The organism is Sphingopyxis selenitireducens (assembly GCF_051550705.1).
Classification (GTDB): Bacteria; Pseudomonadota; Alphaproteobacteria; order Sphingomonadales; family Sphingomonadaceae; genus Sphingopyxis.
On sequence record NZ_JBPULG010000001.1, the window covers coordinates 909,878 to 1,022,374 of the forward strand.

At 63.0% G+C, this 112,497-nt stretch carries 108 protein-coding genes and 1 tRNA gene (2 of these 109 only partly in view); 48 read left to right on the forward strand and 61 right to left on the reverse strand.

Features of this window, described 5'->3' with window-relative positions; genetic code table 11:
• On the forward strand, positions 1 to 1,005 hold the 3' portion of the coding sequence (locus tag ACSYDV_RS04165) for a sulfotransferase family protein (protein WP_438322475.1). Its footprint begins 447 nt before the window's first position; only the last 1,005 of its 1,452 coding nucleotides appear in the window; its start codon lies beyond the left edge, outside the window; it ends in the stop codon at positions 1,003 to 1,005.
• A 54-nt stretch (positions 1,006 to 1,059) separates the two neighbouring features.
• Here the strand turns inward: ACSYDV_RS04165 and ACSYDV_RS04170 are convergent, their stop codons facing one another.
• On the reverse strand, positions 1,060 to 1,512 hold the full coding sequence (locus ACSYDV_RS04170; protein WP_438322476.1) for a PepSY domain-containing protein: 453 nt from the start codon (positions 1,510 to 1,512) through the stop codon (positions 1,060 to 1,062).
• Between the two features lie 18 nt (positions 1,513 to 1,530).
• Between ACSYDV_RS04170 and ACSYDV_RS04175 the strand changes: the two genes are divergently transcribed.
• The 4 genes from ACSYDV_RS04175 to ACSYDV_RS04190 all read left to right on the forward strand — a co-directional run bounded on the left by ACSYDV_RS04175 (position 1,531) and on the right by ACSYDV_RS04190 (position 4,719).
• On the forward strand, positions 1,531 to 1,986 hold the full coding sequence (locus ACSYDV_RS04175) for a PepSY domain-containing protein (protein ID WP_438322477.1): 456 nt from the start codon (positions 1,531 to 1,533) through the stop codon (positions 1,984 to 1,986).
• A 3-nt stretch (positions 1,987 to 1,989) separates the two neighbouring features.
• Complete coding sequence (locus tag ACSYDV_RS04180) at positions 1,990 to 2,646, forward strand: response regulator transcription factor (RefSeq protein WP_438322478.1); 657 nt, start codon at positions 1,990 to 1,992, stop codon at positions 2,644 to 2,646.
• Complete coding sequence (locus tag ACSYDV_RS04185; protein WP_438322479.1) at positions 2,646 to 4,037, forward strand: sensor histidine kinase; 1,392 nt, start codon at positions 2,646 to 2,648, stop codon at positions 4,035 to 4,037. The genes ACSYDV_RS04180 and ACSYDV_RS04185 overlap by 1 nt, the downstream gene beginning before the upstream one ends.
• A gap of 145 nt (positions 4,038 to 4,182) precedes the next feature.
• On the forward strand, positions 4,183 to 4,719 hold the full coding sequence (locus ACSYDV_RS04190; RefSeq protein ID WP_438322480.1) for a hypothetical protein: 537 nt from the start codon (positions 4,183 to 4,185) through the stop codon (positions 4,717 to 4,719).
• Between the two features lie 159 nt (positions 4,720 to 4,878).
• Here ACSYDV_RS04190 and ACSYDV_RS04195 read toward each other — a convergent pair whose 3' ends face one another.
• Together ACSYDV_RS04195 and ACSYDV_RS04200 are read right to left on the reverse strand one after the other, a co-directional pair.
• Positions 4,879 to 5,844: a glycerophosphodiester phosphodiesterase family protein gene (locus ACSYDV_RS04195; RefSeq protein WP_438322481.1), complete on the reverse strand. Its 966-nt coding sequence runs from the start codon at positions 5,842 to 5,844 to the stop codon at positions 4,879 to 4,881.
• A 77-nt stretch (positions 5,845 to 5,921) separates the two neighbouring features.
• A complete protein-coding gene (locus ACSYDV_RS04200; protein WP_438322482.1) occupies positions 5,922 to 8,504 on the reverse strand; it encodes a TonB-dependent receptor in 2,583 nt (860 codons plus the stop codon).
• A 269-nt stretch (positions 8,505 to 8,773) separates the two neighbouring features.
• Between ACSYDV_RS04200 and ACSYDV_RS04205 the strand changes: the two genes are divergently transcribed.
• On the forward strand, positions 8,774 to 9,409 hold the full coding sequence (locus ACSYDV_RS04205; protein WP_438322483.1) for a TetR/AcrR family transcriptional regulator: 636 nt from the start codon (positions 8,774 to 8,776) through the stop codon (positions 9,407 to 9,409).
• A gap of 233 nt (positions 9,410 to 9,642) precedes the next feature.
• Here the strand turns inward: ACSYDV_RS04205 and fixJ are convergent, their stop codons facing one another.
• Positions 9,643 to 10,263: a response regulator FixJ gene (gene fixJ / locus ACSYDV_RS04210; protein ID WP_438322484.1), complete on the reverse strand. Its 621-nt coding sequence runs from the start codon at positions 10,261 to 10,263 to the stop codon at positions 9,643 to 9,645.
• On the reverse strand, positions 10,253 to 11,800 hold the full coding sequence (locus ACSYDV_RS04215) for a two-component system sensor histidine kinase NtrB (RefSeq protein ID WP_438322485.1): 1,548 nt from the start codon (positions 11,798 to 11,800) through the stop codon (positions 10,253 to 10,255). Before ACSYDV_RS04215 ends, fixJ begins: the two co-directional genes overlap by 11 nt.
• Before the next feature lie 80 nt (positions 11,801 to 11,880).
• Here ACSYDV_RS04215 and ACSYDV_RS04220 point away from each other — a divergent pair, with 80 nt between their 5' ends.
• Together ACSYDV_RS04220 and ACSYDV_RS04225 are read left to right on the forward strand one after the other, a co-directional pair.
• The gene (locus ACSYDV_RS04220; protein WP_438322486.1) at positions 11,881 to 12,570 is read left to right on the forward strand and encodes an alternative oxidase; all 690 of its coding nucleotides are present in this window, start codon (positions 11,881 to 11,883) and stop codon (positions 12,568 to 12,570) included.
• Positions 12,571 to 12,598: 28 nt separating this feature from the next.
• Complete coding sequence (locus ACSYDV_RS04225; RefSeq protein ID WP_438322487.1) at positions 12,599 to 12,943, forward strand: DNA-binding transcriptional response regulator; 345 nt, start codon at positions 12,599 to 12,601, stop codon at positions 12,941 to 12,943.
• 198 nt (positions 12,944 to 13,141) lie between these two features.
• Here ACSYDV_RS04225 and ACSYDV_RS04230 read toward each other — a convergent pair whose 3' ends face one another.
• A complete protein-coding gene (locus tag ACSYDV_RS04230; RefSeq protein ID WP_438322488.1) occupies positions 13,142 to 13,924 on the reverse strand; it encodes an alpha/beta fold hydrolase in 783 nt (260 codons plus the stop codon).
• Between the two features lie 241 nt (positions 13,925 to 14,165).
• Here ACSYDV_RS04230 and ACSYDV_RS04235 point away from each other — a divergent pair, with 241 nt between their 5' ends.
• Complete coding sequence (locus ACSYDV_RS04235; RefSeq protein ID WP_438322489.1) at positions 14,166 to 15,137, forward strand: alpha/beta hydrolase; 972 nt, start codon at positions 14,166 to 14,168, stop codon at positions 15,135 to 15,137.
• A gap of 37 nt (positions 15,138 to 15,174) precedes the next feature.
• On the opposite strand, the gene ACSYDV_RS04240 is transcribed toward ACSYDV_RS04235, so the two are convergent.
• The 5 genes from ACSYDV_RS04240 to ACSYDV_RS04260 all read right to left on the reverse strand — a co-directional run bounded on the left by ACSYDV_RS04240 (position 15,175) and on the right by ACSYDV_RS04260 (position 21,201).
• Positions 15,175 to 17,199 carry an ATP-binding protein gene (locus tag ACSYDV_RS04240; protein ID WP_438322490.1) on the reverse strand — a complete coding sequence of 675 codons (2,025 nt, stop codon included), beginning with the start codon at positions 17,197 to 17,199 and terminating at the stop codon, positions 15,175 to 15,177.
• Positions 17,196 to 17,594: a response regulator gene (locus tag ACSYDV_RS04245; protein ID WP_438322491.1), complete on the reverse strand. Its 399-nt coding sequence runs from the start codon at positions 17,592 to 17,594 to the stop codon at positions 17,196 to 17,198. The genes ACSYDV_RS04240 and ACSYDV_RS04245 overlap by 4 nt, the downstream gene beginning before the upstream one ends.
• An 85-nt stretch (positions 17,595 to 17,679) precedes the next feature.
• A complete protein-coding gene (locus ACSYDV_RS04250) occupies positions 17,680 to 18,330 on the reverse strand; it encodes a response regulator transcription factor (RefSeq protein WP_438322492.1) in 651 nt (216 codons plus the stop codon).
• 151 nt (positions 18,331 to 18,481) lie between these two features.
• Entirely contained in the window at positions 18,482 to 19,231 is a 750-nt protein-coding gene (locus ACSYDV_RS04255) for an SDR family NAD(P)-dependent oxidoreductase (RefSeq protein ID WP_438322493.1), read from the reverse strand.
• A gap of 26 nt (positions 19,232 to 19,257) precedes the next feature.
• A complete protein-coding gene (locus ACSYDV_RS04260) occupies positions 19,258 to 21,201 on the reverse strand; it encodes a ferritin-like domain-containing protein (RefSeq protein WP_438322494.1) in 1,944 nt (647 codons plus the stop codon).
• Positions 21,202 to 21,474: 273 nt separating this feature from the next.
• Here ACSYDV_RS04260 and pdxR point away from each other — a divergent pair, with 273 nt between their 5' ends.
• The 4 genes from pdxR (at position 21,475) to ACSYDV_RS04280 (ending at position 24,399) form a co-directional block, all read left to right on the forward strand.
• Positions 21,475 to 22,929, forward strand: a complete 1,455-nt coding sequence (pdxR, locus tag ACSYDV_RS04265) for a MocR-like pyridoxine biosynthesis transcription factor PdxR (RefSeq protein WP_438322495.1) — start codon at positions 21,475 to 21,477, stop codon at positions 22,927 to 22,929.
• A gap of 11 nt (positions 22,930 to 22,940) precedes the next feature.
• The gene (locus ACSYDV_RS04270) at positions 22,941 to 23,600 is read left to right on the forward strand and encodes an FMN-dependent NADH-azoreductase (protein ID WP_438322496.1); all 660 of its coding nucleotides are present in this window, start codon (positions 22,941 to 22,943) and stop codon (positions 23,598 to 23,600) included.
• Positions 23,601 to 23,688: 88 nt separating this feature from the next.
• Positions 23,689 to 23,973, forward strand: coding sequence for a GNAT family N-acetyltransferase (locus ACSYDV_RS04275; protein ID WP_438322497.1), 285 nt, complete (start codon positions 23,689 to 23,691; stop codon positions 23,971 to 23,973).
• A gap of 6 nt (positions 23,974 to 23,979) precedes the next feature.
• Complete coding sequence (locus tag ACSYDV_RS04280) at positions 23,980 to 24,399, forward strand: DUF1810 family protein (protein ID WP_438322498.1); 420 nt, start codon at positions 23,980 to 23,982, stop codon at positions 24,397 to 24,399.
• Positions 24,400 to 24,424: 25 nt separating this feature from the next.
• Here the strand turns inward: ACSYDV_RS04280 and ACSYDV_RS04285 are convergent, their stop codons facing one another.
• From ACSYDV_RS04285 to rtcR, 8 genes are all read right to left on the reverse strand, one after another.
• Complete coding sequence (locus ACSYDV_RS04285; protein ID WP_438322499.1) at positions 24,425 to 25,651, reverse strand: bifunctional alpha/beta hydrolase/OsmC family protein; 1,227 nt, start codon at positions 25,649 to 25,651, stop codon at positions 24,425 to 24,427.
• 4 nt (positions 25,652 to 25,655) lie between these two features.
• Positions 25,656 to 26,240 (reverse strand): glutathione S-transferase family protein, encoded by a 585-nt coding sequence (locus ACSYDV_RS04290; RefSeq protein WP_438322500.1) that lies wholly within the window; start codon positions 26,238 to 26,240, stop codon positions 25,656 to 25,658.
• A 62-nt stretch (positions 26,241 to 26,302) separates the two neighbouring features.
• Positions 26,303 to 26,764 (reverse strand): carboxymuconolactone decarboxylase family protein, encoded by a 462-nt coding sequence (locus ACSYDV_RS04295; RefSeq protein ID WP_438322501.1) that lies wholly within the window; start codon positions 26,762 to 26,764, stop codon positions 26,303 to 26,305.
• Positions 26,765 to 26,792: 28 nt separating this feature from the next.
• A complete protein-coding gene (locus tag ACSYDV_RS04300; protein ID WP_438322502.1) occupies positions 26,793 to 27,212 on the reverse strand; it encodes a hypothetical protein in 420 nt (139 codons plus the stop codon).
• A gap of 26 nt (positions 27,213 to 27,238) precedes the next feature.
• Positions 27,239 to 28,000, reverse strand: a complete 762-nt coding sequence (locus ACSYDV_RS04305; RefSeq protein ID WP_438322503.1) for an SDR family oxidoreductase — start codon at positions 27,998 to 28,000, stop codon at positions 27,239 to 27,241.
• Between the two features lie 814 nt (positions 28,001 to 28,814).
• Positions 28,815 to 30,530, reverse strand: coding sequence for a flotillin family protein (locus ACSYDV_RS04310; RefSeq protein ID WP_438322504.1), 1,716 nt, complete (start codon positions 30,528 to 30,530; stop codon positions 28,815 to 28,817).
• A 62-nt stretch (positions 30,531 to 30,592) separates the two neighbouring features.
• A complete protein-coding gene (locus tag ACSYDV_RS04315) occupies positions 30,593 to 31,213 on the reverse strand; it encodes an OB-fold-containig protein (protein ID WP_438322505.1) in 621 nt (206 codons plus the stop codon).
• Between the two features lie 21 nt (positions 31,214 to 31,234).
• The gene (gene rtcR, locus ACSYDV_RS04320; protein WP_438322506.1) at positions 31,235 to 32,872 is read right to left on the reverse strand and encodes an RNA repair transcriptional activator RtcR; all 1,638 of its coding nucleotides are present in this window, start codon (positions 32,870 to 32,872) and stop codon (positions 31,235 to 31,237) included.
• A 308-nt stretch (positions 32,873 to 33,180) separates the two neighbouring features.
• Here rtcR and ACSYDV_RS04325 point away from each other — a divergent pair, with 308 nt between their 5' ends.
• The 4 genes from ACSYDV_RS04325 to rtcA are packed head-to-tail and all read left to right on the forward strand — an operon-like array spanning position 33,181 to position 36,651.
• Positions 33,181 to 34,407, forward strand: a complete 1,227-nt coding sequence (locus tag ACSYDV_RS04325) for an RtcB family protein (protein WP_438322507.1) — start codon at positions 33,181 to 33,183, stop codon at positions 34,405 to 34,407.
• A gap of 32 nt (positions 34,408 to 34,439) precedes the next feature.
• Entirely contained in the window at positions 34,440 to 34,853 is a 414-nt protein-coding gene (locus tag ACSYDV_RS04330) for a hypothetical protein (protein WP_438322508.1), read from the forward strand.
• Positions 34,790 to 35,635 carry a nucleotidyltransferase domain-containing protein gene (locus ACSYDV_RS04335; RefSeq protein WP_438322509.1) on the forward strand — a complete coding sequence of 282 codons (846 nt, stop codon included), beginning with the start codon at positions 34,790 to 34,792 and terminating at the stop codon, positions 35,633 to 35,635. Before ACSYDV_RS04330 ends, ACSYDV_RS04335 begins: the two co-directional genes overlap by 64 nt.
• Positions 35,632 to 36,651 (forward strand): RNA 3'-terminal phosphate cyclase, encoded by a 1,020-nt coding sequence (gene rtcA, locus ACSYDV_RS04340; protein ID WP_438322510.1) that lies wholly within the window; start codon positions 35,632 to 35,634, stop codon positions 36,649 to 36,651. Before ACSYDV_RS04335 ends, rtcA begins: the two co-directional genes overlap by 4 nt.
• Before the next feature lie 302 nt (positions 36,652 to 36,953).
• Here rtcA and ACSYDV_RS04345 read toward each other — a convergent pair whose 3' ends face one another.
• From ACSYDV_RS04345 to ACSYDV_RS04360, 4 genes are read right to left on the reverse strand one after another with little or no spacing between them, the layout of a single operon-like run.
• Entirely contained in the window at positions 36,954 to 38,396 is a 1,443-nt protein-coding gene (locus ACSYDV_RS04345; RefSeq protein WP_438322511.1) for an MFS transporter, read from the reverse strand.
• 11 nt (positions 38,397 to 38,407) lie between these two features.
• Positions 38,408 to 38,716 carry a DUF4387 domain-containing protein gene (locus tag ACSYDV_RS04350; RefSeq protein WP_438322512.1) on the reverse strand — a complete coding sequence of 103 codons (309 nt, stop codon included), beginning with the start codon at positions 38,714 to 38,716 and terminating at the stop codon, positions 38,408 to 38,410.
• A complete protein-coding gene (locus tag ACSYDV_RS04355; protein ID WP_438322513.1) occupies positions 38,709 to 40,097 on the reverse strand; it encodes an acyclic terpene utilization AtuA family protein in 1,389 nt (462 codons plus the stop codon). Before ACSYDV_RS04355 ends, ACSYDV_RS04350 begins: the two co-directional genes overlap by 8 nt.
• Positions 40,094 to 42,337: a TonB-dependent receptor gene (locus ACSYDV_RS04360; protein ID WP_438322514.1), complete on the reverse strand. Its 2,244-nt coding sequence runs from the start codon at positions 42,335 to 42,337 to the stop codon at positions 40,094 to 40,096. The genes ACSYDV_RS04355 and ACSYDV_RS04360 overlap by 4 nt, the downstream gene beginning before the upstream one ends.
• A 154-nt stretch (positions 42,338 to 42,491) precedes the next feature.
• On the opposite strand from ACSYDV_RS04360, the gene ACSYDV_RS04365 reads away from it, so the two are divergent.
• The gene (locus ACSYDV_RS04365) at positions 42,492 to 43,166 is read left to right on the forward strand and encodes a Crp/Fnr family transcriptional regulator (protein WP_438322515.1); all 675 of its coding nucleotides are present in this window, start codon (positions 42,492 to 42,494) and stop codon (positions 43,164 to 43,166) included.
• A 333-nt stretch (positions 43,167 to 43,499) separates the two neighbouring features.
• Here ACSYDV_RS04365 and ACSYDV_RS04370 read toward each other — a convergent pair whose 3' ends face one another.
• Together ACSYDV_RS04370 and ACSYDV_RS04375 are read right to left on the reverse strand one after the other, a co-directional pair.
• Positions 43,500 to 44,432: a hypothetical protein gene (locus ACSYDV_RS04370; RefSeq protein WP_438322516.1), complete on the reverse strand. Its 933-nt coding sequence runs from the start codon at positions 44,430 to 44,432 to the stop codon at positions 43,500 to 43,502.
• A 246-nt stretch (positions 44,433 to 44,678) separates the two neighbouring features.
• A complete protein-coding gene (locus tag ACSYDV_RS04375; RefSeq protein ID WP_438322517.1) occupies positions 44,679 to 45,443 on the reverse strand; it encodes an AraC family transcriptional regulator in 765 nt (254 codons plus the stop codon).
• A gap of 92 nt (positions 45,444 to 45,535) precedes the next feature.
• Here ACSYDV_RS04375 and ACSYDV_RS04380 point away from each other — a divergent pair, with 92 nt between their 5' ends.
• Positions 45,536 to 46,783: an MFS transporter gene (locus tag ACSYDV_RS04380; protein ID WP_438322518.1), complete on the forward strand. Its 1,248-nt coding sequence runs from the start codon at positions 45,536 to 45,538 to the stop codon at positions 46,781 to 46,783.
• Positions 46,784 to 46,794: 11 nt separating this feature from the next.
• Here the strand turns inward: ACSYDV_RS04380 and ACSYDV_RS04385 are convergent, their stop codons facing one another.
• The 3 genes from ACSYDV_RS04385 to ACSYDV_RS04395 are packed head-to-tail and all read right to left on the reverse strand — an operon-like array spanning position 46,795 to position 50,716.
• Entirely contained in the window at positions 46,795 to 47,112 is a 318-nt protein-coding gene (locus ACSYDV_RS04385; RefSeq protein ID WP_438322519.1) for a 2Fe-2S iron-sulfur cluster-binding protein, read from the reverse strand.
• Between the two features lie 11 nt (positions 47,113 to 47,123).
• Positions 47,124 to 48,476 (reverse strand): cytochrome P450, encoded by a 1,353-nt coding sequence (locus tag ACSYDV_RS04390; protein ID WP_438322520.1) that lies wholly within the window; start codon positions 48,474 to 48,476, stop codon positions 47,124 to 47,126.
• 59 nt (positions 48,477 to 48,535) lie between these two features.
• Complete coding sequence (locus ACSYDV_RS04395; protein ID WP_438322521.1) at positions 48,536 to 50,716, reverse strand: TonB-dependent receptor; 2,181 nt, start codon at positions 50,714 to 50,716, stop codon at positions 48,536 to 48,538.
• Between the two features lie 377 nt (positions 50,717 to 51,093).
• On the opposite strand from ACSYDV_RS04395, the gene ACSYDV_RS04400 reads away from it, so the two are divergent.
• Positions 51,094 to 51,648 carry a TetR/AcrR family transcriptional regulator gene (locus ACSYDV_RS04400; RefSeq protein WP_438322522.1) on the forward strand — a complete coding sequence of 185 codons (555 nt, stop codon included), beginning with the start codon at positions 51,094 to 51,096 and terminating at the stop codon, positions 51,646 to 51,648.
• On the opposite strand, the gene ACSYDV_RS04405 is transcribed toward ACSYDV_RS04400, so the two are convergent.
• From ACSYDV_RS04405 to ACSYDV_RS04425, 5 genes are read right to left on the reverse strand one after another with little or no spacing between them, the layout of a single operon-like run.
• Complete coding sequence (locus tag ACSYDV_RS04405; protein WP_438322523.1) at positions 51,645 to 52,676, reverse strand: DUF7064 domain-containing protein; 1,032 nt, start codon at positions 52,674 to 52,676, stop codon at positions 51,645 to 51,647. The genes ACSYDV_RS04400 and ACSYDV_RS04405 overlap by 4 nt on opposite strands.
• Positions 52,673 to 54,868 carry a molybdopterin-containing oxidoreductase family protein gene (locus tag ACSYDV_RS04410; RefSeq protein ID WP_438322524.1) on the reverse strand — a complete coding sequence of 732 codons (2,196 nt, stop codon included), beginning with the start codon at positions 54,866 to 54,868 and terminating at the stop codon, positions 52,673 to 52,675. The genes ACSYDV_RS04405 and ACSYDV_RS04410 overlap by 4 nt, the downstream gene beginning before the upstream one ends.
• A gap of 7 nt (positions 54,869 to 54,875) precedes the next feature.
• Complete coding sequence (locus ACSYDV_RS04415; protein ID WP_438322525.1) at positions 54,876 to 56,009, reverse strand: phosphotransferase family protein; 1,134 nt, start codon at positions 56,007 to 56,009, stop codon at positions 54,876 to 54,878.
• A gap of 45 nt (positions 56,010 to 56,054) precedes the next feature.
• Positions 56,055 to 57,365, reverse strand: a complete 1,311-nt coding sequence (locus tag ACSYDV_RS04420; protein WP_438322526.1) for a cytochrome P450 — start codon at positions 57,363 to 57,365, stop codon at positions 56,055 to 56,057.
• Positions 57,362 to 58,792 (reverse strand): hypothetical protein, encoded by a 1,431-nt coding sequence (locus ACSYDV_RS04425; protein WP_438322527.1) that lies wholly within the window; start codon positions 58,790 to 58,792, stop codon positions 57,362 to 57,364. Before ACSYDV_RS04425 ends, ACSYDV_RS04420 begins: the two co-directional genes overlap by 4 nt.
• Positions 58,793 to 59,269: 477 nt before the next feature.
• Between ACSYDV_RS04425 and ACSYDV_RS04430 the strand changes: the two genes are divergently transcribed.
• Genes ACSYDV_RS04430 through ACSYDV_RS04440 form a run of 3 tightly spaced genes read left to right on the forward strand, consistent with a single transcriptional unit; the run spans position 59,270 to position 62,480 of the window.
• On the forward strand, positions 59,270 to 60,688 hold the full coding sequence (locus ACSYDV_RS04430; protein WP_438322528.1) for an aldehyde dehydrogenase family protein: 1,419 nt from the start codon (positions 59,270 to 59,272) through the stop codon (positions 60,686 to 60,688).
• Complete coding sequence (locus ACSYDV_RS04435) at positions 60,685 to 61,524, forward strand: enoyl-CoA hydratase/isomerase family protein (protein ID WP_438322529.1); 840 nt, start codon at positions 60,685 to 60,687, stop codon at positions 61,522 to 61,524. The genes ACSYDV_RS04430 and ACSYDV_RS04435 overlap by 4 nt, the downstream gene beginning before the upstream one ends.
• Positions 61,521 to 62,480: an SDR family NAD(P)-dependent oxidoreductase gene (locus tag ACSYDV_RS04440; RefSeq protein ID WP_438322530.1), complete on the forward strand. Its 960-nt coding sequence runs from the start codon at positions 61,521 to 61,523 to the stop codon at positions 62,478 to 62,480. Before ACSYDV_RS04435 ends, ACSYDV_RS04440 begins: the two co-directional genes overlap by 4 nt.
• A gap of 51 nt (positions 62,481 to 62,531) precedes the next feature.
• On the opposite strand, the gene ACSYDV_RS04445 is transcribed toward ACSYDV_RS04440, so the two are convergent.
• A complete protein-coding gene (locus ACSYDV_RS04445; protein WP_438322531.1) occupies positions 62,532 to 63,290 on the reverse strand; it encodes an SDR family NAD(P)-dependent oxidoreductase in 759 nt (252 codons plus the stop codon).
• Positions 63,291 to 63,424: 134 nt separating this feature from the next.
• Between ACSYDV_RS04445 and ACSYDV_RS04450 the strand changes: the two genes are divergently transcribed.
• Positions 63,425 to 64,963, forward strand: a complete 1,539-nt coding sequence (locus ACSYDV_RS04450; RefSeq protein WP_438322532.1) for an acyl-CoA synthetase — start codon at positions 63,425 to 63,427, stop codon at positions 64,961 to 64,963.
• A gap of 111 nt (positions 64,964 to 65,074) precedes the next feature.
• On the opposite strand, the gene ACSYDV_RS04455 is transcribed toward ACSYDV_RS04450, so the two are convergent.
• From ACSYDV_RS04455 to ACSYDV_RS04480, 6 genes are all read right to left on the reverse strand, one after another.
• Positions 65,075 to 66,154: a sensor histidine kinase gene (locus ACSYDV_RS04455; RefSeq protein ID WP_438322839.1), complete on the reverse strand. Its 1,080-nt coding sequence runs from the start codon at positions 66,152 to 66,154 to the stop codon at positions 65,075 to 65,077.
• Positions 66,151 to 66,597: a response regulator gene (locus ACSYDV_RS04460; RefSeq protein ID WP_438322533.1), complete on the reverse strand. Its 447-nt coding sequence runs from the start codon at positions 66,595 to 66,597 to the stop codon at positions 66,151 to 66,153. Before ACSYDV_RS04460 ends, ACSYDV_RS04455 begins: the two co-directional genes overlap by 4 nt.
• The gene (locus ACSYDV_RS04465) at positions 66,590 to 68,092 is read right to left on the reverse strand and encodes a sensor histidine kinase (protein WP_438322534.1); all 1,503 of its coding nucleotides are present in this window, start codon (positions 68,090 to 68,092) and stop codon (positions 66,590 to 66,592) included. Before ACSYDV_RS04465 ends, ACSYDV_RS04460 begins: the two co-directional genes overlap by 8 nt.
• 87 nt (positions 68,093 to 68,179) lie before the next feature.
• Complete coding sequence (locus ACSYDV_RS04470) at positions 68,180 to 68,395, reverse strand: hypothetical protein (RefSeq protein ID WP_438322535.1); 216 nt, start codon at positions 68,393 to 68,395, stop codon at positions 68,180 to 68,182.
• A 120-nt stretch (positions 68,396 to 68,515) separates the two neighbouring features.
• Positions 68,516 to 68,929 (reverse strand): hypothetical protein, encoded by a 414-nt coding sequence (locus ACSYDV_RS04475; RefSeq protein WP_438322536.1) that lies wholly within the window; start codon positions 68,927 to 68,929, stop codon positions 68,516 to 68,518.
• Positions 68,930 to 69,269: 340 nt separating this feature from the next.
• Positions 69,270 to 69,343: transfer RNA gene (locus ACSYDV_RS04480), tRNA-Gln, on the reverse strand.
• Positions 69,344 to 69,514: 171 nt separating this feature from the next.
• On the opposite strand from ACSYDV_RS04480, the gene ACSYDV_RS04485 reads away from it, so the two are divergent.
• Positions 69,515 to 70,813: an FAD-dependent oxidoreductase gene (locus tag ACSYDV_RS04485; protein WP_438322537.1), complete on the forward strand. Its 1,299-nt coding sequence runs from the start codon at positions 69,515 to 69,517 to the stop codon at positions 70,811 to 70,813.
• Positions 70,814 to 70,820: 7 nt separating this feature from the next.
• The gene (locus ACSYDV_RS04490) at positions 70,821 to 71,231 is read left to right on the forward strand and encodes a DoxX family protein (protein WP_438322538.1); all 411 of its coding nucleotides are present in this window, start codon (positions 70,821 to 70,823) and stop codon (positions 71,229 to 71,231) included.
• On the opposite strand, the gene ACSYDV_RS04495 is transcribed toward ACSYDV_RS04490, so the two are convergent.
• Positions 71,232 to 72,506, reverse strand: coding sequence for a dipeptidase (locus ACSYDV_RS04495; RefSeq protein ID WP_438322539.1), 1,275 nt, complete (start codon positions 72,504 to 72,506; stop codon positions 71,232 to 71,234).
• 87 nt (positions 72,507 to 72,593) lie between these two features.
• On the opposite strand from ACSYDV_RS04495, the gene ACSYDV_RS04500 reads away from it, so the two are divergent.
• The 4 genes from ACSYDV_RS04500 to ACSYDV_RS04515 are packed head-to-tail and all read left to right on the forward strand — an operon-like array spanning position 72,594 to position 75,636.
• Entirely contained in the window at positions 72,594 to 73,772 is a 1,179-nt protein-coding gene (locus tag ACSYDV_RS04500) for an acyl-CoA dehydrogenase family protein (RefSeq protein ID WP_438322540.1), read from the forward strand.
• The gene (locus tag ACSYDV_RS04505) at positions 73,769 to 74,974 is read left to right on the forward strand and encodes a M20 metallopeptidase family protein (RefSeq protein ID WP_438322541.1); all 1,206 of its coding nucleotides are present in this window, start codon (positions 73,769 to 73,771) and stop codon (positions 74,972 to 74,974) included. Before ACSYDV_RS04500 ends, ACSYDV_RS04505 begins: the two co-directional genes overlap by 4 nt.
• Positions 74,971 to 75,216, forward strand: a complete 246-nt coding sequence (locus tag ACSYDV_RS04510; RefSeq protein WP_438322542.1) for a GlsB/YeaQ/YmgE family stress response membrane protein — start codon at positions 74,971 to 74,973, stop codon at positions 75,214 to 75,216. Before ACSYDV_RS04505 ends, ACSYDV_RS04510 begins: the two co-directional genes overlap by 4 nt.
• A 36-nt stretch (positions 75,217 to 75,252) precedes the next feature.
• Positions 75,253 to 75,636, forward strand: a complete 384-nt coding sequence (locus tag ACSYDV_RS04515) for a GxxExxY protein (protein ID WP_438322543.1) — start codon at positions 75,253 to 75,255, stop codon at positions 75,634 to 75,636.
• A 52-nt stretch (positions 75,637 to 75,688) separates the two neighbouring features.
• Here ACSYDV_RS04515 and nadB read toward each other — a convergent pair whose 3' ends face one another.
• Together nadB and ACSYDV_RS04525 are read right to left on the reverse strand one after the other, a co-directional pair.
• Entirely contained in the window at positions 75,689 to 77,275 is a 1,587-nt protein-coding gene (gene nadB, locus ACSYDV_RS04520; protein WP_438322544.1) for an L-aspartate oxidase, read from the reverse strand.
• Positions 77,276 to 77,384: 109 nt separating this feature from the next.
• Positions 77,385 to 78,305 carry an ABC transporter ATP-binding protein gene (locus tag ACSYDV_RS04525; protein WP_438322545.1) on the reverse strand — a complete coding sequence of 307 codons (921 nt, stop codon included), beginning with the start codon at positions 78,303 to 78,305 and terminating at the stop codon, positions 77,385 to 77,387.
• A gap of 118 nt (positions 78,306 to 78,423) precedes the next feature.
• Between ACSYDV_RS04525 and ACSYDV_RS04530 the strand changes: the two genes are divergently transcribed.
• From ACSYDV_RS04530 to ACSYDV_RS04575, 10 genes are all read left to right on the forward strand, one after another.
• Positions 78,424 to 78,621: a zinc-finger domain-containing protein gene (locus ACSYDV_RS04530; protein WP_088472458.1), complete on the forward strand. Its 198-nt coding sequence runs from the start codon at positions 78,424 to 78,426 to the stop codon at positions 78,619 to 78,621.
• 84 nt (positions 78,622 to 78,705) lie between these two features.
• Positions 78,706 to 80,148 carry a metalloprotease TldD gene (tldD, locus tag ACSYDV_RS04535; RefSeq protein ID WP_438322546.1) on the forward strand — a complete coding sequence of 481 codons (1,443 nt, stop codon included), beginning with the start codon at positions 78,706 to 78,708 and terminating at the stop codon, positions 80,146 to 80,148.
• 284 nt (positions 80,149 to 80,432) lie between these two features.
• Complete coding sequence (locus ACSYDV_RS04540) at positions 80,433 to 81,644, forward strand: hypothetical protein (RefSeq protein ID WP_438322547.1); 1,212 nt, start codon at positions 80,433 to 80,435, stop codon at positions 81,642 to 81,644.
• Between the two features lie 90 nt (positions 81,645 to 81,734).
• The gene (locus ACSYDV_RS04545; RefSeq protein WP_438322548.1) at positions 81,735 to 82,136 is read left to right on the forward strand and encodes a hypothetical protein; all 402 of its coding nucleotides are present in this window, start codon (positions 81,735 to 81,737) and stop codon (positions 82,134 to 82,136) included.
• A gap of 2 nt (positions 82,137 to 82,138) precedes the next feature.
• Entirely contained in the window at positions 82,139 to 82,720 is a 582-nt protein-coding gene (locus ACSYDV_RS04550; protein ID WP_438322549.1) for a DUF924 family protein, read from the forward strand.
• 35 nt (positions 82,721 to 82,755) lie between these two features.
• Entirely contained in the window at positions 82,756 to 83,319 is a 564-nt protein-coding gene (locus tag ACSYDV_RS04555; RefSeq protein ID WP_438322550.1) for a pyridoxamine 5'-phosphate oxidase family protein, read from the forward strand.
• Positions 83,319 to 83,564 carry a putative signal transducing protein gene (locus tag ACSYDV_RS04560; protein ID WP_438322551.1) on the forward strand — a complete coding sequence of 82 codons (246 nt, stop codon included), beginning with the start codon at positions 83,319 to 83,321 and terminating at the stop codon, positions 83,562 to 83,564. The genes ACSYDV_RS04555 and ACSYDV_RS04560 overlap by 1 nt, the downstream gene beginning before the upstream one ends.
• A gap of 4 nt (positions 83,565 to 83,568) precedes the next feature.
• Complete coding sequence (locus ACSYDV_RS04565; protein WP_438322840.1) at positions 83,569 to 84,267, forward strand: endonuclease/exonuclease/phosphatase family protein; 699 nt, start codon at positions 83,569 to 83,571, stop codon at positions 84,265 to 84,267.
• Between the two features lie 216 nt (positions 84,268 to 84,483).
• Complete coding sequence (locus tag ACSYDV_RS04570) at positions 84,484 to 84,822, forward strand: P-II family nitrogen regulator (RefSeq protein WP_438322552.1); 339 nt, start codon at positions 84,484 to 84,486, stop codon at positions 84,820 to 84,822.
• Between the two features lie 17 nt (positions 84,823 to 84,839).
• Entirely contained in the window at positions 84,840 to 86,186 is a 1,347-nt protein-coding gene (locus ACSYDV_RS04575; RefSeq protein ID WP_438322553.1) for an ammonium transporter, read from the forward strand.
• Between the two features lie 586 nt (positions 86,187 to 86,772).
• On the opposite strand, the gene ACSYDV_RS04580 is transcribed toward ACSYDV_RS04575, so the two are convergent.
• The 14 genes from ACSYDV_RS04580 to ACSYDV_RS04645 form a co-directional block, all read right to left on the reverse strand.
• A complete protein-coding gene (locus ACSYDV_RS04580) occupies positions 86,773 to 88,359 on the reverse strand; it encodes a GMC family oxidoreductase (RefSeq protein ID WP_438322841.1) in 1,587 nt (528 codons plus the stop codon).
• 221 nt (positions 88,360 to 88,580) lie between these two features.
• A complete protein-coding gene (locus tag ACSYDV_RS04585; protein ID WP_438322554.1) occupies positions 88,581 to 88,883 on the reverse strand; it encodes a hypothetical protein in 303 nt (100 codons plus the stop codon).
• 4 nt (positions 88,884 to 88,887) lie between these two features.
• Positions 88,888 to 89,802: a sterol desaturase family protein gene (locus ACSYDV_RS04590; RefSeq protein ID WP_438322555.1), complete on the reverse strand. Its 915-nt coding sequence runs from the start codon at positions 89,800 to 89,802 to the stop codon at positions 88,888 to 88,890.
• Positions 89,795 to 90,202 carry a hypothetical protein gene (locus ACSYDV_RS04595; RefSeq protein WP_438322556.1) on the reverse strand — a complete coding sequence of 136 codons (408 nt, stop codon included), beginning with the start codon at positions 90,200 to 90,202 and terminating at the stop codon, positions 89,795 to 89,797. Before ACSYDV_RS04595 ends, ACSYDV_RS04590 begins: the two co-directional genes overlap by 8 nt.
• Positions 90,199 to 90,633: a protein tyrosine phosphatase family protein gene (locus ACSYDV_RS04600; protein WP_438322557.1), complete on the reverse strand. Its 435-nt coding sequence runs from the start codon at positions 90,631 to 90,633 to the stop codon at positions 90,199 to 90,201. Before ACSYDV_RS04600 ends, ACSYDV_RS04595 begins: the two co-directional genes overlap by 4 nt.
• Positions 90,634 to 90,677: 44 nt before the next feature.
• Positions 90,678 to 91,514, reverse strand: coding sequence for a sterol desaturase family protein (locus ACSYDV_RS04605; RefSeq protein WP_438322558.1), 837 nt, complete (start codon positions 91,512 to 91,514; stop codon positions 90,678 to 90,680).
• Between the two features lie 97 nt (positions 91,515 to 91,611).
• Positions 91,612 to 92,667: an AraC family transcriptional regulator gene (locus ACSYDV_RS04610; protein WP_438322559.1), complete on the reverse strand. Its 1,056-nt coding sequence runs from the start codon at positions 92,665 to 92,667 to the stop codon at positions 91,612 to 91,614.
• Between the two features lie 95 nt (positions 92,668 to 92,762).
• Positions 92,763 to 94,538, reverse strand: coding sequence for a DNA helicase RecQ (gene recQ, locus ACSYDV_RS04615; RefSeq protein ID WP_438322842.1), 1,776 nt, complete (start codon positions 94,536 to 94,538; stop codon positions 92,763 to 92,765).
• Between the two features lie 162 nt (positions 94,539 to 94,700).
• Positions 94,701 to 96,347, reverse strand: a complete 1,647-nt coding sequence (locus ACSYDV_RS04620; protein WP_438322560.1) for a cation:proton antiporter domain-containing protein — start codon at positions 96,345 to 96,347, stop codon at positions 94,701 to 94,703.
• Between the two features lie 64 nt (positions 96,348 to 96,411).
• Positions 96,412 to 98,226 carry an ABCB family ABC transporter ATP-binding protein/permease gene (locus tag ACSYDV_RS04625; protein WP_438322561.1) on the reverse strand — a complete coding sequence of 605 codons (1,815 nt, stop codon included), beginning with the start codon at positions 98,224 to 98,226 and terminating at the stop codon, positions 96,412 to 96,414.
• 216 nt (positions 98,227 to 98,442) lie between these two features.
• Complete coding sequence (locus tag ACSYDV_RS04630; protein ID WP_438322562.1) at positions 98,443 to 98,595, reverse strand: hypothetical protein; 153 nt, start codon at positions 98,593 to 98,595, stop codon at positions 98,443 to 98,445.
• Between the two features lie 106 nt (positions 98,596 to 98,701).
• The gene (locus ACSYDV_RS04635; protein WP_438322563.1) at positions 98,702 to 99,280 is read right to left on the reverse strand and encodes an LptA/OstA family protein; all 579 of its coding nucleotides are present in this window, start codon (positions 99,278 to 99,280) and stop codon (positions 98,702 to 98,704) included.
• Positions 99,277 to 99,915 (reverse strand): LPS export ABC transporter periplasmic protein LptC, encoded by a 639-nt coding sequence (gene lptC / locus ACSYDV_RS04640; protein ID WP_438322564.1) that lies wholly within the window; start codon positions 99,913 to 99,915, stop codon positions 99,277 to 99,279. The genes ACSYDV_RS04635 and lptC overlap by 4 nt, the downstream gene beginning before the upstream one ends.
• Positions 99,916 to 99,933: 18 nt before the next feature.
• A complete protein-coding gene (locus ACSYDV_RS04645) occupies positions 99,934 to 100,551 on the reverse strand; it encodes a ribonuclease D (protein WP_438322565.1) in 618 nt (205 codons plus the stop codon).
• A 262-nt stretch (positions 100,552 to 100,813) separates the two neighbouring features.
• Between ACSYDV_RS04645 and ACSYDV_RS04650 the strand changes: the two genes are divergently transcribed.
• Entirely contained in the window at positions 100,814 to 101,602 is a 789-nt protein-coding gene (locus ACSYDV_RS04650) for a cold-shock protein (RefSeq protein WP_438322566.1), read from the forward strand.
• Positions 101,603 to 101,693: 91 nt separating this feature from the next.
• On the opposite strand, the gene ACSYDV_RS04655 is transcribed toward ACSYDV_RS04650, so the two are convergent.
• The 4 genes from ACSYDV_RS04655 to ACSYDV_RS04670 form a co-directional block, all read right to left on the reverse strand.
• Entirely contained in the window at positions 101,694 to 102,152 is a 459-nt protein-coding gene (locus ACSYDV_RS04655; RefSeq protein WP_438322567.1) for a Dps family protein, read from the reverse strand.
• A gap of 104 nt (positions 102,153 to 102,256) precedes the next feature.
• A complete protein-coding gene (locus tag ACSYDV_RS04660; protein ID WP_438322568.1) occupies positions 102,257 to 102,835 on the reverse strand; it encodes a hypothetical protein in 579 nt (192 codons plus the stop codon).
• Positions 102,836 to 102,868: 33 nt separating this feature from the next.
• Positions 102,869 to 103,195 carry a hypothetical protein gene (locus ACSYDV_RS04665; protein ID WP_438322569.1) on the reverse strand — a complete coding sequence of 109 codons (327 nt, stop codon included), beginning with the start codon at positions 103,193 to 103,195 and terminating at the stop codon, positions 102,869 to 102,871.
• A gap of 54 nt (positions 103,196 to 103,249) precedes the next feature.
• Positions 103,250 to 103,894, reverse strand: coding sequence for a GGDEF domain-containing protein (locus ACSYDV_RS04670; RefSeq protein ID WP_438322570.1), 645 nt, complete (start codon positions 103,892 to 103,894; stop codon positions 103,250 to 103,252).
• 206 nt (positions 103,895 to 104,100) lie between these two features.
• Here ACSYDV_RS04670 and purE point away from each other — a divergent pair, with 206 nt between their 5' ends.
• The 7 genes from purE to ACSYDV_RS04705 form a co-directional block, all read left to right on the forward strand.
• Positions 104,101 to 104,622 (forward strand): 5-(carboxyamino)imidazole ribonucleotide mutase, encoded by a 522-nt coding sequence (gene purE / locus ACSYDV_RS04675; protein ID WP_438322571.1) that lies wholly within the window; start codon positions 104,101 to 104,103, stop codon positions 104,620 to 104,622.
• A gap of 4 nt (positions 104,623 to 104,626) precedes the next feature.
• Positions 104,627 to 105,700: a 5-(carboxyamino)imidazole ribonucleotide synthase gene (locus ACSYDV_RS04680; protein WP_438322572.1), complete on the forward strand. Its 1,074-nt coding sequence runs from the start codon at positions 104,627 to 104,629 to the stop codon at positions 105,698 to 105,700.
• Positions 105,697 to 106,188 (forward strand): dihydrofolate reductase, encoded by a 492-nt coding sequence (locus ACSYDV_RS04685; RefSeq protein ID WP_438322573.1) that lies wholly within the window; start codon positions 105,697 to 105,699, stop codon positions 106,186 to 106,188. The genes ACSYDV_RS04680 and ACSYDV_RS04685 overlap by 4 nt, the downstream gene beginning before the upstream one ends.
• Entirely contained in the window at positions 106,188 to 107,369 is a 1,182-nt protein-coding gene (locus ACSYDV_RS04690; RefSeq protein WP_438322574.1) for a dipeptidase, read from the forward strand. The genes ACSYDV_RS04685 and ACSYDV_RS04690 overlap by 1 nt, the downstream gene beginning before the upstream one ends.
• Positions 107,366 to 108,295 (forward strand): bifunctional riboflavin kinase/FAD synthetase, encoded by a 930-nt coding sequence (locus tag ACSYDV_RS04695; protein ID WP_438322575.1) that lies wholly within the window; start codon positions 107,366 to 107,368, stop codon positions 108,293 to 108,295. Before ACSYDV_RS04690 ends, ACSYDV_RS04695 begins: the two co-directional genes overlap by 4 nt.
• 38 nt (positions 108,296 to 108,333) lie before the next feature.
• Positions 108,334 to 109,377 carry a glycerophosphodiester phosphodiesterase family protein gene (locus ACSYDV_RS04700; protein WP_438322576.1) on the forward strand — a complete coding sequence of 348 codons (1,044 nt, stop codon included), beginning with the start codon at positions 108,334 to 108,336 and terminating at the stop codon, positions 109,375 to 109,377.
• A 279-nt stretch (positions 109,378 to 109,656) separates the two neighbouring features.
• Positions 109,657 to 112,497, forward strand: the 5' portion of a protein-coding gene (locus ACSYDV_RS04705; RefSeq protein ID WP_438322577.1) for an isoleucine--tRNA ligase. The gene runs 177 nt beyond the window's last position; 2,841 of the gene's 3,018 nt are visible here — the first part of the coding sequence; it begins with the start codon at positions 109,657 to 109,659; the stop codon falls past the right edge of the window.

Sequence of the window (112,497 nt, forward strand, 5' to 3'; positions counted from 1 at the left end):
GCGGCGATGGAAAAGGGCGCCGCCCTTTCTCGCGATCCCTATCAACAGATCCAGCTCCTCTTCGCGCTGGGCCGCGCCTATGGCGCGCGCGGCGCGTTCGACCGCTCCTTCGCGACATTTCGCGAAGCCAATATGCTGCGCGAAACACGCCTTCCCTATAAGCCGGCGGAGCTCGCCGCGCTGGTCGATGCCCACATGATGCTCCCGGCATCCTTCTTTGCCACGGCGCGGCATATTGCCGCTCCGGCGAACGGGGCCATCTTCATCGTGGGGATGCCCCGCTCGGGATCGACGCTCGTCGAACAGATCCTCGCCAGCCATCCGCAAGTCGAGGCGATGGGCGAACTGTTCGCACTGCACGAGGTCGCCGCCTCGATCGGCGCCTTCGATGCGCCCGGCGCCTTTGCCGAGCGGCTGCAGCGATTGACGCAAGCCGAAGCGGACCAGCTTAGCGCCCGCTATCTGGCTAGCGTCGGGCGCCATCGCCAAACCGATCGCCCGCATTTCACCGACAAAATGCCTGCGAACTGGCGCCTGATCGCGCTCATTCACCGCATCCTGCCGGACGCGGCGATCATCGACGTGCGGCGCGACCCGCTGGCCTGCTGTTTTTCGGCCTATACGACCTATTTCAACCGCCACACCGACTTTCCCAACAGGCTGGAAGATCTGGGTGCATATTACCGGCAATATAGGCGAATGATGGAAAGGGTGCGGGCTCTGGCGCCCGGCCGGATATACGGCCTCGATCATGCGCGGCTGGTCGCGGGTGCGGAGCAGGAAATTCGCGCGCTTCTGGCGTTTCTGCGCCTTCCCTTTGCATCATCATGCCTCAGACCCGAAGACAATCCGCGCGCCGTCTACACGCCGAGCGCCCAGCAGGTTCGGCGCCCCATTCGCCATGGAACGGACCGGTCGCAGGCCTATTTGCCCTGGCTGGAACCGCTGCGCGCCGCACTCGACGCCGGCGAGCCGGCGAAAAGCTCCGCCTCGCACGCAGCGTGACGGAGCCATATCGCCGGCGAACCGCCGCCCCCCGAAGGGAGCGGCGATAACAGCTCAGTCATCCCAGCGGTCGTCGCGGTCGATTTCCAGGACGCGCCGGCCCCTGGCGTCCATTTCGATGTCGAGCTCGCGGCCCGACGCATCATATCCTTCGACCTCGAGGCGGCCGTCGTCACGCTCGACCTCGGTCACGCGCACCATACCGGCGCGCTTGAGAGCCTCGACGTTGGGGACCGGCATGGCGCGGCGCTGATCCCGGTAATCGTCGTCGTCATCCCACCGGGTTTCCGACCAATAGGCCTGACCCTGTGCGCCGGCGGGGGCCGGGCGGGCCGCGACGGCGACCGAGGTCGCCAGAACACCCGCACCGGCGAGCAGGATAAGGGGGAGCTTGAACTTCATGAACCTGTCCTTTTGCAACATCACCGCTGCGGTGACGGGTTGCTTTTGCCCGATCGTACCTGACGGCACCGTCACGCGAAGCGTCAGCCTATTGTCAGCTTCCATCCGCTACGATGTCCTTTCATGCGATTTTTCCTTCTTCCCTTTGCCCTTTCGCTCGGTGCCGTTTCGCTCGGTGCGCTATCCGCATGCGGCAGTGGCTCATCAGAGCCCCCGCGCCGCGACGAAGCGCAAGAACCGCCGCGCCCCGAGCAGGCGCGCGCGGCCGACCCGCCAAGGCCGCTCGCCGAACCCGCTTCGGCCAATGACATGATGACAAGGCCACCGGAAAAATTCGCGATTGCGGACCAGCGAGGCGGCGCGGCGCGCGAAATCACAGCCGGCAAGCTGCTTCCGCTGGCGCGCATATTGGACATCGCCCGCCGGCGCGTTCCCGGCGAGATAATCGAGGTGGACCTTGACGATGACGAGGGCGAACCGCCAGAATATGAAGTGGAAATCCTGACGGACGACGGCCGTTCGATCGAAATGAAGATCGATGCGCGAACCGGCAAGATCCTCGAAGTGGAAGCCGACTGAACCATGCGCCTGCTTCTTGTCGAAGATGATGACGTCATCGCCCGCGGCGTCGCGGAAGCGCTGGGCCGCGCCGGCTTTCTGATAGATCGCGCCGCCGACGGCGAGGACGCATGGGTGCGCGGCGGCGATGAAGATTATGATGCGGTCGTGCTGGATCTGGGATTGCCCCGCCTCGACGGTTTGACGGTCCTCAAACGCTGGCGAGGCGAGGGCCGCTCCTTCCCGATCATCATCCTGTCGGCGCGCGGCGGCTGGCTCGAAAAAGTCGAGGGGATCGAGGCTGGTGCGGACGACTATCTCGCCAAACCGTTCGAACCCGCAGAATTGGTCGCGCGCGTCCGGGCTCTGGTGCGCCGCAGCGCGGGCCTGTCCGATGCCGTGCTGCGGTTCGGCAAGCTGACGCTCGATACAAGGCGGATGCAGGCGAACGTCGCGGGCGCCGACATCAACCTGTCGCCGCTGGAATATCGCCTCCTCGATGCGCTCGCGCACAGCCGCGGGCGGCCGCTGGCCGCCGCCGAGCTGTCCGAGGCGCTTCACGGCACCGAGGCGCTTGAGGCGAACGCGATCGAGGCGCTGGTCGCGCGCCTGCGCCGCAAGCTTGGAAGCGGCATCGTCGAGACGCGGCGCGGCTTCGGCTATATTCTCGCCGACGCCTGATGCTGCGCTCTGCCGCCCGGATCCTGAACCGCTCGCTCAGCATGCGGCTGCTCCTTTTCGCGGGCGCCGCGATTGCGCTGGCGTTGATGCTGGCGTGGATCGCCCTCGGCTATCTTTTCGAGCGGCATTCCGAACGGCAATTGCAGGACGAACTCGAACGTCAGGGCATCGCTCTGGTCGCGGCGCTCGAACTGGACGCCGCGGGACGGCCGAGGCTGAGCAAGCCGCTCGTCGATCCCCGTTTCGACCGGCCGGGGAGCGGACTTTACTGGAAAGTCCGTGCGCCGGCGGGCGAACTGCGATCGCGCTCTTTATGGGATGGCGTGATCCCGCCGCCCGTTAAAAAAGCGACGCGCGGATGGACATCTTTCAATGTCGACGGACCTTTTGAGGATCGCATTCTGGTCGTTGCCCGCACGGTGCAGCCAAGTTCCGCCGGCCCCGTCCTGTTGGTCGAGGTCGCCGCCGACCGTTTGCCCGTGGCCCGTGCCCGCTCCGCTTTCGCAAGCGAGGCGGCCGTTTTCCTCGCTATCCTGTGGCTCGCGCTCGCCATGGCGGCTGCCGTGCAGGTCTGGCTGGGACTAAGACCGCTCCGGGCGGTCAGCGACGACCTGTCATCCATGTCAACGACGATCGACGCCCGCCTGGCCGACGCCGATTATCCGATCGAAATCCGGCCGCTCACCGATGCCATCAACGTCTTTGCCGACCAGCGCGCGGCCGATGTGGAGCAGGCCCGGCAACGCGCCCGCGACCTCGCCCACGCGCTCAAGACACCGATCACCGCGCTGCGCATGCAGATCGATGCGCTGGAACCGCGCGACCGGGGCGAATTGTCGCATAGCCTCGCGCTGCTTTCGGGCGCGGTGGAGAGCGAACTCGCGCGCGACGCGGACCGCGCGAGGGGACAGGTCACCGTCGCCGGGCCGATCGTGGACCGCCTTCTCACCGTGGTATCGCGAACGCCGGATGGGTCGCGTCTTGATCTGCGCAACCGCCTGCCCGAAGATCTTGTGATCCCGATGAGCGACGAGGCCGCGCTGGAAGCCTTTGGCGCGCTGATCGAAAATGCCGCCCGCCATGCCGCCAGCGCCGTCGAAATATCCGGGCATGTCGACCCGCAAGGGCATCGCAGGATCCGGATCTGCGACGACGGCGACGGTATTGCGGAAGCATTGCGTCCCGCCGCGCTCGGTCGCGGGGTTCGTCTGGACGAGCGCGGGACGCGTCACGGGCTCGGCCTTTCCATCGCGCAGCAGTTCGTCACGGCGAGCGGCGGCGTCCTGACCTTGCAAACAGCGTCTCTCGGCGGGCTGAGCGTCCAGCTGGACTGGCCGCCAGCGGTGGAAACGAGGCGGCCCGATGGAGCCTCCCGCCAGAAACAGGATTGAGACCGGTGATCGGCGCATCACCTTCTCAGGCAGGCGCAACGGCATGAACGACGCCGCGCCGGCTTGTGACGGCGGGATGCACAAAAATGACATGGCCGCGACCTAGAGGGGGCAGCATATCTTTGGCCTTTCGACACGGACCCTCATGACCAAATCCTCCTTCCTCCTCGCCTGCGCTCTGCTCTCTCCCCTCACGCCCGCCTTGGCCCAGACCGCGCCCGCCGCCGCCGCGCCGCAGCCCGCGCAGGATCTGGGCGAGTTCCCCTATCTCAGCGCGCCCGATGGCTATGCCTTGCGCAACCAGACGGGGCTGGAATTCGAACAGAAATATCTCTTCCCCGGCGGCAAGCTGGAGATTGTGGAGGGCCCCTATTTCCATGCCGACATCTTCGTCGACGGGAGCGTCTGGAACGAGACCCTGCTGCTCAGCCGTTTCGACCGGCAGATTGCGGCCCTTGGCGGAAAGCGCATGTTTGACGGCAGCATGCCCGCTGCGGCGCGCACCATGATTCAGGAGAATGAGCCCCGGTTCGTGAAGGACCTCTACGATCCCTGGCCTTATCGTTTCCGCCAATATCTGATCCAGCGGCCGGGCAAGACGATCTGGGTTGAAATCGGCTATGGCTATAACGCCGAAATGCTCGACCTGACCGTGATCGAGAAGGAGCCGCAAGCGGACTAACGGATACCGCCGCGCGTCGGCGCGGGGCGATGATCTGTTGAACCGGATCATCCGGCCCATCGTCCACGTCGCACCAGATCAGGAACCTCGACAGAGCGCCCCGGCGAACCGCTCGCCGGGGCGCTCTGCCGCCCGCACATCAGCGCGCGGCAAGGCACATCATTTGCCGAAAGGACGAAGCCCCTTGCCGGCGAGATAGAAAGCGAGGGATTCGGGCCGGTCGGTCAGAAATACCGTCGCGCCCGCCCTGATCAGGCGTCCCCAATTGGCATCGGGATCCTGCATGGCCAGCGTGTCGGAATAACCGCCGGCGGTCGCGCCCCAAAAGGGTTCCGCCCAGGCGCGTGCGCCGCTTGCGCGGATCGCCTCGACACCTTCCTCGAAGTAAGGAAGATTGACGAAAACGACGGTATAGGCCGCCGGCTTATATTGGCCGTGGCTCTTCACGACCTGCGACAGGGGCGGGCCAAAGCTTGTCACGCGTTGCAGATAAGTCACCCGTTTCAACAGCGGCACGCGGTCCATCAGGCGATCGTCGCGGCCGGAGGTCATCTTGACGGTCATCTGGTCGAGCACGCCCATCCGCTCCAGAAGCGGCAGCGACTGCGCCCAGACCTGTTCCAGATCCGGCCCCTTGGCGTCCAGATCGACCAGTATCTCGCCGCGCATCGCCTCCATCGCTTCCTCGAAGGTCGGGACCCGCTCGTCCGTCACGACCGCATCGGCCCCGCCTCTTCCCATCCTGAGGCGCAGCTGCCGGATCTGCGCGAGGGTCATGTCGGCGACACGCCCGCTGCCGTTGGTGGTGCGATCGACGGTCGCGTCGTGCATCAGCACCAGCACGCCATCCTTGGTGAGTTGCACGTCGGTTTCGACCATGTCGATGCCCATGAACATGCATCGGCGGAAGGACGCGAGCGAGTTTTCAGGCGCTTCGACATGACAGCCGCGATGCGCGACAATCATGGCAGGGCCGTTCGGATCGCGCAGCCGCTGAACCAGCATCTGCGCGCGCGACGGCTTCTGCTGAACGGCGCCGGGCGGTGTCGGCGCCTGGGGTTCGGCCGCGACCGCAGGGATCGGGGCGAGCGCCGCCAGCAAGGCAGCGGGGATCATTCGGAACATGGGGACTCCATCGGTGATCCGGATATACCGGCGAAAAGAATGGGAGCGGCCCCGTGCGGACCGCTCCCTTCGAACCATCAATAGCTGAACGAGATGCCGGCCCAGAAACCCCGGCCATGCGCGTTGATCTCGCGCACTTCATCGTGGATGGCATAGCGCGTGTCGCGGCTCTCGCCGAGCAGGTTGCGGCCTTCGGCGACGAACTGGAGCTGATCGGTCAGCTTGATGCGAACCTGCGCATCGAGTTGATTGAAAGGCTCATAGACCAGATCCTGCACCGGCGAGGCAGTGCTGATCGATTGATAGGATTTTCCCGGACGCGAATAGCTGACCCGTCCTTCGAACCAGCGATCCTTGTAGAAGACCGAGGTGTTCAGCATATGCTTTGGCTGGTCGATGAGCTGATCGACCGAACGGCGGGTGCCGTCGTTCATGACGATCGCCGCGTCGGTATGGATATAGGTGTAGTTGACCGACAGACCCAGCCCCGACAGCGCGGGCGGCAGGAACGGCAGGCTGTTCATCACCAGATTGAATTCCAGACCCGTCAGCTTGGCGCTTTCCAGATTCTGCGGCTCGGAAATCATATAGGTCAGCGGCCCCTCGACGATCTGGGACGTGCCGCGGAAAATCTCGTCCTTGATCTGCTTGTGGAAGACGCCGGCAGAGATCAGCCCGTTGTTGCCGGGGAAATAATATTCCGCCGACAGGTCGAAATTGTCCGCCCGGCGTGGCTTGAGTTCCGGGTTGGGGCGGGAGATGGTGACCAGACCGGCCGTTTCGGTACGCGTTTCGCCGCCCGCCAGATCGGTCTGGTTGGGGCGCCCCAACGCCTTGCTATAGGCGGCGCGCAGCTTCAGCTCTGGCGTGACGTCATAAGAGACGACCGCCGACGGCAGGAAGTCGCCATAACCATTTTTGTCATGCAAGGGCGTGATGGCGCCGTTCACGACCGCATAGCGATCGACGTTGACGTCGGTATCTTCATACCGGCCCCCGGCGATAAGATGGAAGCGATCGCCGCGCGCCTCGACCATCGCATAGACGGCCGCGACATCTTCCTTGAACCGATAGTCGCCGGACAGGCCGCCATTGCCGCGCGGAGCCTGAACGAACGCGCCCGGCGTGCCGTACAGATAGTCCCAGAACGCTTCGCGATCGACCATCGGGAAAGGCGCCGTGCCCGACGGGGGCGTATAGCTTTCGGGCCGCGCGAACCGGTCCAGCGTCAGGCCGGGCGTTGCGCTGCTCCACGCGGGCGCTTCCCGATCGACGGTGCGATCGGCGCTCTTGTACGAGGCGCCGGCGCCGATATGCCAGATGCCTTCGCCCAGCTGCCGCCGGAAATCGCCCTTCAGCGCCTTCACCCGTTCGCGGACGTTGAAATCGGAACTGCTGGCCGAGGCGAAGCTGTAGCGGCGGGGATCGGAGAAATAGGCGGGGTCGTTGAACGTGAAACGCGGCACGCCCTTTGTGTCATAGCTATAGCCCAGCTCGGGCCGCGAGCCGCTCGCAAAATTCATGCCCGGCCCGATCTCGTCCCAGCGCGACTGGGAATAGGACGCGCTGACGTCGATCTTCGTCCGGTCGCCTTCCCATTCCACTCGTGCCTGCGCGGTATCCACGGGCTTGGAGATGACGAACTGGCTGGTGTTGACGGTGACGCTGGCGGTGTCGACCGTACCCGTGTCCGGTCCCGTTATCACCGGCGTCGCGGTCGGCGTCAGGTTGACCATATAGCGGGTTTCATCGTCATCCTGCGTGTATCGGCCATAGTAAAGCGATGCGCGCAGGCCGTTACCGGGCCGATATTCCAGCGTCCCGGCGCCGCCCCAACGCTTCGAGGTCAGCGCATAGTTCAGGAACAGCCCGCCATTGGGCACGCTGGTCACCGCCTGTGTCAACGGATCGGTCGCGGGGGCGCCGGGCGCGGTGAAATATCTGTTGCTGGAGATGATCAGGCGTTCCTGATCGCGGGTGCGCTCCATATAGCTGCCGGTCAGCATGATTCCGAACGCATCGTCCGCACCAAAGCGGGTGGTCAACGTCGCATCGGTGCGGAACGATGGCTTGGCTTTGCCCGGTACGGCGTTGCTGTCATAATAGCCGACCAGCGCCTGCGCGGAGAAATAGGTGTCGGCGCTGTCGAAGGCGCTGCGCGTCTGAAGATCGACGAGGCCGCCGATCGCATTGCCGTCATAAGCGGGCGTCAGCGCCTTCACCACCTGCATCCGCGCAACGGCGCTCGCCGGCACCTGCTCGATCAGCACGCGGCGGCTGTTCTGGTCGCTGGACGCGAGCTGCAGGCCGTTGAAGGTGACCATCGAATAATCGGGGTTGAGGCCCCGGACGGCGACATAGCGGCCCTCATCCTCGTCGAACACCGCCGATACGCCCGGCACCCGGCGCAATGCGTCGGCGATATTATAGTCGGGATTCTGCCCCGCATCGTCCGCCGTCACGAATTCCGATATTGTCTCGGCATTGCGCTTCGCGGCGACCGCCCGCTGATTCTGCAGCCGATAGCCGCTGACGACAATTTCGCTGCCTTCTTCCTGTACGCTGTCGCTGCTGGCGGGAATATCCTGGCCATGGGCAAGCGAGCCCCAGCACAAGGCCGGGAGCGAAGAAACTGCTGCAAGGATATGACGTGTTTTCATGGACGACCCCTTCGATGTTCTGCGGTCAAGCGCCGACGATCGGAGAAGCGTCACACTTCTCCGTCATGCTTGATGAATGCGTGGATGATTGGTGGAGGCGCCCGGCCTCTCCGCCTCTTTATCGAGGGCTTTGCCGGGGCGCGTAAATCTTTATCCGCCTGTGGTTGAGGTTGCTGCTCCCGCTGTGGTATAATTACGAGACGTGCACGTATCGATATTATGTGACAATTTTGCGCAAATGATCACAAGATATGCCTAGGGGGATGAACATGATCGAAGGGCAGCAGGCGACGAAAGAACGGGGCCGTCCGCGCAGCGCGGAGGTCGATTCCAAAATTAGACAGGCCACCTGGGCACTGATCGCGCAAGTCGGATGCACCGCGCTGACCTTCGAGGCGATTGCCCAACAGGTGGGCTGCAGCCGGTCGACTCTCTACCGCCGCTTTTCGTCGAAGGGCGCGCTGATCCTCGACCTTTTCGACGAGACCGCCCTCTCCTTCGAGCCGGTGCTGGATCCCGCCATGTCGGCGCGCGAGAAGCTGATGACCCACGTCCGCAATTGCATTCACATGTATAAGGGTGATCGCGGCGTCGCCTTCATCCAGATCATGGCGGCATCGCGGTCGGACACGACTGTGTTCGAGGCGGTCCGGGCGCATGGCCGGCTGGTGGCGCCGCATTATTTCGAACCGCTTCGCCAACTCGCGCCGGGGGCCAGCGACGAAGCGATCGCCTTCGCGTTCCACACGCTGATCGGCAGCATCATGCACCATGTCGCCGCACGGGCATCCCCGCCGACCGCGGACGAAGCCGAGCGTCTGGTCGACGCCATCATCTTTCTGGCGCGCCAGTCATGTCCGGAAAAAGAGCCGGCTCCGGCCACGGCGCAGGCCGCTCACGCCTGATATCTGTGCGGGGCATGCGAATACTCGCTGCCGCGGGAAGCGGGCTCAGCGAGGGCATGAGGAATGAGGCCGGGACAGACGCAGCGCTTTCAACACACAGCAACGATTTCAGGAAAATCTCCGGATGCCCCGCGTTTACCATGAACTTCCGTCCCAACTGGCGGCAGATCGCCACGCAAATATATGATTTCAGGTGCATTTTTATCTAAATCAGCCGAGGAATTAGCCGCTGGTTACCGCGGCGTATCGAACTGAACGATCGTCGCCATCCGGACGAGGTCCGATAGCGTCTTCGCTTGCATCTTCATCATCGCGTTCGCGCGGTAGACCTCGACCGTCCGCGCGCTGATCGAAAGATCGAAGGCAATGGCCTTGTTCGCCTTGCCGGCAACAAGGCCCTCGACGACTTCGCGCTCGCGCGCCGAAAGCGCGCCCATCCGGTCGAGGATCGCCTGCCGCTCGGCTCGCGCACTTTCGCTCCCGGCCTGTTGCGTCAGCGCCCGCCGGATGGCGCTCAGCATGACCTCATCGTCGAACGGCTTCTCGATAAAGTCGGCAACACCCGCCTTCATGGCCTGTATGGCAAGCGGAACGTCAGCGTGGCCGGTAATCACAATCACCGGAACAGCCGCGCCCCGCGCCTTCAGCGCCTCAACCAGCTCGATCCCGCTGGTGCCAGGCATCCGCACGTCGGTCACGACGCAGGCGCCTTCGAGGGGCGGCGATGCTTTCAGAAATGAATCGGCGGACGCAAAACCCCGGACGCGAATTTCGGCACAATCGAGAAGGAATTCGAGCGAACCGCGCGCGCCGTCATCGTCGTCGATCACATAGACGATCGGATCACTCGCCATCATATAACTCCTCTTGGCCCATCCTCGATACGGTGAAGCTGAACTGCGCGCCGCCGCCGCCGGGGGCCGGATCGACCCGGATCTTCCCGCCATGCGCTTCGACGATGGTGCGTGAGATTGACAAGCCCACGCCCATACCGGTGCGTTTCGTGGTAATGAAGGGTTGAAACAATTGCGCCGCGACAGCGGGGGCAATGCCCGGGCCATTGTCGGTGACGATGACCCGGGCCATGTCGCCATGGGCCTCGATCGCGATTATCAGCTCGCGGTCCCCGGCCGCTGTTTCGGCAAGGGCGTCGACCGCGTTGCGGACCAGGTTCAGTACCACCTGCTGTATCTGCACCTTGTCCACGAACACCAGATCAACAGCTGGGTCGAAGGCGAAGCGAATGCGGATATCATGTTCGCGGGCCCCCACCAGCGCAAGCGCGCTCGCCTCCTCGACCAGTTTGGGCAGGCTTTCGATCGCGCGCTCGGTCTCGCCGCGCGCCACGAAATCGCGTAGCCGCCGAATGATGTCGCCCGCGCGCAGCGCTTCCGCCGCCGCTCTTTCCACCGCTTCGGCCAGACGGTCGTGCGGAACCTCCTCACGCGCAAGAAGGATCCTGCTCCCCTTCAGATAGTTGGCGATCGCCGACAGCGGCTGATTGATCTCATGCGCCAGCGCCGATGCCATCTCGCCCAGACTGGTAAGGCGAGAAACATGGACCAGTTCGTTCTGAAGTTCCTGCAATCGCGCCTCGGCCTGCTGGCGTTCGGTGAGGTCGCGAATGAAGCCGGTGAAGAAGCGCTCGCCGCCAGCCTGCATCTCCCCGACCGACAATTCGATCGGGAAGGTCGATCCGTCTCGGCGTTCGCCAACGACGACCCGCCCGCTGCCGATGATCCGCTTCTCGCCCGTTTGGTAATAGCGATCGAGATACGCGTCATGCGCGGCGCGATAGGGCTCGGGCATCAGCGTCCGGACATTCCTGCCCACCGCCTCCTCGGCCCGCCAGCCAAACATCCGTTCGGCCGCCGGACTGAAATCGCGGATCGTCCCCGCCTCGTCGATCACGACCACGGCGTCGGGAACGGTTTCGAGGATCGAACGCAAGTGGGCCTCGCGCCCCGCCAGCGCCGCGGCGCCCTCCTCGGTTTCGACACGGGCATGCTGGAACCACTCTCCACCCAGCGAGATTGCGAGCGAAATCACAAAGAAGGATCCGGCGGCGATCAGGCTGGCGCCTTCGACAGGTCCGATGCGGCTGTCGCACCACAGGCCTGCCAACGCGCCAGCCAGCGCCGCGAGCGTGCCCGCACGCAGTCCCGAAAGTGCGCCCGCGACGACGACCCCCGGCACAAAAAAAATGAAAGTCGCGCGCTGGCCAAGATCGGCTGCGAAAAGGAGGCGGACCGCCATCCCCGCCGCGACGAAAAGCAGCGCGATGCCGAAGGCAGCCAGCACCGGCAGGCGTGGGAGGAAGCGGCTCGTCAGGCGCGCGCGGCGGACCTCCGGTAAATCCCTTAGGGGAGATACGGTAGGGACATCATCCAAATTTTCGCGCTCCTCGTTCCGGCCTATTTCGTCCCCATCGACGGCATCCCTACCCCTGCCGCCGGAACGGAGATGTTCCCATGACTGCACCTTTCATCGATCTCAGCGTTCATCACAACCCCAAGGGTCTGTCCGATCGCGTCGCATATGGCTTCACCAAGGTCCTGCGCTGGTGCGCCGACACCTTTTTCGCCGAGCGTTACGGACACCGCGCTGTCGTCTTGGAAACGGTCGCTGCGGTTCCGGGGATGGTGGGGGCGACAATCAACCATCTCGCCTGCCTACGCCGCATGTGCGACGACAAGGGCTGGATCAAGACGCTCATGGACGAAGCCGAGAATGAGCGCATGCACCTGATGACCTTCATCGAGATTTCCAAGCCGACGCTCTTCGAACGGGCCGTAATCATCGGCGTGCAATGGGTGTTCTATATCTGCTTCTTCGCGCTCTACCTGATCAGTTCCAAGACGGCGCACCGCGTCGTGGGCTATTTCGAGGAAGAGGCGGTGATCAGCTATACGCATTATCTTGCCGAGATCGACGAAGGCCGCAGCCCCAATGTGCCTGCCCCGAAAATCGCGAAAGACTATTGGGGCTTGCCCGCCGATGCGACGCTGCGCGATGTCGTCCTGGTGGTCCGCGCCGACGAGGCGCACCACCGAGACGTCAATCACGGCTTCGCGAACGAGCTCGCCGGCTTGCCTGTCGGTCCGGTGGCCGAGTGCCCGCCGCATGTGACGCTCGAACCCAACTGGAAGAAGGCCGCCTGACCGCAGAGCCGAGGAAGGGAGGAAGGACATGGATCGCCCTGTGATACTCTTCGCGAGCGATCCGGCCCTTCTTTCCGCACTCCGGTTTTCGCTGACACTCGAGGGGTTTGACGTTCGCGGTAACACCGAACGCCCCACGAGCCCCATGTGCCTGATCATCGACCAGGGTTTTCGCAGCGACGGACTGGCATGGCTTGCCAGCCTCCGCGCGGACGGAAACGCGTCGCCGGCCATTCTGCTCGTGACGCATCCTGACCGCAGCGTTCGCGCGTCCGCTGCGGCGCTCGGCGCGACGCTCATCGAGAAGCCGCTGACGGGCGACGATTTGTCGGACGCCCTCACCGATATCCTGACCCGTCACACCGCCTCATAAAGCGGACCTCAATGTCGGGCGCTCCACTGCGCCGGGGGTCAACGCATCTTCAACATCGACGCCCAAGTATCGTACTATATTTTCAATCTTGGTGTGACCGAGCAGAATTTGGACGGCACGTAGATCGCCGGTTGCCTTGTAAATGATCGACGCCTTTGACGCCCTTTAGGATGTTGTCTTGCAAAGGATTGCTCATCGTCAGGGCGAAGTTGCCGCATCTTCAATCAGGGCGGCAACTTCGGCGGGATGCGACACCATCAGGGCGTGCGAGCCATTTTCGACAGCAACGGTTTTTCGCGAGTGCGCACGCTCGGCCATGAAACGCATTGCCGCAGCGGGGATATTACGATCGCCCGAGCCATAAATGACATAGCTCGGCAGGCTCTTCCACGCCGCATAACGCGACAGTTCGCTCAGCGCTTCCAGGGTAACGGGACGCTGCGTCGCAGCCATCAGCGCCGTCTGCAGCTTTGGCAGATCGGCGGCGAACTGGTCGTGGAATTTTCCGGGCTGAATGTAGAGATCGGTGCCGCCGCCCGGCAGCTTCACCGGCAACAGAGCCGCACCAAGCGTGCTGCCCGGAAACTTCGCCGAAAGCGTCAATGCGGACTCGCCCGTTTCCGGAACGAAGCCTGCGACATAGACGAGTGCCTTGACGTTGGGGTTATCCTTGGCGGCCTCGGTAATGACGACGCCGCCATAGCTGTGCCCTACCAGCACGACCTTGCCGGGGACCGAGCGCACCACCGCCGCGACGCTTTCGGCATCGCCCGCGACGCTGCGCAGCGGGTTCGCGGCGGCAATGACCGGATAGCCGTCCTTCTCGAGCGTCGCGATCACAGCGTTCCAGCCTGAGGAATCTGCGAAGGCGCCGTGGACGAGGATCACCGTGGGCTTGGCTTCATCTTCTGCTGCCTGCGCCGGAATGGCGCCCGACATCATCAACGCGGCGAGGGCGGCGGTACGAACCGAACGATACATCGTCATTCTCCTTGCTGGAACATCCTGCCCTTAAGGAGATGCCGGATCGCGACCCGGCGGCCTATTGGGCCAAAGTATGCAGCCGTGCGCGCAAGGGGCTCATCCACCCTCTGCCAAAGCATAGGGCCGGCTCGATTATTCGCCAACGCGCCGCGTGCCTCGGGACAATAGCGGAGACGCCTCCCGCACTGGCACTCAGCGGTTCGGGTGAAAGCCCATTCGCTCTCGAAAGGAACAAGCCATGGTCAAAGCCACGCCGCCCATTTCACCGCTCGAACCTGCAACGCAGGCATTCCTCGATAGCCTGCCCGACGGACCGCCGATCTATACTCTGTCCCCCGCCGACGCGCGCGACGTCCTCTCGGCAGTCCAGACATCGGTCGCGCCCGAGCTGCCCGCGGTCGACAGCGAAGACCGCATGGTTTCGGTCGGCCCGGCAGGCGCAACCAGCATCCGTATCGTCCGGCCGGCGGGTTCATCGGCTCCCCTTCCCGCGATCATCTATATCCATGGCGGCGGCTGGGTCTTGGGCGATAAGCAGACGCACGACCGGTTGGTCCGTCAACTTGCCGCCGGCGCCGATGCAGTTCTGATCTTCGTCGACTATGACCGCGCTCCCGAGAGCCAGTTTCCGAACGCTATCGAACAGGCCTATGCGGTCGCGCGCCATGTCGCCGATCATCCGGCCGAGTTCGGCGCCGATCCGGCGCGCCTCGTGATCGCGGGCGACAGCGTCGGCGGCAATATGGCTGCGGCGGTCACGTTAATGGCAAAGGCGCGCGGCGGCCCCGCCTTTGACGCGCAATTGCTCTTCTACCCGGTCACCGACGCGTCGATGTCGACCGCGTCATACCGCGAATTTGCCGACGGCCCCTGGCTGACCGCCAAGGCGATGGCTTGGTATTGGGACCAATATCTCCCCGACACCAGCCGCCGCGGCGATAGCCTCGCCTCACCCCTCAACGCGTCGATCGAAGAATTGCAGGGCCTGCCACCGGCCTTGTTGATCGTCGATGAAAATGATGTGCTTCGCGACGAGGGCGAAGCCTATGGCCGCAAGCTGGCAGCCGCGGGCCTGAAGGTCATCTCGACGCGGTACAACGGCACGATCCATGATTTCATGATGCTGAATCCGATCGCGACCACGCCCGCCGCGCGCGGCGCCGTGATGCAAGCGGTCGATTTCCTGCGCCGGACGTTCGCGGCAAAATAGGAAGCGCGACGGAAGGCGGCTCACGGGCCGTCTTCCGTTACCGGTCGACGCCTTGCGCCGGGATGGCGAAGCGGAATTGTGCGCCACCGTCAGGGTGATTTGACGCTGAAATCGATCCGCCATGCTCGGCGATGATTGACTGGCAGATGGCGAGGCCGATCCCCATGCCAGTGTCCTTTGTCGTGAAGAAGCCCTCGAAAACGCGGTCGATATGATCTTCCGCCATCCCCGGTCCGGTGTCGCGGAGCGTCAGGACGATCTTGCCGTCGACGTCGCGGCTCGTCGCCAGACTGATCTCGCGCTCGCCCTGCGTTTGCGCCTCGAGCGCCTGCACACTGTTGACGATCAGATTGACGAGCACCTGCTGCAACTGGACGCGGTCGCCCATCGCCTTGGGCAGATCTTTGGCAAAATCGGTCGCAATCCGGATGGCCCGCCGCTCGACCTCGTCGCGCACGAACATCAACGCCTCCTGCGCGACTTCGTCGAGGTCGAGCGCGACGCGCTCGGGCTCACGCTTCGCGGCCATGCCGCGAATACGCTGGACGATGTCATTCGCGCGCCGTGCGCTTGCGGCGATCCGCGCCGTCAGTTCCTTGACCTTCTCGACATTCGGCTCGTCGCGCGTCAGCCAGCGCAGGCTCGTCTCGGCATTGGTGACGATCGCCGCGAGCGGCTGATTGACCTCATGCGCAATCGATGTCGTCAGTTCGCCGAGCGTCGATATGCGTGCAGCATGCGTGTAATCGGCCTGCAATTGGCGCAGTTCGGTTTCCATCTGAATACGCTCGGTCACATCGACCATGCCAAAGATGGTAACGTCGAGTTCGGCAGGGGGCTTGGGATAGGTCACCGAAAACTGGACGTCGAGGATGCGGCCGTCGAGCGTCTCGACCTTGATCAGGTCGCTCCAGTTCTGCTGACCGTTGAACCGGCCGATCATCACCTTGCGCAGCGCGTCGGGGGTCGCTTTGAACAGATAACCGACATTCTGCATCAGGTCGTGGCGGTTGCGCGCGCCGAACAATTCCACCGCGCTGCGATTGACGTCGGTGACGGGCACAGATTTTGCCCCGAGCTCAAGCAGGTCGGGATGCTCAGCCAGATAGGCGTCGAAATCTTCGACGCCCTTCCCGCGAATGTCGGCGTAGATCTTGCCCATATGGCTGGCATCGACCTGCCACATCGCCATCGGCATATATTGGACCAGCTTGCGATAACGCGCCTCGCTGGCACGCAGATAGAGATAGGATCGATCGTCATCGGCGGTGCCATTCGCAGTGACGAAGACGCGGTTGGCCGGTCCGTCGCCCGACGGAAGCCAGACGGTCATGATCGGATCGCGCAATATGCCGTCAGATGGCAGCTGGCGGCGATAGCTGATGTCCGGCTGGTTCGCCGTCACCGCCTCGATGACCAGTTCGGCAAGCGGAACGCGTGCTTCGATCGGCCAGAAGGCCGCGACCGACTGGCCGATCATCAACTCGGGGCCGCGATTGCCGCCGACCAACCGCGCGGCACGCTCGTTGACATTGACGACGCGCATCGCCTGGACAAATTCCAGCCCAAGCGTCGTCAGCATGGCGGGATCGGCGGTGGTGGATGTTTGCGAATGGATCGATGCGATGAGCGGCAACGCATCGGTCACATCCATTTCCCAGCTTGCCGCCATCAACCGGTCGGGAATATGCCAGTCGCTGCCCTGCACCGCGTCATTTTGCGAGCGGCGGCCATATTCGACGACGTCGCGCGCGGTGCCGTCGGGATTGAAGCGGACATATTGGCGCACATCGGCGGCCACCTGCGTCGCCGCCGGAGTACGACGGCTCACCAGACCCTGCCAATTGCCCTCCTGTAACAGCAGGCGCCAATGCTCACCCTCGTCGACTGTGCGGTCGGACAGATGATCGATCCCGCGACCGACCATCGCCATTGCCGGCCAGCCATAGAGCGCCTCGGACGCGGGGTTCCAATAGGTGATGCGCCCCGCCGTATCGAAGATAATGACGCTTTCGGACGCGAGATCGGCAATGTCGGGCTCGCGGCCCGCGCCGGCGCTCATGTCCCGGGTTCGTCCGGCCAGACGAAACGATCGCCGAGCGCCGATTTCAGATGGCCGAGCAGCACGTCTTCGCTCACCGGCTTTTGCAACCATGCGAGCGCGCCCAAAGCATCCGCGCGGACGCGCAGATGATCGTCGACGACCGACGTCAGCACGACGACCGGAATATCCGAACGATCGCTGCGAAGCTTTTCCAGCAACTCGACCCCGCTCATACCCGGCATCCGGACATCAGTGATCAGGCAGTCGCAATCGCGCACGGTCGCGTCGCCCAGGAAAGCCGACGCATTTTCAAAGATGCGACAGGCGAGACCCGACACCATCAACAGATCACACAGCGCTTCGCGAACGGCTTCGTCATCGTCCACGACCGCGACAAGGGGAATTTTGGGCAAGCGGCTTGGCCCTTCATCAAACAACCTCGAAGGTCAACGCCGCCCTTTTCGTCGAGGTTGCAAACCATTGTAACCATACCAAGGTCTAGGCTGCGCCGGTTTCGCGCAATTGCGCGGGCAATTTCTCCCACGCGCGGATCAGTTCGCCGACCGAAGCCGCCTGCATCTTCTTCATCACATTGCTGCGGTGAAGCTTCACGGTGATTTCGCTGATTCCCAGATCATAGGCGATCTGTTTGTTGAGGCGGCCGCGCGCGACTTCGCGCATCACCTGGCTTTCACGTGGTGTCAGCGTCGCATAACGATCGACGTGAAACTGGACGACGCGCGAGCTGGCGCGCTGCGCCTTGTCCTGCTCGATCCCCGCAACCACGGCATCGAGCAACGTCTGATCGCGCACGGGCTTGGTCAGGAAATCGATCGCACCGGCCTTCATCGCCTGCACCGACATCGGGATGTCGCCGTGCCCGGTCAGAAAGACGATCGGCTTCGTTACCCCTGCTGCCGCAAGCTGCTGCTGCAGGTCGAGCCCGCTCAACCCAGGCATCCGCACGTCGAGGATCAGGCAGCCCGCGCGGTCGGGCAGCGGCGTGTCGAGCAGCTCGCGCGTCGATCCATAGGTTGCGGCCTCGATCCCGACCGATTCCATCAACTCGCCGATCGCCGTCCGCACTTCGATATCATCATCGACGATCAGGACGAACGGCGCGTCTTCGGTAACGACATTGCTGGTCATGACTGGGCCCCTGGGACGTGCGTTGAGCGAAATCCTGTATCGAGAGACGCCGGCCAATCTCTCGCGCGCAGCTCATGCCATGCGCCCGAATAATGCACAACTGCCGCTTTTACGGGGTAAGGCGCGATCCTTGCCCAGTCGTGAAGTCGGCTCAGAGAAGCGCCATACCGCCATCAACGCGCAGGTTGATGCCTGTCACAAAGCTGCTCGCGCTCGACGCAAGAAACAGCGCGGCACGCGCCAATTCGTCGGGTCGGCCGAGGCGCCCGAGCGGGATCGCATCTGCCATCATCGCGACAAAGGCGTCGCGATTTTCGGGTTCGACACCCAGCTTTTCGAGGATCGCCGTTTCGGTGGGCCCGGGGCTCAGCATATTCACGCGAATGCCGCGCGCCCTGAACTCGATCGCCCAGCTTCGCGCGAACGCGTTGATCGCCGCCTTCGTGCCCGCATAGACGGCATGCCCCTCAAGCACCTTGTCGCTCGCGAGCGATCCAACCAATATGATCGAGGCATCGTCGCGGAGCAGTGGCGCGATCTTTTGTACGCCGAAAAACGTACCGCGCGCGTTGATCGCGAATTGCGCGTCATATTCGGCTTCCGACACCTGTTGCGACAGGCTGATCGTGTTCACTCCGGCGTTCGCAACATAGATGTCCGCATGGCCGAACCGGTCGCGGACCAATTCGGCGACATTGGCGTGGTGCGCCGGATCGGCGACATCGCCCCGAATTCCAGCCGCCGTGGGACCAATGGCTTCAACCGCCGCATCGACCACATCCTTGCGGCGCCCGGTGATGACAACCTGCGCGCCTTCGTCGGCAAAGAGCTTTGCGGTCGCAAGGCCGATACCGCTATTGCCGCCGGTAATGACCGCGACTTTTCCATCGAGACTTTTCATATTCTGCCTTTCTTCTGGGGAGAGCATCAGTTGCTGCGAAAGCCGATCTTGCGGTGCGTGTTGTCGCAGAAGGGCTTGTTCGCGCTGCCGCCGCAGCGACAGAGGCGCGCCTTCTGGACCGAAGCGACCGCACGTCCGGTCCCGCTGACGATTTCGAGATTGCCCGCTACCACCAGCGGCCCGTCGAGTTCGGGGTCGATCGCGAGCGGTCCATTGCGCGCCGCGAGCTTGGGCGTATCCTTGCTCGGCGGTTCACCCGTCGCCTCGAAGCCGGTATATTTGTGCGACTTGTCGCAGAAAGGCTTGTTCTTCGATGCGCCGCAGCGGCACAGCACCGCACGAAAACCTGCGCGTTCGCCGTCGAGCAGCAGTTCGGCACGGACGCCATAGGGGCCATTCTCGCGTAGCGCGATCAGGTTTACCGGGGGTGTTGGCTCGGCCTTTCCGTCGCGCCGTTCATAGGTCAGCGCGCCCGACGGGCATTGGCGGATCACGCCGCACAATATCTCGGTATCCGTGGCGTCGGGGATGATCCACGTCCCCTCGACGTCAGACAGGAAACTATCGGAAGCCTGCGTGACGCAGACGCGGCTATGGATGCAGCGCTTGCCGTCGAATTTGACGGTGCCCCCCCGCCCCTCGACGCGTTCGATGCCGTTGGTTTGGGTGGAAGGTGGAACGGCGACCGGCGTTGCTGGGGGTGACGGCGGAGCAGGCTCCGAAGCCTCCGCGACGGGGGCCGCCTTCAACCGCTCTGCCTGTTTCTGGAGTATTCGAAGCGCCCGCCCGATGCGCGCGTCCGATTGATCCATGGCCGCAGCGACCGCCACCAATTCTTCGGCACGTTCGATGTAAAGGCGCCGCGCGCCTGCGCCCGGGGGCAGCGATGCGGCATCGCGCAGCGCGGTGAAGGATACCCCCGCATTGCAATCGGGGTTCGACGGCCCTGCGGGCAGCCGCGCCGCACGCTCGGCCACGGCAGTCAGCGCGTGCATCAGACCGATTGCGCAGCCGATATAGAGCATCTTGTCGGGGTTCGGCCGCGGCAGTGCGAAGGCGCCCGCGAGCAGCCGCAGCGCAAGCCCGTAGACCGCATTGGCAAGATCAACCGTCGCGACCGCATCGGCATTCTCCAACCACACATGCCCGTCCGGCTGCGGCGGTTTGCGGAGCACCGGATTGATCGCGGCGGGATGCGCCGGATGAAAGGATGGATTAGCTGCCGATAGAACCGCCATCTCGTCACGGACGCTCAGAAAACGCTGAAAATGCGAATTTTCGCGATGCTCGGGGGCGCCCTCGCCTTCGACGACGATCTCGATCAACGCAGCTGTCGCGCTCTCCAGATCACTGACCACCTTGGCACCGGCGAAGTTCACCTCGTCAGACGAATATTGCAGCGCCGGGTCGCCGCAGAAAACGGCTTTCTCGCCCAGCATGTCGACAAGCGCGCGCAGATCATTCTCGATCCGGAGATAAAAGTCGCCGATCGTCGCATAGTCGAAGCCCGAAGGTGTAAGTCTTGGCGCCTCCGCCATGCGGCGTACCGGATCGGCGACGACAAAGCCTTCGCCGTCGGGCTCGGCGGACGCGTCGGGGCGTTCAAGAAAGATGAAGTGCTGAATTACTGCTGCGCTGAACGGCGCGAGCTTTACCGCAATGCCCGCAGGCAGATAGCCAGGAGCTATCGGAAAGTTCGTCCGCCCGAAACGCGGCGATCCGCCCAGCGCCGAGGTGATGTTCCACACCGCGACGAGGTGGCTCATTTCGTCGATCGCAACGTCGAGGATCGCACGCCGCCAGCGGGTCACTGCCTCGGCCTCCGCTGCACTCAGTCCCTCATCCTCGCCGTCCTTCAGGCTGAAAGCGGCATAGAGGTAAGTGCACATCAGATTCTGTTCGAGTTCGGCGGCTTCATAGAGCGCATGCAAAATCTTCTCACGGCTCACTGCGGTCTTGAGATCGTCCATTTTCCGGCCCTCCATTGCGGCCGCCGAGCGACCGGATGATGCGGGCAGAATAGGTCGCGAGGCGCGCGGCGTTAGACGCAAGAGGCGACAAGACGAATGTACCAATTCGTCGGCGTTCGAGCGGAAATGGAGGCGAAATAGGCTGCCTCCTAAACGTGCGGCGCTCGCACCCTGACCTTTCGTATAGGTGCCCCCCGTCTCGACAGCACCACCGCTGGGAACATAATCTTCATGTCATCCAGAGAGTTTTTCACAGTACCGTGAGGTGACGAAATGAATGCACCATGGGATCCCGGCCGCGTCGCTTTCGCAATCGATCGATCGCAAGCAACTCCGATCACCGCGCAGATCACCGCGACACTGCGCTCGGCCATTCTCGACATGCGTTTGCGTCCCGGAACGCGGCTCCCGTCCTGGCTCGATCTCGCCGCGCAACTCGGCGTCTCACGCGGGACAGTGAAAGCCGCTTATGAAGCGCTCACCGACGAGTTCCTCGTTTTCTCCGCCGGCGCCGCCGGGACACGCGTCGCCGAGCGGCAGGCGCCGCGCCCGGTCGCCATCCAGCAGATCGACATCCCGCGCCCGCTTCAGGATCTCGAGCGGGGCTTTTCGTTGAAGCCACTCCCTTTCCAGATGGGCGTTCCCGCACAAGACGCCTTCCCCGCCAAAATCTGGGCGCGGCTTCGCACCCGCGCGTGCCGCGACAATGCGATGGCGCCGCTCAGCCCGAACGACCCGCGCGGCGAGCCGGAACTGCGCGCTCAGATCGCCGCGAACCTCGCGATCACACGCGGCATTTGCTGCCATCCCGATCAGATCATCCTGACCAGCGGTTACAAGAATGGCCTTGCGTTGACGTTGCTCGCAATCGGCGCGCATGGCCGTACGGCTTGGGTCGAAGATCCCTGCTATCCCGTCGCGCGCATCGCACTGGAAATTGCCGGTCTGAAACCCGTCCCCGTCCCCGTCGACAGCAAGGGCATTCGCGTCGACCATGGCGTCCGCGCCGCGCCCGATGCCGCTCTCGCGATCGTCACCCCAGGACAGCAGGCGCCGACCGGTGTCACGCTTTCACCCGAACGCCGGGCCGCGCTGCTCGCCTGGGCAACGCACGAAGATGCGTGGGTCATTGAGGATGATTATCTGGGCGAACTGCAACTCGGCGGCCGCGCCGCGACATCAATGGCTGCCGAGGATCCGTCGGGCCGCGTCATTCATATCGGCACCTTCAGCAAGACGATCAGCCCGACCCTCGGCCTCGGCTTCGTCGTTGCGCCGCTTTCGCTCGCTCAGCGGTTCGGCGAAGTGGCGGGCTATCTGAACCCCGCCCCCAACGTCACAACGCAACTCGCGCTCACCGGCTTCCTCGGCGACGGCCATTTTCTTCGCCACCTGCGCCACATGAAGACGCTTTACCGCGAGCGCCGCAACGATCTCCACGCGCGGCTTGGCAAGAGCATCGCGGTGGAGAGTTTTGCTGGTCTCGCGGTCATCGCGCATCTACCAAAAGGCGCCGACGATGTCGCGCTCGCCAAGCTGGCGCCCGAATTCGGTATCGCGCCGGCCCCGCTATCGATCTGGCACGCCCGGCCCGCCGAAGCGCAGCCAGGGCTTGTCCTTTGCGTGACCAATCTGGCCAAGCCTGTCATCGACAAGGCGTGCACCGCACTCACCGCGTTGATCGAAGATCCCGCCGCGCGCGCGCCTGCCCGCGCGCACGCTGCCTGAAGGAGGAAACGATGAAACTGCTCCATGTCGATTCAAGCCCGAAAGGCGCGACCTCTTCATCGCGCACCCTGTCGCGTTTCTTCGTCGATCAGCTGCGCAGCAACCTGCCGTTGCTGACGGTCGACTATCTCGACCTCGCGGCCGAACCCGCGCCAGAGATCAGCGAGTTGTTCACTCGCGCGACGTACATGCCTGCCGAAGATCGCACCGATGCGATGCGCGCCGTGCTCGCGCCCTCGGATGCCCTGTGCCAACGCCTGCTGGCCGCCGATGCGCTGCTCTTTGCGATGCCGATGCACAATTGGACGATGCCTGCCGCGTTTAAAGCGTTTATCGACGCGATCGTGCGCGGCGGCCTTACCTATGAGGCGACCGACGACGGCCGCTTCCTGGGCCAACTCGGCGGACGCAAGACCTTGTTTCTGACGACCCGCGGCGTCGACCTGCGCGCGGGCGCGCCCTTCGCGGGGATGGATATGCTGACCCCATCGCTGCGCACCGCGTTCGGCTTTATCGGAGTGGAAGAACCGCAATTCGTCGATGCCCAGCCGCTGCAATTCGCGCGTGAACTCGAACGCGCCGATGCGCTGCGGTGCGCGCGGCGCGAACTCACCGCAATTGCCGAGAGCTGGGCTGACGAGGTGCGCCCGGCGCTCTCGCGCACCGGATAGTATCATGCCATTCGCATCCCTTGGGTCTGTCGCAGCCCCACCTGCGGTCTAGTCTGTCCTTGTCTCCAATCCAGCAAGGTGAACGACCATGGACGCCGAAGTTTTCAACAATACCGACCAGCGCCGCTTCGAACTCGATTTGCCCGACGGCTCGACCGCCGCGGCCTATTATCGCGTCGATGACGAGGAACGGCTCGTGTTGATCCACACCGAAGTGCCGCCCGAATTCTGGGGCATGGGTATCGCGACTCAACTCGCGACGGGCGCCTTCCATCTGCTCCGCCAAACAGGCCGCAAGGCGGTATTGCGCTGCCAGTTCATGGTCGATTTCTTTCGCCGGCATCCCGAATATGCCGACGTCGTCGCGGGGTGACGCGCGATGACCGACGATTATGATCTCCAGCGCTTCGTCGCCGTACAGGCGGACAGCTATGACGATGCCATCGACATGCTGCGCCGCGGCGCAATGTGTACGCCCTATATGGACTTCATATTCCCGCGTCTCGCACGAGGGAATGATGACGAACTCTATGCCCTCGCTACGCTCGACGAAGCGCGCGCCTATCTCGACTTTCAGCCGATCGGCAATCGCTACCGCGAATGCGTCGAGACGCTGTTCAAACTGGTCCGGAGTAGCGCGCGCGACGTGTTTGGCGACGCCGATGCGCAAAAGCTCCACGCCTCGCTCACCCTCTTTGCCGAGGCGTCGAACGAGGTGCTGCTCCGTTCGGTGCTGATCACCTGGTTCGGAGCGATGGTCGACGAGGATACGATCATTCGGCTCAACCAATATGGTTGAGCCGAACCGGGCCGATCGGACAGGGTTATGACGATTCGTCGCGCGCCGGCTTGCCTTCAGCATCGTTCCAGCTGCTCTCGATCGGGTCGAAGCGCGACCCGGTTTCGAGCGTGCGGTGGACGGGGCAGCGATCGGCAATACCGATCAGTTCGGCGCGCTGTGCGGCGTCGATCGGACCTTCGATTTCGATGCCGCGGGTGAAGATGTCCGGCTTTTCGGCGCCCGCTTCCTTGCGGTGGCGCACGCCGGTACGGATACGCTCGACCGGCCAGCCCTTTCGCGCCGCATAAAGCCGCAACGTCATCGTCGTGCAAGCCGCGAGCGCCGCGGACAGCAGGTTGAACGGCGTCGGTCCCGACCCGAGCCCGCCGAGGCTTTCGGGCTCGTCGGCGATGAAATTCGCCTTACCCGCTCGCATCATCAACTGAAACTTCCCGAGCCCGGTTTCCTCGGCCTCGGCATCGAACGGGCTGAGCGTCGTCGACAGCGGTTCGGGCAGGTAACGGCGCGCCCATGTCGCAATCATGTCGGCGGCAAAATCGGCATCGCGGGCATTCGTCAAAAGATGGTCGGCACCGTCAAGCGAGATATAGCTCTTCGGATGCTTCGCTGCGAGATAGAGACTCGTCACATTGTCGATCCCGACCGTCTGGTCGACCGGCGAGTGGAGCAGCAGCAGCGGGCGCCGGAGCGTCGCGAGCTGTGCGCCCAATTGTTGCGCGCGCAGATTGTCGACGAGCTCGCGCCCGACCGCAAAAGGCCGGCCGCCAATCGACACCATGCCATGCCCCTCCAGCTCGATCCGCGCGAGCGCGTCGGGATCGAACTGGTTCAGCACATGATCGACTTCGAACGGCGCCGCGATCACCGCGACGGCGCGCACTCCAGGCAGCGAGCCAGCCGCAGCGATCACTGCGGCGCCGCCGAGGCTATGTCCGACGAGCAGCATCGGCGCCATATCCTCGGCCCCCATCGCCTCGGCCGCTTTCACGAGATCGCCGACATTATAGCTGAATCCCGTCGCGCCGAAATCGCCTTCGCTGGCGCCAAGCCCGGTGAAGTCGAAGCGCAGCACCCCGATCCCCGCGCCCGCCAGCCGCCGCGCGATCCGCACCGCCGCCTTGTTATCCTTACCGCAGGTGAAGCAGTGCGCGAACAATGCCCACGCCCTTACGGGGCCGACGGGATATTCCAGTCGGCCCGACAGGAGATCGCCTGCGGCGTTACGGAAGTCGAAGGGGCGGGTCGGCATCGGCTCAGACGATGCCTTCGACTTTGAGCGTCGCCTGCACCGCAGGACGCGCCTTCAGCCGTTCGCCGAGCGCCGCAAGCGCAGGCGGGACCTCGACACCGAACCGATCAGCCCACAACATCATCACCAGCGCATAATAGTCGGCAACGCGCGGACGGTCCCCACAAAGATAATCGCCGCGCATCGTGTCGGCGAGATAGCGCATCCGAGCGGTGATGTAGGTGCTCGCGACCGCCTTTTGCTCGTCGGTGCCGTGATGCCAGAAGGGCTTGAAGCTCTTGTGGATCTCGGTCGACAGATAGGCGAGCAGCTCAAGCAGCCGCGTGCGACCCATCAGCCCGTCGAGACCGAAATCCGGATAACGCGCCGCGAGATAGTCGAGCACCGCGATATTCTCGGTTACGATCTCCCCGTCTTCGAGCGTAAGCGCGGGCACATAGCCCTTGGCCGTCACGTCGTTGAAGTCGGCGCCCGTGGCGGTGATCTTTGTCTTGAGGTTGACGCTTTCGCTATCGAAAGGCTCGCCGACTTCATGGAGGACCATATGCGCAGCGAGGCTGCAGGCCCATGGGCCATAATAGAGTTTCATCGGTGCGGTTCCTCGAAATAGGGGACCGCCGACGCCATTGCCGGCGGTCCGGTAGTGTGGGATCAGGCCGCGATCGCGACGTCCTCGACCTTCGGCACGGCGCGGAGGCCGATCTGGACGGTGTTCCAGAAGTTGATGGCCGCGATCAGCGTCGTGAGATAGGCGATTTCCTTGTCGTCGAACTGCGTCTTGAGCAGCTCATAATCGGCATCGGGCGCGCCTGTCGTCGCGACATTGGTCAACACTTCAGTCCAGTTCAGCGCCGCGCGTTCGCGCTCGCTATAGCCCGGAGATTCCCGCCATGCGTCGAGCAGATGAATACGCATATGGCTCTCGCCATGCTTCACGGCGTCGTTGACGTGCATCTGGATGCAAAAGGCGCAGCCGTTGATTTGCGATGCGCGCAGCTTCACCAGTTCGACGAGCGTGTGATCGAGGCCCGAGCCTTCGACCGCGGCTTCGACGGCGAGCATAGCCTTCATCGCATCGGGGGCGGCTTGAAAGATGTTCATACGTGGGGTCATAATTTTTCTCCTTGGTTTGTTCGGGGCGTCAAAGGGTGGACGTGCCGCGCATCTGCCGGGCGTCGGAAATCGCCCAGAAGGTGAGCAATGCGCCGAGGATCGCGGGGAAGGTCACCGCGGGGAAATCGCGGGCGAGCGCGGAGGGGCCACAGATGCCGACCGCCACTTCCCAGAAATGGAAGAGCGCATGCCCGCCAAGCCACAACGTCGCCGTCGACCACAGCAATATGCGATATTGCGAGCGGAAGCTGCCGACGAGGAACGCCGTGCCGACGAACAGGAAAATCAGCCCGATGTCGCGGATGAAATGTTGGTTGAACGGGCCGGTCGTCGTCACACCGGGAACCGCGAAATACCAGTTCGCGGGTGATATGAGCATGTACAGCCCGTTGAGCTCGGCAAGAATGCCCATGACGATGGCGAGACCGAGACAGCTTCTCTTCAGCATGGCGAACCTCCTCCTTTGATGACGGATTATTTCTTGGGCGGCGGCGGGACGTTGGCGAGCCACCAGTCGAATGACGTGGCGCCGAGTTTCGCAGCCGGTCCGGGGATCAGCGAGTCCGCGTCAAGCTTGACGTTGAAGTAGCGCGCCTCGGGATCGGCGACGACGGGATGCGGATCGCCATCGAAGGCGAGCACTTTGGCGACAATCTCGTCCATCGGATATTTCTGCGGCCCGCCGATTTCGATCGTGCGGTTCGCGGGTTCGGCCAGCGCGATGGCCGTGACCGCATCGGCAACATCTTCGGCCGAGATAGGCTGAATGAAAGCGTGCGGCAGGCGGACCGTGCCGTCGACGATCGCCGACTGACCGATGCCCCGCAGGAACTCCATGAACTGCGTCGCATGGACGATGGTATAGGGAATGCCGCTGCCGCGGATCAGTTCTTCCTGCGCATATTTGCCGCGGAAATAGCCGCTGTCCTGGAGCTTCTCGGTGCCGACGACCGACAGCGCGATATGATGCTTCACACCCGCAGCCTGCTCGGCGGCGGCGATATTCTGTCCCGCGGCGGTGAAGAAATCGATCGCGCTCTTGTCGTCGAACGCGGGCGAATTGGCGAGATCGACAACGACGTCGGCGCCGGTCAGCGCTTCGGCCAATCCCTCACCGGTCAGCGCGTTCACGCCCGTTGCAGGAACCGCGGCGATCGCCTGATGCCCCTGATCGCTGAGTTTCTTGACGACTTTCGAGCCGATGAGCCCGGTTCCGCCGATCACGATGATCTTCATGGCCTTGCCTTTCCAGTTGCGGGCGCCATTCGCGTCCGATGTCCGGAAAGCTACCGCAGCGCCCCCGATCGGTGGAGGTCCGAGTGGTGCAAAAGCCAGTGTACCATGACCGATGCAGACAGCCCCGCTTGGTACACTGCCGCCGTCATATCTCGCATCTTACGCCAAATCGCTCACCGGCCGACAAGGAGGCACGAGACGGATCGAGCCCTCCCCCTCCCGCCGGTCCGTCTCGACCCCGACCCGCAACAGCGGACTTATGTGGAGCCGTGTTAACCGGACGCGACAGCGATGATGAACATAGGGATTTTTCCGCTTTCTCCCTATGGCCAACGAATTGGCAGGCGAGCATCCTAACTGTCCGGCTCCACTTTTTTCAAAGCGCCGCCATCCAATAGATTTGAGCGCATCAAGACTTGGAACGTCGATTTCGGAGCGCGGCCCCTTCGACCTTTTGTGGCCGTTTTGAGACGGTCCGCTTTGGGTCATGATCGTGAAAAAACCACCATTCCGGTCGCTCATCGGCCCGCCATGGTTGCGCCCGAACGGAAACGGATGGTCGAGCGCGGACGTATCAGGAGCTGCGAAGAGTCGAGTTGAGGATGAGAAAAAAGCATAGAACGCGCCCCCTCCGCTGGTGACACCTCACCTCTAACGCAATTGACAAGACGTTCTGATAGGATCGCTTCGAATGGCCTCTGCCAAGCCGTGTCCTACCGCATAAAAACAGCATGACTTCGAATGGTTGAGCCATCGAGCGCAGCATACGCTCGATGGCTCAAATTTCGCTGCGAAGCCGTTCGGCGGCGCGACCTCAGTCCTCGTCCATGCCTTCGATCGCGGGCGCGACTGTGCGCGGCTTGCGGCGCGCCGACGGCGGGGTTTCGAGCTCGGTCGAGGTAACCTGCCCGGCGTCGGAGGCCCCTTTTACAAGAGCGTCCAGAGATCCGCCGTCAAACCCGAGTTCTTTCATCAGGCTGTCGATGACCGGAGCCTGCGCGCGATAGGCGAGCGCCGCCGACACGGCATTGCTGGCAAGGTTGCCTCCATCGCCGCCATTGGCGCCGCTGCCATTCGACCCGCCGCCGCCGTTCTGGCTGATGCCATCGACCTGAATGATCTTGATTGAGTCGATCGCCTCCATGGGCTTTGCCGCTTCGCGGACGACTTCGGGCAGAACCTTCAGCAATGCCATTTTGGTCTGCAGCGAAATCTGGTTCGACGACAAGATATTGGCGGCCTCGTTGATGGCGCGTTGACCCGCGGCCTCGACTTCGAACCGCACGCGCGCTGCCTCGGCACGCAGTTTTTCGGCGTCGGCTTCGCCCTCGGCTTCAAAGCGCAGCGCAGCGGCACGGTTCGACGCCGCTTCCTTTTCGGCCTCGGCTTCGACCTTCACCGAAATCGCGGCGCGCTCGGCTTCCTTGGACGCCTCGATCAGCTCGATCCGCTTCAGGCGTTCGGCGACCTCGGTGTCACGCGCGGTGACGACCTGTTCCTCGGCGGCCACCGCCTTGGCGCGGGCTTCGTCGGCCTCACCCCGCGCCTGGCTTTCCTCGCGGCTTTTGTTCTGGATCAGGATCTGCTGATCCTGACGCGCCAGTTCGATCGCCTGCTCCTGCGCGATTTCGGCCTGCTTCACGGCACGGTCGGCCTCGATCTGGGTCGAATCAACTTGCTGCTTCGCCGTAATCCGCGCCTCGTCGGCTTCGCGGCCGCGCACCGCCTGTTCGCGCGCGACTTCGGACGCCTGTTCGGCCCGGCGCATCTCGACCTCACGCTCCTGTTCGAGCCGCGCGAACTCATTGTCCCGGCTTATCTCGAAACTGCGCTTGTCGGCCTCGAGATTCTTGGTCTCGATCTGAACGCGGGTGTCCTGCTCGATGTCGTTGCGCGCCTTTTTGCGCATCTCGATCTGCTCGGTCAGTCGGGTCAGACCCTCGGCATCAAACGCATTATTGGCATTGAAATGCTCGATCGACGTCTGGTCGAGCCCGGTCAGCGAAACCGATTCCAGTTCAAGCCCGTTCATCGACAAGTCGTTCGAACTCGCCTGCTGCACCTTTTGCACGAAGTCGGAGCGCTGTTCGTGGAGCTGGTTCATCGTCATACCGGCAGCGACCGAGCGCAACGCATCGACGAACTTGCCTTCGACCAGATCTTTCAGCGCCTCGGGATTCATCGTGCGCAGGCCCAATGTCTGCGCCGCCATCGCGATCGATCCTCCATCGGGACGGACGCGAACATAGAATTCAGCCTTCACGTCAATCCGCAACCGGTCAAAGGTGATCAACGCATCGACATTCTTGCGCTCGACTGCCAGCCGGACCGTGTTCATATTCACCGGCATCGTTTCGTGCAGCACGGGCAGCACCAATGCGCCGCCGTTCATGACCACCCTCTCACCGCGAAAACCCGTGCGGACAAAGGCAATTTCCTTGGTCGCGCGATGATAAAGTCGCGTGACGATCAGTCCCAATATCAGAAGAGTGGCAAGGCCGATGCCGGCGTAAATGGCTATTTCAATCATGAACTACCCGTTGCTGTCGATTCGCGTTTCCGTCATTGGAACGCCCCGAACGGATATTAGGCTCAGTCGAGGCGGGGTAAATAGAAATCACCCCGTGTAAAGCCTTTGAATATATCGCCTTCGAGCTTTACCAGCAGAACGCTCTCTCCGGCCTGAAAAACCTGATCGGCGCTGTCGGGTTCGACCATGATCTGATGCAACTGGCCGTGCTGATCGGTCACGCGCGCCCGCGCGGGATGCCCCGTGCGCGCCGTCCCGATACTGATCTCGGCATAGCGGCCGACCAGTTCATCGCGCTGGATCGCGGTGGTTTCGAGGGACGGAAAAATCCGCCCGACCAGCCGCGCGGCAGCGCCCGTTGGCGGCAGCGCTGCGGCGGCTGTAAGTGGAACCATAAGCAAATTGCTGCCCGGCCCGCCGGTCAATCCCGTCATCAATTGCTGTAGCCCCAAACCGAGGGCCCCGAAAAATGTAAGAAAGAGTACCAGCCACATCAGGAAAGGAACCCGGCCAATACCCGCCCATGCGAGTAATGCGTCGGAGAAACCCCCATCACCGTCGACGCCCGGATCGCCATCAACATCTCCGGACAGACCCATTGCCTGAACCACACCGATCAACAGCATCAGCAACAGTGCAGCACTGAAGACGAGATTTTCCGGAGCAAGTAATTGTTCGGTCATCGGCATTTCCTGGCGCCTATGTCAATTCTTGGCAAGAGATCGCCGCGCATCCGACATGACCGATTCATCGCGGCATGCCGTGACGGCGCCCCAGTCGAGGTCGAAGCGCGCGAGATATTTCCGCAATCGATCCGCATCATTGGTCGATCGGCGCTCCTCACGCGAGGCCGAGAAGAGCGAACGCCCGGCCGCCGACAGACTGGTATTTTGGCGGCAGACGTCGATGACATAGGTAAGCTGAACCCGGTCGAAGGGATCGATCCGTTTGAGCTGTTCGGCAGACAGCAAAGGATCGAGCGAGCTGCCCCGGGCTTCGTGGCCCGACCACAGCGATCGCAGCCTGCCCGTCTCGAACGCGACCGCTCCGGAATCGATGCGCCCCGTCGGGCTGAGCGTCGCCATGCGGGTGACGCTGGCAGCGAGGTCGCGAAAATTTCCATTCCACAGCGCCGCCGGGCTTTCGGCAAAGCCCAGATATTTTTCGCGCGCTTCCTTGTTAAAGGTGACCCGGGCGCCTTCGCGTTCGGCGAAGCGCTCCAGCTCATAATCGAGATTGGGCGCAATATCCTCACGGCGCGCGGCGAGGCCCGGCAGGCTGAATGTCCACAGATTAAGCCGGGCGAAAAGATCTTCGCGGAAGCGGCCCGCAGCAACCTCGCTGACGAGGTCGCGGTTGGTTCCGGCGATCAGCTGAAACTCGCTCTTCGTTTCACTGTCGGCGCCAACGGGCAGAAAGCGCCCCTCCTCGATCGCGCGCAGGATCATCGCCTGCTCGTCGAGCCCAAGCTCGCCGATCTCGTCGAGGAAGAGCAGCCCCTTGTCCGCCGATTTGAGCAGGCCGGGACGATCCTGTGCCGCGCCGGTAAAAGCGCCTTTGCGGTGGCCGAATAGCGCCGACATCGCGCTGTCCCCCCTCAGTGTCGCACAATTCACCTCGACGAAGGGGCCGACGATCTGGTGGCGCAGCTTTTTGAGCTCATAGATTTTGCGCGCGAGCTGGCTTTTCCCTGCGCCGGTCGGCCCCATCAACAGGATCGGCGCGCGGCTGCGGACCGCGACCTGCTCAATCTCCTCGATCATCCGGTTGAAGGCCGCGTTGCGCGTTTCGATGCCGCTTTTCAGAAAGCTTGTACTCTCGGCGCTCGCCTCGGCGAAACGCGTCGCAATGCTGTCGTAGCGCGAGAGATCGAGATCGATGGCGTTCCACGTCCCGATCGGCTGCGGCGCACCACGCTGAGGCTGTGTCTGTAGAAGGCGCCCCGGCAGATAGCGCGCCTCGGTCAACAGAAAAAGGCAGATTTGTGCTACATGGGTGCCGGTCGTGATGTGGACCAGGTAATCCTGATTATCGGGGTCGAACGGAAAGCCACGCGCGAAATCGAGAAGCTTCCCGTAAACTTCCTCGAAATCCCAGGCGTCGTCGAAATCGAGCAGATGCTGCACCACCTCGGTCTCGGGCGACACATCGCGGATATCGTCGGCGACAAATTCGGCAAGACGACGGTGATAGCCCCCGTGCAGCAGAATGAAGCGATCGACGCGCAGATCTTCCTGCATGCAGATGCTGACCGTCGGCCGCCACTTGTTCCAGCGCGACGGGCCAAATTTTGCGGCGTCGAGGGTCGAACCGAGAAATCCGATGACGGTGACAGGCTTCATGATCGAGTTTATATTTCAGGATAAATTACGATACAAGATAATCGTGATTATAAGCGGAGCAATCTCCCGCCCAGCACGGCGCAGAATTTTTTTCATTTAATAACAGCATTTTATTGGAAACATTCCGCTTTCCTGGAATTTGGCACGCCTTCTGCATTTCTTTCTGCGTCGGGACTCACGTCTCCCGGCACAAGCGGAGCGAAGGGGTGGCCGGAATGGGCTGGCCGCCCCCAGGGAGCTCCGAGAATTGCAGAATTGCCTCGCCACATCGCGTTGCCGGCACCATGAAAAGAAAAAGGAAATCCGCCGTGACCCAGACGACGTACGAAATTCAGCAGGTCGACGGCGGCAAGCCCGTCAAAATGTGGACCCGCGGCGTCCCGGTGGAGGATGGTGCCCGCGCCCAGCTCGCACGTGCGGCCCAAATGCCGTTCGTGTTCAAGCATGTCGCGGCGATGCCCGACGTCCATGTCGGTATCGGCGCGACCGTTGGATCGGTGATCCCGACCAAGGGCGCGGTGATCCCGGCAGCGGTCGGGGTCGATATCGGCTGCGGGATGATGGCGGCGCGCACCTCGCTGATGGCGCACGACCTTCCCGACACGCTCGACGGCATCCGCTCGGCGATCGAACAGGCGGTTCCGCACGGCCGGTCGGTCGGTCGGGGCAAGCGTGACACCGGTTCGTGGGGATCGCCGCCCCCGGCAATCGTCGATGCCTGGGCGACGCTGGCCGAGCGGTTCGGACATATCGTCGCAAAGCATCCGCGCCTCAAAAACACCAACAACCTCACGCATCTGGGGACGCTTGGCACGGGCAATCATTTCATCGAGCTTTGCCTCGATCAGGATGCCCGGGTGTGGGTAATGCTGCATTCGGGATCACGCGGGGTCGGCAATGCGATCGGCACCTATTTCATCGAGCTGGCCAAGAAGGACATGCGCAAATGGTTCATCAACCTGCCCGATGAAGACCTCGCCTACTTCCCGGAAGGGACCGATCATTTCGACGACTATGTCGAGGCGGTCGGCTGGGCGCAGGACTTTGCCGCGCTGAACCGGCGCATGATGATGGCGAATGTGATCGCTGCGCTGCGGCGGCAGATCGCCAAGCCCTTCGAAGCCGAAATGGAGGCGGTGAACTGCCATCACAATTATGTGACGCGCGAGAACCACTTCGGCGAGAATATCCTCGTCACCCGCAAGGGGGCGGTACGCGCGGCCAAGGGGACGCTGGGCATCATCCCGGGATCGATGGGGGCAAAAAGCTTCATCGTGCGCGGGCTGGGCAACCCGGAAAGCTTCGACAGCTGCAGCCATGGCGCGGGCCGTGTGATGAGCCGGACCGCGGCAAAAAAGCTCGTCACGCTCGACGAGCATATCGCCGACACCGCAGGGGTCGAATGCCGCAAGGACGCGGGCGTCATCGATGAAACGCCCAAGGCCTATAAGCCGATCGAGGCGGTGATGGCGGCGCAGGCCGACCTCGTCGAGATCGTCCATACGCTGAAGCAGGTGGTGTGCGTGAAGGGGTGACCCCTTCACGCCGCCATCACCGGAGAGACCCCGTGAAGCAAATTTTATGCTGTGCCGCTTGCGACGCGCGGCTGACGCCTGCGCTGACGGTCGTGTCGAGCAAGGCGCCCGGCGTGATCCCGCCCGGGCATGAGGACGGCAAGCCCCTCACGCCGCGCGGCGCCGCTTTCAAGAGCTGGGAACCGATTGAACGATCCTATGGTGATCAGCCGGCGCTACTCGAATTTGCGCCGCAATATTGGCTGAATCCGGAGGACATTGACGAGAATGTTCGCAACACGCGCGATGCACGTCGTCTCAACGGCTGTTGCGGCCTTGATGGCTGCGATGGCCCCAATCAGATTTGCCTGTGTGGCGCCGAAGTCGGTACCCTGCGTACCGATTGCTGGACGCCACTGGTGTTCATTCCCGATTCGGGAAATACCAACTGGATAGAAGAACAATGACCGCCATTGATGCCGGGGTCCGGCACGAAATCCAAACCCGCCTGTCCGCCGTCGAGGCGGAAGATGGCGTGCGCCTGCTGCTCGCGATCGAATCGGGGTCGCGGGCGTGGGGCTTCCCGTCGCCCGACAGCGATTATGACGTGCGCTTCCTATACGTCCGGCCGCGGCGCGATTATTTGGCGCTGCAGCCCGTGCGCGACGTGATCGAGCGGCCGATCGTCGACGAGATCGACCTCAACGGCTGGGACATCCGTAAAGCGCTGGGGCTGATGCTGCGCAACAATTCCGTGCTGTCCGAATGGATCGGATCGCCGATCCGGTATCGCGATCCTCACCCTGTGATAGCGCGGATGGCCGAGCTCAAGGATCGTCATTTCGATCCCAACGGCTTTGCGCTGCACTATGCGAAGCTCGGCCGCACCGCGATCGCGCGCTGGCTGCAGGACGAGAAGGAGGTTGCAGTAAAGCGCTATTTCTATGCGCTGCGCCCTGCATTGGCGATCCGCGTACTGCGGCGCGATCCGTCGCGCCGGCCCCCGATGCAGTTGCAGCAGTTGATGGCCGAGGCCAACCTCTCGCCGTCAACCAACGAAGAGATCGAGCGGCTGGTGGCAATAAAGGCGAGCACGCGCGAAGCGGGGCCGATCGCGCGCGTGCCCGAAATCGACGCGCTGATCGCCGACGAACTGGCGCGTGCCGGCGAGGTGCCTGCGCGGCCGCCGAGCGAAGCCTTCGCTTCGGAGGCGAACGCGCTGTTTCTGGATTTGGTAGAAGACAAATGATCATCATTGACGGTTCCGAAGGCGAAGGCGGCGGACAGGTGCTGCGCTATGCGTGCGCGCTCTCGCTGCTCACCGGCGAGCCCTTCACCATCGAGAATATTCGCGGCGGGCGCGAGAAGCCGGGGCTCATGCGCCAGCATGTCACAGCCATAGAGGCCGCCTGCGTCATCGGCGGCGCCGAATGCACCGGCCTTGCGGTCGGGTCGTCCCGCATCGGTTTTCGCCCGGGCGCGGTCATGCCCGGCGACTATCATTTCGCGGTTGGCACCGCAGGCAGCACGGGCCTTGTCCTCCAGACGATCCTCGTGCCGCTGATGCTCGCCGACGCACCCTCGCGTCTCGTGATCGAGGGCGGCACGCATGCGATGGCCGCACCGCCGTTCGAATTCCTCGCGCGTTCGCTGCTACCCGTCATCAACCGCATGGGCCCGACCGTATCGGCGCAGTTGATACGTCACGGGTTTTTCCCGCGCGGTGGCGGCCGGATCGAGGTCGATATCGCCCCCGCCCCGCTGCGTCCGGTCGAGTGTATCGATCGCGGCGAAGCGCGCGGTGTGTCGGCGACCGCAATCGTCGCGGGCGTTCCCTTCGACGTGGCAGACCGCGAACTCAAGACAGCGCGCAAGATTCTGACCGAATGGCCCGACAAAGCCTTTGTCGCGCGGCAGCTACCGGCCGATCAGGGGCCCGGCAACGCGTTGCTGATCGAGGCGGAGTTCGAGCATGTGACCGAAGTCATGTCGGGTTTCGGCAAGCTCGGCGTGCCCGCCGAAAGACTGGCACAGACCGCCGCCAAGCGCATGGCGGGCTACCTTGCATCGGGCGCGTTTGCCGGTCCGTACCTGCAGGATCAGCTCTTACTGCCGATGGCCTTCGCGCGTGGCGGGGCGTTCACGACGGTCAAGCTGAGCGAGCATACGCGCACCGCGGCAAGTCTGATCGAACGCTTCACCGGCACGGGTTTTCGTGTGTCCGAATGCGAGGATGGCCGCCACCTGCTGGAAGTGATGCCTTAACGCTCCCCTTCGTAAGCGATGTCGAATAAGGACCGGTTGAAGACGGTCCCCTTATAGTGAACTGGCAGAAAGCCGACGCTGATAAATCTCGGTTTTGCGTGTAAATTCCAGGAGTTGGTCATAAGAAGCGGTTAGTTAAAATCAGAACGGTCGCGATTGAGGCGACGATCTTACGTTCTCGCAAAACAATGCCCCCGATCATTCGAATATCCGCTGGTCGATGCAGCAATTTCCGTCGCGCGGGACCCACAAGAATTGAATCGCGCGCGCAGGTCGTTATCGAATAGGAAAATCTCCTACCGCTAGCCGCCTGATCCCGAACGTTTCTCTCGGAGGATGCGAAGATTGTCTTCATGCTTTGCTTCATCGAGACGAATGGTGAGCAGGCTGAGGATCGCACCGACGTAGATAACCCATATTGCCGGGACATAGGCCAATCCCATCTTTGCCATATTGGCGTCGGACACCTGGTCCGGCGAAATTCGGTCCGATAAGCCGGCGGCAGCCAAAACGAGACTTGCGGCAAACACGCCCACCCCCGCAGTGGTCTTTTTCAGAACGTTGTCGACCGAAACGAGAAGACCTTCGGAGCGCCGACCGGTTTTCAACTCGCTGTCCTCGGCCACGTCGACAATCATAGATGTAATTGCCATGGCACCCATCAGCGTCAGTGCGCCTACTGCAAGAGCCTCGGCGATCAGGATCGGGAAAAGGTCCGGGGATCCGTTCGGAGGAAGCACCCCCATCAACCGCAGCGATACCGGCAGGGTCGACGCCAACGCCAAAGCACCGAAAATCACGATAGCGCCGCGCCTTTTGCCCAGACGCTTCGTGATCTGAGGGCCGATCAATATCCCCAGCAGTGCAGCGACGATTCCGATGATCGGCAGGTAGGAGAGCTGCTTGGGCGTCAAGCCCCAGAAGTAGACCTGGAAGTAAGTCGACAATCCCCCAACCAGCCCGGTAGCAACGGCGACGAACAGGCCGGCCGCATTGACCGTCCAAAGCGATCGGTTCGACAGAGTTTCTATTACCTCGCGCAGGACGACTTTGGGCGTCGCCTTTCGCGCCGGCGGTTGCCGGAGGGTCGGGATACGGCTGTGAGTGCCGATCGCGCAGATCAGGATCGATGTCGCGATGACGACGGCAGCGACGATGCCGTAGGCGCCGTAGGACGAGCGTATGAACAGACCGCCGGACTTTTCGTCGAGGAAGAATGTGTAGGCCGCCCACAGGAGCAAAAGGCCACCCGCGAAGGTGAAGAAGTAACGATAGGCTACGAGCAACGTGCGTTGGTGATAATCGGTCGTCAGTTCCGCCGCCATTGCCGAAGCCGGAACCTCGAAGAAGGTATCAACGAAGCGCAGAACGACGATGCAAGTTATCATGTAACCAAGCGTCGCTTCGGGAGACCAACCCACAGGCGGCATCCACAACATCGCAAATACAATGGCATAGGGAATGGCTGCTGCATACATGAAGGGATGCCGGCGCCCCCAGCGGCTGCGAAAATTGTCCGAGACCTGGCCGATCACGGGATCGAGCAGCCCGTCGATCACGAGGGTGATCGCGAGCGCGCTTCCGATCCACGTCGCCGGCAACCCGATGACCTGACCATAGAAGATGAGCAGGAAGGTCGCGATACTCCGGTTCTTGATTCCGTTCGACGCAGAACCCAGTCCGTATAGCAGCATCGTCGATCGTCTGAGCGGCGGAGCGCCGGCTTCTGAAGAATTCGGGGTCATGTGGGGGCTCCCTAGTCAATTTCGACGGAAAGCAAGGGAACGAAATATTGTCCGGCATGCGAATCCGTGTCTTCAGGCGATCCTTGGACATGCGGGCGCGGGAAGCTGATCTTGAGAACATGGATCGAAGGCAGCTGGAACTGACGGATCATGTTCTCCGACACGCCGAACAGCTCAGCGATTTCGCGCGAAGCCAGCGCCGGCGACCGCGCAATTCTCTCGAAGCTCTCGTCATCCTCACAGAAGATATCGATCGTCACCCAATATGGCCCGGCACTCTTCGAGCGGATGTATTTTGCAATTTGACCCAGCTCAGCCACGGGCACTCTCCCCGATCGTTTCGAACACCGTTCGAGCGAATGCGTCGGGGCGATCGACCGAGACAACATGATTTAATTTGAACTCATATTGTCGCCCAAGCTCGACCTCGGCGGGCGAGAAGGGAAAGGCGAAGCTGGGCAACGGGTCATCCATGTTGAGCGGGAAGTGGAGGATCATCGGATTGCAATATTTTGCGATTTCGGTCGCCAGCTCCTGTGTCGGCGCCCAGACAAGCGTCATCAATCCAACTTCGTGCGGCGGCGAGGCAGCCGGCACGGGGTTCAGCGCATTCTTTCCATAAGGTCTGAAATCGAGCCGATAATCGCCCTCGCCAAGCCCAAAGACCCGCGCGATGCCGGCGCGCAGCCAAGCATCCATATTGGCAAGCCATTCGTCGAACCGCGCCAGGAGCTTCGGGTCGGCAATGGCGCTGAATACCATCGTGCGATATCCGTGGCCGCCCGCCCCTTCCAGCTTGATCGTGTAAGGCATGATCTCTGCTTGCGAACCGGTCACGCGTACCCGCCGACCGTCCAGCGCTTCGTAATGGGCATTGCTCGCATCAAGCACGACACCCGGCTCCTTCAGTCGGAACGGATCGCTGTTCTCGTAAAGCAGATGCGCCGAGACGGTGTAGGGCGTGCAGCTATTCTCGCTGTCGAGAGGTTCGATCTCGAACCCCTCGGGGTCGATCGTGAAGATCACCCCGCCGCGCCGCGTCTCGACCGTGCAGAGGCCGCCGCACTCCGCCGTTTTAGCCGCATGCCACGATGCGCCCGCCGGCAAACCGCGCATCAGCGGCACGGCGGACAGGACAGCCGTATCGGTCGTCCGCCCGGACAGCACGATATCCGCGCCGCCCGCGATGGCGTCAGCAAGCGGCTCATAGCCGAGCAGGCCGACGATATGCTCGCACTCCCCCACCCGCTCGGCTGTCAATGGCATGGCGGGATCCAGCGGGGCCGTGCGCCCGGCCTCGATACAGGATAGCAGCGCCTCAGGCTCGATTTCGGAATAGACGAGAGCGAGCCGCGCGGACAGGCCCTCTTCGTGCGCGATCTCACGGGCGATGTCCGCTATCCAGTCGACGCCAGAATCGGTTCCCGAGGTGCCGCAGGATCCGACGAGGAGCGGAACATCGAGCCGGTCACGAGCCAGCATGAGCTGCCTCAGATCATGCTTGGTTGCCTGCCGGGTCATCTTGGAGGTGGCGTTGCCGAGATAGTAAGGACCGCTATCGGTCGAACCGCCGTCGACCGCGATACAGTCGGGCAACAGGGAAACGCCACGTTCGAAGGCGGCTTCGGGGCAGCCCGCACCGAGCACGCCCGAGGGCACGAGGACTTTGCATGACGCGCGGGAGGCCGTCTCGTCGCTCATTGGAACTTGGCCCGCAGGGTGACGCCAAGCTGACGCGGCGCGCCATATTGGACATATTGATAGACGCCGCCGTTGGTCTGCCAGATCCGGTAGACCTTATTGGTGAGGTTATGGCCCCAGAGCTGCAAAGAGTAACGGTCATCGAAATTATAGGTGAGGCTCGCATCCCACAGGGTACGCGGCTTGCGATATTCACGATACTCGTTGATGTTATTCTCGAACGCGTCGCTCTGATAGTCCATCGTCACTTCTGCGCGCAGCCATCCCCACGCCGCGTCGCGCGAACTTTGCATTCCCAAAGTAGCGTTTACCGCATGCTTGGGGGTACGGCTCATCCGGTTGCCAGCCCCATCGACGAAGGTTGCCGTGCCATCCGCCAGATAGGCGGACGTCTGGATGAAGCGCGTGAAATAGGGATGGAGATAGGTGTAGCGCACATTGGCGTCGATCCAGTCGGTCGGCTGGAAGATGAACTCGGTCTCGACCCCCTTGATCGTGGCGTCGGCGGAATCGATCGCGACGCGCGTTCCGACGGGCGCCTGTGCGGCATCGGGCACATATTTGATCGTCTGGAAATCGCGATAATCCATCCAGAAGGCCGAGACATTTGCGCGGAGAGTGCGGCCGAACCAGTCGGTCTTGAGACCGATTTCGTAATTGGTCAGACGCTCGGGATCGGTCGGAAGGCGGGCAAGCGTGGCATCGCCCGGCTGCTCCTGAAACGCTCCTGACTTGAAGCCCGTCGACACGGTTCCGAATGCGAAAACATTGTTGCTAAGGCGGTAATCCGCGCCGACGCGATAGGTGAAGACACCCTTGTCGAAAATACCGGGGGTGGTTTCGGTATCGTAGCTCGTTACCGGAGCCGCAATCGGCCCTTGCAGACGCCGGGCCCGATAGACCTTGCGCTCCTTGGTGAAGCGGCCGCCTGCGAAAAGCCGCAGTCCAAAGTCGAACTTATATTGCCCCTCGCCGAACACGGCATAGCTGTCGTTGGTCGACCGGCCGAAAAAGCGATTGATCGTCGTGGGCGTTATCGACTGCTGCGACTCACGCTCTCGCGACACTTCGTCGCGGTTATAGAAGACGCCCGCGACCCAGCTGAACGGGCTGTTGCCGAGCGACGACAGCCGGCTTTCGAGCGAGTAGGAGTTAGCCTGCTCCTGCGCGAGTACCTGAAGACCGCTGACGGGAAGTCCATTCGCAGCGTTTGTAGCGGCGTCCGTGCCGTCCAGATCGTTCGCAAAGTCATAATCAAGGGTGCGCCACGCAGCGACCGTCGTCCAGTTTGCGAAACCGAGCACGTCCGTCGACAATTCGGCGCGCAGTCCGCCCGTTTTGGACTTGGTGAAGCCATAACGATCGGGGTTGGCGCGGCGCGGATTGTCGTAATCGGCGTAACCCTTGTCGGGGGTGAACGGATTGACGATCACGTTAAAGCGCGAGCTCTCCGCCAGATCCTGCTTTGCAATGTCGCCGGTCAGCAGCAGAGTCGTATCCGGCGACAGTTCAGCCCGCACATGGAGCCGGCCGCTGAGCTTGTTTTCATCGTCGAGCGCGCGGCCATCGAACGTCTTGCGGAACCCGTCATTCGTAACTGCACCAAGGGTCAGGCGTGCCGCAACACCGTCGGTGATCGGCGCATTCAGCATGAGGTTGCCGTTCATCTGACCATATTCGCCGAAGGTGAGTTGGGCATTGGCTTCGGCGTAATCGACCGGCTTCGCGGTCACGAAGTTGACCGAGCCAGCGACGACATTCTTGCCCCACAAGGTCCCTTGCGGCCCCTTGAGCACCTCGACGCGCTCCATGTCATAGAAATCGATGCCGAGCATGCCAGCGCGGCCCAGATAGACCCCGTCGAGAAACGCAACCGAGGACGGATCTCCGCCCGCACCCTGGTTGCTGCTACCAACCCCGCGGAAGAAGGGACGCGGTGCAGCCTTCGGAAAGGCGTCGAAGTTGATGCCCGGTGTCGCCTGCGCCAACCGGCTGAAATCGGTAATACCCTTGGCTTCGAGTTGATCGCCCGAGAATGCGGTGACGGTAATCGGCGCACTTTGAAGCGACTCCTCGCGGCGGCGGGCAGTCACGATGATTTCGCCGATACCGCCTTCACTGGCGCCCGCCTCCTCCACCGTCTCAGCAGCCGACGGCGCCTCTTGCGCGAGTGCGGGATGCCCCAACGCGAAGATGAATGCGCTCGACGCGAAAAGCAGGTGCCGTGTGTTGGGTGTCATATCGCCTCTCCTGTTCGTGGGCCGACTGCTGTCGATCCCGTGATTCGAGAGCTATGTGCCTCCAAGCGGCGCGATGGGCATGACACCTATGTTACACAGTGCAATCATAGGGACGTGCTACAAGCCCATTTAGGGAGAGAAGGCAAAACCATCCATGCAAAGGTTCATCAACCACGGAAACTGGATCGGCGATTTGCCCGAGACTGTCCGCGACGCAATGCTTGCGCGGATGGAAGAAGTAACGATCGAGCCTGGCGGGATCATTGCGCAGGCCGGTCGTGAGGCGAACCGCATCTTTCAGGTCGTCGAAGGATATGTGCGCCTTGTGGGCCTCCACGAGGATGGTAGCGAAGCGCTGATTACAATTTACATCGCCGGCAATTGTTACGCCGAGACGGCGATGGTGTCGCGGCGACGTTATAATCACACGTCAATCGCGATGGTCCGCAGCCGCATCCGGATATTGCACGAGCGCGACTTCTGGGAGCTCTACTATATGCATGCCGCCATTCCCGAAGCATTATGTCGAAAGTTCGCCGATGCCATCAGTTGGCAGTTTGCCGCGCGGGAGATGCGGGCGACGATGCGGCTACGCCAGCAGATCGCCAACATGTTCGCCGACTTTGCCGAGCGATGCGCCACTAACACGGCCGAAGGACCGATCGAACTAGACTTTCCGTTCACCCAGAGCGACATTGCCAGCATATTCGATGTAACGCGCCAGAGCGTTCAGCGAGAAATTACCTACTTCAAGGATCACGGTCTCGTCGAGAAGCGTGAAGGGAAATGGGTGGTCGTCGATCTTGTCCGGTTACGCCGAACCAGCTGAAACCCGTCAGTGCAACGACAGCGACCGCCTCTCTTGCAAAGGCAGTAAAGATCGCGCCTAAAACCTTCGCCCCTCTCGTTACAATTCATCACCCCATTCCGGAACTCAATACCTTGCCATAAAACGGCCCTTGGTGGCGGATGGCTGCGTGTCCGCTTTCCGGCGCCGATAGCAACAAGCAGGCATGCGGGACCGATCCAGATCGAAATGGCAGCGAACGGTCGCCTGCGGATATTTCCCGACTTCCCCCCGACCAGGCAGATTAGGGAGCGGTCGCAGCGAGTCCTATCAGTGTACCGACCACGCCCTTGCCATTTCGTTCAAGGGTAAAAATCAAGCCAAGTTCCGAGGCCGGTCCAAATAGCTTCCCTCGAAGGTGCCCGCAAAACCTTCCGCACTTGTCACGCTCCCATATATCACGTTGTTCGCGATATCGATCGTGCCTTGATATGTCAGGGTCGCGCTGAGGGGAGTCGTTCCGGTTTCCCATGACGATTGATTAACCGGCACAACGCCGCTGACTTTTCGTGACGAGAAGTCGATCTCGATCGGGGACTGGCCGGAAAAACCGCCCAATCCGTCATATAACAGAGAGGTCGTGTTCAGCGCGCTGCTATAACGACGAATGCCCGATTGTGGCATGTCATTGCTTCGCGTCCCGACGCCGAGCAGAAAGCGGTGGGTACTCTGCCGGGAAGCCATCGCTCCGGCATCTGGAAAGCCCCTCCAGTTTAATTCGAGCTCACTCCAGGTAAGATATCGGGAGGCCGGGCCGGGGCGAATTGTCCACAAAACGGCCCAAGAAGCTGGATCAAGCGTTATCGCGCCTGACCGCATGACAGAGTCTGTCTGTTCCGTCATCGTCGAACGAGGGATGACGATAGTTTTATCCTCAAACCTCAAGGTGATGGCGCCATCGGACGAATTATAACTATAGCCGAGGGCGCGCGGGTCTGTACCAAGAGAAGTTGTAGAGGACTCGAAAGCATAGAGCGGCGTCGCATCAGGTGTGTAACGCTGCTGAATAGTCACGGAAGCCGCGTAAGAATCCAGGCCACGACTTTGCGTGAGGTCGAAAAAGGTCGGATAGGTTGAGGTAGCAGGCGTGGGAGTGGGCGTCGGAACCGGCGTGGGTGCAGGCGTTGGCGTAACGGTCACCGGCGGCGGTGACGAGTTTCCGCCTCCACCGCCGCATCCCGCAACCATCATCGCCAGAATACACGCAACCTGTTTGCCAAATGCTCCTACAATTCTCCGATTTTTCAACCTAGCTCCCCCAACTTACGCCCGCCTTCCGCTCAACTGACAGATTCAACTTTGTTAATAGAGGGAAATTCATACCTAGCTCCTGATCGAGTGGTCGCCGCGCCTCCGCCACTGGCGTCGCGCTCTCCAAAATTGCGCTTCTGTTGGTGCGTAGAGGCCGCGTCGTCGTTGAATGGCCGGTTGGAGACTGTCTGTTAATGGCAAAACGGAAGCGAAAGCCGACAAGATGTGTTTGTCTGCAATCTTCTATGGCTTCAGATATCGGCTTGGGGGAACACCCAGCATTCGTTTGAACATCGTCGAGAAATTGCCGGGGCTGTCATAGCCGAGGTCATAGGCGATTGAGGTAACCGCCTCTCCCGCGGCAAGCTTCGGCAAGGCCACCGACAGGCAAGCTTGCTGACGCCATTCGGCGAAGCTCATTCCCGTCTCGCGGCGGAAGAGCCGCGTGAAGCTGCGCCGGTTCATCGCCATTTCATCAGCCCATTCGTCGATCGTCGCCGCCGCGCTTGGCCGTTCGAGAAAGGCATGACACCGGCGGGCAAGAACCCGGTGGGTTGGGAACGGAACGGCGAGCGGGATCGATGGCGCGCGTTCGATCTCCACCAGCAGAAGGCGCATGACGAGCCCATCGCGACCTGAAGCATCATATTCGGGCGGCACGTCGGCGGCGGCGCCCAGCAAGTGTCGAACGAGCGGAGACACACCGACGACCTGACATTTGTCACCTCGGCCCGCGCATTCCCCGGGCTCGATCAGGACGCTGCGCGTCTGCACCGCGCCGACCATGCGAACCGAATGCGGCGTGCCGGCCGGGATCCAGACCGCGCGCTCGGGCGGCGCAACCCATGACCCGTTGGGTGTGCTCACCGCCATCACGCCGGTAGCGGCATAGAGAAACTGGCTGCGGCGATGGCAATGTTCCGCAAGCTCATACGAGTCCGGATAATTGTGCCCGATCGCGATCAGCGGCCGGGCGACATGGTCATTCTCGTCGGGATAAAAATCCATCATGTCCCATTTGCAGAAAAGTTTGGCTCATACAACAAAGCGGGAAAGGTCTCGGATTGTTAAGCGCGCCGGACATTTCGAAAGCCCGCCCCATGACCGACACGACAGCCACCCTGCCAACCTCTCCAGACGCGGTTCACACCACAGCCCCGCCGCAAGACGGGCCAAAACTGGTCGTGCAGATTGTCGGCGCCGTAGCCTTCGCTCATCTTCTCAACGACCTGATCCAGGCCGTGCTTCCTGCCATCTATCCGATGCTCAAGGATAAATATCATCTGAGCTTCGGGGAGATCGGCTGGATCGCCCTCGTCTACCAGTTCACCGCCTCGCTTCTCCAGCCGTGCGTTGGTCTCTATACCGACAAGCGCCCCCTGCCCTATCTGCTGCCACTCGGGATGTTCGTGACGCTTGCCGGCGTGGGCTGGCTCGCGGCCGCTGGCAGCTATCCGTCGCTGATCCTCGCATCAGCGGTGATAGGCGTGGGGTCGGCGACCTTTCATCCAGAGGCTTCGCGCGTGGCGCGCATGGCCTCGGGAGGACGTTTCGGCACGGCGCAGTCCGCCTTTCAGGTTGGCGGCAACACGGGCTCCGCGCTGGGACCGATCATCGCATCGGCGATTATCCTGCCCTTTGGCCAGACCGCTGTCGGCTGGCTCGCCTTCGCGGCGATCGCGGCCATATGGGTGCTGTTCGGCATTACCCGCTGGCGGCTGAAAGCTGCCGCCGCGCTGCCCGTCGCTACGGGACCTGCGCAAGCGTCTCCACACAGTCGCCGCGAAATCGTCAGCGCCCTGTCCGCAATCGGCGTCCTGATGTTCGCCAAGTTCATCTATATCGGCGCTTTCACCAACTATTTCACCTTCTACCTCATCGAACGCTTTGACCTCAGCGTGCGCGAGTCCCAATTCTACCTCTTCTGCTTCCTCGCGGCGGTAGCTGCGGGAACCTTTGCTGGCGGCCCCGTGGGCGACCGGATCGGGCGCAAGGCCGTCATTTGGGCATCCTTCCTCGGGGTCGCGCCGTTCGCCATGATCCTGCCGCACGCAAACCTGTTCTGGACCGCTGTGTTCGCCATTTCGATCGGCGTCATCATGTCCTCTGCCTTCGCCGCGCTCGTGGTCTATGCGCAGGAACTCGTGCCAGGCCGCGTGGGCCTCGTCTCGGGATTGATGTTCGGCCTGATGTTCGGGATCAGCGGGATCGGCGCTGCCGGCCTCGGCCAGCTTGCTGACATTTACGGCATCGTATGGGTTTACAAATTCTGCGCCTATCTGCCGCTTCTCGGTCTCGCAACAATCTTGCTCCCCGACGCCAAGCAGCGGGTCGCGCCGTTGCAGTAGGTGAAAACGTCTCAGTCTTCCTTGGCGATGAGGAACCGCATTCCTCCGATCCTGTCGTTGAATGGGAGCTGGCACGAAAGGCGGGAAAAGGCGTCACGGTCCGACGATGTATCGAGCAGTTCGGTTTCGTCGTCGCTCGCCGCTTCCAGCAAATCTACGAACGCAGGATCGACATGGATGTGACATGTTGCGCAAGACAGGCACCCGCCGCAGAGCGCCTGCAATTCGTCGATTCCGGCATCCCGCACAATTTCCATGATGGAAAGCCCTTCGGTCGCCTCGATGACATGCTCGGTCCCGTCCCGGGTAACGACAATGATATTGGCCATCGAAATATCGATCAGGCTTTGCGGACGGGCACGGCGTCAGGACAACGGATGATGAGCCCTGTCGTGCGCACTTCGGACGGGTCGACGGCCAACACAATATCGGGGAGATTTTTCGTCATCGACCGCATGATATGCGTGAAGCTCTGGCGCGCCAGTTGCTGGCCCATGCAGCTGTGGCTACCGGCACTGAATGTCAGGTGCGGCGTCCGCTTGCGATGGATATCGAACCTTTCGGCGTCCGGCCAGACACGCGGGTCGCGGTTGGCGACGCCGAAGATTCCGTACATGCTCGAGCCCGCCGGAATGTCGACACCGGCAAGCTGCGTGTCGGTCGCCGCCGTGCGCGGGAGAATGAAGCCGGACGGCATCCAGCGCATCGCTTCTTCTATTGCGGCAGTCCAAAGCGAAGGATCGGCGACAACCTGCTGATATTGCTCAGGATGCAACATGAGCGAATAGGCAATGTTGGCCGACTGCCGCCACGTCGTCTCGATACCGGCAGGCAGCAGGAAGCGGCAATAGACGATGATTTCGCGCGCGGAGAAACTCAGTCCGTCGCGTTCGGCCTTGCTCATGAGAGACATGAGATCGCCCTTGTCGAGATCGCCGCGAGACTTGCGCTCCTCGTAAACCCTGCCGAAATATTCGTCGAGCTCGACCGCAGCGCGCCCGGCCGCCTCAAAGTCGCGCGGCCCACCGAACACGGCCTCACCCAGTCCGACAAAATAGCTGAGGTCGACCATATCGATGCCGATGACCTTTGCCATGCTCATGTAGAGCAGCGGCAGCGCGAGATCGCGCGACAGATCGGCGTCTTCTCCCGCGTCCACCATGCCGCGAATGCGCTGGGTCAGAAATTCAGCGAGGGGCGCGATGGTGTCGTCGGCAAGATCGGTGAGGAAGCGGCGCGAGAATACTTCCTGCTCAAACAGACGGCGCATGGCTTTATGTTCCGCACCGTCCAGCTCGTTTACGAACGTAAAGCCGGGATTTTGGGCGTCGCCATGCGCGCCATAGGCCCCGTCATTTACGAAGGTTGCGGGGTCCAATACCATCGATTTTAACGCAGCATGGCCCACGACGGCGAAGTTCGGCAGATCAAGATCGCGTCCGAAAGCGTTGTAGACGTGGAGAGGGCCATATTTGCCATCGACATATTGGACGACATCCTGTCCGCCATCGCGCAGGCGCCCGAAGTGCGTGAACGGGTCGATCGATACTGCCGGGTCGAGCCCCGCCATGTCGTGATCGGCCGATTTCAGCTGCACTTCAGGGATCCCGCGGATGACCCCGTCCATTCGCCGCATCGCATCGCGGTCCATCACGGTGTTTTCATCAATACGGTCGATGATATCGATGCCCATTCTCAACTCCCAAAAATATCTGGCTCAGCTAAAACCCGAGCGCGGGCCTTCGTTGCGGGTCAGAATTTGCGCGACAGACGCAGGCCCCAAGTGCGGGGCGGGCCATAATTACCCATGAAACCGATACCGAAATTGATCACATTCTGTTTGTAATCCACGTTGAATGCGTTGTTCAAAAACGCGGTCAACTGGGTCTTTTCGGATGCGTCAGTGAGCGATGCCGAGAAATTCACGATCGTGTAAGCCTTCTGGCGCTCAAGAGGATTCTGGTTCTCGTACCGCAGCACGACCTGCGAACTGTGCATCAGATTGGCATCGAGGCGAAGCGCAGAAAGCAATTGCCCGCCAAGTTCGAATTCGTTCGAAATACCGGCATTTATCGTGAATTTCGGCGCGCGCGGAAGCGGGCTGCCGTCGAGATCGATCTGCTGGGCGATTACCGGATCGAAGGTGGTATAGTTTCTAAACACCGCATGTTGCCAGGTTGGCGCCACCGAGATGTTGAGGCTCCGCGTCGGATTCCATCGCAGTTCGGCCTCGACGCCGTAAATCTCGGCGTCGGCATTGTTGACCACGGTCGTCGACGGCGGAACGTTCCGGGTGATTTGCAGGTCCTTATAGTCATAATACCAGCCCGCGACGTTGAGCGTCAGGGTGCGATCCAGGAACTGCGACTTAATGCCCACTTCAAAGGCACTCATGTCCTCGGGCCGGTAGAGCGGCAAGATTTCGCCGCTTCCCGAAGGCAGGTTGACGCCGCCGGACTTATAACCTTTTGACCACTGAATGTAGGATTGCACATCGTCGGTGAGGTCGAACTTCAGCGCGACCTTGGGAATGAACTTGTCGTCCTTGCTCTTGAAGGCGCCCTCAAATTCGGGAACGATCGGGTCGAGCGAGAAGATTTCGCGATATTTGTTATTCTCGTGATTATAGCGCATCCCGAGGTTCAGCGAGACGAGGTCGTTGAAACGGTAATTGAGGTCGACGAACGCAGCGTAATTGTTGATGTTCGCGCGCTGGCCCAGATTGATCGTCGCCCCGACCGGCAGCCCTTGCGCCGGTGCGAGATCATCCTGCAGCGTGACGGGCAGATTGCCGTAATATTTTTCGTGAAAATAGTAGAGGCCGACGATCCAGTCGAGATTGCCGCTCGTCCCGACAAAGTTCAGTTCCTGGCTGATCGATTCCGACGTTCGCGCAAAATCGAACACATCCTGAAAGCGGACAAGCGATCCGTCGGCGTCGACGGCAGCGTGACTATTGTGATCGATATAGCCGGTGAGCGACTTGATCGTCAGGTCGTCCGACGCTTCCCATGTTAGAATATTGGACGCGATCAAAGTTTCGCGGCGCCCACCAAAGGGACCATCGGCCAGAATCTTGTTGGGTTCGGCGATAAAGGTCGAGGCCGGAAATGCGAGCGGTCCAATCGCCTGCTGATAGGCAACGGCAGCCTTGTTCCGCTCATAGCGGATCGATGTTTCGTTCCGGAACGCCGAACCCGCGGGCTCGATCGCCAACGCAAATCGGCCATAGACCGTATCGACGCCGTTCAACTGCTGACCGGTGTTGAGAACGCGGACATATCCGTCCTGCTTCTCGCGTCCGCCGCTGACCCGCACCGAGATGCCCGGCGCGATGGCGCCAGAGATATATCCGTTGACGCCGATGGCATCGCGCGATCCGGTCGACACTTCGATCTTTCCGGTGAGCTCTTCGGTCGGTTGCTGGGAAACGAAATTGATCGCCCCGCCTGCGGCGTTCCGTCCGTAAAGGGTCCCCTGCGGCCCGCGCAGCACTTCGACACGATCAAGATCGACCGCGCGGAACGTCGCCATGTCCGAACGTGGCAGGTAAATGCCGTCCACATAAAGCGCGACCGTGGGTTCGGTCGCACCTGAATCGACATTGGAGCCCGCACCCCGGATCGTGATCAGCGTCGTCCCGAAATGCTCGCCCCAGTTGAGATTGGGAATGACCTTCGACAAGTCGCGAATATCGCTGAGTCCCTTGGTAGCGAGGTCTTCGCCGGAAACGGCCGAGATGGACGCAGGCACGTCTTGCAGGGACTGAGAGCGCTTGAGGGCCGTCACGACGATATCGCCATCTCCTCTAATTTCGTCTGCGGCGGCCTGCGGCGCGGCACTCTCCTGAGCCTGAGCGGAAACAGAAAGGGCCAACGCGGGCAACACCGCCATAGCGCCCGCAGTCTTCAGCATCGATTTGGTAATCGTCATGTCCATCCTCCCACCTCGGTATCGTCGGCGCGCAAACGCCTGGCGATCTCGAACAGCAGCGGTTCTTCCGCCTTGATTGTGGACGCTTTACCGAAGATGGAAATGAGCCAAAAATTCATACGCAACAAAGCGTACGAGCGGCCATCACCGAGTGGCCGAATCCGTCAATCCCAATCATCTTCAGCTCTGCGTCCGACTGATCCGAACTTGTTACAAATTATGTTCCATGTCAACGCAGAATTTGCGCGCTGAATATGGGTTCCGGGAGGTTGCCCAAAACCGCGAAAAGCCATAAGCCGATTGTCATGCGGCCGCCGTCATGAGCGTCCGGGGGAAATGATTTGACCAATTCAAAGAAGCCAGACGGAAAACAGCGCGTGACGAAGCAGAAGGTCGCGGCCGCTGCCATTCAGTGCTTCAAACAATTCGGCGTTCATAGAACGTCGATGGCCGACATCGCCGATGCCTATGGCGTGTCGCGCCAGACACTGTATCGCATGTTCGAAAACCGGTCCGTTCTGCTGGAATATATCGCAACCCAGCGCATCGACGTCCTGATGACGAACCTCGGGAAATTCCTCTCCCAATATAACCGCCTGAGCGATGCCATCGTCGAAGGGATGGTCTATTCCATCAAGCTTGGCCGCGCCGATGAGCTGCTGATGGAAATCATCCTCCAGGAAGGCGACGCGCATTTCACGACGTTCCAATTCGGCGGCACCGAGCAGGTTCAAAAAGCGATGCGCGATGCCTGGCAACCGCTCATCGACGCATCGCGCGAGGCCAACGAGATCGCCGACGGAATGAGCGACGCAGAAATCATCGAGTGGCTCAATAACGTCGGCCACTTTCTAAACGTCCGGCCCGACTATAATGAGGATGATCACCGGCGCATCCTCCAGAAGTTCGTCGTGCCGTCGCTTCGCTTCTAGACCACGAAGCCTGGGCGGCCAAAAGGCGCCTGAACAAGCTTTCCATTTTTAAATTCATTGGGCCCATTTTCGAGCGCCCCGCCCTCGATCCAGAAGGGTCGCGTCGATCCATTGCGCGGATTGATAATCGTCTCCACGCTACCGCCGCCGATCAAGTCGCCGCACTGGACGGTACAGGGCATCGACAGTTCGAAATGCTTCCCCTCAAGCGCCATGACGACGCTGCCATACCCTCGCGCCTTGAACGTCAACTCGCCCAGCGTCGGTTCGTAGACAACCACTTTCACGCCCTTTGGCGAAATGCCGTCACCAAGCGCCATCGAAACTTCGGCATCAATGACCTCGGCCAGATAGGTCACGCCATCGATCACCAGATAGGCGCAAGGCATCGAATCCCCGGACTGGGAACGACCATTTTGAAATCCGAATGCAAAATTGGGACCGAAGGAGCCGCCTAGCCACCATCCGGCATAGAGGTCGGCACGGGGATTGTGGATGAGACGCGTCCCCCAGCTATGATCACGGTATGTGCCGCCCTTCACATCGAACCACCGATCGCCAAGCCGGACCCTGCCCTCGAAATTTCCCGCGCCCTGAATATGGTTGGAGAACCAGGTTTCGGTGGTCTCGGTCCGCGGAGTCAGGGACATAAAGTCATAAGGGTGGTGGACGTCGGTAACCCGAATATCCATTTCGACATGCTCGTCGTGCGCCGTCCAGCGGCTGGTATTTCCATCGAAGGTCGCGGCAACGAAATCATCGGTGCCAAATCCGGTCGGCAGCCGGTCCGACGCACGATATGGCAGATCCTGCGCATTGCGCGCATAACCGGGCCCGTTTCGCGAAACGATGCCGAAGCAGCATTTTGTAAAGCCGCGGTTGGGTTGATGCCCGATACGTATGACGCCGCCCATTTCCTGCTCTGGATCGGCCCAGCTGATAACCACGCTTTCCTGCCACCACTCATCGCCGTTGTGATCATGCGGCCATTCGGAATTTTCAGGCATGAGGACCGGGTTGATAATCACGAAATCACCTCTTTCTGTTGAAGCTCGTCCGGGGAAGCAGCACTTGATTCCAAGTCTGCGACGATCCGCACAGGAATGGCCGACATGCGGGGCATATGGTTCACCGCCTCGCAATCGTCGTCGAGGCTGACGAGACGCGCCGTGTTCGATCCGCCCTTGTCATATGGCGCCTCGCTGCCGGGCAATCCGCCCCAGCAATGTGCCATGGAGACAACACCGCGCCGAAGTGCCGGCTCAGCGCGCACCCTCCCGGCAATTGTCGCGTGCGGAGAGACAATTTCGACGCTATCCCCGGCCGACAGGCCGAGTTCATCCATATCCTCGGGATTCATGAAAGCGGGGTTGTACTGGAAGCGTTCCTGCACCGCAGGAAAGTTGCGCCCGAAGCTGTTCTGACTTTCGCGCATTCGCCTCGAAATCAGGCGGAAGGGAAAGTCCGCCGCGAGAGAAAGCGGGTCGTCCGCAAACATATCGGCCATGTCGGCTTCGACATCTTCCGGCATCAGCGCAAAGCGCTTCGTTCCCACGTCGCCGGGCTGAATGATCGCGTCAGGCAGCTCATCGAATATCTTGCCATCCGGCAGCGCTGCCAACTCATCGACGGTAATCGGCGAATGGCGCATAACCTGGGCGATCAGGTCGCGCGTGGTCGGCGCATTCTCCATGTCCAGCGCCGCCTCTTCAAATATGATCGTCTTCCCGAGCCGCTTGGCCAGCCCCCAATAGATCCGCCATTCATCAACGACGTCTGCGCCCGCCGGAGGCGGCACCATCGGCGGGCAGTAACGCTGGTAGGGGACGGGCATGAACATGCCCTCATAAGCCGGCGTCATCAGTACATCCTCGCGCTCGTAAAGCAGCTTGGGCGGAATGATATAATGGGCAAGTTCCGTCGTTGCCGTCGGGAACGGTTCAACCACCACCAACAGATCCAGGGCTTTCAGTGCCTCAACCGTCTTGATCTGGTCAGGCATGGCGATCGCGGGATTGGCGCCCGTTACGACCAGAGAGCGGATGCGGCCTTTGCCGGGAGTGAGTATTTCCTCGGGCAGCGTGCCGCTCATCATCTCTCCGAACATCGCGCCAATTCCCCGGACGCGGCTCTTCGGTCCGGTCTCGAACTCGCGCATCGGGGGAATGACTTCGGCAACCGGCGGATTGATCCAGAGAGGGTTGATGACACCGGGATTTCTGAGCTTCTCGCCAGCCCGCATAAATCGGCCGCAGATGATGTTGAGGACCTGGATCAGATGCTCGGCAAGGTTCGAGCGCGCCGCCATATTGGGACCGGTGCTCGAAAAGGCAGGCCCGATCCGGCATTCGGAAGCGAAAACACGGGCAGCATCGGCAACCAGCTCTGCCGGAACCCCGGCCCTGGCCGCCGTATAGTCGAGTGTAAAAGGCTCGACGGACCGGCGGAGTTCCTCGATCTGGGTCACATAATCGCGGCAAAATTCTTCGTCGTGATAGCCATGCGCCAGAATTTCACGGATGATGCCAGCCATCAAGGCGGGATCTTCGCCGGGGCGAATCTGCAGGTGAATATCCGCCATCTGCGCGGTCTCGGTGACGCGCGGATCGATCACGATCAGCTTCATCCCGCGCGCCTTCGCATCGCGGAACTGCTTCGTCATATTGAATGGTATGACGCCCTGGACCGACAGCGACACCAGCGGGTTGCCACCGCACAGCATCAATACCTCCGCATCATGGAAGTGATGCATCGGCGCCCGCCACATCCCGATGCGGTTCATGCCGACAAATTTGGCAGACTGGTCAATTGTCATCGTCGTAAAAAAGGAAGGCGAGCCGATCGCGCGTTGAAAAGCCTCCAGCATCGGTGCCGCCGTCACGTTCAGATAGGCCTGAGTCCCCTTAAAGAGCGCCGCCGATTCCGCCCCTTCCTCTTCGATGATGGCTGCCATCCGCCCGGCAATCTCGTCCAGCGCGGTCTCGAACGGGATCCGCTGCCAGCTTCCGTCAGCCATCCGTTTCATCGGATGCAGGATGCGTTCGGGAGCGTTCATCGCATCTGCTGCACTGAGGCCCTTGATGCACGCGTAGCCGCGGCTGAGGACATGATCCTTGTCCCCCCGGACCTGGGTAACCCGATCATCCTCGATCGTCAGCTTGACCCCACACGTGCCAATGCAAATGCGGCATGATGACTTGACCTCGCGAACCTCTGGCATCGTCATCCTATCCCGAAACATTTTCCCCGAGTGCGGCCATGGCCGCGAGCAATTCGGATCTCTGCAATTCCCACATCAGGCGCTGCCCCTCCCAATGTTCACGCGGCATACGGCGCATACCGATCGCCCCCCACGTAGCGAGGCGGAAGGTCGACATCGCAGCCGCGAAATCCCAGTGCGCGATAATGCCGCCAGCCGCCTCATAAGCGGCGATCGCCAGCTCGCGTTCAGGGGGATCGGCTTTGGTCGATCCAAGCGAGGCGATCACGCGCGCGGCGGACAGAAAATAGGCGACATCTTCGGCAGGCAGGCCGTGATGGCACAATTCCCAGTCGAGCATCGCGAGCAGGTTGCGATCGGCGTCGAACATCGCATTGGCGAAAGTCAGGTCGCCGTGACAGACCGTGGGCTCAAGGCCCTGCGGTGCAACCCGGTGCAAGACTTGGGCCACAGCATCGATGGTTTGCCGGATTTCGCTATGGAGCGCCGCGCGCTCCCCTTCCTCGACCTCCGGAAAGCGCACATGAAGTTCCTGCTGCGCCCAATTGATCTCGCGGTCGATGAAATATTCGCCCTCTCCTCCCCGGGTGAAGAGCGAGGGGACGCCAAGGTCCGCGGCGGGAATTTTGTGCAGCAGCGAGGCGAAGCGCATCAGTTCTCCAAGCATCTTCGTTCGCTCGGCGACCGTCGCGTCGGCATAGGGGCCCATCTGCAGATACTGGATCGTCGGGGTCAATGCCGTGATGCGGTTCATCACCAGCGCATCCGCCCCCTCGACAATAAGGCCGTCGAGGTCGAGCCACCGCACCGCAGGCACGGTCAAACCGCGTTGGCCGAGCGCCTGCATGATATCGAACTGATCCTTCAGCGAGACCTGCGAAAAAATCCCGTCATTGCCGAGGTCAAAGCGCAAGACACACTCATCGATATCGACTTGCCCATCGGCCGCCCGGTGGAGGTCGAACATCAGCGTTCCCCCCGACGCGCCCGCCGCGAGGCTGCCATTGGTGAAATGCACCGTGATGTCGCCGGTTTCGCCCTGCTCGCATATGAAAGCGGCGATCCGTTCTTCACTCACCTGAGTGGCGCTGGCTGCGAGCGACCGCAAGGCGCTCAGCGAGCCTACTCCATCGACTGCCATTCGAAACTCTCCCTTTTGCACCCAAGCGGTGCCTGTTGATTTTGATCAGTTCATCGTGAAGCGGATCGGCAGGCGCTTGAGGCCGTTGACGAACACGCTCTGAATGAATTCGGGTTCGCCGTTCAGCTCGACATGCTCGAGGCGAGGCAACATCGTCTCGAACAGCGCCAGCATTTCGAGGCGAGCCATATGCTGGCCAAGGCAGGTATGCGCGCCGAAGCCGAATGCGAGCTGCGGGTTGGGTTTGCGGTCGATCCGGAACTCGAACGGATTGTCAAAAACGGCCTCGTCGTGATTGCCCGACGCATAGGCCAGCATGATCCAGTCGCCCTTGCTGACGGCTTGGCCGCCGATCTCGGTATCGGCGGCAGCAGAGCGCATGAAGGTCTTGACCGGGGTCGCCCAGCGAATGCCTTCCTCGACAAGCTGAGGCAGCAGCGACGGATCGGCCCGAACCCGGTCAAGCAGGCCGGGCTGGGTTGCAAGCGCCCACATGATCGCCGAGATTGACGAGGAGGTCGTATCATGACCTGCGGTCGCGACGATAATGTAATAGCCGACTTCCTCGGCGGTGCCGATTGGCTCGCCATCGATCCGCGCGTTCGCAATCAGGGTCGCCAGATCATCACGCGGATTGGCGCGCCGGTCATCGCTGATGGCGGAAAAATATTTCGTCAATCCGTCGACCGCGCCCTGCACAATCGCCGAATATTGACTGGCGTCGAGCGATGCCATGGCCTTTGCCGTATCGGGATCCTGCGGCCCGAACATTTCCTGGGTCAGGCGCAGCATCAGGCCATAATCCGCAGCCGGCACCCCGAGGATTTCCATCACCACACGAAGCGGATAAGGCACCGAGATATCAACGGCGAAATCGCATTCGGGGCCAAGATTGGCCATCGTCTCGACAACTTCGACAGCAAGTTCGCGGATCGCGGGTGCACGATCACGCAGTTTTCCGGGCATGAATTTCCCCTGCGTCAAACCGCGATACTGACGATGCTCGGCCCCATCCATCGTCACCAGCGATTTCACGAGATGCGGACATCCTGTGATCGCATGATTTCGGCGGACATGCGCGGCATTGACGAAGGTCGTTGCACGATCGCCGCTGGGAAACATTGCGTTATTCTTGCTGACGCCAAGGATATCGGCGTGGCGAGTGACCACCCAGAAAGGATCGAAGCCCTCCGGCTCGGCGCGCGAGACCGGCATGTTCGCGCGCAGCCAGCGATAGATTTCATGAATTTCGGCGGTCGCATATACCGACGGGGTGGCCAGCTTTTGCGCCATGTCCGCCGGCATCGTCGGCCCGCTGGTCATGGGGGCCGAACCATCGAGTGTCGCCGCGCTCATGCCGCGATCCGTTCAAAGGCTTGATCGGCCAACGGCGTGACAATCGCACCGGGCGTGGCCTTCGTCCAATTGCCGCCGGCAAAAGTCTCGACACCATTGACGAAGATATGGGCGTAGCCCCCTGCCCTTGCCTCACGGCGCCAGTCGCCGGTCGGCATGTCATGGACGATGTCGAATTTCAGATAATCGACGTACAGGTCCGCGAGGTCATAGACGATCAGATCAGCCCAATATCCCGGCAAGATCGCGCCCCGGCCGGGGATGCCCAGGGTCCGGGCGATCTTGAAACTGAGCTGATAATGCAGTTCCTCGATCGACATGCTTTTCTGCTCACGTCCCATCCGAACGATCAGTTCGGTCGCGTAGAAGCCGTTCGACATTGACTTGGTGTGTGCCCCGCCGTCGGAGACACCCGCAGCGATTGAGGGATGCGAGAGCATCCGCGCGGGCAATGTCGCGTCCCACGCCGAGAAAGAGGCAGACTTGAGCTGTAATTTGAGACCGGAGCGCACGCCGAGGTCGCACAAAATTTCGACAACGGTACGGCCCTCGCTCTCGGCAATCTCGCCGAGATCTCGCCCGACATAGACGTCGAGATCAGGAACACCGCCAAGATCGATAACGGTGAAGGCTTCAAAACCGGCGGCGCTGTTCGAAGGACCGTCGCGCAGATACTCGTCCGAAAAACTCTTCACAAAGGCAGCGTTCGACAGCAGCCCGAGTATCTCCTCGTCACTCTGGCACGCGACCATCTCGCGCACCGCCGCCATGCTGCCTGCAGAGGTGTCGAGATCGCGGATGCCGCCTTCGACCCAGCCATAGTGGATCAGCGCAGCGCCCGTAATATCAAGTCCCCGCTGCCGCATATTGTCGATCCACTCGATATCGGTCTCGACCAGAGCTGGATGCCCGTCGACCGTCACCAAAATGTTGTGAATCACCCGTACGCCTGATCCTTTGGCGGCCTGGGCGACGGCTTCCGAAGTGCCCCGGTCACCGTTCGGCCCCACATTGGCAAAGAACTGCACGATCCCGCTGCCGCGCTCGATCAGCCCCTGTGCAATAGCGAGGATGGACTCGCGACTGAGCGTATCGGTCGGCATGGACGTACCGTCAAAATCGACGTGGGTATTGCCTTCAGCGCCCATAACCGAGGCCGAAATACCGATCGCGCCAGCGTCCATCGCCTCGTTGATAAGACGGTGCATCTCGGCGATCTCGGCCGCGTTCGGCTGGCGCTCCTTGGCCGCGTCGATCCCCATCACGTAAATCAGCAACGGATTAAGCGGCAGATAGGTCATGATGTTGACGCTCTTCGGCAACGCGCGAAGGCTGTTCATGAATTCCGGGAAGGTTTCCCAGTCCCAAGGCAGCGCGGCGCGCTGCTGCTCGACGGGAATTTGCTCGGTGGTGGAGAGCATCGCCATCGTGCGCTCTCGGTCAGCGGGGCGGACGGGCGCCATGCTGAAGCCGCAATTGGCATTGAGGATCGAGGTAACACCCTGCGGCCCGGAATCGAGACACTGGGGGCTCCAGAAGATCGCAGCGTCATAATGGGCGTGCTGCGTGATATGGCCCGGCGCGACAATCTTGCCGTCCACGTCGAGAACATTCTTTGCGCTGCGGCCGACGAGCGAGCCAACCGCCGCCACGCGCCCGTCAGCAATCGCAATATCACCACGAAACGACGGCGCGCCCGTACCATCGATGATCTCGGCCTTCCGGATCAGGAGATCATACTGCTCCATGCCGAATTCCTTTCCCAAATTTCATTCTTGTCTATTGACCGAATATGTTACAAGATATGTCTCGTGTCAACCAACGTGTGGCGCCGAGTATCCGCCATTTTTCGCCTTGCGAACGGGACGCGGTCAAATCGGCGTTGATCAAAACGGGAGAGTGTGATGGACTTCGATTCGGCTTACCGGATGACCATTGGCGGTGAACTCATCGAGAGCGACCGTCGCATCCAGGTGATCAATCCAGCCAATGGGCAAGTCTTTGCCGAAGCCCCCAATTGTTCGGTCGCCGAACTGGATCGCGCGGTATCCGAAGCCCGCGGCGCTTTTCCGGCATGGCGCAACACGCCGATTTCCGAACGCCAGCGATTGATCGCCGCGGCAGCGGACCTGCTGGAAGCGCATGCGGCCGATCTCGGGCGGCTGTTCACACGCGAGCAGGGGCGCCCCGTCGAAGGCGCAATCGCCGAAGTCGGCATCGGCGTCGCATGGCTGCGCGCCTATGCGGCCATGCAGCCCCCAGTCCACCGGGTCGATAGCGGAGACGGCCAGATCATCGAGACTCACTATGTCCCGTTGGGCGTCGTGGGCGCTATCTCGCCCTGGAATTTTCCGGTGAACCTGTCGATATGGAAGATCGCCCCCGCGCTGCTCGCGGGGAACACGATCGTTCTCAAGCCCTCGCCGTTTACGCCTCTGTGCATGCTCAAAATCGGGGAGCTTTTGAACAGCGTCTTTCCGCCCGGGGTTCTCAACATCATCACCGGCGACGACGATCTGGGTCCGTTAATGACCGCCCATCCCGGCTTTGCGAAAATCAGTTTCACCGGATCAACCGCCACCGGCAAGAAGGTGATGGAAGCCGCGTCGAAGGACCTCAAGCGCGTAACGTTGGAACTGGGCGGCAATGATGCCGCGATCGTTCTGCCCGACGCGGATGTCGACGAGGTAGCGGCGCGCATTTTTTACGGTGCCTTCTTCAACAGCGCGCAAATCTGCATCGCAACCAAGCGCCTCTATATCCATGAAGATATTTACGACCGGATGCGCGACAAGCTGCTCGAGATCGCCAGGGCAACAAAGGTCGGCGATGGCAGCGAGCAGGGCACCGATCTCGGGCCGATCCAGAACCGGCGACAGTTCGAGCGCGTAACCGAGCTGATCGAGGATGCACGGGCAAGCGGCCTTGTCCTCCTTGAAGGTTCGGCCGTGCCGCAGCAGGGTTATTTCGTGCCGGTAACGCTCATCGACAATCCGCCTGAGAATTCACGCGTGGTGCACGAGGAAGCCTTTGGCCCCGTTCTGCCGCTTCTCCGGTTCAGCGACATCGAAGATGTCATCGCACGAGCGAACGACAGCGAATATGGCCTCGCCGGTGCCGTGTGGTCATCCGACATCGAAAAGGCAAAGGACGTAGCACGCCGCCTCGAGACCGGAACGGTCTGGATCAACTCCAACCTCATGCTTCGACCCGACGTCCCTTTTGCAGGACATAAGCAAAGCGGGTTCGGGGTCGAAAACGGCATCGAAGGCCTGCTCGAATATATGGCGCCGCAAGCCGTCTATTTTCCGGCACCCCAATGAGCGTTGCGCTGGAAAAGCATGGCGCGGTCCGCCTGATCCGCGTCAGTTCGCCACCACACGGCATTATGGATGGTCGCGGCGTCAGGGAACTGGCAGCGGCGGTGGAGGACGCACTTGATGACGAGGAGGTTCGCGCCGCCGTCATTACAGGCGCCGACCCTGAAGTTTTCATTCGTCACTATGACCTTGCCGCAATCCGCAAGGCCGCCGACGCCATCCGTTCGGGTGCCATCGGCCCGGAGAGTTTCGTCGACGCCGATTTCGCGCGAATGACCGATCGGATTGCGGCCTCGCCCGTTCCCGTCATCGCGGCCATCAACGGCATCTGCATGGGCGGAGGTTTCGAGATCGCGTTGGCATGTGACATCCGCGTCGCCCGGCGTGACGTAGAGCATATCGGCCTGCCCGAAATTCGCGTCGACATCTTGCCCGGAGGGGGCGGCACAATCCGCCTGGCTCGGTTGATTGGCGAAGGCCCCGCTCTAGATATCGCGCTGCGAGGACGCACGGTCGATGCAAAGCGCGCGCACGAACTCGGTATCGTGGGCGATCTCGCCGACGATGCTGTTACCGCGGCGCTCGAAATCGCACATGGTCTTGCCGGACGCGATGCGCGCGCGCTGGGCGAAATCAAGCGTCTCGTCAGATCAGCCCATGAAGGGCCAGTCCAAGACCGGCTCAAGGATGAACGCCTCACATTTGGCCGACACCTCGAAACAAGCGATGCGGCGCTCGCCAGCATGGACGCGGCGCTCGCTTCCGTAACGATGCTTGAGGTCGTGGCGGGTTGCGAACCGAACGTCGCCACCAAGGACAAGACGGGAGACGACCGATGACAGAGATAATCGCTTTCAAATCCTCCAACCGCTTTCCCGGGACGGCGGAGATACTCGATGGCTTCAATCTTTCCGGAAAAGTCGCGTTGGTGACCGGCGGCTCGGGTGGACTGGGGCTAACGACCGCGACAGCCCTTGCACGCGCCGGAGCCAACGTCATCATCGCCAGCCGCCCCGGCATGAAACTCGATCATGCGGCGGAAGCCCTTCGCGCCTCCGCCACCGGGCAGATTGAGGTTGCGGGGGTCGATCTGGCCGATCTGGCATCGGTCGATGCGCTGGCCGACCGGCTCATCGCTGCGAGGACTCCGATCGACTTCCTCGTCAACAACGCCGGGGTTATCGGCGCACGGCAGCTCTCGTCGATTGGCGTCGAAATGGGCTTCATGACCAACGTCGTCGGCCATGCCGTGCTGGCAAGCCGGATCGCTCCGCTTCTGGCCGACGGTGCCCGCATCGCGTGCGTCAGTTCCTTTGGCCATCATTATTCGCCCGTCGTCTTCAACGATATCAACTTCGATCATCGCCCTTATTCCGCGTGGAGCAGCTATGGGCAGTCAAAGACCGGTACGTGCCTGATGGCCGTCAAGCTGAGCAAGACGTTGCGCGACCGCGGCGTCGACGCCTTCTCGCTCCATCCCGGGCAGGTGGTCACCGACATGGCCCGCTCGATGGTCGAAGAGGATTTTGCGGAGCAGGTGGCAAAAACCGGTGAGATACCGCCCGAGGACTTCATGACCCCCGATCAAGGCGCCGCGACGACAATCTGGGCACTGACCGAGCCGCGTCTCGCTGGTAAAGGCGGCGCTTATCTTCAGGAGTGTGCCATTGCCGCGGTGCGCGACGAGCCCGACTATCGCACCGGCGTGATGCGCTACGCGATCGACCCGGCGCTGGCCGAGAAGCTGTGGGACAAGGCTGCGGAACTCAGCGGCCGCGACCTTCCTCTTGCGTGAGCGAGAAAGGGCTGCGGCATCGCCGCAGCCCTTTCCGGCGCCACCGCTGATCTAAAGCAGCGAATATCCGCCATCGACGACAAGCTCGGTGCCGGTCATGAAGCGAGAGGCATCGGAGGCCAGAAAGAGAACGGCGCCCGCCACATCACCCGTGTTGGCCCATCGCCCCATCGGGAAACCCGTGGCGACAAACGCCTTGGCCGCCTCCATGTCGGGGAATCGCCCCGCCGCGACCGCGGGTTCGAGGCCACTCAGGCCAAGCGCCGTCTCGACGGGACCGGGGTGGACACTGTTCACGCGAATGCCCGAACCACTGCGGGCGAATTCAACCGCCACACCCTTCGTCATCAGGCGCACCGCCCCTTTGCTCGCCGAATAGGCCGCATGCATCGGGCCCGCCAGCTGACCGTAAATCGACGACAGATTAATGATCGAGCCGCTGCCCCCCGTCATCAACGGCGCCGCCTTCTGCATCCCGATCCAGACACTCTCGACATTGATGCGCAGAACACGCCGCAAATCGTCCAGGCTCGTGTCGAGAAATGGCTTGTTGAGAATAATGCCAGCATTGTTGACCAGAATGTCGAGACGCCCTTCCCTCGCCTCGATGTCAGCCAGGACCGTGTCCCAATCATCTTCGCTCGTTACGTCATGTCGAAGCATGGCGCCGCGGGCGCTTCCTTGCGCAGCAGGAGCTATATCGCTCGTAACGACCGCAGCGCCGTGCCGCTCCAGCGTGTCTGCAACGTCGCGGCCGATTCCCGTCGCAGCCCCAGTAACGAGCGCGACCTTTCCGTCCAGATTTAACATTTCTCTCTCCCATCGCGGACCGATCCGACTTCCATGGCCCTTATTGTTGACATGGTACAATATATGTAACACATAACATGAAATTCGAGCAACCGGCAACACGCCGAACAAGCGAATGTCGAGGAGAGGTCGGGATGCATCCCAGTCACCATGCCCGGGCAAATCCGGACAAACCTGCCTATATTATGGCGACCTCGGGCATCAGCGTCGATTACCGGACGCTCGACGAACGGTCGAACCAACTTGCCCATTTCTGGCGCTCGCAGGGCTATGCGGCGGGCAACACGATCGCCATTGTGATGGAGAACAATGAGTGGTTCTTCCCTGTGATCTGGGCCGCCCAGCGCTCGGGTCTCTATTATGCCTGCCTCTCGCACACCCTGTCTGGGCCGGACCTCGCCTATATCCTGCAGGACAGCGGCGCCCGCTGCGTCATCGGGTCGCGCAAAACCCTGCCGCTCATCATGGCCGCCCGCGCAGAAGGCGCCAATATTCCGGCCTTCACGGTTGATCAGGGCGAGGAACAAGCGCCGGACCTTGTCTCAGCGGCCGCCGCATGTCCCACGACGCCTGTTGCCGATGAATGCGCTGGCACCGATATGCTCTATTCGTCGGGGACGACGGGACGCCCCAAAGGCATCCGCCGTCCGTTCACGCCCGATCTGCCGATCGCGGGCGAGACCCCCTTGACCCCGATGGCGCGCACCCGGTTCAAGATGGGCGAGGACAGTGTCTATCTTTCGCCCGCCCCGCTCTATCATGCGGGCCCGCTCCGCTGGGCGATGATGGTTCATCGGCTTGGCGGTACGGTCGTGGTCATGGAGCGCTTCGACGCTGAGCAGGCGCTGGCCCTGATCGAACGCCACCGCATCACCGCATCGCAATGGGTTCCCACCCACTTCGTACGGATGCTCCAGCTTCCGGATGATAGGCGGCTTGCTTATGACGTATCGTCTATGCGCGCCGCATTCCACGCCGCCGCCCCCTGCCCGATACCGGTGAAAGAAGCCATGATGGCGTGGTGGGGTCCCATCATCCACGAGTACTATGGGGGCACCGAAAACAATGGCTTGACCCTGATCGGCCCCGAGGAATGGATGGAGCGCAAGGGATCGGTGGGGAAGGCCGTGATTGGCACCATCCGCATCTGTGACGATGAAGGCGAGCCACTCCCTGCAAATGCCGAAGGTGGAGTTTATTTCGAGGGGGGGCCGACGTTCGCCTACCATAATGACGAAGCGAAGACGCGCTCCTCAACCAATGCCAAAGGCTGGACCACGCTGGGCGACATCGGAAGGCTTGACGCGGACGGGTATCTTTATCTCACCGACCGGAAAAGCTTCATGATCATTTCCGGCGGGGTTAACATCTATCCTCAAGAGATCGAGAATGCGCTCGCCCTTCACCCGAAGGTACGCGATGTCGCAGTGATCGGAGCGCCCGATCCCGACATGGGAGAGCGCGTCGTTGCCGTCATCGAATTGCGCGATTCCGCTGATGCAAGCGACGCACTGAAGGCCGATCTCACCGTATATCTGCGCGAGCGCCTCGGAGGCCTGAAAACCCCGCGCCAGATCGATTTTATCGATGCCTTGCCTCGTGAGCCAACGGGAAAGCTATTCAAACGCTTGCTGCGGGATCGCTATAGGGCAGAAACCATCCTTCGAGCTTGAACCAAGTCTTACTCCACGCAGTCGGGTCAACGATGGCCGGTTAGGGACTGTCCGCTTTCATGCGCCGAATGTGCAATAGGAGGCGTTTCTGCGATTTGGACCGGCTGGAAGCTAGCTGTCCGTCTTCATCTCGCCAGATCGAAGCTCGATCAAGATCGATGCCCGAGTTCCGGGGTGCTGTCTCGACGCATCCAGATGGGCATATCCCAATACGGCTTTATGCGTCCGCGCGAGCGCCTCGATAAGACGGGTTCCAAGACCCGTGCCGCGGGCGACGCCGTCAGTCGGTATCCCTGCACCATCATCTTCTACGGCCAGCTCGATGGTCGAGGTGCTCGTCCGCCGAAGAATTATTCGAACCTCACCAGCTTCACCCGACTGATAGGCGTATTTGCACGCGTTGCTGACCCATTCATTCGCGATCATGCCAAGGGCCACCGCTTTGTCGGTCGCAATCCGCAGCGGCTCGGCCGATACCGACACAAGCCGTTCACCCGGACCGTTCGACCAGGTTTCTGAGAGATCGCGCGCGAGGCCAGACAGATAGTCATCCATCGCGACAAACTCGACATCGTTCGTCGTGTACAGGCGACGATTGACCTGCGCGACCGTTGCGATTCGCTGCTGCGTCTTCTGGAGGGCTTCCCGGGCGCCAGGATCGGATAGGGATTTAGACTGCAGCGCAACGAACGACATCACCATCTGGAGATTGTTCGCAACCCGGTGGTTCACTTCCTTGAGAAGAGCTTCAAGCCGAGCGTTGCTTGCGCGCAGCTCGGCTTCGGCCTCCTCGCGGGCGCGGCGCAACTGCGCGCGCTCGAGCACCTGCTCGAAACTCGATGCCAGAAGATTGAAGAAATCCTCGCCGACCGACTTCACGACATAATCGTCAGCGCCCGACTTCAGCGCCGCCACCGCGATGCGGCTTTCTTCCGAGCCCGTAACATAAACGACCGGTGGACAGGCTGGCAGCGAACGAAGCCCTTCCAGTGTCGCGAGACCATCCTGCCCGGGCATATAGTGGTCGACCGCGATCAAGTCGAACGCCGTGGCCTTGGCCATCTCGACACCTTCGACACCGCTCGCCGCCAGACTGACGTCGTAGCCCTTGCGGCAAAGCGCGCGCGAGGCAAGCCGACGCATCCCCTCGTCGTCGTCGATATAGAGAATGTGGGTCAGCTGCGTTCTCAGGCCGGATCGGGATCGGGGACCTGGATCACCGACAGGAAGAGGCCAAGCTGGCGGATCGCATCGGCGAAGTTTTCGTAATTCACGGGCTTAGTGATGTACACGTTACAGCCAAGATCGTAGCAGCGCTGGATCTCTACCTTGTCATCGGTGGTGGTCAGCACCACTACGGGCGTCCGGCGCAGCGGGCTGTTGTCGGCCTTGAGCTTCGCCAGAATATCCGTCCCGCTCATGTCAGGAAGGTTGAGATCGAGCAACACGAGCGCCGGCCCATTTCGCACCGGGCCATCGGCGGCGTCATACAGGAATTCGAGCGCCGAGGTGCCATCGAGGAAATGATGGATCGTGTTCGAAATGCCCGCGCGGCGGATGTTCTTCTCGATAAGGCGCGCGTGCCCCTCGTCATCCTCGATCATCACGATATTGACGGACTTCTGGTCAGGCATTCTCTTCTCCGCTTTGCCAAACGAGTGGCAGGATCAGCCGGAAGGTGGACCCCACACCTGGTTCGGACTGGATTTCGATATTTCCGCCCAGGCGATAGGCAAGCGCACGGGCATGTGCAAGACCGATGCCCTCGCCCTGCTGATCCTGCACGCCCGATCGGCGGAAGAGGTCGAACACGCGTTCATGATCGCGCGGCTCGATGCCGCGGCCATTGTCGATGACCGACACCCATGCACGCCCGAGATCGGTACCGCCGGTCACGCGAATAATCCCTTCGCGTCCCGGCTGGAGATATTTCAGGGCATTCTCGACAAGGTTCGACAAGATTTGCTCGACCGCGACACGATCGTTCACGACGACCGGAAGCTCGTCGACCGTGACTGCGGTGCCTGTCTCGTCGATCCGATGCTGCAAACTCCCGACAATCGCGCGCACGACACCGCCAAGATCGAGCGATTCAGGCGCGAGCGTCCGCCTGCCCTGACGGGAGAGGTTTAGGATGGCATTGATCAACCGGTCCATCTTCTGCGTCGAAGTGCGAATGAAGCCGATCGATTCCGGCAGATCCTCCTCGATCGCGAGGCGCGTCGCCGCATCGGGCGCCTGCCAGCCCTCGGCGTTTCCTCTTTCGATATATCCGGCGATCGCCTTGCGCGCGGTCTCGAGCTCGGCGGTAAACCCCATGACATTGACGAGTGGCGAGCGCAGATCGTGCGACACGATATAGGCGAAGCGCTGGATCTCCGTATTGGCGCGCTTGAGTTCGCCGGTTCGGGCGTCAACCAGTTCCTCGAGCCCTTCGTTGAGGCGCCGAAGCTCTATTCTCGAGCTGCGCAGCTCTACAAGATTGCGCCGCACAAGAAACAGGGTCGCCCCCGCCACCACGATCAGGAGGATAGCCGTTCCGATCAGGGTCATTGTGAAAAGGCGCTGCGTGCGTTGCTGCCGCTTTTCCCGTTCGCGAAGCAGGGCGAGTTCATCCGCGACCATCGCTTCCACGACATCGCGTGACGCACGTATCTCGAGAACGCCCCGGTCGGTCGCGAAGCCATCGATCAGTGACTGCCGGCCGGCGGCGCTGAGGCCGAGCGTTTCCCGATAATGGGCAGCGTACGCATCAAGGTGCCCGCGCAAGGCTCGAACGCGCGCCTGCTGCTCCGGATTGTCGCTGATCAGCTTTTCCAGCGAAGCCAGTTGCCCACGCGAGCGCGCCTCCGCCTCATCCATGATCTTCGCAAAGGCTGGTTTCTGCGTAAGAATGAAGCCGCGGCGCGCTGTTTCCAAACGTTCGGCCGCGCTCGCGAAGGATCCCAGGCTCGCCTCGACCGCGAGCGTGTGCGCGACCATTTGCGCATCAGCCTCATTCTGACGCTGGACGTAAAAGGCGGCGGCCGCCGCGGCGAGCAGGGCCGCAAAGCCAACCGACAACAAAATGATGATGAGCCGGCTTGCGCGCGTGTCGCTCCCCAAGGCCGATATCCTGGCCGATTCCATGTCAACGCCCCTCGGCCAGATCCAAATCAGCCCAGTGAATGCCCGCGACGGAAACGCGTCGCAAGCCGAGATTCATGTGAGCGAGCCCTAGACGCCACGCCCCCGGGCGCACTCACATAGATCAAGATACGGGAAGTCGCACCAACGAGCGCGCACGGGAACCTTGGCGCCGCTCGACAGATCGACAGCGCCGCGCTGCCTCGCGCTTACCGCGCCGTCTAGCTTCTTCAGTGCGGCGAACGCTTCGATCGGCTTGATATCCGTGACCGGCATGGTGGCAATCGGCTTCAACTGCTCTGGCATAGGTAGAGACGCCTATGGCGGTTCTACCTATGCCAGACATCTCTCTGGCGCTGGCTGTCCACGGACCAATTCCTGCTGGATCTGGCCGTGCGCCACCCCGTCCCGTTCGCGGGCCGCTGATCAGAAGTTGAGCCGAATCCCGCCGTTGACCGTGAAGGCGCGGAAACCAGACCCGTCGTCGATATTGCCAGCGAGGAAGGCCGACACACGCCCACCGCGCGCATGGCCCATGATGCCCGCCGAATAGCGCCGTGCATCGTCCCAGGTCTCCGTAGTGAGCGAGAAGTTCGTTGCCGGGGCGCCGAAGGTAAAGTTCCCAGCATCATCACGGGACCAGTTCTTCATCCAAGCGGCACTGGCAAAGGGTTCGATCAGGATCTGGTCGGCATTGCCGCCGCGGTAGGACAGACGCAGCCCCGCCTGGCCCACGTTGGTCTTGTCGCCCCCAGGCGAATAGAAGCTGGTGGCGTCGATCGGGAGATCATCGATCGATCTGGGATAGCCGATGGCGACGGGACCACGTTGATCGCGCACAAGGCAGAAAAGGGCCACGTCACCGGTTTATTGATGATAAGCCAGTTTGCCGCTCGGCACAAAGCGCTGCCCGCGGCTATCTTCTCTAGAATCGGCGCGTCGAATCCTGGCCGGTTTCGGGCATGCACCACCCATATCCAACGACTGAGATCAGCAATGGTGCTTTTTCAGCGCCCACGGAAAGCCAATCCCTTGGAATTTCCGCTTTGGAGAAGCTCGAAGCCTTTTCGAGGGCATCGGCGATCCCGCTGGCTATCCGAGCATCCAACCGATTGTGCGAACTGCCAGATCCGAACATTGGAGGAAATTGAATATAATTCAATTACTTACCAAAAAATTCTGGATGCCCCGCGAGGATTCGAACCTCGATAGGCGGTATCAGAAACCGCAGTCTTACCATTAGACGACAGGGCAGCAGAGGCGGGCCAAATATGATTGCGCGGGCGTGCTGTCAAGGCCGCTGAGACAAGATGTGCCCACGGCGCATCAGCGGCCTTGCTCTCATCCATTTCGCCGCTAGCATCGGGCGCAATGATAAAAGGGGGACTGCGCGCCGCGCAGGACACCCCGCAAGGAGGTGGGTTGATGCGTCATGTCGCCATCGTCGGGTCTGGCCCTGCGGGATATTATACCGCCGAAACATTGCAAAAAGCGGACGATATCGCCGTCGATGTCATCGATCGCCTGCCCGTGCCCTATGGCCTGATTCGCACCGGGGTCGCCCCCGACCACCAATCGATCAAGGCGGTATCGCGCCGTTATGAAGGTACGGCACTGACCGACAATGTCCGCTTCGTCGGCCATGTTTCGGTCGGCACCGATGTGACGATCGACGAACTGGTCGATCTGTACGATGCGGTGATCCTGGCGACGGGCGCGCCGAACGACCGGCCGCTCGATATCCCCGGCGCCGACCTGCCCGGGGTGATCGGCAGCGCCGCTTTCGTCGGCTGGTACAATGGCCATCCCGATTTCGCGGATCTCGATCCGCCGCTCGATGCCGCCGGAGTCGCGGTGATCGGCAACGGCAATGTCGCGCTCGACGTCGCGCGCATCCTTGCCAAGACGCCTGCCGAATTTGCGGGCAGCGACATCGTCGCCCACGCCCGCGACGCTTTGTCGGGAAGCGCGGTGCGCCACATCCACATCCTCGGCCGGCGCGGTCCGCACCAGATTGCGATGACGCCGAAGGAACTCGGCGAACTCGGCCATCTCGAACGCGCCAGTCCGCGCGTCGACCCCGCCGACCTGCCGCCCGAGGGCGACGACGCGCTGCTCGAACCCGGAATGCGCAAATCCGTGACGCATTTGCGCGGCTTCGCCGCCAATCCGGTCGCGAAGCCGGTGACGATCGACTTCGATTTCTTCGCGATGCCGGTCGCGATCGAGGGCGCCGACGAAGGCCGGGTTCAGCGTATCATCGTCGAAAAGACGACGCTCGACGCCGAACTGCGCTCGATCCCGACCGGCGAGACCTATGCGATCGAGGCGGGACTGGTGATCAGCTGCATCGGATATCAGACCCCGCCGATCCCCGGCGTGCCCTATGAGCATGGCCGCGGGCGCTTCGCTAACACCGACGGACGCATCCTGCCCGGCCTCTATTGCGTCGGCTGGGCGCGGCGCGGTCCGTCGGGGACGATCGGCACCAACAAGCCCGACGGCGCGCGGATCGGTGAGATGGTGATGGAAGATATCGGCCGCGGCGCGGCCAAGGCGGGGCGACCGGGACTCGACGCGCTGCTCGCCAGCCGCAATGTCACCCCGGTGACCTTCCGCGACTGGCGCCGCATCGAGGAAGCCGAAATTGCTGCGGCGATCGACGGAAATCCGCGCGAGAAATTCGTGACGATCGAGGCGATGCTCGAAGCCATCGGGCGGTGATCGCCCGGTGAACCCCTCTCACTGGCGCACCGGCCTCCGCTGGCTGCTCGCGCTTGCCTATGGCTATGCCGGCTATCGCCACCTCGCGACGCCCGAACCCTTTCTCGCTATCACCCCGCCATGGGTTCCCATGCCCGGCGCCGTCGTCATGGCGACGGGAATGGCCGAGATCGCGGGCGCGGCCGGGCTGATCATCCCCGCGACGCGCAAGGCGGCGGGCTGGGGCCTCGCCCTCTATGCGCTTTGCGTCTGGCCCGCCAACTTTCACCATGCGTTCGCCGGAATCGCGATCGGCGGCGAAACGCTCGGCTGGTGGTATCACGCGCCGCGCCTCGCCGCGCAGCCGCTGATCATCTGGTGGGCGTTGTGGGCCAGCGGCGCGGCGGAGTGGCCGTTCTGCCGCCCCCGATCGACCTGATCAAAAGGGCGCTGCCGGGGTCTCTATCGGCGGCTGCCCCTTCTGGCTCGCCGCATAGGCCTCGACCGCCTTCAGCACGCGCAGCATATTGCCGCTTGCGATTTTCTCCAGCTCGGCCTGGGTATAGCCGCGCCGCGCCAGCTCGACGAACAGCGCCGGATAGCCGGACACATCCTCCATCCCGGCCGGTCCCGACGGCATGCCGTCATAGTCGCCGCCCAGTCCGATATGATCGACGCCGATCGTTTTGCGGATATGGTCGATATGGTCGGCGATCTTGCCAATCTGTGCCAGCGGCGCCGGATTGGCCCGCTCCCATGCCTTCAGCTTCGCATCGACCGCTGCCGGGTCGCCCGGATAAAGCGCCTTCAGCCGCGCCTGCTCGCCCGTCCGTGCGGCGCCGCGCGCCATCACATCGGCGTCGATAAAGGCGGGCAGGAAGACCACCATGATAATGCCATTGTTCGCCTTGACCAGCGGCAGCACGCTGTCGGGGACGTTGCGCGCATAATCATGGATCGCGCGCACCCCCGAATGGCTGAACATCACCGGGGCCTTCGACGTTTCGAGCGCGTCCTTCATCGTCGCTTCGCTGACATGGCTGAGGTCGACGGCCATCCCGATCCGGTTCATCTCACGAACCACCTGCCGCCCGAAATCGGTGAGCCCGTTGTGCGCCGGGGCATCGGTCGCCGAATCCGCCCACGGCACATTCTTGCCGTGGGTCAGCGTCATATAACGCACGCCGAGGTCATACATGTCGCGCAGCACGGCGAGCGAGGAACCGATCGAATGACCGCCCTCGATCCCCAGCATGCCCGCGACCTTGCCCGCCTTCATCTGCGCTTCGAGTTCGGCCGAGTTGCGGGCGAACGACATATCGGCGGGATAACGCGCGATCAGCCGCTTTGCGACGTCGATCTGTTCCAGCGTCTGCTGGATCGCCTGCGGCTCATTGCTGTTCGACGGCACATAGACCGACCAGAATTGCGCCCCGACGCGCCCCTTGCGCAGCCGCTTGATATCGGTGTGCATCCCCATATCAGGCGGCGAGGCATCGGGCTTGGCGGTGAAGGTCGTATCGTGGAAATCGAAATCATTGATGACATTGTCGACCTCGCCGCGCAGCGCGCCGGGTACGTCATTATGCCCGTCGAACACCGGTGCGCGCTTGAGCGCCGCCTCGGCAATCGCCTCGGGCGATTTTTGCGCGGCGGCGGGGGCCGAAAAAAGGGCGAGAGCGGCAATGCCGGCGAGCAGGTGCGACGTTTTCATGACCCGACCTTAAATGCTTGAGCAAATGGTGCAAGGCCAGCGCGCGACCGACTTGACGTTCACGTAAACTCCGCGCAGCATCGCCGCATGACAGCTTTTGACGACTGGCGCGCACGCTCTCCCTTTTACGACGAAACCCATGAAGCGCTGGCGCAAAGCGTCCGCCGCTTCGTCGCACGCGAGATCGCGCCGCACATCGACCGGTGGGAGGCCGAGGGCGAATTGCCCCGCGACCTCCACAAAAAAGCGGCGGAAGCGGGAATCCTCGGCCTGCGCTATCCCGAGGAATATGGCGGCCATTCGGAAGGCTTCGACAATTTCCACGGGCTGGTGCTGACCGAGGAACTGGCGGCGGTCGGCGCGGGCGGCCTCGGCGCCTCGCTGATGACCCACGGTATCGGCCTGCCCCCCGTGCTCGCGCTCGGCTCCGACGAACTCAAACGGCGCATCGCCCCGCCCGTCCTCGCGGGCGACAGGATCATCGCGCTGGGGATCACCGAGGCCGGGGGCGGCAGCGACGTCGCCAACCTCAAGACGACGGCGGTCCTCGATGGCGATGCCTATGTCGTCAATGGCGGCAAGATGTTCATCACCAGCGGCATGCGCGCCGACTGGCTGACCTGCGCGGTGCGCACCGGCGGCCCCGGCGCGGCGGGCATCTCGCTGCTGCTGATCTACATGGACGCGCCCGGAGTCGAACGCACAAGGCTCGACAAGATGGGCTGGCGGTGCAGCGATACCGCCGCGATCCACTTCAGCGACGTCCGCGTCCCCGCCGCAAACCTCATCGGACCCGAGAACGGCGGCTTCATCGGCATCATGCGCAATTTCAACAGCGAGCGGCTCGGCATGGCGATGGGCTGCTGCGCCTATGCCCGCGTCGCGATGGCCGAGGCCGCCGAATGGGCGCAAAACCGCGAAACCTTCGGCAAGCCGCTCGTCGGCCACCAGTCGATCCGCATCAAGCTCGCCGACATGGAACGCCAGATCGAGGCGACGCAGGCATGGGTCGATCTCGCCGCATGGCAGGTCAAAACCGGCTGCGCCCGCCCCGCCGACTTTGCGATGCTCAAGGTACAGGCGACCCGCATGCTCGAAGCCGTCGCGCGCGAGGCAGCGCAAGTGCTGGGCGGCGCATCCTATATCACCGGCAGCAAGGTCGAACGCATCTACCGCGAAGTCCGCGTGAATGCCATTGGGGGAGGCAGCGAGGAAATCATGCTCGATCTGGCCGGGCGGCAGTTGTTTGGAGGTGCAAAGCGATGAACGAGATTACCCACAGCTGGCCCGCTGAGGCCGAAACCCTCCTCTCCGACCTCGTCGATCTTCGCCGCGCGATTCACCGCGAGCCTGAACTCGGGCTGCAAAACCCAAAGACGCTGGCGAAAATCAAACATGCCCTCGCAGGACTCCCGCTCGAGTTTCGCGAGGGGCCGTCGACCACCGGGCTCGTCGCGATCCTGCGCGGTCCCGCCAACGGGCGCACCGTCTTGCTGCGCGGCGACATGGATGCATTGCCCCTGCTCGAGGATACCGGGCTCGACTTCACCTCCGAAACCACCGGCGCGATGCACGCGTGCGGACATGACACCCATGTCGCGATGCTTGTCGGCGCGGCGAAATTGCTGTGCGCTGCCCGCGACCGCCTGCCCGGCACGGTGATGTTCATGTTCCAGCCGGGCGAGGAAGGCCATCACGGCGCGCGCTTCATGCTCGATGACGGGCTGATCGATCCGCTGCCCGACGCCGCCTTCGCGCTCCACATCATGCCCAATGCGCCGCACGGGATTTTCGCCGGGCGCGCGGGGCCGCTGCTCGCGTCGTCCGACGTCCTCTCGATCACCGTCAAGGGCGCCGGGGGACATGCGTCCATGCCGCAGGACAGCATCGACCCGATCCCCGTCGCCTGTTCGATCGTCACCGCGATCCAGACGATGGTGACGCGCCGCATCTCGGTCTTCGACCCCGCCGTCGTCACGATTGCGAAGATCGCGGCGGGCACGACGAACAATATCATCCCCGAAACCGCCGAGATGCTCGGCACGATCCGCACCCTGTCGCCCGAACGCCGCGCGATGGTCGCGCGCGAGCTCAAGCGGCTCGCCCCCGCGATCGCGGAGGCGCATGGCTGCACCGCCGAAGTGACGATCGAGGAGGGTTTCCCGGTCACCATCTGCGACACCCGCGCCGCCACCTTCGGCCAGCGCGTCGTCGAGGAGACCTTCGGCGAGGAAGCCTGGCTGACGATGGAGCATCCGGTCATGGGGGCTGAGGATTTCGCTTATGTGCTGGAAAAAGTCCCCGGCGCGATGTTCTGGCTCGGCGCCAGCGAACAGGGCAGCGACTGGCGCACCTGCTGCGGCCTGCACTCGAACCGCATGGTCCTCGACGAAAAGGTCATGGCGCGCGGCGCAGCCTTGCACGCGGCGCTGGCCGAACGATTTTTGAACGAAGGATTCACCGTATGATCAACATCATCGGCGCCATCATCTCGGGCCTGATCATCGGCGCGCTGGCGCGCTTCTTCTACCCAGGCGCAGTCGATATGGGCTGGATCGCAACGATCCTGCTCGGCGTCGGCGGCTCGCTGCTCGCGGGCTTCGCAACCTCGCGCGGCCGCGGCGACTTCCACCGCGCCGGCTGCCTCGCCTCGGTGATCGGCGCGATCGTGCTGATCCTTGCGGGACGACTGCTCGGGATCGGCAGCTAACGAAGAAATATCTCACGCGAAGGCGCGAAGGCGGCGTTGGACATTGAGGAACTTGCCAGCGTCGTCATCGATTGCGGTTTTCACCTGCACAAGAACCTCGGCCCCGGCTTGCTGGAATCGGTCTATGAAGCGATCATGGCCGATCAACTGGCGCGGCGTGGTTTGTCCGTCCGGCGGCAGGCAGCCATTCCCGTCAGATATGACGGCGTCGAACTGGCGGAAGGCTTTCGGGCCGATCTGCTGATCGAAGGCATATTGCTAGTCGAATTGAAATCGGTGGAACGGCTGTCGCCGCTCCACGGCAAGCAGGTCCTCACCTATCTTCGATTGCTCGACATGCCCCTGGGGCTACTCATCAACTTTGGCGGCGAAACCTTCAAGGAAGGGATCAAGCGCGTCGTCAACAATCACCGAAACTAAAAAATCTTCTTTGCGCCTTCGCGCCTTTGCGTGAGATTTTTCCAGAACGGCCTCACGGCACCAGCACCGTATCGACCGCCTCCGGCAGCATATCGGGATAATCGAGCGTATAGTGCAGCCCGCGGCTTTCCTTGCGGTGGAGTGCGCTGCGGACGATCAGTTCGGCGCATTGGAGGAGGTTGCGCAGCTCGATCAGGTCGGTCGTGACGCGGAAATGGCCGTAATAATCCTCGACCTCGTGCGTCAGCATGTTGATCCGGTGCTGCGCGCGCTCCAGCCGTTTGGTGGTGCGCACGATGCCGACATAATTCCACATGAAGCGGCGGATCTCGGTCCAGTTCTGCTTGATCACCACCTCTTCGTCCGAATCGGTGACTCGACTCGCGTCCCATGGGCGGATCGCCGGCGGCGCCTCCAGCTGGTCCCAGCGCGCGACAATATCCTTCGCCGCCGCCTCGCCAAAGACGAAGCATTCGAGCAACGAGTTGGACGCAAGGCGGTTGGCGCCGTGCAGCCCGCTCTCGGTGCATTCGCCCGCCGCATAAAGCCCCGGCAGGTCGGTGCGCCCGTCGCGGTCGATCAATATGCCACCGCACGTATAATGCTGCGCGGGGACGACCGGGATCGGCCCTTTCGTCATATCGATGCCCAGCGTCAGCAGCTTTTCGTGGATGTTCGGGAAATGCGCCGCGACGAATTCGGGGTCCTTGTCGCTGATGTCGAGGTGGACATAGTCGAGCCCCGACCGCTTGATCTGATCGTCGTTCGCGCGCGCGACAACGTCGCGCGGTGCCAGTTCGGCGCGCGGGTCGTAATCGGGCATATAGCGGTGGCCGGTCACCGGATGCTTCAATATCCCGCCCTCGCCGCGCACCGCCTCGGTGATCAGGAAATTCTTGACCTCCAGATTATAGAGGCAGGTCGGGTGGAACTGCATCATTTCCATGTTAGAAACGCGCGCGCCCGCGCGCCACGCCATCGCGATGCCGTCGCCGGTCGCGCCGCGCGGCGCAGTCGAAAATTGATAGACGCGCCCCGCCCCGCCGCTCGCGAGGATCGTCGCGCGGCCGACATGCGCGCGCACCTTGCCGGTCTTTTCGTCGAGCGCGTAAACGCCCCACACGCGCCCCGACCCCGAATAGCGTTCTTCGTGCCGCCCGGTGATCAGGTCGATGCACGTCTGCCCCGGCAACAGCGTGATATTCGGATGCGCCTCGGCGGTCTTCAAGAGCGCCGCCTGCACCGCCCAGCCGGTCGCGTCGTCGACATGGACGATGCGGCGGTGCGAATGCCCGCCCTCGCGCGTCAGGTGCAGCGCCTCGGCTTCCTTGTTGAAGGGCACCCCCATCTCGATCAGCCGCTCGATCGCATGCGGGGCATTTTCGACGACGAACTCGACCGTCTCGCGCCGGTTGAGCCCCGCGCCCGCGACCATCGTGTCGTCGATATGATTTTCGAACGTGTCGCCCGCGTCGAGCACCGCCGCGATCCCGCCCTGCGCCCATGCGGTCGACCCGCCGGTCAGCTCGCCCTTCGCGAGCACCAGCACGCGGCAATGGTCGGCCAGCGCGATGGCTGCGGTGAGACCGGCGGCACCGGAGCCGACGATGATGACGTCGTGGGAGGGGGCCTCGGTCATGCAATCAAACCCCTAATTCCGTTCGTGTCGAGCGAAGTCGAGACACCCATAAGGCGCGCGCTTGCGATGAGCATCTCGACTTCGCTCGATGCGAACGGGGGTGGAGGGCTCATCCCGCCGCCCGCGTCAAATTCAGGAAAACATCTTCCAGATCGGCCTCGCGCGTCGACACGTCGACGATGCCATGCCCCATCGCATTGACCGCGGCGAGCACTTCGCCCGCGTTCATGCGGTCCTTGTTATAATGGATCGCCAACCCGCGCTCGCCTTCGCGCTCGACCTTTTCAAAGGCGGGGTGCGTAGGCAGGTCGGTGATATCGGCATCCAGCGTCACGACGACGATCTTTTCGCGCGCCATATCGACCAGTTCGCGGGTCGGCTTGTTCGCGATCAGTCTGCCATGGTTGATGATCGCGATCCGGTCACACAGCTCCTCGGCCTCTTCCAGATAATGCGTCGTCAGCACCACCGTCACGCCGCGATCGTTGAGTTTCTGGACATAGTCCCAAAGCTGCTGGCGCAGTTCGATATCGACCCCGGCGGTCGGCTCGTCTAGGACGATGATCGGCGGCGAATGGACCATCGCCTTGGCCACCAGCAACCGGCGTTTCATCCCGCCCGACAGGGTGCGGGCATAGGCGTCGCGCTTGTCCGACAGGTGGACGGCGGCGAGCAGTTCGTCCGAAATCCGCTTCGCCTTGGGCACGCCATACAGCCCCGCCTGATTCTCCAGCGTCTCGAAAGGCGTGAAAAACGGGTCGAAGACGATTTCCTGGGGCACGATGCCGATCGAATATTTGGCGTTGCGCGGATCGGCGTCGATGTCGAAGCCCCAGATGCTCGCCGATCCAGCCGTCTTGTTAACGAGCCCCGCCAGGATGTTGATCAGCGTCGACTTGCCCGCGCCATTGGGGCCGAGCAGCCCGAAAATCTGGCCGCGCGGCACGTCGAAACTGACATTGTCGAGCGCCTGTTTGCCGCCGGCATAAAGTTTGGAGACGGCGTCGATGCGGATAGCGGCTTCGGTCATGGCGCCTTCCATAGCTGCGCACTGGCGGGCGCGAAAGGGGCTCATCGGACAAGCCTTTCTTTATCCGGATCGCACACCCGATTGCCGAGGCATCGCGGGCTTGCTATGGGCGCGAGCGATGACACAGCCCGCCCCCGAAACCATCCGCACGCCCAAGACCCGCATTGCCTGCGACGGCACCGGCGACGGCCTCGCCGACGCCGCGCTCGGCCATCCGCGCGTGTGGCTGGAAATCGACACCGACGAAGGCTTTGCCGACTGCGGCTATTGCGATCGCCGCTTCATCCTCATCGGCGGGATCGCCGACAAAGCCTGAATTTGGCAAGGCGCGCCTTGGGCGCGCCAATCTATCTCGGACAGGCCCTTTGCGCGAACGCGCCGTCGTGCCTATATCGGCGGCATGACAAGCCCCACCGATCCCCGCCGCTTCCTCTATCGCGCCGACGCGCTCGATCCCGATCTTGCGCAGACGCTCGCGCGTGAGGCGCTCGCCAAGGCCGACGACGGCGAACTCTATCTGCAATATGCCGCAACCGAGAGCTTCGGTTTCGACGACGGACGGCTGAAGACCGCCGATTATTCGACCGACGCCGGCTTTGGCCTGCGCGCGGTATCGGGCGAGATGACGGGCTTTGCCCATGCCAGCGACATCAGCGCGGGCGCGATCCGCCGCGCGGCCGAGACGCTCGCGCTGCTCGATCCTTCGAATCAGGCGCACGCCGCGCCGCCGCCGCGCACCAACCGCCATCTTTATGACGAGGCGAACCCGCTCGACCTCGTCCCCTTCGCCAAGAAGGTCGCGCTCTGCCAGCAGGTCGATGCCGCCGCCCGCGCGCGCGACCCGCGCGTCGTCCAGGTGTCGGTCAGCCTTGCCGGAAGCTGGTCGGTGATCGAAATCGTCCGCGCCGACGGCTTCCTCGCGACCGACATCCGCCCGCTGGTCCGCCTCAACGTCTCCATCGTGGTCGAGGAAAATGGTCGCCGCGAAACCGGCAGTTTCGGCCTCGGCGGCCGCTATATGTACGATCATCTCTTCGAAGAGGCGCAGTGGAACCGCGCGATCGACGAGGCGCTGGCACAGGCGCTCGTCAATCTCCGCGCGGTCGATGCCCCGGCCGGCGAATTCACCGTATTGCTCGGCCCCGGCTGGCCCGGCGTGCTGCTGCATGAAGCCGTCGGCCACGGGCTCGAAGGCGATTTCAACCGCAAGGGCACCAGCGCTTTCTCGGGCCGCATCGGCGAACGCGTCGCCGCGCCCGGCGTCACCGTGGTCGATGACGGCGCGATGGATAGCCCCGTCGGCGGCGGCCGCCGCGGTTCGCTCAGCATCGACGACGAAGGCACCCCGACCGGCGAAACCATCCTGATCGAGGATGGTATCCTGAAAGGCTATATGCAGGACCGCCTCAACGCCCGCCTGATGGGGGTCGAACCGACCGGCAACGGCCGGCGTGAAAGCTTCGCCCACGCGCCGATGCCGCGGATGACCAACACCTTCATGAAGGGCGGCAACGACGATCCCGCCGAGCTACTGTCGCGCGTCAAGAACGGCATTTTCGCCAAAAGCTTTGGCGGCGGACAGGTCGACATCGTGTCGGGCAAATTCGTCTTCAGCTGCACCGAGGCTTACAAGATCGAGAATGGCAAGCTGGGCGACTCGATCAAGGGCGCGACCCTGATCGGTGACGGCCCCAGCGTGCTCACCAAGGTGATGGGCATCGGCAACGACATGGCCCTCGACGAAGGCATCGGCATCTGCGGCAAGGGCGGCCAGAGCGTCCCCGCCGGCGTCGGGCAGCCGACCCTGCTCGTCGGCGGACTGACGGTGGGCGGCACCGCCTAAACTCCTTCTCCCTTGATGGGAGAAGGATACGCAGCCTTGTCGCGAAGCGACTAGGCGAAGTTGGATGAGGGTGATGGCGCGTCCTTGCGCCGTCACCTCAGACAGGGACAGCACCCCGGACTTGGCCCGGGGCTCGCTCCCTCCCCATCAAGGGGGAGAGTGAAGCCCCATGTGACCCGCCTCACTTGGCGTTCGGCAACTCCGCGCATATACAGCCATCAAACATAAGAAGAATCGGGCCGCATCATCCGCCGGGTTTCGTCCCCGGCAACAGGGAGGATATCATGCGTTCGAGTCTGTATTTCGTGTCGATTGCCGCCGTCGCGGCGGTGCTGGCCGCCGTTCCCGGATCGGCCCAGAAAACCAATGGCCCCAAAGAGCGATATGAAATGGACGTCGCGACCATGTCGGGTTTCGCCGCCATGGCGGGCGGCGGACGCGGCGGCATCGGCGGCGCGATGGGCATGATGTTCGGCGGCGATCCGTCGAGCCGGGTCGCTCATCAACTGCTTCTCCGCCTCGGCTCGAACGACGCCGCCACTGCGCCGCCACCCAAAGGCGATCATTTCTTTCTGCCGCAGGCGAAAATGGGCAAATCGGTCCCGCTGATCTGGGAACAGGGCAAGGAAGAAACCGGAACGACCCCGTTCGAGCGCCCGAAAGGCCGCCTGCTTCTCTATTGGGGCTGCGGCGCAAAGGCTGGCCCCGGCCAGCCGGTGGTGATCGATTTCGCCAAAGTCGCTGCGGGACAGGTGCCCCCGAACCTCTTTTCAAGCGCGGTTCCGGTGATCCGCGAAGTGAGCAAAGCGAACAGCCGCTCCTTTATCGACTGGCCGAACAACAAGGGCGGCAAGCAACCCGGATCGGGATCGTCGCTGATCGGCGCGCACCGCGTCGCGAGCAATATCGGTTCCGACATTAATTTCACGCTGGCGCAGGACTATATGGCCGGACTCAGCGCCTCCAGCGCGGTCCAGGGCGACCAGTCGGTGATGCTCCGCTGGAATTCGGTGCCCAGCGCAACCGGCTATGCCGCCTGGGCGATCGGCGGCATGGATCGCGGCGGCGGCAATGGCGCGGACATGGTGTGGTGGTCGAGCAGTTCGACGCAGCAATTTGGCGGCGGGCTGTGGGACTGGCTGCCCCCCGCAACGGTCGCCAAGCTCGTCACCCAGAAAATCGTGATGCCGCCGTCGCAGACCAGCTGCCAGATCCCGGCCGAGGTCAAAAAGGCATCGGGCGAGATGATGTTCGGCAACCTCAACGCCTTTGGGCCGGAGGTGAATTTCTCCTACCCGCCCAAGCCTGCGGGCAATGCGGTGTGGAATATCGACTGGACCGCGAAAGTCCGTTTCCGTTCGCACACGATGCTGATGATCGGCGCCGATTTCGGCGCGATGAGCGGCGGCGATACGGGTGGGTCCACCCCCGCTCCGGCGAAGAAAAAGAAGTGCAAGGGGCCGCTCGGCATTCCGCTTCCCGACGGCGCCTGCTGATCGGGCGGAGGCCCAGTCAGCCGCGGTTCACGCATGCGGGTGTAAGGCGGGGTCAGAGATAGGGCATTGAGAAACTAGGAGTTGAAGAACATGCGCCCGCTTATCACCGCAACCCTTACCGCCGCCGCGCTGCTCGCGGCGCCGGCCGCCATCGCGCGCGAAAAGCTCGCCCCCGAAGCGCAGCTGGAAAAGCTGCTCGAAGGCCGCGTCGCCGGCGAACCGCAAAAATGCATTTCGCTGTCCGCCACCAACAGCTCGCAGATCATCGACAAGACCGCGATCGTCTATCGCTCGGGCGGCACCCTGTGGGTCAACCGCCCGCGCGGCGGCGCCTCCTCGCTCGACGATGACGATGTGCTGGTGACCAAATTGACCGGCAACCAGCTGTGCAACGTCGATACCGTCGAATTGCACGACCGGATGAGCCATATGTATTCGGGCTTCGTCTCGCTGGGCGATTTCGTTCCCTATCGCCGCGTCAAGGCCGACTGATTTTGTCGGACGAACAAGGCAACACCGGCATCGCTGCGCCGCCCACCGACTGGGCGGCGCAGCTTCTTGCCTTCTGGTTCGGCGCGCACGGTCAGGACGACTGGTATGGCGGCGGTCCCGATTTCGACGACGCGGTGCGCGCGCTCGCGGGCGACTGGCACGCCGCCTTGCGCTCACAACCCGCCGACGTCTTTCTGACCGACCCCGACACCGCGCTTGCGGCAACGATCCTGTTCGATCAGGTGCCGCGCAACATCTTCCGCGGCGATGCCGACGCCTTCGCCACCGACAGCCTTGCCCGCGCCATCGCGCGCAGCATCGTCGAACGGGGCTGGGATCAGGACTGGCCCGACGAGCGGCGCCAGTTCGCCTATCTGCCCTTCGAACATAGCGAAGACATCGCCGACCAGCGCGAATCGCTGCGCCTCTTCGGCCAGCTCGCCGACCCGATGTTCCACGATTACGCCCAAAAGCATTTCGCGATCATCGACCGCTTCGGCCGCTTCCCGCACCGCAACCATGTGCTCGGCCGCACCACGCGCCCCGACGAGGAAGCCGCGGTGGAGGAAGGCAAAAATTGGTGATAGGAACGGCCGAAACCCCAGCGGAGCGTTGCTAGATGGCCGAATTCACCGACACGCTGACCGACAAGCATATAGCCTTCATCGAAAAACAGCCGGTCTATTTCACCGCGACCGCGGCGGCCGACGCGCGCATCAACCTGTCGCCCAAGGGCTATGCCGACAGCTTCAAAATCCTGTCGGACAGTCAGGTCGCCTATCTCGACCTTGGCGGGTCGGGCAATGAAACCCACGCACATCTTGCCGCCGACGGCCGCATCACGATCATGTTCTGCGCCTTCGACCGCAGCGCGCTGATCCTGCGCATCTATGGCCGCGGCCGGCCGGTGTTGCCGCAGGACGATGAGTGGGACGCGCTCACGGCGCATTTCACTTTGATCCCCGGCACCCGCCAGATTTTCGTGATCGACGTCGACAGCGTGCAGACAAGCTGCGGCTGGGGCGTTCCGATGATGGAGCTGCAACACGAACGCGACACGCTGCAAAAATATCACCGCCAGGCCGACCGCACCCTGTGGGTCGAAAAGTTCAAGGGCCGCACGAAAAGCATCGACGGCCTGCCGACGCGCTCGACCGACCGCTTTATCGCGGGCGACGCCTGATGCCGCTCGTCGAACTCATCCGCCTGCCCAATGGCGCCGAGGCCGAGCTGCTGCGCGGACGGATCGAAAGCGCCGGGGTTCACGCCGTCTGCTTCGACGCGGGCATGAACATCGCCGAAAGCGTCGGCATCATGATCCCGGTCCGCATCATGGTCCTCGACGAGGATCTCGACGAAGCGCGGGCCCTGCTCGCGGAATTCGACAATCCGGGGAACGACTGGACGACCGAAGCGCTTGACCGCTGAGACCATGATCAAAGTCGCCAGCTATAATATGCGCAAGGGCATCGGCCTCGATCGCCGCCGCGATCCCGGCCGGGTGCTGTCGGTGCTGCGCGAACTCGATGCCGATATCGTCGCGTTGCAGGAGGCCGACCGCCGCTTCGGCACCCGCGCCAGCGCGATCCCGCCGCACATGTTCGAAGAACATAGCGACTATGTCCCGGTCGATCTGCTGGACGGGCGCCCCTATGCGATCGGCTGGCACGGCAATGCCCTGCTCGTCCGCAAGGGCGCCGTGGTCGAGGAAAGCCATGCGCTCCATCTGCCCACGCTCGAACCGCGCGGCGCCGTCGCCGCGACGGTCCGCATCGGCGACACACGGCTTCGCGTCGTCGGCATGCACCTCGACATTTCGGGGCTGCGCCGCCGCCAGCAGGCGCGCGCGATCCTGAACCATATCGCCGAGGGTGAGGAGCTGCCGACGATTTTGATGGGCGACTGCAACGAATGGCGCAATCGCGGCGGCTGCCTTCATGATTTTGGCGAGCGCCATCACCTCGTCGACACCGGCCACAGCTTTCACAGCCGCCGCCCGGTCGCCAAGCTCGACCGCATCTTCGCCTCGCCCGAGCTTCAGCCGGTCGACGCCGGGGTGCATCAAAGCGCCCTCGCGGCACGGGCATCGGATCATCTTCCGATCTGGGCGCGGTTTCAGACAGCCGAATAAGCGGAGCGGCAACAGGGTGAGCGGCCCCGCGTCGCATCCTCACTACGCCCCGCTGCCTAAATATTAGGCAACCGCCTGCCTCACCTGCCCCCGCGTGCGAAGGGTCGCAGGCCTCTTCGCCCCTATTGCGGCGCAAAACCCAGCCTCCCGCCGCGTCCGCGCAATCTGGCACGGCCGTTGCAGTGCAGCATGATGCAAGTGGCACAAGGGGGCATTATGAAGCTGATCCTGGCGATTATTAAACCGTTCAAGCTCGACGAGGTGCGCGAAGCCCTCACCGGGCTGGGCATCACGGGCATGACCGTGACCGAGGTCAAGGGCTTCGGCCGGCAAAAGGGACAGACCGAAATTTACCGCGGCGCCGAATATGCGACCAACATGGTGCCGAAGGTGAAGATCGAACTTGTTTGCGACGACGGCCTGACGCCGCGTGTCGTCGAAACACTCCAGCAAAGCGCCGGCACCGGGGCGATCGGCGACGGAAAGATTTTCGTCCTCGACGTCGGGCAAGCCGTCCGCATCCGCACCGGCGAGACCGGCGAGGCGGCACTCTGATGACAAAGGGGGACAATATGACGTTCGCAAATAAATTTGCGGCGACCGCCGGGGCCGCCGGCCTTGCGCTGTTCGCCGCGCTGCCCGCCTGGGCTCAGGAAGCCGCAGCGGCGCCCGTGGCAGAGGCCGCACCCGCCGTCGCCAACCCGGGCAATAATGCGTGGATGATGACCGCCACCATGATGGTGCTGCTGATGATCCTGCCCGGCCTCGCGCTCTTTTACGGCGGCCTGACGCGGACCAAGAATATGCTGTCGACGATGACCCAGGTCGGCGCTGCCGCCTGTCTCGCGATGCTGATCTGGGTGGCCTATGGCTATGGCCTCGCTTTCGGGCCCGACGGCAACGCCTTCATCGCCTGGGGCAAATTCTTCCTCGCCGGGGTAACCCCCGATTCGACCGCCGCGACCTTCAGCGACGAAGTGATCAGCGAATATGTGTTCATCAGTTTCCAGATGACCTTTTCCGCCATCACCCTCGCGCTCGTGCTGGGGTCAGTTGTCGAGCGGATGAAATTCGCGGCAACGATGGTGTTCGGCGTCATCTGGCTGACCATCGTCTATTTCCCGATCGCCCATATGGTGTGGGCGGGCGGCGGCCTGTTCTTTGAAATGGGCGCGCTCGATTTCGCGGGCGGCACGGTGGTCCACATCAACGCCGGCGTCTCGGCGCTGGTCGCCTGCCTCATCCTCGGCAAGCGTATCGGCTATCAGAAGGAAATCATGGCGCCGCATTCGCTGACCATGACGATGATCGGCACCGGCCTGCTGTGGGTGGGCTGGTTCGGCTTCAACGCCGGCTCGGCGCTCGAAGCCAATGGTTCGGCAGGCCTCGCGATGATCAACACCTTTGTCGCCACCGCATCGGGGGCGCTGGCCTGGATGCTCGCGGAAAAGCTGAGCGGTCACAAGGCGTCGGCTTTGGGCTTCTGCTCGGGGGTCATCGCCGGCCTCGTCGCCATCACCCCGGCGGCGGGCAACAGCGGACCGCTCGGCGCGATCCTGCTCGGCGCCGCCGCCTCGGTCGTCTGCTTCTATGCGGTGACCAAGATCAAGGCGAAGTTCGGCTATGACGACGCGCTCGACGCCTTTGGCATCCACGGCGTCGGCGGCATCGTCGGCGCGATCGGAACCGCCTTCACGATGCTGACCGCGATCGGCGGTCCGGCTGGCGCCGATTATGACCTCGGCGGTCAGCTCGCCACCCAGCTCCTCGCGGTCGGCATGACGCTCGTGTGGGCCAGCATCGGCACCGTGATCGCCATCTATGCCGCCAAAGCCCTGACCGGGCTGCGGGTCAGCCCCGAAGTCGAACGCGAAGGCCTCGACCTCGGCGAACATGGCGAGCGTGCCTATAATTATTGACGAGACAGGACACCCGCCGCCGCACGTCTCTTCCTTTCAAACGACGGCGACGGGGTCCTACCGGGGTTCCTCCTGCGAACCACTCGGGCCGGAACATATCCTGTTCCGGCCCATTTTTTTGCGCTTTCATGCTGCAAAAATGCTGCGCAAAAACCGAACGCGCCAATCGTGATTTTAGGCCTTTTCATCAGCGCATTAATATGGCATTCAGTCTGTCAAGAGTTTCAGGAGGGGAGAGCCTGAAAGGCTGGGCCGGGACGCAAGTCCCGGCCCTCTTTTTTTGCCCGCCGCACATCGGGCCAACAAAAATGGCGGAAATTCAGGCTTTGCTGCAAGGGCCCAGCGCCGCAAAGACCCGCCCGCGTTTACCGCGCTCCCACACCGAATCGCTGACAATCGCCGTCCCGCCCACCGTCAGACCATCGGCCGGGCGGCCGATTTTGCTGTCGGCGCTGCCCCGGTGAACCGCGCATAATGCGCCGCCGATCCGACCCGCCACCGTGCGGCTCCGGCCCTGCGACCGACGAGCAGACAAGGACTGCCCCAGGCCTGCCTTTCATGGCGCCCGGCTTTCGCCGGGGGGCGATCAGTTCAAAGCCGCTTTCACGAAATCGGCCGCGCGTTCGCCGATCATGATGCTCGGCGCATTGGTGTTGCCCGAAACGAGGCGCGGCATGACGCTCGCGTCGGCGACCCACAGCCCGTCGATGCCGTTCAGCTTCAGCGCCGGGTCGACCACCGCCCCGGCATCGCTGCCCATCCGGCACGTTCCGACCGGGTGATAGACGGTGTCGGCACGCGCGCGGATCAATGCGTCGAGCGCGGCGTCATCGGCAAGGTCGACGGGATGTCGGTCGGTCCCGGCATAGTCCGACAAGGGCGGCGCTTCGCAGATGCGGTGCATCATCCGCACCCCCGCGCGCAACGTCGCCATGTCGCGGTCGTCGGTCAGGAAACCGGGGTCGATCAGCGGCGCGGCGGTGGCATCGGCCGACGCCAGCGTCACGCTCCCCCGGCTTTCGGGGCGCAGGACGCAGGCGTGGCACGAAAAGCCATGCCCCTTCACCTTGGTCCGGCCATGATCTTCCAGCATCGCGGGGACGAAATGATATTGGATGTCGGGCGCGGGCAGGTCGGGCGACGATTTCCAGAATCCTCCCGCCTCGGCGAAACAGGTCGTCATGATCCCGGTGCGTTTGGTGCGATGTTCGAACACCGCCTTCACCATCCGCCAGGTGCCGCCCGCGCTGTTGCCGAACGGCTCGGCCGATTTGGTCTCCCAGCCCGATACATAGTCGATATGATCCTGCAAATCGGCGCCGACGCCCGCGCGATCGGCGACCACGTCCAGCCCCATATCCTTCAGATGCGCGCCCGGCCCGATCCCCGACAGCATCAGGATTTGCGGGCTGTTAAAGGCCCCCGCCGACAGGATCACCCCGCCCCGCGCACGCAGCGTCTCGCGCGCGCCACCGCGGCGGATCACCACCCCGATCGCGCGGCCATTCTCGACCAATATTTTCTCGACCAGCGCATCGGTGCGAATGTCCAGATTGGCGCGCCCGCGCAGCGGCTCGACATAGGCGCGCGCCGCCGACCAGCGCTCGCCGTCCTTTTGCGTCACCTGATACAGGCCGAAACCTTCGTTGCTCGGCCCGTTGAAATCGGCGGTGCGCGGCAGTTGCAGCGCCGCCGCGCTCTCGACGAAGCGGCGGCTCGTCACATTGGGCCAGCGCTGGTCCATCACGCTCAGCGGCCCGTCGCCGCCGTGAAATTCGTCGCCGCCGCGTTCATTGCTCTCGCTGCGCTTGAAGTAAGGCAGCACGTCGGCATAGCTCCACCCCGTCGCGCCCAGCGCCGCCCACTGGTCATAGTCAAAGGCGACCCCGCGGATATAGACCATCGCGTTGATCGCGCTCGACCCGCCCAGCCCGCGCCCGCGCGGCTGATAACCGATGCGGCCGTTCAGCCCCTTTTGCGGCACCGTTTCATAACGATAGTTCGACGCGTCGCGGATGAAGGGCATGAAGCCCGGCGTCTTGACCAGCATATTGTCGTTCGATCCGCCGGCTTCGATCAGGCAGACCGTCCGCGACCCATCCCCGGCCAGCCGTCCCGCCGCCGCGCTCCCCCCGCTGCCGCCGCCGATGACGATAATGTCGAACTGATCCACGCCCATCTCTCCCGCTGCCACCCGATCGGTAGTCATTCGGGACTTACATGTATGTCATTAGCTTGCGAAGCAAGAGGGCATCACCTGCCCCCCGCCCGTTCGTGTCGAGCGAAGTCGAGACACTCGTCGGATCGGTACGCAACCCGGGCTTCTCCCGACTGCCGTTGATGAAAATGAAAGGGGTTCGCCCGGCTCCTCCGATTTGACCGGAGGCTCGCCAGTCAAAGGCAATTGCCCGAAAAACATGCTGCCAACACCAACAGGGACGGTGCCGCGCAAAGGGCCAGCAGAACACCGCCGCCAAGAATGAGTCGCCGGTCGCCCGACCGCCACCCGGCGATCGCGCTTACTGTAAAAAGCCCGAGGCACATCAGCGAAGCCAACCAGAACAACGTCCCGGCCGACCCCGCAAAAATCATCATCCCGCCATGATGAAGTCCGGTCAGGCTGGCAAAAAGGCCAAGAGAGATCGGTGTCGCCCCGGCAGCCAGCGCCAAGGCATCCCAATATTTCCAGCGGGCCAAATCGCTACTCCGCCGCCTCTTCGACCGGCCGTCCCGCCTGCCATTTCTCGCGAATCATGTCGCTCGTCTGCCGGCTTCCGTCATGGCTCCAGCCGGGCTCGCGCCACATATAGGACAGCTTGTGCCGCCAGGGCGCGTGCCAGACGTCTTTCGCGATCCCGACCCACTCATGGACCGCGGCCCACAGGATGTTGAAGCTGCCGAGCTGTTTGACGATGCCGTAACGCACCGGCTCGTCGTCGCGCTCGGCGACGAAGCTGCCGAACATCCGGTCCCAGATGATGAACACCCCGGCATAGTTGGAATCGAGATAGCGCGGATTGACCCCGTGATGGACGCGGTGGTGCGACGGCGTGTTCATCACCGCCTCGAACCATTTGGGCATCCGCCCGATCGCCTCGGTATGAATCCAGAATTGATAGATGAGGTTCAGCGCGGCGCAAAAGAATACCATCGCCGGCGGGAAGCCGATCAGAAACAAAGGCATCCGAAACAGGAAGGTCAGGCTGAAAAAGCCCGTCCACGTCTGCCGCAGCGCGGTCGACAGATTATAATGCTGGCTCGAATGATGGATGACATGGCTCGCCCAGAACCAGCGGACGCGGTGGGCACTGCGGTGAAAGGCATAATAGGCCAGATCGTCGAGGAAGAAGCAAAGGATCCATGCCCACCACCAGGTGCTAAATTCGATCCCGATCTCGAACAGGTGGAACTGATACACCCACACCGACGCCGCGACGACCGCGGCGCCGGTGAGTGCGCCCGCAACCTGACTGCCCGTGCCGAGCATCAACGAGGTCAGCGTGTCGCTTGCCTGATAACGGCTCTTGTCCTTGCGCCGCGAAAACAGCATCTCGGCGATCAGCAACAGGATGAAGGCAGGGACCGCATAGACGACCGGATCGGGCAGGCTATCCATGTTTCAACTCGCGCATCCGGCTCGCCCACATCCCCGCTTCCTTCCCCAATTGCAGCGTCACCGATCCGAAAGTCCGGTCGGGCGTCGTCAGGACCAGAAAATTCTTGTCGAGCCGCGCAACGACGCCGGCGTCGACCGGGCGCGCGGCGAAATGATTGCCGTGCGCGCGCACCAGCAACAAACGCCCTTCGCCATTGCGAACCAGCGCCGCGAAGCCCGCGCGGTCGCGTGCGACCTCGGTCCCGCCGAACCCGGCTTCGGCCTCTTCGGCAAGGCGGATCGCATGATCGGCATCGGCGATGCGCGGATCGGCGCCCAGGCCTATCGCCTTGACCAGCCACGCGACGAACAACACTGCGACCAGCGATCCGCCGGTCTGAATCAGCTCCGCTGCCGTCACTTTTCGCCCGCCAGCGCGTCCATCATCGGCCGCAGCCCCGAAAGATCATAGCCCGCACCCGCCGCCGCTTCGCACAAAGCATCGACATCGTCGCCTGCCCGCGCGCGGGTCAGCGCCCACAAATGGGTCGATCGCGTCCCCGACCGGCAATAGGCAAGAACCGGCCCGGTCGCCCCGCCAAGCAGCTTGTCGAGCGCGTCGAGCTGCGGATGGCTGAAACCCGCATGACCGACCGGGATCGCCGCATAGGCAAGCCCTTCGGCTGCTGCCGCATTCGCTATCTCGTCCCCCTGCGGCGCCGACGGCTCTTCGCCATCGGGCCGGTTGTTGACGATCATCGCAAAGCCCGCGGACTTGGCCGCGGCCACATCCTCGACGGAAATCTGCGGGGCGACACTATAGTCGGCGGACAGGGGACGAAAATCGCTCATGCCGCGATCTATAGGCCGCCCGCTTTGGCTGACAAGCGTGAAAGCTAGGCAGGGAGCGGCAGCTTTTCTCCCTCTGGCGCCGCCGCCGCCGGGGCAGGGGAACTACTCCGGTCGGCGACGACTTCGGCAAAACGTTCGGCATAGCGTGGGTGTTCGGTTCCCATCAGCCTGTCCCACCAGGTGAAATAGAGCCCGTAATTGGTGTTGAAGCCGCCGCTATGGTGCAGGTCGTGGTGCGTCGTGGTGTTGATCCAGCGCGTCAGCGGCGACGACAGCCACCAGCGCGGATGAAGTTCGAAACCCGAATGCCCCATCGCATTGCGGATCAGCTGGAAATTGGCCCACACGAACATGACCCAGATCGGCGCCGGGACAAGGATCAGCCACAGCGGCACGAAAGCGAACATCACGACCGCCTCGGGAATGGCGAAGCTATAGATCGCCCATGCGGTCGGCGTCACCGAGCGATGGTGCGCGCGGTGGAAAAATTTGAACAGCTTCGGATGGTGCATCGTGCGATGCGCCCAATAGAAATAGGTGTCGTGCGCAACGATCGTCGCCGCGACCAGCGCTAGGTCGATCGCGATGCCATGGCTGCCCTGGAACTGGTAAACCCCCAGACTTCCAAAGCCCCACAAAAGAAGCAGCCCAAGCACGATATAAACGCTGATCGAGCGTATCGACTGAAAGAATTCGCGGCGCATGTCGGCGGCGCTCGCCTCGCGCGCCTGAATCTTGCGCGTGCCCAGACGCGTGCGGCGCAATCCCCAGACGATCGCGCTCGTGATCGCGGCGACGACAATGTAGCGGCCGAAGTCGGCGGCGAACATCACCGGCCCCTTGTCGATCAGCGTGGCGAATGTGGGGAATTCTTGAATCATGCGGGCACCCTCCCTGAACTGGAAGGCCGCGTCGGAGCAGTTTTGCGCCCGCCCCGCTCCGCAATGTCGAAATCCGGCTAGCCGATTTCAGAATCGATCAGTCGCGCAGTCCCAGCCGCGCGGCGCGATACTCGCTCGGCGTCATCCCCTCGGCGTCGCGAAAGGCGCGGTTGAAGGGACCGAGCGACCCGAAACCCGCGTCGATAGCAATGGTCAGTATCGGCACGCCTTGTTGCGCCGGATCGGCAAGCGCGGCGCGCACCTCCTCAAGGCGGAAGCCGTTGAGAAACGCGGTGAAGTTGCGAAACCCCATCTCGCCGTTGATCGCGCGGCGCACACGATATTCGGGTTCGCCCAGCTGCGCCGCGAGCGCCGCGATCGAAAAGCCCTCGGCCCGATAGGCGCGCTCCTCGGCCATCACCGCCTGCAGCCGCCGAGCAAGCCCCGACGGCGCGGCGGGTTGCGCTTCCTCCCGCGGCGGCGGCGCACCGGGGGCCGCAAACAGCTCGGCCGAACGAAAGCGATAGAGGCCGACCGAGACGATGAAGGTCGCAATCACGATCGCGGGCAGCGTCACCAACTGCCGCAGATCGTGGTTCATGTCGCGGCTGGGGAACATTTCGAGGAAGATGATCCACATGATGAACCCGCCGATCGCGCCCACGACCGCCAGGCGAAAGCTGCGCCGCTCTTCGATCAGGTCGGCGGCGCGCCCGCGCCAGGCGATCCAGATCCCGCCAAGCGCAAACCCCAGCATGGTGATGCGGACCATCAGCATGATTTCCCAGCTGAACCACCCCGTCGTCACGATCGCCGCGACCTGCGCGAGCAGCAGCACGGCAAAGCCCACCATCAGCAACCCGTCGATCCAGTCGATGCACTGCCGGTCATCGAACCACAGCCGGGCAAACAGCCAGAACAGCGCAGGCACTGCCAGCGACAAGGCATCGAACAGCACAAAAGGAAAGGTCAACGGATAGTCGGGACGGAACGCCGGGGCGAGCAAATAGGAGATGATCGCAAAGTTCATCGCGATCGCAACGCGCGCCGATAGAATATTGCGATAGTCGCGCCACAATATCGCGATCCACAGGCCGAACAGCGCCGTTGCGGCGCCGCGAATCATCAGGTCAAGGATGTCCTGCAAGGGCATTCGCATCTGCTACCGCATCAAACGCGCCGATGCGAGTGCGACTACAATCTGTTTTCGTTGAGTAAATCGGCCCCGGCACATCAGCACCGCCAACCTTAATATTGGTCGATCACCGCCAGAAAAGCATCGCCCCACGCGTCGAGCTTCTTCGCGCCGACCCCGGGGATCGCCGACAGCGCGGTGCGGTTCGCCGGCCGCTCGTTCGCCATCGCGCGCAGCACCGCGTCGTGGAAGATGACATAGGGCGGAACCCCGGCTTCCTGCGCCAGTTCGCGCCGCGTCGCGCGCAGCGCATCGAACAGCGGATCGCCGACCGGATTGGCCGCCGCGCCCGCGCCGCGCGGGTCGCGCTTCGTCCGCTTCAGCGGCGGTTCGGCCATCAGCACCGCCGTCTCGCCCTTCAGCATCGGCTTTGCCGCGGGGCCAAGCATCAGCCCGCCATGTTCGGTCGTCGTCAGCGCCTCGCGCGCCATCAGGCTGCGCACCAGCGGCTTGATCAGCCGCGCCTCTTCGCCCTCGACGATCCCGAACACCGACAATTTATCATGGCCGCGCTGCGCGATCCGCTCGTCGCTGCGCCCGGTCAGCACCGCCTCGATATGCCCGGCGCCATAGCTTTGCCCGGTGCGATAAACCGCGCTCAGCAGTTTCTGCGCCAGCACCGTCGCATCGACCTGCGCCGCGGGGTCGAGGCAATTGTCGCAATTGCCGCAGCGCATCGGCGGATTTTCGCCAAAGTGACGCAGCAACGCGGCGCGGCGGCACTCGACCGTCTCGACCAGCACCGCAAGCGCGTTCAGCCGCGCCCGCTCGCCCGCGACGCGCGCCTCGGGCAGCTCGGCAAGGCGCACCCGCGCGGTCGCAAAATCATTGGCGCCCCACAGCATCAGCGTCTCGGCGGGGTCGCCATCGCGCCCACCGCGCCCGGTTTCCTGATAGTAACTTTCGATCGACTTCGGCAGCGCGGCATGGGCGACAAAGCGCACGTCGGGCTTGTCGATCCCCATGCCGAAGGCGACCGTCGCGGTGACGATGCCGTCTTCGCTGGCGACGAAATCATGCTGCACCCGCGCGCGCACTTCGGAATCGAGCCCCGCGTGATAGGCGGCGACGTGCCGCCCGGTCGCGGTGGCAAGCTGCTGCGCGAGCCGCTCGGTGCCGCTGCGCGTCGGGGCATAGACGATCCCCGGCCCCGGATTGGCGGCGATAAAATCGAGCAGCTGCCGCGCCGGGCTGATCCGCGGGCGGATCGCATAACGGATGTTCGGCCGGTCAAAGCCCGCAAGGATCAGCCCGTCGTCGGGGATGCCCAGCTGGACGAGAATATCCTCGCGCGTGTGCTTGTCGGCAGTCGCGGTCAGTGCGAGGCGGGGCACCGCCGGAAAGGCATCGAGCAGCGGGCGAAGCAGGCGGTAATCGGGACGGAAATCATGCCCCCATTCGGACACGCAATGCGCCTCGTCGATCGCGAACAGCGCCGGAGTGCGCGCTTCGAGCAGCGCGCGAAACCCCTCACCCGTCGCGCGTTCGGGGGCCACATACAGCAGGTCGAGATTGCCGTCGCGATACGCCTGCCGCGTCTCGGCGCCATCCATATCGACGCTGGTCAGGCTTGCGGCGCGGATCCCTGCCGCGCGCGCGCCGCGCAGCTGGTCGTGCATCAGCGCGATCAGCGGCGACACAACGACGACGCAGCCGTCGAGCGCAACCGCGGGCAGCTGATAGGTCAACGACTTGCCCGCCCCGGTCGGCATCACCGCCAGCGTCCGCTCGCGCGCCATCACCCGGTCGACGACCTCGGCCTGCCGTCCACGGAAATGGTCGAAGCCAAAGGTCGATTTGAGCAGGGGAAGAAGCGCGTCGGCAGACATATGGGCGCCGCGATAGGGGGGATAGCGCGGCGGGGGAAGCCCCCTGTTCCAAAGCTTCGTCATTGCGAGGAGCGTAGCGACGAAGCAATCTCCAGCTATCGGCCTTGCGCAAAATCGAAAGCAGGAGATTGCTTCGCTTCGCTCGCAATGACGAGCAGCAGCCTATTTCCGCATCGCCAACGCGCGCTCGGCCATCCGCGACGCCGTTTCGCGCTCGGCCACCACGACATGGTCGGCGCCGCGCCGCGTCAGATCGTCGACCTCTTCGTCCGAATGACCGCGCGCGACGATCGTCAGCGCGGGATTGATCGCCCGCGCCCGCCGGACGATCACCCCCGCCTCGACCCCTTCGGGAATCGCGATCAGCAGCGTGGTCGCGCTTTCGATCTGCGCCTGCCGCAGCACGCTTTCCTTTGCGGCATTGCCGATGATCACCGTCGCTCCGGCCTCTTCGGCCGCCGCCGCCATATCATTCTGGTCCTCGATCACCGTCAGCCGCTCGCCGCGTCCGCACACCAGACTGCCGATATGGCTGCCGACCCGGCCAAAACCGATCAGCACGGTCCGCACCGGCTCGGGCGCCGGCAGCGCCGCTGCGGCGGCCGCCGCAATTTCGGCGTCGCGATCATCATCGGCGCGCATCCGCCGCACCGCCAGCGTAAAGAGCAAGGGATTGAACAGGATCGACAGGATCGAGCCCGCAAGGATCAGGTCGCGCGCGGTGTCGGGCATCACCTTCAACCCGACCCCCAGCCCCGCAAGGATGAAGGAAAATTCGCCGATCTGCGCAAGGCTGATCGACACCGTCGTCGCGGTGTGACTCGAATGACCAAAGGCGCGGACGATGGCATAGGCGGCGAGCGACTTGCCCAGCACGATGATCGCCACCGTCGCGATCACCGGCCCCGGCTGTTCGACCACCACCATCGGGTCGAACAGCATGCCGACCGAGACGAAGAACAAGACCGCAAACGCATCGCGCAGCGGCAGCGTCTCTTCGGCAGCGCGGCGGCTGAGCTGCGTCTCCCCCAGGATCATGCCCGCAAAAAACGCGCCGAGCGCAAAGCTCACGTCGAAAATCACCGCCGCGCCGAACGCCACGCCCAGCGCGATCGCCAGCACCGCGAGGCGGAACAGCTCGCGCGATCCCGAATGAGCGACCCAGTGCAGCACCCATGGCAGCACCCGCCGCCCGACGATCAGCATGAAGGCGATGAAACCCACGACCTTGAGGAAGACGATCGCCGCCGCCTGCGCCAGCCCCGCGGTCGTCGCCGCGTCGCCGCGCGCTCCGAAAAAGGCGGGGAGCAGGACGAGCGCCAGGACCATCACCAGATCCTCGACGATCAGCCAGCCGACCGCGATCCGTCCCATTTCGCTGTCGAGCATGTCGCGCGCCTGCAGCGCGCGCAGCAGCACGACCGTACTCGCGACCGACAGCGCCAGGCCAAAGACGACGCTGCCCTCGACCGACCAGCCGAGCCACAGCCCCAGCGCGACCCCCAGGCTGGTCGCGACCGCGATCTGCACCAGCGCGCCCGGCACCGCAATCTTGCGCACCGAGAGCAGGTCTTTCAGCGAAAAATGAAGCCCGACCCCGAACATCAGCAGGATCACGCCAACCTCGGCAAGCTGGAGCGCGAGCCCGGTATCGGCGACGATCCCCGGCGTGAACGGCCCGACGAGCACCCCCGCGAGCAAATAGCCCGCGATCGGCGAAATCTTCAGCCGGTGCGCCAATGCCCCCATCAGAAACGCGACGCCAAGGCCGGCGACGATGGTTCCGATCAGCGAGGTATCATGCGGCATATCCGACGCCTACGGGCCGAAACCGCACCGGGTCAAGTAACACAAGTGATTTGGTTACGATTGCCTAGACGGTGCCCTCTTCCTTCTCCGCCTGCTGCCTTGCCCACATGTCGGCATAGAGCCCGCGCATGGCGAGAAGCTGGTCGTGCGTCCCCGTTTCGGCGACGCGCCCCTTGTCGAGAACGATGATCCGGTCGGCGCCCGTCACCGTCGACAGGCGGTGGGCGATGACCAATGTCGTGCGGCGCGCGGCGATGCGTTCCAGCGTGTCCTGAATCGCCGCCTCGGTGCGGCTGTCCAGCGCGCTCGTCGCTTCGTCCAAGATCAGCACCGGCGGATTTTTGAGCAAGGTGCGCGCGATCGCGACGCGCTGCTTCTCGCCGCCCGACAGCTTGAGCCCGCGCTCGCCGACCTCGGTGTCATAGCCTTGCGGCAATATGCCGATAAATCCGTCGATTGCTGCGCCCTCGGCCGCGGCGGCAATCTCCTCCGCGCTCGCGCCCTCCCGGCCATAGGCGATATTGTAACCGATGCTGTCGTTGAATAGCACCGTGTCCTGCGGAACGATGCCGATCCCGGCGCGCAGGCTCTTTTGCGTGACCTTTGAAATATCCTGCCCGTCGATCAGGACGCGCCCGCCCTGCGGATCGTAAAAGCGGAAGAGCAGGCGCGCGATCGTCGACTTGCCCGCGCCCGACGGCCCGACGATCGCCAGCGTCTCGCCCGCGCCGACGACAAAGCTCACCCCATTCAGGATCGTGCGGTCGGGCTCATATCCGAACACCACATTGTCGAACGCCACCGCGCCGCCGTTCATCACCAACGGCCGGGCATCCGGCGTGTCGCTGATCTCGGACGGCGTATCGATCAGGCGGAACATCGCCTCCATGTCGATCAGCCCCTGCCGGATCACGCGATAGACCATGCCCAGCATGTCGAGCGGGCGGAAAAGCTGCGCGAGCAAGGTGTTGACCAGCACGACGTCGCCGACCTTATATTCGCCGGTCGACCAGCCCCACACCGTGTACGCCATCGCCCCCGCCATGGCCGCGTTCGTTATGAAGCTCTGCCCGATGTTGAGCCACGCAAGGCTATTCTCGCTCTTCACCGCGGCGCGCGCATATTGGTCGGCGACATCGCGATAGCGCGCCGCCTCGCGCTCTTCGGCGCCGAAATATTTGACCGTCTCGTAATTGAGCAGACTGTCGACGCTGCGCCCGATGGTCAGCGTGTCGAGATCGTTCATCCGCGTCCGCAGCGCGTTGCGCCAGTCGGTCACCTTGCGGGTGAAGATGATATAGACGATCACCATCAGCGCGGTCGCGCTGGCAAGGCCAAAGCTGAACTTGGTCCAGAAGATGATCAGCACCGCGACCAGTTCGACGATCGTCGGCGCGATGTTGAACAGCAGGAAGTACAGCATCGTGTCGATGCTCTTGGTACCGCGCTCGATCACCTTGGTGACCTCGCCCGTCCGCCGCGCGAGGTGGAAGCGCAGGCTCAGCGCGTGCAAATGGCTGAAGGTCGCAATCGCCAGCTCGCGCGTCGCATCCTGCCCGACGCGCTCGAACACGACATTGCGGAGGTTGTCGAACAATACCCCGGCAAAGCGCGCCCCCGCATAAGCCAGCACAAGTCCGATCGCGAGCGCGACGCCCTCTTCCATCCCCGGCGCCATCTTGTCGATCGCGGCGCCATAGAGGAAACCCATCGACAGCTGGATGCCCTTCGACGCCAGCACGATCAGGCCCGCAAGGGTGATACGGACCTTATGCTCGGTGTGCCCCGCCGGCCACAAATAGGGCAGGAACCGCTTCAGCGTCGCCAGGACGGGCGGTTCGCGGTTCGCATCGGCGGAGGTGGAGGTATCAGGCGGCATGCGCGCCTCATGTAGGGGGGCGGGGGCCGAACGCCAAGCGGGCTCCGTCCGCGCGAAGCGCTAAAATATCACACAAAGACACAAAGATGTCGGGCCGCTCCCTATGCGCCCTTCCTCCCGCACGGGCGGAGCGCTGGCGATCGGCAACCAAACGGCCCCGGCCTGCCGGCGCCGCGCTCTTTGTGTCTTCGTGTCTTTGTGTGAGAAAATTCTTCGCTACCGCGATTCGCGATAGCCCGCGCGCCGAATGATGCGGTCGATCAGGCGGCGTTCCTCGCTGGTCGGCCCTGCCACGACGGGCAGATCGGGCGGCACCTCGCGGCGGCCGAAAACCGGGCGACGGGGCGGTAAAATCGGGGAAAAGCGCATCGGGGGCGTGGCCTTGCTTGCGCGGCTCGCCCCCCGGCGCCGCAGGTGATTGGTCCCTGCGGGCAGCATCGCGGACCGAAGGTATCGGTCCGGTGAAACGATGTGGTTACTGCTTTCTTTCCGGTACCGTGAAGGTGCCGGTGACGCGGCCATTGGTGCCGCCCGAAACCGGATTGCCGTCGGGACCGCGCGCAGCGCCGCGCCCGTCGACCGTCGCGCGGCCGGTGTTGAGGTCGATCAGCAGCCGTCCGCCGCGCAGGTGATTGCCGCGCTGGCGCAGCTCGACATTGCCGACCATCGTGATCAGCCGCTTGTCGAGATCATAGATGGCGACATTGCCCGTCGCGCGCTCATCGCCCTTGGTCACCACGACCCCGCCCGTCGCGTCGAGCCGGTTGACGTCGGTGCCGCCGGCGCGCGTATAGGCGACGGTCATCCGCGCTGCGGTCAGGGTCAGCCCCGCCTGCGTCACGCGGACATTGCCCGAAATGACGACGCGGTCGGACCGGTCCTGCACCTCGATGCTGTTCGCGGCGAAATCGACCGGCGCATTGCTGTTGTGGTTCGCCAGCGCCTGTGCCTGCGCGGAATTGCCCCCGGCGCCCGTCGACAGGATCGCAAGGCTGGTGAGCGCAAAGCCCGCGCCCGCAAGCGCGGCGCTTTTCATGGCCGACAGGCGATTCATTTCAGCACTCCCTGGTTGATCCTCAGCCGCGCATTGCCCTGCAACCGCACGATCCGCTTTTCAAGGTCGGCGGTCAGCTCGTTGGCCGAGAAATGACCGATGTTCAACGTGCCGTTGACCCCGCCCTGCCCGACAAGGCTGCGGGTCTTGAGGTCGACCGCGACATTCTTGGCGTCGATACGATAACCGTCGGCGCTCTTCACCTGCACGTCGCCCGGAAAATCGACCTTTTCGGTGTCCATATTATAGGCGCCGTTCTTGGCGACGATCGTCGCCGGGCCGTCGGTCAGCGTGATCGCCCCCGACAGGTCGCTCATCCGCACGATCGGTTCGGCCGAGCTTTTCTGCACCGCGCTTCCCGCGAGCAGGGCAAAGGGCTGCCCCTTGCCGTCCTGCCCGCGATATTCGGCGCGCGTCACCTTCATCCGCTCCTGCGCCACCTCGACCTTGTCCTTGGCCAGCAAAAAGCTGATCTCGGTACGCTGGGTGAAGGGCGAAAAAACCAGAATCGCGCCGACGACGCCGATCACCAGCGGCAGGCCATAGCGCAGGATGCGCACGACGCGATCGTGGCTCGACCCGCTGGCCGCCCACATCCGGCGCATCGTGCGGTCAAGATCGGCGCGTTCGGACATGCTCTATCGATTCGCCCTTCAGCTGTGCGCGAAAATATCGGTTTCGGGCCAGCCCGCGAGGTCGAGCGCCGCGCGCGTCGGCAGGAAGTCGAAACAGGCCTGCGCCAGCTGGGTGCGCCCCTCGCGCGCCAGCCGCATGTCGAGAATATCCTTCATCGCATGCAGAAAGCGCACGTCGCTCGCGGCATAGTCGCGCTGCGCGTCGCTCAGCTCGGCGGCGCCCCAGTCGCTCGACTGCTGCTGTTTCGACACGTCCTGCCCCAGCAATTCGCGCACCAGTTCCTTCAGGCCGTGACGGTCGGTGTAGGTGCGGATCAGCTTCGAGGCGATCTTGGTGCAATAAACCGGCGCGGTCACCACGCCCAGCGCCTGCTGCAGCGCCGCAATGTCGAATCGCGCAAAGTGAAACAGCTTGAGCCGGCCGGGATCGGTCAGAATCGCTTTCAGTACCGGCGCGTCATAGGTGCTGCCCGGCTTGAAGCGGACGAGATGCTCGTCGCCCGATCCGTCGCTGATCTGGACCAGACACAATCGGTCGCGCAGCGGGTTCAAACCCATGGTTTCGGTGTCGATCGCGACCGCGCCGGGGCCCATCACGCCCTCGGGCAGATCTTCTTCGTGGAAATATACGCTCATACGCCCGCCTTAGGCGAAGCGGCCTTGCCGCTCAATGACTGGTTTTCGCCGCTGTGGCCGACGCGCCACAGTCCTGCGGCAAAGCGTGGGAAACAGGGCTTTTCGGCGTTGAATTTTCCGTTCGCTCACAGCGGTCATATAGGTTATATATATGGCCGTTAGAGGCACGGGGCGAGTCTGTGCCCATGGTGAACTGCGTCCCCGTCCGACGTAAGGCACTGATCGAATGGGGTATGGACGAACCGAAAGCGACTATTAGACAATGAGTTTCAACAAGGATCGCCGCGGCCAGCGGGGGCGCGGCAAGCGCGATGATTTCGGCAATTTCGATAGCTTCGAACCTGCACCCTACGGCGGCGACAGCTACGGCGGCGGAAACCGCGGTGGCGGCTTCGGCGATCGTGGCGGCTTCGGCGGTGGCGATCGCGGCGGCTTCGGCGGCGGTGACCGCGGTGGCTTCGGCGGCGGTGATCGTGGCGGCGGCGGTGGTTTCGGCGGCGGACGTGGCGGCGGCATGCCCGCACAGGTCGTCGGCGAAGGCAATGGCACGGTAAAATTCTTCAACCCGGCAAAGGGTTTCGGCTTTGTCGCGCGCGACGATGGCGGCGAAGATGTCTTCGTCCACATCAGCGCGGTCGAACAGGCCGGCCTTCAGGGACTCGCTTCGGGTCAGCCGCTCGGCTTCACCCTCGTCGAACGCAATGGCAAGGTGTCGGCCATCGATCTGAAGATCGACGGCGAACCGATGCCGATCGAAGACAGCGCACCGCGCCGTGACGATCGCGGTGACCGTCCGGCGCCCGGCGGCGCTCGCGGCCGTCGTCAGCTGACCGGTGAGCGTACCTCGGGTACGGTCAAATTCTTCAACGCGACCAAGGGCTTCGGCTTTATCGCGCGCGACGATGGACAGGCCGATGCCTTCGTCCACATCAGCGCGGTTCAGCGCGCCGGCATGGCGGGCCTGGAAGAAGGCGACCGTGTCGCTTTCGATATCGAGGTCGACGATCGCGGCAAATTCGCTGCGGTGAACATCCAGCCGCATCAGGATTGATCGGCGGATAATCGAACAAGGAAAAGGGCGGCTCTCGGGCCGCCCTTTTTATTTGTGCAGTCTTCCTCCTGCCGATGGGCAGGGCCCGGCATCAATAGCCCAGCGTCGCCTGCAGAAACCAGATCCGCTGCTGCGTCTCGTCGGCCCATGTATCGACCAGCCCGCTGGTCGCGATGTCGCCATCGGCTTCGGCCGCGGCCTTGACCGCCTTGAGCTGCGTCAGCAGCGTCTGATTATCCTCGGCCAGCGTCTTGATCATCGTATCGGCATCGACGTTCGCGGCGTCATCATCCCTGATCGACTGGCGGCGGCCGATGTCGCCGATCGAACGCAGCGTCGCCGCGCCATTTTTGCGCACCCGCTCGGCGATCAGGTCGGTCGTCGCCAAAATCTGCGTCGCATGTTCGTCGAACAGCAAATGCAGATCGCGAAAGCGCGGGCCCTGGACATGCCAGTGGAAATTCTTGGTCTTGAGATAGAGCGCAAAGCTGTCGGCGAGCAGCGCGTTCAGCGCATCGGCGACCGCGGGCTCATTGTGATTCTGGGGCATGGGTCATCCTTTCTGTTGCCCCAATGATATAGCAGCGCGGGCGCCGAAAGGCCCATGGATGCTCTCGGTTGCTGTTATCGAAAAACTCGATCAGCAACGCAATATCAGGACGATAGTCCGATCAGGCCGAACGCCGCCATCGCGGTGCGGGCACCCCAGAGGATAAGGATGATCGCGCTGCCCCAGCAAAGCAGACGCGCCGCGCGCCGGTCGGCGAGCGGCGGGCCAAAGGCAAGAAAGGGCAACAGCGCCAGCGTCCAGCCGATCAGGCCGCCCGCCGCCGCCCAATAGCCCGCGCCGCTGGTCGCGGCGAGCGCGCCGATCAGAAAATGGCTGCGGTCGCCGAACTGGTCGAGCAACATCCGGGCCATGAGCGACGCGGACGACGCGTCGGCGGCGCGATCGGCGGCGGCCACGGGCCGCCCGCGCCAGAGCAGCGCCGCCGCAGCGGCAAGCAGCGCAAAGGCGACGAGCAGCGCGACCACCCCCTGCCCGATCATCCGGTTGGCGACCGATCCGGCGATCGCTGCGACCACCGCATTGACGATAAAGCTGCCGAAAGCGATCAGCGTGACACGGCGCCGGTCGGCGCGCACGGCCAGCAATCGCGAAAGAAAAACGCCGGTGCGCCCGTCGGCATTGGCGAGCAGCACCGCCACGAGCGCGAGCATGATAGCATCCATGGAAATCGCGCCTGACGCGTCAGCCGGGGTCCGTCAATGGCCCAGCCGCATTGCAACCGATGCCAGCCACGCTTCCTGCACCGCGACGGGCAGCGGCCCGGGAGCACAAGCGGCGTCGCTCATCGCGTCGAGATAGGTCAGAATCGCCGCGCGCTGGCCGCCCGATCCGACGGCCGATTCCAGCCGGCTCGCCAGCGTTTCGACGGCGGCAAAGCCATTGTCGCGCGCAAGGCGGCGGATATCGTCGATGCTCTGGACGATCTGCGACAGCGCGCAATGCGGCAACGCCTCGGCAAGCGCGCCGATCTCGCCGGTGATCCGGCGCTGCATATCGGCAAACGGGTCGTTGTGGCTCAGCATCATCACCCCCTGTATTTACGGGGATCAGAATGCGCGCTTTTGGTTAATGCACCGTTAGCGGTGGCGGGGCAGCCGTTCCTGCGCCTGCTTGTGCCGATACATGTCGCGGTCGGCGGCGGCCAATATGTCCGATTCATTCGCCCCGGTGCGCAGCATCGCGATTCCGAAACAGGCCGACAGCCCGATTTCATGGCCGTCGAAAAAGGCCGGCGTCGCGCTCAGCATCTCGCAAATCCAGCTGACCTGCGTCCGCGCCGCCGTCTCGCTCGACTGGTCGAGGATCAGGCCGAATTCATCGCCGCCGATCCGCGCCGCGACATCGTTCGGGCGGATCGCCGTCGCAAGCCGCGCGGCGATTTCCATCAGCGCGAAATCGCCTGCGGCATGGCCAAAGCTGTCGTTGATCGATTTCAGCTGGTTGACGTCGACAAAGACGACCGCCGCGGATTCGGCGTGACGCTCGAACCGCGCGATGCGCTGGTGAATTGCGGTCAGGAAATAGCGACGGTTGAACAGGGGGGTCAGCGTGTCGCGTTCCGACACCCGCTCCAGTTCGGCGACGGCGATCTTGAGCACGCGGTTTTCGCGGCGAAGCGAGTCGCGCTCCCGGCGCATGTCGCGCAGCTGGTCTTCGATGGAGTCGACGGGCAGCAAGCCGATATGGCTGACTGCGATCCGTGCCCCCCCTACGCTGTCCATTCCAAGATCCCCGGCGTGTCAAATTGCTCGCCGGTGGATGCCGGCGACCATCTCGCGAAAGTCATTAGCTGGCAGTTGATACCAATCCGTAAACGCGCAGGCGTTTGGCGGCGTTGCGCGCGCGAAAGCGAATAGCTAGGGGGGAGGCAGCGGCGATTCATCGCCGAAGAACGGGGCCGAAACAGGGCCGGGGTCAGGAGTATAGGATGATGGGCGATCGCGCGCCGCAGGGCGGAAGCGCCACAGTCAGCGTTGGCGTAATCATGGGCAGCCAGTCGGACTGGCCCACCATGGCGCACGCCGTCCATATATTGGAGGAATTCGGCATCGCGCACGAGGTGCAGATCGTCTCCGCCCACCGCACCCCCGACCGCCTGATCGACTATGCGAAAAGCGCGGCGGCCCGCGGTCTCCGTGCCATCATCGCGGGTGCCGGCGGCGCCGCGCATCTGCCCGGCATGGTCGCATCGATGACGCGCGTACCCGTCCTCGGCGTTCCCGTCCAGTCGGCGGCCTTGAGCGGCGTCGACAGCCTCTATTCGATCGTCCAGATGCCCGGCGGCATTCCGGTGGCGACCTTTGCGATCGGCAAGGCGGGGGCGACCAACGCCGGCCTCTTCGCCGCCGCATTGCTCGCGGGCGAAGACGCCGATCTGGCGGCCCGGCTCGACGCCTGGCGCGCCGCACAGACAGAGGGGGTTGCCACAATCCCCGTGCGCGAGGGCTGATATCTTGCTGCCACCCGGTTCGACCATCGGCATTTTGGGCGGCGGCCAGCTCGGCCGCATGCTCGGTCAGGCCGCCGCCCAGCTCGGCTATCGCATCCACATCTATGCCCCCGACCGCGAAAGCGTCGCCGCCGACGTCGCGGCGCAGCACACGCAGGCGGCGTGGGACGATGAATCGCGCCTCGCCGCCTTTGCCGCGGCGTGCGACGTCGTCACCTTTGAATTTGAAAATGTCCCCGTCGACACCATCCGCTTCCTGTCGGGCCATGTCGCGGTCCGCCCCGGCGGCGGCGCGCTTGAAATCGCGCAGGACCGGCTGATCGAAAAGAATTTCGTCGCTGGCCTCGGCGGCCGCCCGGCTCCCTTCGCCGCGGCGCCGGATCGCGCGGCGCTCGATACCGCACTGGCAGCGGTCGGCACCCCCGCAATCCTCAAGACCGTGCGCATGGGCTATGACGGCAAGGGTCAGGCGCGCCTCGCCAGCCCCGGCGACGCTGACGCGGCATGGGACGCGATCGACCGCCACGCCGCGGTGCTCGAAGGCTTTGTCAGCTTCGCGCATGAATTTTCGGTGCTGATGGTGCGGGGCATCGACGGCGAAACCCGCTTCTGGGATAGCCCGGTCAATGTTCACGAGGGCGGCATCCTCGCCGTCTCCAGCCTGCCGCCGCCGCAGATCGTGATCGATCAGCAGGACGAGGCGCGCGCGCTGCTGGCGCAGATCGCCGACGCGCTCGACTATGTCGGCGTGCTGACCGGCGAGTTTTTCGCGACCGACGATGGTCCGGTGTTCAACGAAATGGCGCCGCGCGTCCACAACAGCGGCCACTGGACGATCGAGGGCGCGGTGACGAGCCAGTTCGAAAATCATATTCGCGCCGTTGCCGGGCTGCCGCTCGGCGACACGACGACCACCGCGCTGCCCGTCGTCATGCGCAATCTGATCGGCGCCGAAATCGACGGCGTGCCCGCGCTGCTCGCCGACGGCGCCGCGCGCGTCCATCATTATGGCAAGGCCGAGGTCCGCGACGGCCGCAAGCTCGGCCATGTCACTTGGGTCGGAACCGCACCTTTATGAACCATCCCGAAATCACGCTGATCCTCGCGCGTGCCAGCAACGGCATCATCGGCGCCGACGGCAAGATGCCGTGGCACCTGCCCGCTGACCTTCGCCGTTTCAAACAGCTGACGATGGGCCGCCCGATGATCATGGGCCGCAAGACCTTCGACAGCCTGCCCGCGCTGCTCGAAGGCCGCCGCCATATCGTGCTGACCCGCGATCCCGACTGGCAGGAGGAGGGCGCAGAGGTGGCCGCCAGCGTCGAGAGCGCGCTGCGCCTTGCCAACGCGCCGCAGGTGATGGTGATCGGCGGCGCCGAAATTTACGCGCTGTTCCTGCCGCTGGCCGACCGCATCGAACTCACCGAAGTCGCGCTGGAGCCCAAGGGCGACGCCGCCATCCCCGCCCCCGGCGCCGAATGGATGGAGATTGCGCGCGAGGATCATCCCGCCGGCGACGCCGGACGCCCCGCCTACAGCTTCGTCACACTCGTAAGGAAAAAATGATGCGCCGCTGGCTGATTGGCATTTTGGTCGTCCTGATCGTCGCGGCGGGCGCTTTCTTCACCCTCGCCCCCGGCATGCTCGAGCGCAGCATGAACAAGGTCGACGGCAAGCCCCTCGCCCAGGTCAGCGAGCGCGCCAAAGCGCTGCACAAGACGCTGACGATCGTCGATCTGCACAGCGACAGCCTGCTGTGGAGCCGCGACTTCCTCGACCGTGCGAAGCGCGGCCATATGGACCTGCCGCGCCTCGAAGAGGGCCATGTCGCGCTGCAGATTCTCGCGAGCACGACCAAATCGCCCAAGGGCCAGAATTACGACGCCAACGGCGGCGACACCGACAATATCACCGGCCTCGTGATCGCACAGCTCCAGCCGGTCCGGACATGGAACTCGCTGCTCGAACGCTCGCTGTGGCACGCCGAAAAGCTGCACCGCGCGGTCGCTGCATCGGGTGGTCAGCTCGTCGCGGTCGCCGATCAGGCCGATCTGAACGCACTGCTCGCCGCGCGGCAGGGCAAGGCTGCGCCGGTCGGCGCGATGCTCAGCATCGAAGGACTGCATGGCCTCGAAGGCGATATCGCCAATCTCGACAAGCTCTACGCCGCGGGCTTCCGCATGGCGGGGCTCACCCATTTCTTCGACAATGATCTCGCCGGGTCGATGCACGGCCTCAAAAAGGGCGGCCTCACCCCGCTCGGGCGCGACGTCGTGACGCGGATGGAGGCCAGGGGGATGGTCGTCGATATCGCCCATTGCTCCAGCGCCTGCGTCGCCGACATCCTCAAAATGGCGCGCCGCCCCGTCGTCTCCAGCCACGGCGGCGTCCAGGCGACGTGCAAGGTCAACCGCAACCTCAACGACGAACAGATCCGTGGGCTGGCCGCAACCGGCGGGCTCGTCGGCATCGGCTATTGGGACGCCGCGGTCTGCGACACCTCGCCCGCGAGCATCGCGAAGGCGATGAAGCATGTCCGCGATCTTGTCGGCATCAACCATGTCGCGCTCGGCAGCGACTATGACGGCGCGACCACCGTGCGCTTCGACACGTCGAAGCTGGTGCAGGTCACGCAGGCGCTGATCGACGCGGGCTTCAGCGACGACGAAATTCGCGCCGCGATGGGCGGCAACGCGATCCGCGTGCTGTCGGCTGGCCTCGTGCCCATCGCCCCGCCCGCCCCGTGATCCGTCTCGACGGCCACGCCCGCATCGAAGAACCGCTGCGCGGCGGCGTCATCGCGCTCGGCAATTTCGACGGCTTCCATGCCGGACATCAGGCGGTCGTCGGCCGCGCCGTCCGCCATGCGCGTGACGAGGGCCGCCCCGCGATCGTCGCGACCTTCGACCCGCATCCGGTGCGCTTCTTCAAGCCCGACGTCGCGCCTTTCCGCCTGACGACGCTTGATCAGCGGCAGGATCTGTTCGCCGCGGCGGGCGCCGACGCAATGCTCGTCCTGCCCTTCGACGCCGTGCTCGCGGGAACGACCGCCGAGGATTTCATCACCCGGCTGCTGCTCGATCGCTACGGCGCCGCCGGGGTCGTCACCGGCAGCGACTTCGTCTTCGGCAAGGGCCGCGGCGGCGATGTCGTCACCCTCGCCGACCATGCCCGCACCCATGGCTTCTTCACCGAAATGGTCGCCCCGGTCGACGATACGCAAGAGGTCGTCTCGTCGAGCCGCATCCGCGACGCGCTGCGGGGCGGCGATTGCGACACCGCCGCGCGGCTGCTGACCCGCCCCTTCACCGTGCGCGGCACGGTCGAACATGGCGACAAGAACGGCCGCCTGCTCGGTTTCCCGACCGCGAACATCGACATGGGCAATTATCTGCGCCCGCGTTACGGCATTTACGCCGTCACCGGTCGCCTGCCGGACGGACGCATCCTCAAGGGCGCGGCGAACATCGGCATCCGCCCCAGCTTCGATCCGCCCAAGGAATTGCTCGAACCGCATTTTTTCGATTTCGCCGAAGATCTGTACGGACAGGAAATCGACGTCGCCTTCCGCGCCTTCATCCGGCCCGAGGCGAAGTTCGACGACATGGACGCCCTGACCGCGCAAATCGCGGCGGATTGCGACGAAGCCAGACGATTGCTGGCCAACATATAATAACCCTCTCCCGACGGGAGAGAGGGGATGGGGGACATATGACCGAAACAACCGACGACTGGGCGGCCGGGCTCACCGCGCCGCCCAAAAAGCCGATGAAGCGCGGCACCAAGATCTTCCTATGGATCTTCGCGGCGATCGTCGGCTGGTTCACCCTCAGTAACGCCAGCTGGCTCGCCCCCGATCCCGTCGGCAAGCGCACGCTGATCGCGCACCGCGGCGTGTCGCAGCTCTTCGATCACACGGGCGTCGGCCGCGACACCTGCACCGCGACGCGCATCCGCCCGCCCGAACATGATTATATCGAAAACAGCCTGCCCTCGATCCGGGCCGCGATCGGCCGCGACGCGAACATGGTCGAACTCGACATCGCGCCGACAAAGGACGGCCAGCTCGCGGTCTTCCACGACTGGACGCTCGATTGCCGCACCGACGGCACGGGCCCGATTCGCGAAGCCACTATGGACGAGCTGCGGAAACTCGACATCGGCCATGGCTACACCGCCGACGGCGGACAAAGCTTTCCGCTGCGCGGCAAGGGCGTGGGCATGATGCCGAGCTTCGACGAGCTGCTGGGCCAGCTTGGTCACCTCTCGCTCCTCATCAACTTCAAATCCCCCGACCCGAAGGAGGCCGAGATGGTCCTCGCCGCCTTCGCCCGCGCCGGCATCGATCCGAACCAGTCGCGCTTCGGCTTTTATGGCAAGGGCAAGCCGATCGCGATCATCCGCGAAAAAGCGCCCAAGGCGTGGGCGATGGACCCCGACAGCGCCAAAAGCTGTACCATGGATTATATCAAATATGGCTGGTCGGGCTGGTATCCGCCCGCCTGCGAAAACAACACAATCATCGTCCCGCTCAACCGCCAATGGGCCTATTGGGGCTGGCCCAAACGCCTGCAGGCCCGCGCGGCGGCGCACAACACCCGCGTCCTGCTCGTCGGCGACCATGGCGACAAGGCCAATGGCCTCGGCCTCCACAATGTCTATCAACTACAGAAAATCCCGGCGAGCTTCACCGGCTATGTCTGGGTCGAGGACATCTACAACCTCGGCCCCGCGCTCCGCCCAAGGCAGAAGTAGAAAGATTCGCGCAGAGGACGCAGAGAAGAAGAGCTGTTCACGCGGAGACGCGGAGGCGCGGAGAAGAAAGATGATCGGCGGCATCGCCGCCCTTATCTCCTTTCCTCTGCGCTCTCTGCGCCTCTGCGCGAATCCCTTTTCCTTCCCTTCCTTCTCCGCGCCTCCGCGTCTCCGCGTCTCCGCGTGAACAACCCTCTTCCTTCCATATCCTGATGGTTCGCAGCCCCCCGACGCCCAATTTCTTTGCTAGCCAGCAAAACTGCGCTAAGCGCCGCCACCATGACCGAAACCACGCCCGCACCCGAAGCTCGCGCCAAAGACACTGTCGATTTCCGCGACACCGTCTTCCTGCCCAAGACCGACTTTCCGATGAAAGCCGGCCTGCCGCAGAAGGAACCGGCGATTCTCGCCAAATGGATCGAGGGCAATCTGGAAGGTCAGATTCGCGAGAGCCGCAAGGGCCGCGACCAGTTCATCCTCCATGACGGCCCGCCCTACGCCAATGGCGACATGCACATCGGCCACGCGCTCAACCATATCCTGAAGGACATGGTCGTCCGGACCCAGACGCTGAAGGGCAAGGACGCGCCTTACGTCCCCGGCTGGGATTGCCACGGCCTGCCGATCGAGTGGAAGGTCGAGGAGCAGTATCGCAAGAAAAAGCTCAACAAGGATGAGGTGCCCGTCGAGGAATTCCGCGCCGAATGCCGCGCCTATGCGCAGCATTGGGTCGACACCCAGCGCGAGCAGCTGAAGCGCCTCGGCATCGGCGGCGACTGGAACAACCCCTATCTGACGATGGATTATGAGGCCGAGGCCACCATCGTGCGCGAACTGCTCAAATTCGCCGCGAACGACATGCTCTATCGCGGTGCCAAGCCGGTGATGTGGTCGCCGGTCGAAAAGACCGCGCTCGCCGAGGCCGAGGTCGAATATGAAGACATCGTCTCGACCCAGATCGACGTGGCGTTCGAGATCATGGAAAGCCCGATCAAGGAATTGGTCGGCGCGCATGCGGTGATCTGGACGACCACGCCGTGGACGATCCCGGTCAATCAGGCTTTGGCTTATGGGCCGGAGGTTGAGTATGTCGTTGTGGCGCCGAAACTTAAGAGTGACGCCGCAGATCGCCAAGACTATTCAGTCCCGGCTTTTGAGCTAGTCGAGAAGCTAATCGCGCATAAGTTTCTCATTGCGCAACCGCTTCTTGCGGAGTTCGAGAATCGCATCCGTAAGACTTTCGAAGCTCAACTTGGCCATTCGCTTGCAGCGGGCAATGTCAATTTTGAGACTACTATTCTGCAATCGGTCAAGGGCGCAGACCTCGCCGGCACCATCGCCCGCCACCCGATGCACGCGCTCGGCGGCTTCTTCGCGCGCCCTCGCCCCTTCCTCGCGGGCGACTTCGTCACCACCGACAGCGGCACCGGCCTCGTCCATATGTCGCCCGACCATGGCGAGGATGACTTCGACCTCTGCAAGGCGAACGGGCTCGACCCCGTCTTCGCGGTCGAAGGCGACGGCAAATATCGCGCAGACTGGGGCTGGCTCGGCGGTCAGGGCAGCGTGATCAACCCGAAATTCAACGCCCCCGACGGCCCGATCTGTTCGGACCTCCGCGAATCCGGCGGGCTGCTGGCGGCCAGCGCGGATTACAAGCACAGCTATCCGCACAGCTGGCGCTCGAAGGCCAAGGTCATCTATCGCTGCACCCCGCAATGGTTCGTGCCGATGGACAAGGTGATGACCCATATCGAGCCCAAGACGCGCGGCGAAAAGCGCTGGGAGAGCGAAGGCGGCGCGATCAACCCGGCGGAGGAAGCGCTCTGCGCCGCCCCGACGCTGCGGCAGGCCGCGATGCACGCGATCGACGAGACGCGCTTTGTCCCCGCCAAGGGCCGCAACCGCATCGGATCGATGGTCGAAGGCCGCCCCGACTGGGTGCTGTCGCGCCAGCGCGCGTGGGGCGTGCCGATCACGCTCTTCGTCGACCGCAAGACCGGCCAATATCTGAACGACCCCATCGTCAACGACCGCATCGTCGCGGCGGTGAAGGAAGGCGGCGTCGACGCATGGAGCGACGCGCGCGCGCAGGAATATCTGGGCAGCGATTATGACGCCGCGAACTACGAACGCATCGTCGACATTCTCGACGTCTGGTTCGATTCGGGCTGCACCCACGCCTTCGTTCTCGAAAGCGGCCGCTGGCCCGCGCTCGTCCGCCACGACGGCGGCACCCACAGCGCCGACCTCTATCTCGAAGGCAGCGACCAGCATCGCGGCTGGTTCCAGTCGTCGCTGCTCGAAAGCTGCGGCACGCGCGGTCAGGCGCCGTACAAGGCGGTGCTGACCCACGGCTTCACGATGGACAGCAAGGGCTTCAAACAGTCGAAGTCGCTCGGCAACACGACCGATCCCGTCAAGGTGATGGAAACCAACGGCGCCGACATCATTCGCCTGTGGGCGCTGAGCGTCGATTTCACCGAGGATCACCGCATCGGCGACGAAATCCTCAAGGGCGTCGCCGACCAGTATCGCAAGCTCAGGAACACCTTCCGCTATCTGCTCGGCGCGCTCGACGGCTTTGGCGATGCGGAACGCGTCACCGATGTTTCGGCGATGCCCGAGCTGGAGCGTTACATGCTCTCGCTCCTCGCCGATCTCGACAAGAAAATGGCGCAGGCGGTCGATGATTTCGACTTCAACAGCTACACGCGCCTGCTCGCCGATTTCTGCAACGAGGATCTGTCGGCCTTCTACTTCGATATCCGCAAGGACGTCCTCTACTGCGACCTCGGCCCCGCCGCGCCGCTCGGCACCGACACGCGCCGCGCGTACCGCACCGTCCTCGACACGCTGTTCCACGCGCTCGTCCGCTACGCGACCCCGGTGCTGGTGTTCACCGCCGAGGAAGTCTGGGGCACGCGCTATCCCGAAGGCGGCAGCGTGCATTTGCTGGAGTGGCCCGAAGTTGATGCGCGCTGGCAGGACAATCTGCTCGGCGAAAAATGGGCCGGTGTCCGCGCCCAGCGTGAAGCCGTCACCGAAGCGATCGAACCTTATCGCCGCGAAAAGACGATCCGGTCGAGCCTAGAGGCCGAAGTCGTCGTTCCCGATCCC

Bases quoted from the DNA above. Each gene is read 5' to 3' on its own strand.
- ACSYDV_RS04290 (WP_438322500.1), bottom strand. From the start codon at position 26,240: ATGAAACTCTATTATGGCCCATGGGCCTGCAGCCTCGCTGCGCATATG.
- ACSYDV_RS04660 (WP_438322568.1), bottom strand. From the start codon at position 102,835: ATGGATGCTATCATGCTCGCGCTCGTGGCGGTGCTGCTCGCCAATGCC.
- ACSYDV_RS04255 (WP_438322493.1), bottom strand. From the start codon at position 19,231: ATGAAAAGTCTCGATGGAAAAGTCGCGGTCATTACCGGCGGCAATAGC.
- ACSYDV_RS04495 (WP_438322539.1), bottom strand. From the start codon at position 72,506: ATGAAAACGTCGCACCTGCTCGCCGGCATTGCCGCTCTCGCCCTTTTT.
- ACSYDV_RS04635 (WP_438322563.1), bottom strand. From the start codon at position 99,280: ATGAATCGCCTGTCGGCCATGAAAAGCGCCGCGCTTGCGGGCGCGGGC.
- ACSYDV_RS04460 (WP_438322533.1), bottom strand. From the start codon at position 66,597: ATGCCTGACCAGAAGTCCGTCAATATCGTGATGATCGAGGATGACGAG.
- ACSYDV_RS04200 (WP_438322482.1), bottom strand. From the start codon at position 8,504: ATGAAAACACGTCATATCCTTGCAGCAGTTTCTTCGCTCCCGGCCTTG.
- ACSYDV_RS04440 (WP_438322530.1), top strand. From the start codon at position 61,521: ATGACAGAGATAATCGCTTTCAAATCCTCCAACCGCTTTCCCGGGACG.
- lptC (WP_438322564.1), bottom strand. From the start codon at position 99,915: ATGTCCGAACGCGCCGATCTTGACCGCACGATGCGCCGGATGTGGGCG.
- ACSYDV_RS04180 (WP_438322478.1), top strand. From the start codon at position 1,990: ATGCGCCTGCTTCTTGTCGAAGATGATGACGTCATCGCCCGCGGCGTC.
- ACSYDV_RS04230 (WP_438322488.1), bottom strand. From the start codon at position 13,924: ATGTATCGTTCGGTTCGTACCGCCGCCCTCGCCGCGTTGATGATGTCG.
- ACSYDV_RS04690 (WP_438322574.1), top strand. From the start codon at position 106,188: ATGCGCCGCTGGCTGATTGGCATTTTGGTCGTCCTGATCGTCGCGGCG.
- ACSYDV_RS04655 (WP_438322567.1), bottom strand. From the start codon at position 102,152: ATGCCCCAGAATCACAATGAGCCCGCGGTCGCCGATGCGCTGAACGCG.
- ACSYDV_RS04545 (WP_438322548.1), top strand. From the start codon at position 81,735: ATGCGCCCGCTTATCACCGCAACCCTTACCGCCGCCGCGCTGCTCGCG.
- ACSYDV_RS04190 (WP_438322480.1), top strand. From the start codon at position 4,183: ATGACCAAATCCTCCTTCCTCCTCGCCTGCGCTCTGCTCTCTCCCCTC.
- ACSYDV_RS04565 (WP_438322840.1), top strand. From the start codon at position 83,569: ATGATCAAAGTCGCCAGCTATAATATGCGCAAGGGCATCGGCCTCGAT.
- ACSYDV_RS04420 (WP_438322526.1), bottom strand. From the start codon at position 57,365: ATGAGCGCGGCGACACTCGATGGTTCGGCCCCCATGACCAGCGGGCCG.
- ACSYDV_RS04620 (WP_438322560.1), bottom strand. From the start codon at position 96,347: ATGCCGCATGATACCTCGCTGATCGGAACCATCGTCGCCGGCCTTGGC.
- fixJ (WP_438322484.1), bottom strand. From the start codon at position 10,263: ATGGCGAGTGATCCGATCGTCTATGTGATCGACGACGATGACGGCGCG.
- ACSYDV_RS04260 (WP_438322494.1), bottom strand. From the start codon at position 21,201: ATGGACGATCTCAAGACCGCAGTGAGCCGTGAGAAGATTTTGCATGCG.
- ACSYDV_RS04360 (WP_438322514.1), bottom strand. From the start codon at position 42,337: ATGACACCCAACACACGGCACCTGCTTTTCGCGTCGAGCGCATTCATC.
- ACSYDV_RS04600 (WP_438322557.1), bottom strand. From the start codon at position 90,633: ATGAGCGATTTTCGTCCCCTGTCCGCCGACTATAGTGTCGCCCCGCAG.
- ACSYDV_RS04650 (WP_438322566.1), top strand. From the start codon at position 100,814: ATGAGTTTCAACAAGGATCGCCGCGGCCAGCGGGGGCGCGGCAAGCGC.
- ACSYDV_RS04470 (WP_438322535.1), bottom strand. From the start codon at position 68,395: ATGCCAGAGCAGTTGAAGCCGATTGCCACCATGCCGGTCACGGATATC.
- ACSYDV_RS04505 (WP_438322541.1), top strand. From the start codon at position 73,769: ATGAACGAGATTACCCACAGCTGGCCCGCTGAGGCCGAAACCCTCCTC.
- ACSYDV_RS04625 (WP_438322561.1), bottom strand. From the start codon at position 98,226: ATGCCGCCTGATACCTCCACCTCCGCCGATGCGAACCGCGAACCGCCC.
- ACSYDV_RS04540 (WP_438322547.1), top strand. From the start codon at position 80,433: ATGCGTTCGAGTCTGTATTTCGTGTCGATTGCCGCCGTCGCGGCGGTG.
- ACSYDV_RS04390 (WP_438322520.1), bottom strand. From the start codon at position 48,476: ATGGGCATCGATATCATCGACCGTATTGATGAAAACACCGTGATGGAC.
- ACSYDV_RS04380 (WP_438322518.1), top strand. From the start codon at position 45,536: ATGACCGACACGACAGCCACCCTGCCAACCTCTCCAGACGCGGTTCAC.
- ACSYDV_RS04170 (WP_438322476.1), bottom strand. From the start codon at position 1,512: ATGGAAGCTGACAATAGGCTGACGCTTCGCGTGACGGTGCCGTCAGGT.
- ACSYDV_RS04240 (WP_438322490.1), bottom strand. From the start codon at position 17,199: ATGAGCGCCGGCGCGGGCCGCGAGCCCGACATTGCCGATCTCGCGTCC.
- ACSYDV_RS04205 (WP_438322483.1), top strand. From the start codon at position 8,774: ATGATCGAAGGGCAGCAGGCGACGAAAGAACGGGGCCGTCCGCGCAGC.
- ACSYDV_RS04525 (WP_438322545.1), bottom strand. From the start codon at position 78,305: ATGACCGAAGCCGCTATCCGCATCGACGCCGTCTCCAAACTTTATGCC.
- ACSYDV_RS04530 (WP_088472458.1), top strand. From the start codon at position 78,424: ATGACACAGCCCGCCCCCGAAACCATCCGCACGCCCAAGACCCGCATT.
- ACSYDV_RS04310 (WP_438322504.1), bottom strand. From the start codon at position 30,530: ATGATTGAAATAGCCATTTACGCCGGCATCGGCCTTGCCACTCTTCTG.
- ACSYDV_RS04610 (WP_438322559.1), bottom strand. From the start codon at position 92,667: ATGCCCTTGCAGGACATCCTTGACCTGATGATTCGCGGCGCCGCAACG.
- ACSYDV_RS04225 (WP_438322487.1), top strand. From the start codon at position 12,599: ATGGATCGCCCTGTGATACTCTTCGCGAGCGATCCGGCCCTTCTTTCC.
- ACSYDV_RS04430 (WP_438322528.1), top strand. From the start codon at position 59,270: ATGGACTTCGATTCGGCTTACCGGATGACCATTGGCGGTGAACTCATC.
- ACSYDV_RS04305 (WP_438322503.1), bottom strand. From the start codon at position 28,000: ATGAAGATCATCGTGATCGGCGGAACCGGGCTCATCGGCTCGAAAGTC.
- ACSYDV_RS04590 (WP_438322555.1), bottom strand. From the start codon at position 89,802: ATGGATAGCCTGCCCGATCCGGTCGTCTATGCGGTCCCTGCCTTCATC.
- rtcR (WP_438322506.1), bottom strand. From the start codon at position 32,872: ATGAAGCCTGTCACCGTCATCGGATTTCTCGGTTCGACCCTCGACGCC.
- ACSYDV_RS04295 (WP_438322501.1), bottom strand. From the start codon at position 26,764: ATGACCCCACGTATGAACATCTTTCAAGCCGCCCCCGATGCGATGAAG.
- ACSYDV_RS04275 (WP_438322497.1), top strand. From the start codon at position 23,689: ATGGACGCCGAAGTTTTCAACAATACCGACCAGCGCCGCTTCGAACTC.
- ACSYDV_RS04220 (WP_438322486.1), top strand. From the start codon at position 11,881: ATGACTGCACCTTTCATCGATCTCAGCGTTCATCACAACCCCAAGGGT.
- ACSYDV_RS04355 (WP_438322513.1), bottom strand. From the start codon at position 40,097: ATGAGCGACGAGACGGCCTCCCGCGCGTCATGCAAAGTCCTCGTGCCC.
- ACSYDV_RS04195 (WP_438322481.1), bottom strand. From the start codon at position 5,844: ATGTTCCGAATGATCCCCGCTGCCTTGCTGGCGGCGCTCGCCCCGATC.
- ACSYDV_RS04700 (WP_438322576.1), top strand. From the start codon at position 108,334: ATGACCGAAACAACCGACGACTGGGCGGCCGGGCTCACCGCGCCGCCC.
- ACSYDV_RS04175 (WP_438322477.1), top strand. From the start codon at position 1,531: ATGCGATTTTTCCTTCTTCCCTTTGCCCTTTCGCTCGGTGCCGTTTCG.
- ACSYDV_RS04315 (WP_438322505.1), bottom strand. From the start codon at position 31,213: ATGACCGAACAATTACTTGCTCCGGAAAATCTCGTCTTCAGTGCTGCA.
- ACSYDV_RS04485 (WP_438322537.1), top strand. From the start codon at position 69,515: ATGCGTCATGTCGCCATCGTCGGGTCTGGCCCTGCGGGATATTATACC.
- ACSYDV_RS04605 (WP_438322558.1), bottom strand. From the start codon at position 91,514: ATGATTCAAGAATTCCCCACATTCGCCACGCTGATCGACAAGGGGCCG.
- ACSYDV_RS04435 (WP_438322529.1), top strand. From the start codon at position 60,685: ATGAGCGTTGCGCTGGAAAAGCATGGCGCGGTCCGCCTGATCCGCGTC.
- ACSYDV_RS04365 (WP_438322515.1), top strand. From the start codon at position 42,492: ATGCAAAGGTTCATCAACCACGGAAACTGGATCGGCGATTTGCCCGAG.
- ACSYDV_RS04235 (WP_438322489.1), top strand. From the start codon at position 14,166: ATGGTCAAAGCCACGCCGCCCATTTCACCGCTCGAACCTGCAACGCAG.
- ACSYDV_RS04570 (WP_438322552.1), top strand. From the start codon at position 84,484: ATGAAGCTGATCCTGGCGATTATTAAACCGTTCAAGCTCGACGAGGTG.
- ACSYDV_RS04385 (WP_438322519.1), bottom strand. From the start codon at position 47,112: ATGGCCAATATCATTGTCGTTACCCGGGACGGGACCGAGCATGTCATC.
- ACSYDV_RS04345 (WP_438322511.1), bottom strand. From the start codon at position 38,396: ATGACCCCGAATTCTTCAGAAGCCGGCGCTCCGCCGCTCAGACGATCG.
- ACSYDV_RS04395 (WP_438322521.1), bottom strand. From the start codon at position 50,716: ATGACGATTACCAAATCGATGCTGAAGACTGCGGGCGCTATGGCGGTG.
- ACSYDV_RS04630 (WP_438322562.1), bottom strand. From the start codon at position 98,595: ATGCGCTTTTCCCCGATTTTACCGCCCCGTCGCCCGGTTTTCGGCCGC.
- ACSYDV_RS04500 (WP_438322540.1), top strand. From the start codon at position 72,594: ATGACAGCTTTTGACGACTGGCGCGCACGCTCTCCCTTTTACGACGAA.
- ACSYDV_RS04185 (WP_438322479.1), top strand. From the start codon at position 2,646: ATGCTGCGCTCTGCCGCCCGGATCCTGAACCGCTCGCTCAGCATGCGG.
- ACSYDV_RS04415 (WP_438322525.1), bottom strand. From the start codon at position 56,009: ATGGCAGTCGATGGAGTAGGCTCGCTGAGCGCCTTGCGGTCGCTCGCA.
- nadB (WP_438322544.1), bottom strand. From the start codon at position 77,275: ATGACCGAGGCCCCCTCCCACGACGTCATCATCGTCGGCTCCGGTGCC.
- ACSYDV_RS04645 (WP_438322565.1), bottom strand. From the start codon at position 100,551: ATGAGCGTATATTTCCACGAAGAAGATCTGCCCGAGGGCGTGATGGGC.
- ACSYDV_RS04285 (WP_438322499.1), bottom strand. From the start codon at position 25,651: ATGCCGACCCGCCCCTTCGACTTCCGTAACGCCGCAGGCGATCTCCTG.
- ACSYDV_RS04665 (WP_438322569.1), bottom strand. From the start codon at position 103,195: ATGCTGAGCCACAACGACCCGTTTGCCGATATGCAGCGCCGGATCACC.
- recQ (WP_438322842.1), bottom strand. From the start codon at position 94,538: ATGTCTGCCGACGCGCTTCTTCCCCTGCTCAAATCGACCTTTGGCTTC.
- ACSYDV_RS04685 (WP_438322573.1), top strand. From the start codon at position 105,697: ATGAACCATCCCGAAATCACGCTGATCCTCGCGCGTGCCAGCAACGGC.
- ACSYDV_RS04560 (WP_438322551.1), top strand. From the start codon at position 83,319: ATGCCGCTCGTCGAACTCATCCGCCTGCCCAATGGCGCCGAGGCCGAG.
- purE (WP_438322571.1), top strand. From the start codon at position 104,101: ATGATGGGCGATCGCGCGCCGCAGGGCGGAAGCGCCACAGTCAGCGTT.
- ACSYDV_RS04410 (WP_438322524.1), bottom strand. From the start codon at position 54,868: ATGCCAGAGGTTCGCGAGGTCAAGTCATCATGCCGCATTTGCATTGGC.
- tldD (WP_438322546.1), top strand. From the start codon at position 78,706: ATGACAAGCCCCACCGATCCCCGCCGCTTCCTCTATCGCGCCGACGCG.
- pdxR (WP_438322495.1), top strand. From the start codon at position 21,475: ATGAATGCACCATGGGATCCCGGCCGCGTCGCTTTCGCAATCGATCGA.
- ACSYDV_RS04555 (WP_438322550.1), top strand. From the start codon at position 82,756: ATGGCCGAATTCACCGACACGCTGACCGACAAGCATATAGCCTTCATC.
- rtcA (WP_438322510.1), top strand. From the start codon at position 35,632: ATGATCATCATTGACGGTTCCGAAGGCGAAGGCGGCGGACAGGTGCTG.
- ACSYDV_RS04450 (WP_438322532.1), top strand. From the start codon at position 63,425: ATGCATCCCAGTCACCATGCCCGGGCAAATCCGGACAAACCTGCCTAT.
- ACSYDV_RS04300 (WP_438322502.1), bottom strand. From the start codon at position 27,212: ATGCTGAAGAGAAGCTGTCTCGGTCTCGCCATCGTCATGGGCATTCTT.
- ACSYDV_RS04250 (WP_438322492.1), bottom strand. From the start codon at position 18,330: ATGACCAGCAATGTCGTTACCGAAGACGCGCCGTTCGTCCTGATCGTC.
- ACSYDV_RS04575 (WP_438322553.1), top strand. From the start codon at position 84,840: ATGACGTTCGCAAATAAATTTGCGGCGACCGCCGGGGCCGCCGGCCTT.
- ACSYDV_RS04375 (WP_438322517.1), bottom strand. From the start codon at position 45,443: ATGGATTTTTATCCCGACGAGAATGACCATGTCGCCCGGCCGCTGATC.
- ACSYDV_RS04510 (WP_438322542.1), top strand. From the start codon at position 74,971: ATGATCAACATCATCGGCGCCATCATCTCGGGCCTGATCATCGGCGCG.
- ACSYDV_RS04465 (WP_438322534.1), bottom strand. From the start codon at position 68,092: ATGGAATCGGCCAGGATATCGGCCTTGGGGAGCGACACGCGCGCAAGC.
- ACSYDV_RS04445 (WP_438322531.1), bottom strand. From the start codon at position 63,290: ATGTTAAATCTGGACGGAAAGGTCGCGCTCGTTACTGGGGCTGCGACG.
- ACSYDV_RS04670 (WP_438322570.1), bottom strand. From the start codon at position 103,894: ATGGACAGCGTAGGGGGGGCACGGATCGCAGTCAGCCATATCGGCTTG.
- ACSYDV_RS04270 (WP_438322496.1), top strand. From the start codon at position 22,941: ATGAAACTGCTCCATGTCGATTCAAGCCCGAAAGGCGCGACCTCTTCA.
- ACSYDV_RS04425 (WP_438322527.1), bottom strand. From the start codon at position 58,792: ATGGCGATGCTCTCCACCACCGAGCAAATTCCCGTCGAGCAGCAGCGC.
- ACSYDV_RS04280 (WP_438322498.1), top strand. From the start codon at position 23,980: ATGACCGACGATTATGATCTCCAGCGCTTCGTCGCCGTACAGGCGGAC.